Source organism: Streptomyces sp. NPDC005752 (assembly GCF_040630715.1).
GTDB lineage: Bacteria > Actinomycetota > Actinomycetes > Streptomycetales > Streptomycetaceae > Streptomyces.
Window position 1 is genome coordinate 1 of record NZ_JBEXYB010000034.1, and the last position, 88,524, is coordinate 88,524.

An 88,524-nucleotide genomic window follows, 5' to 3' on the forward strand; every position below is an offset into this window, starting at 1 on the left:
TGAACTCGATCAGCGAGGCGTTCAACCACCATCGCCTGCCCCTGGAACTCGTTGAACCACTGACCGCCGCCATGCCGACGATGGAGCGCGAACTCTTCGAACACTCCCTCTACATCCTTGGCGCCACCCACGCCACGCAGGCCCGGCCGCTGATCGAGCCCTTCCTCCACCACCCCGACCCAGCGGTGCGTGAAGAAGCCCGGCTCGCAGCAGCCGAGATCACCGCAGCCGAGTCGGACGGCCTCACCCACAACTCTTGACTATTGCTCCGGCCGGGGGCGTACGCACCCTCCAGCCCGTTGTATGAGACGGATAGCAGGCATCGCACCGCACCGGATCGCGGACCAGTCTCCGGGAGAGCCCCGGAGTGTGACCTTCAGAGCTTCATGTCGCCGCATCTTCAGCGATATCTGGCGCTGAATCGGCGGCTTTGTCCGGGAGTTGCGAAGGCGCGTCTGCTGGCGCGCGATAGGTTGCCCGCCATGACTGAACTGCAGTCCGTCACCTGGCCGCCCGCCCCGATCAGGACCGAGAGGCTCGTGCTCCGTGAGTCCGGGGCCCGGGACCGTGCGACGTTCATCGAGCTGCTGGCATCGCCAGAGGTGCACACCTACCTCGGTGGGCCCCGCCCGCGTGACGAACTTGAGCGCGAGGTGCCCGAGGTACCTGGACAATGGCCCGGGTGTTTCGTCGTTGATCTCGACGGGGCGATGATCGGTGAGATCCTGCTCAGGAGAGCACCGGAGCACGGTCGCCCGGCCGCCGAGGGGAAGGTGGATCTCGGCTACCTGTTCCTCCCGCGGGCGTGGGGATTCGGGTACGCCGCCGAGGCGTGCGCGGCGGCACTCGACTGGTTCGACGGTGTCCTTCCCGGTCAACCCGTGGTGCTCCACACCTAGACCGCCAACGTCGGCTCGATGCGTCTCGCGGCAAAACTGGGGTTCACCGAGGTAGAGCGGTTCCATGCCTGGGAGGCCGAGCAGTGGCTCGGCCTGCGGCCCCCGGCCGCACCGTACGCCTGATCCTGTGCTCGAAAGGGGGGTGTGCCGGTGGACACCGAAACCGGTGATCCGGGTGGTGCCGCAGCGGAGCTTCCGCAGGAGCCGCCCTACTCGTCCGAGCCGTCGTCGCCCCGAACTCTGCGTTCGGTCACGATGGAAAGGGCCCGTACGTGCCCGTAGATGACGGTGGGGGAGTGCTGATACTTGTGGAAGGTGTCAGTCCCATTGCCGGTCCGTTGCGGGTCGACCGGCGTAAACGTTCTCGGAAGGGATCACTCGACGACGCACCGAACTCCACGGCGCCTTCGCCTCCCTCGCCTGCAGGCTCACCTACTGCCGACGGCTCGAGACGGCACGCTCATGGTCGTGTTCCGAGATCTGAGCGATGTCCGCGCTCGGCATTCGGTGAGAACCGTCAGCTTGCGGAAGAACCGGCGTCAGTAAAGACCCTCCCTGGACTTCGTCGTGTCCCTCGCAGCGGGCCCGGAGGCGCCGGAACTGTCGAGCAATTCGACGCCCGCCGGGGCCGTCACCTTCGAGGTGACCCGTCAGGCGGCCGATGAAGCCCACCGCGCGCGTCGGCTACCGGTCCCTGCGAGTCACCGTGCTCGACGCCTCGACGGTGTCCACCACAAGCCAGTGCTCCGAGAGGTAGTGGACCTCGTCACCTGCATAGCCGAGCACGTACTGGACGTTCCCGACCCGGTCCGGCAGAACGTCCTCCAGGACGAACGTTCCGTCCTCGGCCACCGCGACTGGCGGCAGGTCAGCGACCTCCAGGCCATTCAGCCGCTGCGCCGTGATCCGCGGGGCCTCGGTAGATGCCAGTCCGTCCAGGTCCAGTCGTCCGGTCACCGTGAACTGCCTCCCGGCGACGGCCGGGCCGTGCGTCACGTCCACGAAGCGCGACGGTGCCAGGGCCTCCCGGGTCTGAATCGTGTGCAGCCAGAACCTCGTGCCCTCCTGGTCGGAGGTCACGACGAAGAGCTGTTGCCCGTCCCCGGAGAACTCCATGCCCCGCGGGACGACGCGCCGGCCCGCGGCCTCGTCCTCGAAGCTGATGCGCAGCGGCTGCCGATCGACTGACGGGTCGGCGAACGCCAAAGTCAGGTCGGCTGTATGGCCTGAAGCCGCGCCACCCTGGGCGAACCACTTGCCGTCGGGGCTGAAGGCGACGGCCGTGGGCGCCACGCCCTCCGGCAGCGGCGCGTAGTGGTTCTCGAGGAAGCGGGCGTCCTGGCCGCCGAGCAGCACGGTCCCCCGGATCCCGTCGGCCACCGCGAGAACAGTGCCGTCCGCGGAGAAGTCGGCGTCCCGGAAGTCCATGCCTTGGCCGGTGCCGTCCTCGGTAAACCTGCGTTCCCCCAGGAACTCCAGCAGGTTCCCGTCCGCCCCGTCCGTCACCCGGTAGATCCCCAGGTCAGGGTCAGCAGTCGGGGACCAGCGTTCTGGAGCGGTCACCAGCAGACCTCCGGGCCCTCCTTCGAGATGGACCGGGGCGCTCGAGTACATGACCTCCTCGGCCTCGCCGCCTTCGGCCGTCGCGGCCACGCCGACACTGCCTGGTGCATCGGCGCAGCCCCCGGTCGATGCGGCCAGCCGGCTGGTGAAGAACAGCCGCCCGCCGGTGTGCACCAACTCCCGCCCACAGCTGTCGGCCGGCGCCGGAGTCGGGTCGACGAGGTGCAAGGCCCCGCTGTAGTGGGAGTAGTTCGCGATGTGGTCCGATTGCCCGGCGTAGACTTTTGAGCCGTCCGGCTCCACCGCGACGCCGGACAGGGGGGCGGCCATGTGGGCGCTTGCGACGGCGGGCCCTGCGCCCCCGTAGAGCACGCCGATCAGCTCGCCGTCCCGCGACCCGTCCGGATAGACTCGGTCGCCAGCGATCCACACGCGCTGGCTGACGCCGTCCACCGTCATCTGGGTGAATGACGCGGCAGACAGTTCCACGCCCGGACCCGACGGCACCACGGCCGCTGCGGCGTTGTTCGGGGCGGCGGCCCCAGGGGCTGCAGACGCGGTGCCGGTGACCGTCGTCAGCGCCGATCCGGCCAGCGTGCCCGCCAGCAGCACCGTCGTCAGCCTGCTGCCTCTTCCTGACGCATTCTTCAACGCCGATCCCACCCCTGATGTCAGCGCACCACCGCCGAACGGGCGGCGCTCGTTTAGATACGAAAGCGTCATCAACGAGCTGAGACAAGCCGCTTTAACGCCGAAATTGGGCTTGTCGGTGTGCAGCGGGCTGGCTGGCCTCGTGTGTCGTGGGTGCGCTGGGAGGTTGGGTGCACGGTTCCGGGCACGCCAGCAACGCTGATTCCGCCATTTGGATCGGCTGGCTCTGCGAATGGAATGGGCTCATCCGGATCGCTGGTGCTCTGACGGGGAAGGTCCGCCGGGTCGTTGGACGGTGACAACGGCGCGGGAGCTCTTCAGGCCCCCTTCGGCGGGTGACGGCGGCGTGATGGTGGGCGCGGCCGATGGCGATCTGGACCATCCGGCCAATGTCGTCGGGCGCGTCGGCGCGGGCCTGGATCCGCTGGAGTGCCCGGGTGAACACGCCGTTCAGGCCCAGCGACGGCAGCACTTCTCAGGCGTCCGCTCGACCCGGCCGCCTGGTGAAGCGCCGTATCCCCTTTCGGGTGGGCTTGAGGGGCTTGTCCTCAGGCGGGACCACGACCTGAACCGCAGTCAACGCCGGCTCGAGAGCCGGGGGCGGTCCTTCTGCGTTCTGTCCGCCCCGTTCAATCCGTCTCCGGACAGCCTGCGCCATGGCGTGATGGGACGGTTCTCGCAGCAGGCCCTCCATGGACAACCGCTCCCACATGTGCAGCAGTTCTTTCCCTCGGGTTGCTATCTGCCCCTCGTCCTCAAGCCGTTGCCACGCAGCAGTGGCGCGGACCACCTCTGGGGCGGCCCGATGCAGATCGATGCCACAACGGATGCGCGCGACCGTCAGCGCGAGAGCGGTGGAGATCACATAGTCGCCGCGAAGATAGGCGATGTACGCCTCGATCGCTCTGGCCTCCAGTGACAGCTCGTCCTCCGCACCCCGGCGGAGCGTAAGGTGCTCCCGTAGTGCACCGGCGAGGACAAACGCTGCGTGCAGTTCCTCGCGTTGCGCGTGCTGGATGATCCGCTCGACGCGGGCGAGCGGAGGGAAGGCTTCTTCCTCCGCGATGGTTCGCTCGCGCCCTGGTGGCAGGTCCTCATCCTCGGCGATGGTTCGGCTCGAACCGTCTGGGTACACCCGGAGCCGCGCGATCTGCCGCGCACTGCGGTCGATGACGGTTGCCGCCACCGGAGCCCCCAGGGCGCGGGCGAACATGGCTACGGCGTCGAGAATTGCCTCGTGGGCTGGGCGCATGCCACCCATCACCAGCAGGTGCCCGTTGACCACTGTCGACCCGTCCTCGGCGACGTATGCGTCGAGGCGGATCAGCGGCGGTGCGCTTAGGGCTGGCAGATTCCCCTTGTTATGGGGTGTCAGCGAGTGAGACATCCGCTCAGACTCCGGGTCGTCAGGGACGGGCAGGGAACTAGCTGGCGTGGTCGCGTTGGTGCGACCGGCTATAGCAGGAGGGGCACTCCCAACCCCCTGTGGACATCTTTCCTTTGTGACGTGAGCCTAATAGATAATCAAGTCCGCGAAATCTCCACTGCTGGCCGACCGGTTGTGCCCTCCCTCAGCGTTACTCCCTGCCTGCACGTGATCCGCCCTACGGTGCGGTGACCATCTGGCGCGGGCATCATTGAGGATCGCCATGGGGTGCTCACGAGGCTGCGGATCTTCGTGTGGTCCCGGTTGTGAAGTCGGCGCCGGTCGTGCAGGCTCTCGCTCCACGTCACCTCCTCGACCGGCCGGCTGGGCGGTGGCGGCGTTTCTCTCGCTCGCCGGCCCTGGCCAGCAGCTCGCCCCACCCGGTGCGGGGCGCCTACCTGGTCATGGACGTGGTGGGCTGTAATGTGCTCGTCCCGTTCAGCGCCGCCTGCCTGCTGACCGGCGCGGTGCACCCACGAACGATTTGCTGCTGGTCCACATGCAGCCGGTCGCACCGCTCGCGGACGCGGCCTCCGTGCGGCGCCGTCGGCCGCGAGTTGAGGGCGATGCCCATCCAGCGGATCACGGATGCGGCCGCCGCCCTGCTGGTACTGCTCACGGCGGCCGCGCTGTCGGTGTTCCAGCCGCGAGGGATGACCCGATACGGGTTCCGCCTGCTCGGGCAGGTCCGCAGCCGCGCCTTCGATGCAGCGGGGCGAGCTCGGCTTGGTCGATGTCGCCGGGGTCGGCCGGGGCAGGTGGCGAGCATGCATGCCCTTTTCTGCATCCTGTACCGCAACTGATCACACGCGGACCCAGCGCCTGCCGTGACGCCGCTCAGCTACGGGGGAGCATCCGGCGCGCGCCGTAGACGGCGGCGCCCAGCGCGATCACCACGGTGCCCCACAGTACCGAGGTGGCCGGGAGGGCGAAGGCCAGGACGAGGCAGCCGGCCGTGCCGAGGACCGGCACGATGCGGGGCGGGCGGCCCTCCGCGGGGGTGAGATTCCAGGCGGCGGCGTTGGCGACGGCGTAGTAGGCGAGTACGCCGAAGGAGGAGAAGCCGATCGCCCCGCGCACGTCCGCGAAGGCCGCCAGGACGGCGACGACGGCGCCGACGGCGATTTCGGCGCGGTGCGGTACCTGGGAGCCCGGGTGGACGGCGGCCAGGACGTGCGGAAGATGGCGGTCGCGGGCCATCGCCAGGGTGGTGCGCGAGACGCCGAGGATCAGCGCGAGCAACGAACCGATCGCCGCGACGGACGCACCGACGCGCACCACCGGGACCAGGCCGGGCACACCCGCCGCGCGGACCGCGTCGGCCAGCGGCGTAGAGGTGCCGGCCAGGGCGTCAGGGCTGAGCATCGCGAGGACGGCGAGCGCGACGACGGTATAGACGACCAGGGTGATGCCGAGGGCCACCGAGATGGCGCGGGGGATGGTGCGGGCCGGGTCGCGGACCTCCTCGCCGAGGGTTGCGATGCGCGCGTAGCCGGCGAAGGCAAAGAACAGCAGCCCGCCCGCCTGGAGCACGCCGTGCCATCCTGCGTCAGTGCCGACGGCCCAGTGCCCGGTGTCGGCCGCCGAGCTGGTCAGGCAGGCGGTGACCACGGCGGCGAGCACCGCCAGGACGACCGCTACGACTGCCCGGGTCAGCCAGGCGGCCTTCTGCACGCCGACGTAGTTGACCGCGGTCAGCGCGACCACGGCGGCGACCGCCACGGCGTGGGCCTGCGCGGGCCATACGTAGGAGCCCACGGTCAGGGCCATTGCCGCGCACGAGGCGGTCTTGCCGACCACGAAGCCCCAGCCTGCCAGGTAGCCCCAGAACTCGCCCAGGCGCTCGCGGCCGTAGACATAGGTGCCGCCGGACTGCGGGTAGCGGGCCGCCAGCCGGGCGGAGGAAGTGGCGTTGCAGTACGCCACCACGGCCGCCAGCGCCAGCCCGACCAGCAGCCCGGAGCCGCCTGCGGAGGCGGCCGGGGCCAGCGCGGCGAAGATGCCCGCGCCAATCATTGACCCGAGCCCGATCACCACGGCGTCGAACACACCCAGGTGGCGCTTCAGTTCTCCCGGCCCGGACTGTCGAGCCGGCCTGTTCATGCCCTGCCCTCTCCATAACGAGTGTCGATATCGGCGCACGATATCCGAGCCCGGTACCTGCGGATCTCGGACCGGCCCGGCACACATCACGGGCGAAGCCGCTGTGACCGGGCAATATCAAAGCCTGTCAGCCACCTATGGCTTTCGCCCCGGTGCTCTCGACGACCGGTACGTCCAGGGGGCGGGCGAGCCCGACCACGCCCTCGTCGAGGCGCTGCAGATGACGCAGCACACGGAAGGTCACCGTCCCGGAGGGCGGCGCGCCGGATCCGTCGCCCCGCAACGTCGACGCGATGCTGGCACCTGCCCGGACCTTGCCGCCGGCCCCCTCGTCCCCGACGTGGGCGGCGAGCACCTCGATGTTGTGGGCGATCCGCTGCCCAGCCCGGTGCAGGCGTGGATCGGCCGCCACCGTCTTGCTGTGCGGGACGAGTTCGGCGGTCGCCGCGAGCGCTCGGGCATGGTAGGCGCATGTCTCCAGGAGCGCCACCAGATAGCGGACGGTCTGCCGTCGGCCCCGCAGCGGGGTGATCGGATAGGTCAGCGGGCCGGTGGAATCGCGCAGTTCGTCCAGAGCCGTGTCCAAGCCGCGGGCCTTGCCGAGCAGGTCGGACGCAGGGCCGCCGCTGAGCTGCTCCACCGATGCGGATGCGACATCGCCGAGCCGGTCGAGAACAGTTGACAGCAGTTCGTCGGTACGGCGGTCCGTGTGCACCGGCAACACCAGCACGGCGGCGATGATGCCGCACGCGGCGCCGATCGCGGTCTCCTCGATGCGCAGCACCAGCACGTCGAAGCTGTACGAGTTCAGCAGCGTGTACAGCAGGCCCAGCATGGCCGTGACGAAGAAGGACATGACCGCGTACGACAGCGGTGCGGTGAAGAACATCGCGAAGATGAAGACGAGCACGAGCGCGAACGCGAACCAGGTGTGGTCACCGACCAGTCCCGCCAGTGCGACACCGGCCACGGCGCCGAGCAGGGTGCCGAGGAGCCGACGGTATCCCTTGACCAGAATCTCGCCGGTCGAGGCGGTGTTCAGGAAGACCACCCAGCATGTGAGAACGGCCCAGTACCAGCGCTGGGTGGAGAGGAGCTCGCCGCCGATGATGGCCAGGACCGAGCCGACCGAAACCTGGAAGGCCGCTCTCGTGGTGGGACGCTGCAAGCCCGTGCGGTCGCTCTCCCCGGACTCTTCGGACGAGGCGAGTGCGATGTCTTCGGCATCGAACTCCTCACGGGAACGCGTGGTCGCCGGCGAGTCGTCGGACTCGTCCTGAGGCCCGTCCAGCGCGAGTCGCAGACCCAGGACGGATCGGGCGGCCTCGCCGATACCGCGGAAGGCGTCCTGGATGCCGGCGGGCGCGGACGGAAGCTTCTCCTCGTCGCGGTAGCCGAGCAACCTGTTGCGGATGTGGGCGACTGCGATGCCCCCGTCGTTCGATGCCGTTCTGCTGACCAGGAGGTGCAGAGCCTTGAGGTCGCGGCGCAGGGCCATGGTCGCGTCGTCCTCGGCCGGCCTCCAGTCCCCGGTGAGCGGCACGGGTGCGTGCGGCAGATGAAGGGTGAGGGTGTCCGCGCGCTCCGCGCTGCGGGCGTTCAGCAGCAGCATGCCGAGCCGTTCCGTGGCGATCTCGGCATCCGCGACCCGTCGTTGCAGCAAGGCCGCCTTGTCCGCGTCCTCCGTCCCTTCCTCCAGGCGCCCCTGGATCATCAAGGCGGCCTCGTGCAGCCGAGCGGTACGCCGCCGCATGTCGTCGAGGACCTTCTCCAACTCCTCCGGCCCTGCGTCGAGCAGTTCGATCTGCATGGAGACGAGTTGCGCGACTCGCGTCCGAAAGGCGTCGCGCAACCGGTTCAGAACGCGTCGGGGAGTTTCCGGAACGACGGCGAACCGCACCACCGCGCTGCAGCCGAACCCGACGGCCAAGGCCAGAAACAGGGCCGGCAGGGAACTCGTCGCGGCCCCGACGAACAGGGAGAGGAAGTAGATCTGGAAGCCGATGAGACCCAGCGCGGTCCCTCGGTCACCGAACCGCCGACAGTAGACGGCGGCGAAGATGAGGGCGACGAAGAACGCGTCTCCCACGATGACCTGGGAGGCCAGCAACGCAGCCAGGGACGTCGCGGCGAGCGCTACCGGCAGGCCCAGAGCGAGGGTGATCGCCTGGTCGCGTACGAGCGTGTCCTTGATCGCGAAGGTGGCGGTCATCGCTGTCATCGCACCGGCGACCATATAGGTCACGTCGGTGTCGAGCAGGACCAGGACCACCAAGGTGCCGGCGATCGCCGAGACGGTCCGCAGTCCGGCCGTGAGCCGCAGCAGCCCCGGATCGGACGCCGCGAACCGATCCCACAACATGGCCCCGCCCCGCCGCCGCACTGCCCTCACCCTGCGCTTTCTCTCGCCAACCGCCTTCATGCACGTGCCGTTCAGCATCGCACGGCAGGGAACACCTGGACCAACTCAGGTCCAGGCCGACGGGGTCCCGAGCCCGCTGGCCGAAGGCTGCCGACCGCCGTCGCAGGGAACGCACCGGAACATCCAGGGCCGAGGCAGCGTACGGCGGTTGTCCCCGCTGTGACACAGAGCGCTGTGACACAGAGCGCCAACCGGGACGCGTGAGCCGCCCGAACCCGGGCATGCGCGGTTCATGGCAATTCTGAGGACAGTCGCCCGCCCTTTGCTCGCCTCCGCCTTCATCTCTGGCGGGCTCCGCACACTCCGAGACCCTCACTCCGTGGCGGCCCTGGCGGATCCGATGGCCCAGCCCATCGCGGGGCGCATCCCGCAGTTGCCGAACGACACGACACGCCTGGTCCAGATCAACAGCGCAGTCCAGATCGGAGCCGGCGCACTCCTCGCGGTCGGCCGCTTCCCGCGAGCGTCCGCTCTCGCGCTGGCTGTCTCGCTCGTTCCTACGACACTGGCCGGGCACGCCTGGTGGAATGTCGAGGACACTGAGGAACGCGCTCGTCAGCGCGTCCTGTTCACCAAGAACCTCTCGCTGCTCGGCGGTCTCCTGATCGCGGCCGCGGACACCCACGGCAAGCCCTCGCTGGCCTACCGCTCGCGTGCTGCGGCCACGGCGGGCGCCCGCAGTGCCCGCAAGGCCGGACATGCGGTTGGCGCCACCGTCACGGACAAGGCGCATGGCGTCCGGTCAGCTGCCGATGCCGTACGAGATCACCTGCCTGTGTAGGTCTCGAGCGGTTCTGGCTCAGCTTCCGCGACGTGGCCGCTCTCTGTTGCAGGTTCCGCATCTCGCTGTCGAAACCCGCGTTGCCGTATCGACTGGATGCTGGATCTGAATCCGCGTTGCCGTATCGACTGGATGCTGGATCTGACGTTGATCGGCGGACTGGCATGTCAGGAACGTCACCCGTTCGGCCAGACCTCTTCTTCTCGGCCTTCGGGCGCGATCTGCCGCAGCTTCGTGCCGTGGAACATCCACACACGGAAGTAGACCTGCTCCTGGTCCATCACGAACAGCTGGACGAACTCGGGGTGCGTCCAGACCATGCGCTCAACATGCGCCACCAGGCCGGCCAGGTCGGCGTGGTTGAGCGCTCCGGCATAGACGTCGCATTCCGGGTACTTGCCGCCGCCCCAACGCGTGTCGTTGGCGGTGGTCTCGTTGAGCGAGCCGACCCAGCCCACAGCACCGGGACCGAAGCCTCGCCGCAGGGCAGACGTCTGCAACCACTGGCTCAGTTCTTCGGCAGCCGGTCGATCATCCGGCTCGACGGAGATCATGACGTTGGCGACGTGACTCATGCCAGGATCCAACACAATCGCTCGGCGTCCCGCCAGGCCGTGCAGCGAAAGTGGATCTTGGGCGGTGAAAGGTCACGGTTCATGGGTCGGCGAGATCGCACGGACGAGCAGGGGGCGGCGCTGGAGCCGCTGTTGCCGAAGGGCATCAGCGCGGGGCGGCCGCCCGTACGGCGCCTGGGAGGCCGGCACAGGCACAGGCGGCGGGGAGGCGGGACAAGTCGCTGGCGCTCTCGATGACGCTTTGCCGCCGAAGGCGCTGCGGAACAGGAGACAGAGGCGGCGGCGCATGCCTGTGCTGGAAGGCAGGAGGCAGCGCGGCTTCGAGCGGGTGGCTCCAGCTTCCGTATTCGTGAGAGAAAGCACGGACTGACGGTTCGGCTCTACGCGCCGTTGCGCCCGGAACGGTCGATGAGACTGCCGAGGCGCCGGGCCACTCCGAGCCACGAGACGCGCGACGGACAAGAACCGGACTCCGGAGCACGGGGGACCACGTACGGGATGTGGGTCCTTCCCTGTGTCCCGGCCCGCACCCGAAGGCTCGGAACAACAGGCGTGATTCGAGCCCGGACCGGGTAGTCCAGCGAGGCTCAGGGGCGGCCGAAGCGACCCCGTGTACTTCTCGTCGTGCATGGCCGGGCGCCGGAAGCGACCCTGCGTCGCAGAGCACCGCCGAACAGAGCGGCCGGGGACGGATCAGGCCAGCATGCCGGCGCGGAGCTTGCCGAGGGTACGCGTCAGGAGGCGGGAGACATGCATCTGGGAGACGTCGAGTGCGGCCCCGATCTGGGCCTGCGTCATCTCCTGGCCGAAACGCATCTCGATGATGCGGCGCTCGCGGTCGTCGAGCTCTTCGAGGAGCGGAGCAAGGGCGTGCAGGTTCTCCACCGTCTCCATGGCGGAGTCCGGCTCGCCCAGGACGTCGGCGAAGGTGCGGGACGCCGTGCCCGTCGTCTCACCGGTGTCGGTCGGCAGGTCGAGGGAGCCGGCAGTGTAGCCGTTGGAGGCGATGATGCCCTCGATGATCTCGTCCTCGGTGCGGTCCAAGTACGCGGCCAGTTCCTTCACCGTCGGATCACGGTCCAGCCGGGTGGCGAGCTCGTCCTTGGCCTTGGCCAGTTCCACGCGGAGTTCCTGCAGCCGCCGGGGTACGTGCACGGCCCAGGTGGTGTCACGGAAGAAGCGCTTGATCTCACCGACGATGTAAGGGACGGCGAAGGTGGCGAACTCGACCTCGCGCGAAAGCTCGAACCGGTCGATGGCCTTGATCAGGCCGATGGTTCCTACCTGGGTGATGTCCTCCATGTCCCCGCTGCCCCGGTTACGGAAGCGGCGCGCGGCGAACCGGACGAGGGAGATGTTCATCTCGATGAGGGTGTTGCGCGCGTACTGGTACTCGTGCGTGCCCTCCTCCAGGACCTGCAGCCGCTCGAAGAACAGCGTCGACAGGGCCCGGGCGTTCTGGGGGGCCACCTTGCCCGCGTCCTCGATCCAAGGCAGCTCACCTATGCGCTCCGGTGAAACCTCCGCAGCCTGCAGTCCGTCAATCACTGCCGCTTCGCCGGTCTGTTGAGTATTCATGTGTTGCCACCCTCCCTGGTCCTGAGCGCTCTTGCTGACGAGCCCCTGCCCCGCCCCCACGAGCCCATGCACGATGACGCACTTTTTCTTGCTGCGAGGAAACAGTTGTCTCTGGACATCGTAGAATGATCAGCGCCCGCCACCGGTGCGATCCTTCCGGGCGCGCCATGCTGGATCGGGTACAGGCCCCGTACGCTGGAGGCCGGCCCGGGCCCGAGGACGGTCCGGGTTCCGGCGCAGCATGATGAGAAGCAGGATCACGTGGACAGATACGCTGCGGTCGAGCGAGAGCTGCGTAAGGCCGCTCCCCATCTGCTCCTCGATGTCATCGCGGTGGCTCTGCGGGAGCATTTCGCCGTGCAGAGCGTGGAGCTGCGGCTTGCCGACTACGGCATGACCACACTCCAGGTGGTGTCCGAGGCGCCCCTTGCCGAGCCGGTGCACGTTCATGACAGCCCGCAGGGCCGGGCCTTCGGGGCCCAGGAGCCTTATGTGGAGCCCCGGACCCCCCGGACCGGACCGGGCCCGCAGAACACGCATCTGCCGGTGACCGTGCGGGGTGACCGGCTCGGGGTTCTCACCGTCACCGGGGCGGAGGGCGGCTTCTCCCAGGAGGATCTGGCGGAGATGCAGCAGATCTGCGAAGCGCTCGGTCACGAGATCCTCGTCGCCGAACGGGACACCGACCTCTACCTCCTCGCCCGCCGAGCCACGAGGCTGACCCTCGCCGCCGAGATGCAGTGGCAGTTGCTGCCGGGACGCTCGGTGTCCCGCCCCGAATTCAGGCTGGGCGCCCATCTGGAGCCCGCGTACGCGATCTTCGGCGACAACTTCGACTGGTCGGTCTCGGCCCATCACCTCACCCTCACCGTCACCAACGGCATGGGTACGGGGATGGAGGCGGCCCTCCTGACAAATCTCGTCGTCAGCGCCTTGCGCAACGCCCGGCGTGCCGGCCTCGATCTCGCAGGTCAGGCCAGCCTCGCCGACCAGGCCGTCTTCGCCCAGCACCGCGGCGCCCTGCACGCGGCGGTCCTGCTCCTCCGCTTCGATCTGGCGACGGGGGAGGTGGAGGCCGTGGACGCGGGATCCCCGCGGATGTGGCGGCTGAGGGGGCGCAATGTCGAGCCACTCGACTTCGACGCGCAGCTCCCGCTGGGCATGTTCGAAGAAACGGAATACGTCACTGAGCGTCTGCGCGTCGAGCCCGGCGACCGACTGCTGATCGGCAGCGACGGTGTCTACGACAGTGCGTCGGCGGCCGGGGAACGCTACGGGGACCGTGCCATCGCGCGATCACTGTCCGCGCACCGCTTCCTGCCGTCCGAGCAGGTCCCGCTGGCAGTACTCCGGGACCTGCGCGACCACCGAGGTGCAACCCCGTTGGACGACGATGCCCTGGTGATCTGCCTGGACTGGTTCGGCCGGCAGTCTTCCACGGGCGACCCGTCTGCCTGACCTCGCCTGCGGGCGGTCGACCGGCCGCTACCCGGTTGACCGCAAGGGTCTCGCTCCGCCGCTGTCCTTCCCGGAGGACGCGGACGCGTTTCGGAAGGCCCGGAGTCCGTCGAGGAGTGAGCGGCGTGCCTTGGCGGGCATGGCGTCGATCGTGGACATCAGCACCTCTTCGCGGCGCATACGCAGGTCGACGAGGTACGCCTTGCCGTGGCTGGTCAGCCGGAGCTCCAGCTCCCGTCGACTCACCGGACTGGGGGCGCGTTCCACGAATCCGGTGGCCTGAAGCCGGTCGCACAGCCTGCTGACCGAGGGAGAGGCCGATCCCAGGGCGTCGGCGAGCATGCGCAGGTTGATGCCTTCCTCCCGGTCCAGCGTGTACAGCACGCGGAGCTGGGAGGGGGATACGGGGCCTGTGGGCACGGCCTCACGTCCGTGTTCCCAGAGGACTTCCAGGAGTTCCACGAACTCGGAACCCTCACGCGCCGCATCCCGGCGCCGGTGGTCGGGTTCGGGGGGCAGGCCCATTTCGATGACACTCCGATCCGGCATTGGCTCACTCGTCCGTCTGGCCATCGGACCGAGCAAGCGAGCCGGGCACTGATGCGCTCGTATGGAAGGCCAGGCAATCTCCGGGACACGCGCGTGGCCCCGGACATCGTACCTCCGTCGGCCACGGTTCCTGTGAGCGGCGCCCCCCTGATATGTTTCCCTATAGAAATAGTTGTCGCGGGGTAAGGTTCCGCAGTCGATATCCGAAGCGTGATCACCCAGCGGTCACCGCGCCCCCGGCAGGGCGGCTGCCGCTCCCCGGCCTGGAGCACTGAACCCCATGACGCAAAGCCCGAGCCTCACCCTCACCGTCCGGCAGCCGATGGATGCGACCGCCGTCCTCACCGTCGCAGGCGAGATCGACGTCGACAGCGCGCCCGCCTTGCGGACCAGGGCACTGGAACTCATCAGGCAGGGCAGCCCACACCTGGTCCTCGACATGGCGCCCGTGGAGTTCTGTGACTCCTCCGGACTCAACACGATGATCAGCATCCTGCGGTATGCCAAGGACCGACACGGATCCCTGTCCTTGGCCGCCGCGCCACCCCACCTCACGAGGCTGCTCGACGTCACGGGGGTCGGTGCGCTGATACCGGCGCTTCCCAGCACCGCCGACGCCCTGAACCTCATAGCGAGGCCCGGCAACACACCGGAAGGTTGCGGAACCCGTTAGACGAGCCCAAGCTCACCGACCCTGTTCGCTCCGCCGCCGTTCGGTCCAGCCTTGCGCGGGACAGGGCGGGGCCGCGGAGGTGAACGACGACGCCGGTCGGTCACGAGGACGGAACGTGCGGCACGTGCCCCGCGCCTATGTGCTCGAAAGGCCGGGCCGTCGCACACGCGAGTCCGCTACGGGCCGCGCCAGAGGTTGGCGAACGCCGTGTTCTCGATGGCCCGCTTCTGACGTTCCGCCTCCAACTCCATCACCGCGTCGTTGACGGCCACGAGCACGGTGGTGACAGCTTCGTCATCAAGGTCCGGCTCGTCCTCGGACCGTTCGCTCCGGATCCCCACGGCAGAAGCGAGCGCGGCGAGAACGGGCTCGTTGTCCGCCCAGCGGCTCAACGCCTGGCGGCGAGCGGGCGAATCGACCGGTTCCACGCGTTCGGCTCCCAACGTCGATCGGCCGCGCCGCTGCTGATGGAGGAGACCCTCTTCTTCGAGAGCCGCCTGGTACGCCGCGGAGAGATCGTGCCCGCGCCGCCACAGCCAGTCCTCGACCCGCTCGTACGGAGCCTGACCGGCAAGAGCCGACCACGCCTCGGCCAACAGGCGATCATCCGGCGCCGACTGCCGGCCCGGGACGATCAGGTCGCCGTCCAGGGTGACGGCGTGTGCCGAGGAGATGAGATCGATCAGTTCGGCTCCCGCGAGTGCGAGCGACAGGTCACCCTGCCCCACGGAACGATCCGGGTCCACAGCGATGATGAACAGGTCTTTCGCCGCAGTCATGAACGGCTCCCCTCGGTCTTGTCGACACCGTGATGCCACTACCGGCGCGAGGCTGCCCCTCGTACGCGCAGTTCCAGTATCACTCCCCGCTGAGCCACCCATGCCCTGCCGTACGGGAGGAGCCTCGCCCGTCGAGAACCGCGGCCCACAGGCACACGCGGCGCGAGACCCGGGGCGGAGGCCGGGAGTGCGAGCGGACGCGGCGCCGTGGGGGAGGGGGACGAGCACGCATGCGCCGCGCCCCCGGCATCGGCCGGGGGCGCGGCGGGGGAGAGAGCGTACGCCGGGAGATCAGGCCTTGCTCTGCATCGACCGGCGCGCGGGATTGGCCTGCTGTGCAGCCTTGGGGTCCTTCTCGCCGGCCTTGGCGCGCACCCCCTTCTCGATGCGCTCGCCGATCGTCTTGTCGACGTTCGACCAGTACTCGAAAGCCCGCCGCAGTACCGGTTCGGTGACACCGTTGAGCAGGTGGCCGACGACGTTGTCCACCAGCCGGTCCCGCCCCGCGTCGTCGAGGACCTTGCGCACCATGGTGCCTGCCTGGCCCCAGTCGTCGTCCTCCGCGTGGGAGACGTAGGCCGCGCGGGTGATGTCGCCGTCGGTGTGCCAGCTCGGCGGGTTCCCGTAGCGGTCGGTGTCGGCGGCCGGGCCCCCCTTCGAGTTCGGGGCGTACACGGGATCGGTGGTCTTCCGGTACGCCATCGCCCCGTCCTTGGAATAGGTGCGCACCGGTGCGACGGGGGAGTTGACAGGCAACTGCTGGTAATTGGCCCCGATGCGGTAGCGGTGCGCGTCCGCGTACGAGAACAGCCGCGCCAGCAGCATCCGGTCCGGGCTCGGGCCGATGCCCGGTACCAGGTTGTTCGGCTGGAATGCCGCCTGTTCGATCTCGGCATGGTTGTCGGTGGGGTTGCGGTCCAGGGTCATCCGCCCCACCTCGACCAGCGGGTAATCGCCGTGCGGCCACACCTTGGTCAGGTCGAACGGGTTGAACCGGTAGTCGACCGCGTCCTCGTACGGCATGACCTGGACGTACAGGGTCCAGCTCGGGAACTCGCCGTCGCGAATGTGCTCGAACAGATCACGCATGTGGTAATCCGTGTCCGCGGAGGCCATCTGATCGGCCTCGTCCTGGGTGAACGTCTCGACGCCCTGGTCGGTCTTGAAGTGGTACTTCACCCAGAAGCGCTCGCCCTGCGCATTGATCCACATATACGTGTGGGAGGTATAGCCGTTCATGTGGCGCCACGTGCGCGGGATGCCGCGATCCCCCATCAGCCAGGTGACCTGGTGGGCGGACTCGGGTGAGAGCGTCCAGAAGTCCCACTGCATGTCGTGGTCGCGGAGGTTGTTGTCCGCACGACGCTTCTGGGACCGGATGAAGTGCTGGAACTTCATCGGGTCCTTCACGAAGAACACGGGGGTGTTGTTGCCCACCATGTCGTAGTTGCCTTCGCTGGTGTAGAACTTCACCGCGAAGCCGCGCGGGTCACGCCAGGTGTCCGGGCTGCCCCGCTCACCGGCGACTGTGGAGAAACGGATGACCAGGTCGGTCGTGGTGCCGGGCTGGAAGAGGGCGGCCTTGGTGTAGCCGCTGACATCTCCCGTCACCTCGAAATGCCCGAAGGCGCCGCTGCCCTTGGCATGGGGCTGACGCTCGGGGATGCGCTCCCGGTTGAACTGAGCCATCTGCTCGATCAGGTAGGAGTCCTGCAGCAGGATCGGACCGCCAGGACCGACGGTGAGCGAATGTTCGTCGCTCTCGACGGGGGCGCCGGAGTCACTGGTGGTCGGCTCGTGCGAGGTGTCGGTCACTTTCTTTCCCCTTCGTCGTGGGGTGTGAGTGCGAAGCGTCGGCGGGCTACGGACATGGGGCGGCACATCGGCGTCGGGACCGGACGTACCGATCCCTGAACGGGACGGCCACGCCACCCGGCATCTGCCCGCTCTTCTGACATCGCCGCACCAGTAACCGTAATCAACATAGTTAAACCTGGACAAGCGGGCCATCGGGCGGACGCACCCACGCACACCTTCCAGGCATCCGCGGCATAGGCCCGGACGATCGACGGTCGGTTGACCGCCGACGCCGGGGACCCCCGCTCGGGGGCGCACGTCCCAGGGTGTGGACGTCGCTCCAGCCCACTCGGGCGTCCGCAGGGCTCCTCCTCGGCCTGCCGGCCGAGCGGGACCGCGTGAGAGCCAGGACCGAAGGCGGGCCGCTCAGCAGAAGAACCCGGCCCGCCCCTTTTCGCCCATTGGGAGCTGGACGGTCTCTCCGCCGTCACGTCGCCATCGGTGAGGGAGGACATCCGCTGCGCCCGTGGCCCCCTCGGATCCGCATCCTGCGAGCGAAAGGGTGGGGAACCTCAGATCCTCGCGCCGCGGGCACTGCGGTACAGCACGCTCGGGCGCAGCGGCCCTTCCGGTGCGGTGGGGTCGTCGAAGTCGTCCGCCGGGTCCCGGGTCATGCCGATGCGGCGCATCACCGCCTGCGATCGATGGTTGGCGGCTGTGGTCACAGCGAGGATCTCGGGGAGCTCAAGGTTGTCGAAGCCGTGGGCCATGACCGTCAGCGCGGCCTCGGTGGCGTAGCCCCGGCCCCAGGCCGAGCGGGCGAGCCTCCAGCCGATCTCCACGCCTGTGAACGGCATGCCGTCATCCACCTGGTCCAACCCCGCGAAGCCGATGAACTCGCGTGTGGCCTGGACCTCGACCGCCCACCACCCGTAGCCTCGCCGGTCGAACTCGTCCTGGAACCCGGCCACGGAGGCATCGCTCTCCTCACGGGTAAGCACGTCACCCAAGTGCTCCCGGACCCTGGGATCGGCGTTCATCGCCGCCCACGGCCCGAGGTCGGAGTCGCGCCATCGACGAAGGGCGAGACGATCGGTACGCAGTTCAGTCATGCGGCCCAGCCAACGTGCTTTCCGGCTCCCGATCAATCCGTTTAGCGGTGGTGTCCCCGTCGAGAGCATCGCCGAACACGGCGCATCTGGCAGGACTGATGCGGCGAGGCCACCTACGGCAGTACCGGCGGCGGTCCGGGCCGGGGCTCGTCGCCCGCTCGGAACATATTCACCGCCGCCGGTGCCGGCTCGGGAGCGGCGTTCCGCGAAGGTCCACCGCGCCCCGGCCTCGCACACCACACGCCATCTGTGCCCGAATCAGTTCGGTTCGCAGGCACGGCCGTTCAGTTTGAACGACCGCGGATCAGGTGCCGGGCCCGCAGCCGACGTATTGAAGCCGAAGTCGACCGCTGCCCCCGGTGCCAGGGTCCTGTTCCACGACAGCGGCCTGGCGCTGACCGTGCGACCGTGCTGTTCGAACTCGGCGCTCCAGGTGTGGCTCAGTCGCTGGTCGCCGGACAGCATCCAGGTCAGTGCCCACGGCGAGACCGGCTCCGAGCCGGTGTTCTCGACGCGGACCGTTACTGTCGAGCCGCTGTTCCACGGGTGTGAGGAGTAGGCGACCTCGCACGTGCGGGCCGGGCCGGGCTGCCCGCCCTCGCCCGCGTCGTCCAGGTACGAGGCGATGAAGGCCAGCGGCGCGTTCCAGTTGATGGTGATCTCGTTGGTGGCCCAGGAGCCGATGTCGTCGATGTAGCACATGGCCGGAGCGCATCCGCTCAGTTTCTCCGCCGCGACCGGATCTCCGGAGGCGATCGCGGTGAGGTTGGGCCCGCCCGCCACCGCACCAGGTGCGGGGTTCGGCAGAGCGGCATCGTTCTGATGCGCCCAGAAGCGGTGGTGCTGGTTGTGGGAGTCGCGCTCGCCGTAGCCGGTGACGTACGACTGGTTGAGGGGGTTGCGTCCGAGGAGATAGTCGGCGCCGCTCAGCACTGCGTCCTGGTACGCGGCTTCGTCGGTCAGGTCGTGCGCCGTCGCCAGCACGATCATGTTGTTCAGGACCTGGCTGTTGGATCCCCAGACGTAGTCCTCGCCCGAGGGGGCGTACGGGAGCCCGTACGCCTGCGTGCGGGACTGTGCGGCGTAGCGGTCGGCGGCCGTGGTGAGGACGGAGCGCACCTCACCGAGCTGCGCCGCTGTCAGACCGTTCGGCACGGTGGCCAGCGTCAGCACACCCAGCCCGCCGGTGGACCCCCACGAGATGCCGCCGCCCGCCGGGAAGACCGCGTCCGTGTCACCGTGCAGGGCGGAGGACAGCACCGCCTGGCGGTAGGTGTCCTTGCCCGTCGTGGTGAACAGCTCGGCGGCCGCCCAGTAGAACTCGTCCGAGACGTCGTCGTCGCTGTACGCGCCGCCGCCGGTGCCGTCGCCCGGATCGGCGAGCACGTCCGGGTGCTGCTTCGCCGCGGCCCAGGCGGTCTCTGCGGCCCGCAGGCAGCGGTCGGAGAAGTCTTCGTCGAAGGGGGCGTACAGCCGGGCACACTGGGCGGCCGAGGCTGCGAGGTTCAGCGTGGCTGCCGTCGACGGGGGATGCAACTCGCGTTGCTGAGGGTCGAGATGGGGCTTCATCGGCAGCCCGGTCCATTCGGCGTCGTGCATCTTGTGATGCGCCATCCCCGCGAGCGTCTCGCCGGCCGGGACCTGCATCCTCATCAGGAAGTCCATCTCCCAGCGCGCCTCGTCCAGGATGTCCGGCACCCCGTTGCCGCGTTCGGGCACCCGCAGCTCACCGTCACCGAGCTCTGCCGCCTCGGCGTCCGCAGCGGTCAGGGTGCGCTCGTACGTGGACATCAGCTGGGCCACCGAGATTCCGCCGTTGACCACGTACTTGCCGTGGTCGCCTGCGTCGTACCAGCCGCCCGACACATCCAGCCGGTAGTCACAGACCCCAGGCTGGCAGGGGACGTCCCTGTCGCCCTTGTTGGGCGCGACACCGATGTGGCCGGCCGGGCGCGCGTACTCCTCACCGACGAGGTCCGCCTCGATCGGGGTGCCGCTGCGGTTGTGGTAGAAGTACGCCAGCGCGTCGGAGCGCAGCCCGTCGTACAGGTCTCCGCGGATCGAGAACGGTTCGCTCGCCTCGCCGTCGACCTCCACGGTGTACCCGTCGCCCACCGTGGTGAAGCCACCGAAATCGAAGGTGTGGACCCGCTGACGTGAGCTGGGGTCCTCGCCCTGCGGCACGGTCGCCCCGGTGGCGGCCGTCGAGCCGTCGGCGGCCTTCACCGTCCACGTCAGCGGCGCGTCGGCATCGGTCACCACGGTGCCGCCCTTGGGGCCGTGGGGCAGATAGCCGACCTGGTTGACGCGGACGGGCGAACCGGTGTCCGGTACGTACACGGGGGGTTCGGCCCCGCCCCGCAGCGACACGTCGTCAAGGCAGAAGACCGTCGCCCGCTCACCGCCGCCGATCTGCAACTGCACCGACGCGGCCGGCAGGTCCACCGAGGCCGTGAACGTACGTGTCACCTGCGTGACCTCCGTACCCACCGGGTCCGCGGTGGCGAGCACCGTCGTGTACGGGTCGACCGCCTCCTGGACCCGCGTCTGGACGGTCAGTGGTACGGCCGAACTGGCCGTGTAGGACAGCTCGTAGCTCTCGCCCGCGACGATCGGGACGTCGTTCTGGCCGATGATGACGTCCCAGGCGTTGGACGTACCGGCGGGCACCTCGGCGCACAGCCGGCCGTCCGACACCGCCGACGGCGCGTTGTCCGTCCACCACCAGGGTGCGGTGCCGGCGGCGAAGTCACCGTTGGAGATCTGCTCGGGGCCGGGTTCGGCTTCCAGCGCACCGGCCGTGCCGTGTGCCGCCAGCGCCGCCGCGAACAGCAATGCGGCGGCAGAGATCCGGGACACGCGTCGCCCGTGCCGGGGGCGAAGGCGCACGGGCCGAGCGGAGGGTGGTGAGGGATTCACCGGGAGGGCCTTTCGTCGACGGACGCGGGGCGTGGAGAGCGGGGCATCGTGGACCAGCGGGGCACTCCCGGGATGTGGGAGCGCTCCCACTCGATTGTGGAGGCGGATCGCGCATTCCGCCAGGGTCATGACAGATGCGGACCAGGGTCATCCATGGCAGATACGGCGGGTCCCGGGCGGAGAGGCCCGGGACCCGCCGTACACCGAGGCGTCTAGACGTACGGGATCTTCACGACCGCCGCGTCCGTGCCGGTCTGCACCTGGGAGGTTCCGCTGCCCAGCGCGTTCCAGACCTCCAGGCGGATCGTGCCGCCCTTGAGATTGCCCAGGCTTCCGGTCACCGCCGAGGCGCCCACGGCCTGGGTGTATTCCTCCCAGCCCGTGACCGGGTCGGTCGCGAAGTAGCGGAAGGTCTCGGAGCGGTCGACCGTCCCGTCGCCGGTGAGGTCGTAACTGATCCGTACCTGCGGGGCGAGCCCCACCTTGGTACCCGCGTCGACCCGCAGACGGAAGGCGGTCGACGCGCCCGCCGCGAGCGTCCCGTCGACCTTCTTGATCTCGTAGACCGTCGGCTTGTACGGCGTACCGTCCCGGTTGACGCCGTCGGCCGAGGCCAGCGTGTCGGCTCCGGCCGCGCCGTCCGTGGCGGTGGTGAGGGTGCCGCCGGACTTCAGCCGGAAGGTGTTGCCCGTGGACGGACCCGGCTCCTCCGGGTCCGGGTCACCGCCACCGGTACCCGTGCCGGTGGCCGTCGAGCGGGCGGGTACGGAGAGCGTCGCGCCGTCGGAGAAGGTGACGGTGCGGGCGGTGGAGCCGTGGTTGTGGGCGCTGTACGTCCGTACGCCGTTCTTGGTGAAGACGGCGGAGGTCGGGACGTTCCCGCTGACCGTCATGTCGGGGGCGCCCAGGCTGTTCAGCGTGGTGATCCAGTGATACGTGTGCGCCTTGGACTCACCCTGCTCCGGGGTGTAACCCGCGTTGCCCGCGTCCCACTTGGCCTTCGCTGCCGCAGGGTCGGCCAACGACTCGAACTGCCACAGAAGGTCCCGCCACTCGACGGCCGGACCGCCGTTCTCCCGCTCCATCTCGGCGATGTTGCGCTTGATGGCGGCCTTTTCGCGGGCCAGGTGCAACGAACCGCCCGTGACCGGGAGGACGTTGATGCCGTGGATCTCCTCGGGGTTCGCGGTCCACCAGGTGGAGTACGCGCCGCCGCTGCCCCACACCATGCCGACCGTGTCGTGGCCGAAGGAGCTCGGGAAGACCTGCTGATCGGCGTCGAACCAGTACTGCGTGATCGCCTCCGACTCGGTGGTCAGCAGGTAGCTGCCGAGGTCGCGCAGCCCGGTGTCACCCGTTGCCGCGCCCCACAGGACGAGGCCCGCACTGAGGTTGATGGACTCCGAGGAGGACTCCTGGTTGTTGCCCGCCGCGAAGCCCTGGTGGCCGGAGGCCCAGCTGTGGCCAGCGTACACGTCGAAGCCGCGCAGGAACGGGTACGCGGTGTCCGTGCGGCTCGGGTTGGCGGCGTCGCGGACCAGGGTCTTGACCATGGTGCCCCAGGCGGACTCGGCGGCCCACGCCTGGTCGTACTGGGCGACGATCGCCGCCGCGTACACGTAGTAACTGTAGTGGAAGTGGTGGTCGTTGAGCTCGGTGTCACTGCCGTACGAGGCCGGGTAGCCCGTCAGCGTCTTCCAGTCCTTGTCGTAGCTGAACTCGCTGGCCCCGCCCGCCGTGAACCACTCCTGGAGTCGGCCCTTCATCAGGCCGAGCAGCTTGTCCCGGATCCCCGTCTGGCCGATCTGGTCGGCGACGGGGACCAGTTGGGCGAGACGGCCGAGCGCCTTGCCGGTCCAGTACGTGTCACTCGCCCCGGAGAACGGGTCGGAGGCGTTCGCCACCTCGTTCAGGTAACCGGTCAGCCGCGCCTTGTCGACCCCGCTGGACGCGGGCAGCGCGGGCAGGACGCCCTGGTTCTTCTGGCTGGTGGTGAAGGAGGCGGACTCCCGGACCTTCATGGTCCCGCGCGGGGAGACGTACGTGTACGGCGTGAGCGCGTCGGAGGTGTGCAGCCACTGGTGGCGGTACAGCGCCTGGAGCGTGCCGCGTTCGGTGCCCTCCTTGGCCTCCGTGGTCAGGCTGTAGGTCGCCTTGACCGTGCCGCCGGTGGACTCCCAGGCCACCTTGGATCCGGTGACGAAGCTGAAGGCGTACTTCCGGTAGGTCGCGAGCGCGTCCGTGGACGGCAGCACGGCGAGCGAGAAGTAGTCCTTGCCGCCGAGCCCGGCGGTGATCGTCGTGCCGGAGACGTTCCAGTCGCTCCCGGTCGGGGCGAACAGTGCGTAGTGGTGGCCCGCGACCGTGATGCCGAGGACGTTGCCGTTGTCCGCGAAGATGGTGGGAGTGCCGGCCGTGGTGATCCGGGCATCACCGCCGGAGCCCTTCGCGTACACGAAAGGCATGCCGTGCCCGATGGTCGTGCGCAGGGTGCGCGTGCCGTCCGACCAGTAGGGGGTGACCGTCCAGTCGGACCAGTCGTCGGCCTTCGTGTCCGGCGAGTTCAGCCCGCTGAGGCCCACGGTGAGATCGGCCTTGTGGGCGTATTCGTACTGGCGGCCCCCTCCGACGACCGCGGGCGTGGTCGGGTAGCCGACCTCCAGTCCTCCGGAGGTCGCCTGGTAGGTCAGCGGGTGCCCGTACATGGGGGTGGAGTAGGGGTTGTCACCGTAGCGCTGGTAGGCGAGGGAGGACCACCAGTCGTTGGTGGGGACCGGCTTGTTCTTCGCCGACGCCGTGACCTTGGGCGTGACGGGGGCGCCGGTGTTGGTGGTGGGACCTGAGGTTCCGGCGGGGCGGCTGTCCGTGTAGCTGCCGGAGCCTGCTGGGATGGTGGCGGCTGCCGCCGGGGGTGCGGCAGGGCCCAGACCCACGGCGGCCAGGGCGATGGCCAGGATCGTCGCCGCTGCGGGTCTGGAGAGGGAGGCTTGCATGGGCAGCACCTCGTCACGTGGGGGCAGAGAGCACCTGAGAGCGCTCTCACGTGCCACGGAACGTAAAACCTGTGAAAGGTAAGTGTCAATAGAGTTGACACACCGGGGAGTTGGGTGTCACGCAACGTCGCCATGTGTTCGGGACTTGACCGGGGGAGGGCGCCCGGCAGGCGCTCCGGGCACAGGTTGTGAGGGCGCGGGACGGGCACGGACCGGATGGCCTCTCGCCTTTGCTTTCGCACGTCCCCGGCGGCGGTGACCCACCCCGTCCGACGGGCAGGTCCGCCACTCGATCGCTCGCAGGGAGTGTCCCGGGCGCCGTGGGGGAGTGGCGGGCTCCCGAGCGGCACCCGCCACAGATGTCGGATCGTCCTCGGCCTTTCGGCGTTCCGCGACGGTCCTGGGGTCGGGCCCTGTTCCTTCCGAGGCCGCTCCGGTGGCGCGAACCAGGGCGTGGAGAGCGCCGAGGGCGCGGAACACAACTCCGACGGCTGTGCGGCGCGCCGGGGCCGACCCGATCGGGTCATGAACGCCTGGGGTGCGACTCGGCACACCGTCCGGCCGACGTCTGTGCCGAACGGGGCTGTATCCGGCCGCTGCCCGCTGAGGGGCGCATTTGCGCGGCGGCGAGTGCAACCTCCTGCTTGGCCAGTTGACCACCCTGTGCCGGCACCGGGGTCTCCAGGCGGTGGTGTCGAGGGACCGTAGGGCCGCGCCACAGGGATGGCGGCCTCAAGGTCATCCCGAGGCCAGCTGCTCCGCTATCTCCTTGACCCATTCGGTGCTCCTCGCCGGGTCGTTGAGCGTCTCGGCCCACGCGCCCGGCTCCAGCTTGTGCTTGGCGGGGCCGGATTTGAGAGCGATGAGCAGGGCTCTGGCGGACTCCCTCATCTCGGCCGTCGTGCTGCCGCTCCCGGAGATGTCGGGACCCGCCGCCAAGGCGTAGATCTCGCGCGCCATGGCCTGACGTTCGCCCTTCGACACCTTCTTCCAGAACTTCAGGGCATGCTTCAGCGACTCCTTGCGGGACGCGGCCTCCGCCGGGGTCTCGCCCTCCGGCGCCCAGCGCTCGGGATGGTGGACCTCTTCGTAGCGCTTCGTGGCGGCCCTGAGCGCCTTGTACATGGTGACGCCGAGGACGAGGCCGGCCCCGGCCCCGGCGAGGCCCCATCCGACCGGGTTGCTCGCCAGCCCGACGGTTCCCGCCGCGACCGCCGTCACGACGCCGGCCGCGGCCTTGGTGGACTCGCCCCCGCCGCCGACCGTCTCCTTGCCCATCTTGGCGAGCTGCTTCTTCTTCGCGTAGCCCTGCACCGTGCTCAGCATTTCCACATCCCTTTCGGCCCGCCGCAGGCTCTCGGCGGCGTCACGGGCTTCACCCATCGCCTCCCAGGCGGCGTCGACGGCCTCGGAGATGAGCTCCAGCCGTCCCTGGCCCTCATGGTTCCAATAGGCGTCCAGCGCGACGTAGGCCTCCGCCGCGGCCCAGTCGGCGTGCTCCCGCGACTCGTTCAGCCGGGCCAGTGACCCCGCGTGGACGAGGTGAGGGTCTCCCAGATTCTTGACCTGCTTGTACTTGCGGGCCGCTCCCCCGACGCGGAAGACGGACCGTATGCCCTTCACCGCGCCGATGGAAGCGCTGGCGATACCGCTCGCCTCGGACGCCACCGCTGCGTCTGCCGCCTTCTGGATCTTGGTCACTTCCTTGGCGATGGCGGCGCTGTAACTCCCCGAACCGGCGCTGCCGACGACCGTGTCGGCCCCCTTGCTCCTGGCCTTCTTCTTCGCCGTGTGGTGGCCGGCCCCGGACTCGTACTTCTTGGCGTCCTTCATGTTCTTGTACGCGTCCATGCCACTGACCACGGTGCCGGCGGCCTCCGTCAGGAGGTTCCCCGACGCGGCGGAGGTCCCCGACGCGGCGGCGGATTGCTTGAGGCCCTCGTTGGCCGCGACCGCGGCCTGCTGGGTGAAGGCCGCGTTGGTGGGGGTCTGGAAACCCTTGACGAAGGTGTCGATGGGCTCGAGATTCTTCTTGAACCTGTCGAGGAGTCCGGCGATCCGGTCGCGATAGTTCTTCTTCTTCGCTCCGGCGGACGCGTCGTTGTTCTCCGCCGTCTTCCCTCTCGCGGGGTCCCGGGCCCGCCGCAGCCGCAGCCTGGTTGCCGACACGTGACTGCAACTCGAGGAAGGCGTGCTCCGTGGAGCGCACGGACGTGCTTCCGATCCGGCTCCCCTCCCGACGCTGCCTGGCCGACGTCAGGACGGCTGCGGACTGCTGTCCAGAGGTGTGGCGGATCGGGGTGCGCATGGATGTACCTCTCCAGTACCGGACCGGGCGAGGCGAAGGTAGCCAGGCTCGGCGAACGGAAGGGGTGTGGCGGGGAAACTCCCGACGGATGCTGTGGGACGCGTCGCGGTGGATGGAACGGGGCCTCGTAACACCTGATCGTGGTGGGTATCGCGTGGCAGGGCCTCCGGCGCAGTGCACCGCAGCCGCGGCCTTGGGCGTGGAGAGCCTGGCGGACCGATCTGCCCGGTATCGCGAACACGTTTCCACGACCGCTCGGAGATGCACGTGACGCCGCGCACGCCCCCGCGAGCCGCCCTCCTCACATATGGCGCGGCTTGCCGCGTGGTGGAAGCATGGAAGTGGTGCCGGGCGCCACTTCAAGCCTTTGCGAGGAGGGGTGGTCATGGCCAAGCGTCTGGTCGTCTGCTGTGACGGCACATGGAACTTCGCTGATCAGCCGAGCAAGACGAACGTGGCGAAAGTCGCTCTGTCCGTGCGTCAGGGGTCCACCACCGAGAAGGAACAGCGGGTCTACTACCACAGCGGCGTCGGCAGCCGGCGAGGGGAACGGCTGCGGGGCGGGGCCTTCGGCATGGGGCTGTCACGCAATGTCGCGGACGCCTACAGGTTCCTCGTGGAGACCTACGAGCCCGGCGACCAACTGTTCCTCTTCGGCTTCAGCCGGGGCGCGTTCACCGCGCGGAGCCTGGCGGGACTGGTGCGCAACAGCGGCATCCTGCGGCGGGAACACGCCGGCCTGATGCAGGAGGCGTGGTCCCTCTACCGGGATCGGATCGAGCAACCGAACGGCGCGGCATCCACCCTGTTCCGACGTTCCTACGCGCGCGAGACGGGGATCCGCTTCGTCGGGGTGTGGGACACCGTCGGTGCGCTGGGCATACCTCTACCGGATGCCGCTCCGCTCCATGCGGTGGTGAACCGGTTCAACCACCGATGGCAGTTCCACGACACCCAGCTGAGCGGCTGGATCAAGGGGGCCTTCCAGGCGTTGGCCATCGACGAGAAGCGCTCGGCGTTCCGACCGACGCTGTGGCACCAGCAACCCGACGCCGCCCGGCAGGGGCAGGAGCTGAAGCAGGTCTGGTTCGCCGGGGTGCACTGTGATGTCGGAGGCGGCTACAAGGAGGCGGGACTGTCCGACATCACGCTGTTGTGGATGGTGGACCAGGCCCGGCGCTACGGGCTGGAGATCGACGACGACGCGCTCAGCGCGGCCGGGCCGAAAGTGATGAGGCCGGAGAAGAGTATCGACTTCCGGGTCGTTCCGGATGGGTTGATCCAAATGCACGAGTCCCGGAAGGGCATGTACCGGTTGGCCAAGGTCCATCACCGGCCCCTGGGCGGCGCGGTGAACGACGGACACGAGCCCGACGGGAACGAGTACCTGGCGATCCCGGCCAAGGAGCGCTACGACCGCAAGACCGACTACCGTCCGCCGGAGCTCGAACGGTATCTCACCACCCGGGAGCGAATCCGGCTGGAGCCGGTCCTGCTGCCGGACCTCGTCGGACTGCCGCCGATGTCGACTGCCGCCTCCGCACCGGGGGCCAACCGCAACACCTGACGGGCTGACCGAAGCCTCTGATGACGGGTGGAGACACCCTAAAAAGCCGCTACCACCGGGACATGCCTGTCAGCGCTCCACCCCCGTCCTCCAGATCCCGCTGGAACGCACTCACCGCAGCCCGGGGTGTGCCGGCCGCAACGCCGACGATGGGGCCCGAGCCATCGCCGGGCGCGGACGGAGCGTCCCGGATGGTGCGGAGATCTGGGCCGTTTCGTCGCGGATCCGGACTTTGCCGCTCGCTGCCGTCGCCGGCTCTGACGGCGGTGGATCGTCCTGGATCACCGGAGGGGGTGGAGGTGCACCTCGTGCCCGGCGTACACCTTGGTTCCGAGGCAAGGCGTCCTGCCTGCGGCACACTTCAGTCGAGCTGCCGTACGGGCTCTGCGAGCCGGCCCAGGTGATCGCCGTACCCGCCCTGAGCACGGGCCGCAAGGCGCGCGGAGGTGAGGACCGGGAAGCGTCGTGTTCGCAGCACGCGATGACCGCACGCCTCCAACGCACCCACGAGCGCATGGTCCTCACCCGTGGCCACCGCGGGGTAGCCCCCGCAGCGCAGGTACGCATCGGCTCGCACACCCAGGTTCGCGCCGTGCACATGCGAGTGAAGATCAGGCCGGCCCGGGTGACGACCCGCCTCGTCGTACTCCCGAACATGGCGATGGATCACTTCGGTGAGCGCAGGGTGCCAGCCCTGAGGGCGGACGGTGCCCACCACCGCGTCCCAACCGTCCTCAGCGCACGCACGCTGGTGGGCGAGCCAGCGGGGCGGCACCTCACTGTCTGCGTCGGTCGAGGCGATCCATACGTTGCTCGGGTCCAGGTCGAGCGTATGCAAGGCGACCCTCGCGCCCTCGGCTCTGGCCCGCCCGGGGCTCCGGGCGTCGAGCGGGGCGATCAAAGCACCTGCCTCACGTGCGACCGATTCACTCGCGTCGGTACAGGCGTCCGCTGCGACCACCACCAGGAGTCGGGTGCGTGCGAGGGCGGGGTGACGGCCGGCGCGGGACACGGCGGCGAGGGCGGCGCCCAACAGTGCCTGCTCGTTGTGCGCCGGTATGACCACGGCCATGGCCACGATCCCTTTCACACGAGTCCCTCGAAGGCGGCGGGCGAGGCCGGTGCCGCCTCACCGGGTGGGACATTGCTGAAGGTCTGCAGGACGAAGTCATCCTCCTGATGATCGGTCCGAAGCGTCAGTCCGGGTTCACGGGCGAGCCGGTCGGCCACCTGGGCGCCGGTGTGCACGTGCTCAGGCACGGGGTGATTCCAGTGCACGGTGACCAGAGTCCCGCCCGGCTCGAGCGAGCCGACGGCCCGTGACAACAAGGTGTCCAGTTGTGTCGCATCGAAGTAATAGAGCAGTTCGGAGAGTACGACGAGGTCGAAACGCTCCTCAGGCCACTCCTCGGGAACGGTCAGCCGGGCCACCTCCACCTGCCCGAGGTCCGCCGTGCGCCGCCGAGTGGTCTCCACCGCCGAGGCCACCCTGTCGGCGGCGAGCAACCGCTCGCACCGCGGAGCCAGGAGCCGCGTCAACTGCCCTACCGAACATCCGGGTTCGAAGGCGGCGCGGAAGTACGGTCTGGGAAGCGAGGCCAGAGTGAGGGCGTACTTGCGCTGCTCGTACCAGCGCTCCTGGAGGTGCCAGGGGTCGTCCTGACCCCGGTACATGCCATCGAAGTATCCGGCGGGGGTGCTCACAGGAACACCACCTCGCGGGGACGCAGGTGATGGGCGAGCTCCTCGGGCGGCAGGACTGCGGCATCCTCGACTTCAGGCCCCAGGGGCCGGATCTGCGAGACGAAGGCATTGACCGCGTGCCGCTTCCGGGCCTGGACACCGGTGGGCAGAGAGAGCCGTGCCGCCCGGTCCCAGGGCACGCGGGGATCATCGGGACGCGCCCAGTGCCACATCCAGACGGGGTATTCGGCGAAAGGCGCGTCAGCCTCGTGAGCCGCCGCCCGCGCCGCGCGGCCGGCCGCCTCGTGGTCGCTGTGCACGTCGCCCGCCCACGGAGCCGCGACAAGGGCTGCCCCCGAGCACAGCGGAACCAGGGCCCGGCGCACATCCTCCTCGTGACGGTCGACGCCCGAGTCCGGGATCCGCAGCCGTACGACCTCGGCGTTCCGAGCGCCGAGCCGTTCGAGGGCGGTGCGGGTCTCCTCGGCGCGAACCCGCACCAGTTCGTCGGCGCGCACGGCCCTGCTGTGCGGATGCGACCCCTCCCCGTCGGTCACGGACACCACGGTGAGCCGGTGCCCGGCGTCGGCGAGCCGAGCCATCGTGCCGCCGAAACCCAGGACCTCGTCATCGGGATGGGCCGCCACCACGACCACCCGGCTGCCCCGGGGAGGCAACGAGAACTCCGGCAGGTCTTCCCAGCCCGTCCAAGCCTCCCAGACGCTCTCGTCGGTACCGGGGGCCTGAATGGGGTCGGAATACGACGGCGGGCCGCCGGTGTGCGTGGTCATTTCTCCTCCCGGCCGCTGACCAGAGCACCGAGTTCCGCGAGGTTGCGCTCGGCATGATGTTGACGGATGTAGACGGTCAGATCGGCGACGTCGCGCGCATGGCGCCGGTCGTGGCACAGCGGCCCCGCTCCAGTGGCACGGCCCACATGCCGGAGCGTGCGATCGCAGACCGCCTCGACGAACCCCCTTACTCGAAGGCTGCGCAGCCTTGCCTCACCCTTGGTGTCCATGGGGTCGGCGTCGATCTCGGCCGCCGCTGTCTCCAGGAGCAGGTCGGCTGCCCGCAGGTCGGTGTCCACTGCGCCGAGGTGGGCGTCCGTGTGAGGGCCGCTCCCGCGACGGGCCGCCGCGCCCAGTACGCGGGCGACGGCACGCGCCCCACCCAGCCAGCAGGCAGCCACTCCGATGCCACCGTGCTGGAATCCGGGCCGGTTCACATACTCCTCGACGCCCCCGACCGGTTCCGCTGCTGCGGAGTGGAAGCGGACGTCCGGTGTGTCGGAGCCCGCCATGCCCAGTGCCTGCCAGCTGCCTCCCACCGGCTCGAAGGCCCCCTCTGCGAGCGACACGGCGAAGAGCCGCCGGCCGTCCACGGCCCGCGCGGTGATCAGCGCGTGGGTGCAGCTGTGCGCTCCCGAGCAGTACTGTTTGAGCCCACTGACGTCCCACCGCCCGTCGTCGCGGCGGACGGCGGAGAGTTCTTCTCCCGGGGGCTCGGCCGCCCACACTCCCCAGCGCTGCCCGGGAGCGACGGTGGGGCCGGCCAGTTCGGCGAGGATGGCCGTCGCGTCGACGTGGCCCTCCACCAGCCGGGCGAGACACAGATCGTCCTCAGCGACGGCACGCAGAGCGGCGAAGCGGTCGGCGGTCGCGCCGCTGCCCGGCAGAGGAAAGCTCAGCTCGCCGGTCTCCATGGCGGCGATCACCGAGGTGAAGCGAGTCGCGGTCTCCTCGCGCAGGGCACGGGCGTCGAAATCAGCAGCTTCACCGGATCCGGGCTGGGGATCGGGCACGACGGGGCGTCGCACGGCGTCGAATGTCATTCGCGTGTCCTCCGTTCGTCCGGCCGGGCCTGTCTCCGCCCGGTCGCCTCGCCTGTGCCTGGCTCCTGTGCCCGGTGACGCGCGATTCACGCCAAACCCTCCGGGACGGTGCCTCCCGGGCCGGAGGCACCCCTCCGTACTCGTGCGACAGGGAGCACGCCCAGGGCGCCGGATACCGCGTCGATCATGACTCCACGATCGCCCCTCCGTGCAGCGACGGCATGCGGAGACGTCCAGGAAGGAGCCCGCCACGACCGACGACGCGCTGCGGGCCGCGCACCGGGCCCGATGGCTGGGGGGACACGCGCAAGGCGAACAAGGCGAACCGTGGGCGCCTGGCGGCGACTGAGCGTGCCCCGCGACGCCGCCGCCGGCCTGGCTCACGGGGCGGCCCAGCACATGAGCTGGGGACGGACGGTGCGGCGGGAACTCAGTTCCTTCTGTGCCGTGCCGCGCGAGCGACCGAGGGGCATCCAGTCCGCATCGTACGAGCCGGCGCTCCCACGTCCAGCCATCGGCTCTGGCTCAGACACCGTCCTGCCCGGTGAGCTGACCAGGCGCTTTTCTTCTCTCTGCGCTCTCCCGGGGCGTCGCGGTTCGGCGTCAGCGTGTCCCTCCGCCTCACCCTTCTTGCCGTCGCAGTCCTGACAACGGGCGCCGACGCGTCTTTGACCCTCGGCCTCGCGGAGAGTCTCAGCACCGACAGTTCCGGGTCCGGGTCGGTCAGTGCCCGAGTGCCTTGGCCAGTTCCCGCTTGTTCATCGTGGAGCGGCCGTCGATACCGCGCTTGCGGGCCTCGGCGTACAGCTGGTCCTTCGTCGCCTCTGGGCACCCTTGTGCGACCGCTCGCCGCCTCGCTGGGGCGCGGACTTCTTGTCGCGTGTCGACGTCTTGCTCGCCGTGGCGGACTCACCCGAACGGGCACGCTCCTTGTTCACCGTGCGGGCCGCGATCTCCTTGGCCCGGCCCTCGGAGGTGCCGCGCTTCTCGGCACTGTCCTTGATGTGTTCGTACTGACGCTCACGCTTGGCGTCGGAACCCCGCGGCATCGCGGTCTCCTTCCGTACGTGCGCTGCCGGTGTACGGCCTCGCCTCTTCCTCGATCACCCTTCGGGTACCCGAGGCTGCGGTTTCTCACCCGGAACAAGGGCGCGTTCGACCCCAAGACGTTGAACCGCCTCGGGGAAGACGTCATGAGAGTTCTCTTCCACCGAGCGGTGATCCGGGTCAGGGGACGAGCAGGGTCTTGATCATGCCGTCGGCCTTCTTCTGGAACGTCTCGTACGCCTGAGGGCCCTCTTCGAGCGGCAGGTGGTGTGTGGCGAAGGTGTCGACGCCCAGCGGGTCGTCGTCGACGAGCAGGGGCAGCAGGTCGTCGACCCAGTGCCTGACGTTGGCCTGGCCCATGCGCAACTGGATCTGCTTGTCGAACAGCGTGAGCATCGGCATCGGGTCGGCGGACCCGCCGTACACGCCGGAAATGGAGATGGTGCCGCCCCTGCGCACCGCGTCGATCGCCGTGTGCAGGGCGGACAGGCGGTCGATGCCGGCGTTCTCCATCAGGCGCTGCCCGATGGCATCGGGCAGGAAGCCGACGGCCGTGTGGGCCGCCTTCGCGATCGGCGAGCCATGGGCCTCCATGCCGACAGCGTCGATCACAGCATCCGTACCGCGCCCCTGAGTGAGGTCCCTGACGGCGTCGCCGATGTTCTTTCCGTACCGTCGTACGTCCAGACACGTCGCTCCGTACGAGCTCACCCGGTCGAGGCGTTCAGGAACAAGGTCCACGCCTACGACCAGGCCGGCGCCACGGTGGAGCGCGATCCTTGCCGCCATCGCCCCGATCGGCCCGAGGCCGAGCACGGTGACGCTGCCACCCGGCGGAATGGCCGCGTACTCCACCGCCTGCCATGCCGTCGGCAGCACGTCGGACAGGTAGACGAACCGGTCGTCCGACGGGCCGTGCGGGACCTTGATCGGCAGATCGTTGCCGAAGGGCACGCGCATGTACTCGGCCTGGCCGCCGGGCACCTGCCCGTACAGCTTGGTGTACCCGAACAGAGACGCGCCCGTGCCGTGCTCCCGCACCTGGGTGGTTTCGCACTGGGAGTACAGCCCGCTCTCGCACATGTAGCAGTGGCTGCAGGACACGTTGAAGGGGATGACGACCCGGTCCCCGGGGGCGAGAGAGGTGACGTCCGGACCGACCTCCTCCACGACGCCCATCGGTTCGTGTCCGAGGATGTCACCGGGGTCGAGGTAAGGGCCGAGCACTTCGTACAGGTGCAGATCCGAGCCGCAGATCCCGGTGGAGGTGATCTTCACGATGATGTCCGTGGGGTCTTGAATTTTCGGGTCCGGGACAGTCTCGACCCGCACATCCCGCTTTCCCTGGTAGGTCAACGCACGCATGATGCCGATCCTCTCGACGACGAGATTTCTCTGTTTCAACGGACGCCTGAACGCCTGCGGCTCCGGGATCGAACACCGAAGCGTTCTCTCAGGTGGGGCGCTCTTGTCGTACGCGTCGCCCCTCGCGGTCGCGGTGGGTGAGCCGGTTCTGGATATGGGACAGCGCACCGATGCGCTGCCCGCGCAGGGCTGCCCTCGCGGCATTGGCTCCGGGCGCGCCGTGGACTCCTCCTCCAGGGTGCGCCGAGGCGGACGCCAGATAGAGGCCCGGGACAGCGGTCTCCGGGCGGCCCGTGCCGGGGGAGGGGCGGAAGACCAGTTGCTGGTGCATGGCCGTGGTGCCGCCGTTGATCGCGCCGCCGTAGAGGTTGGCGTCCATGCCTTCCAGTGTGGGCGGTGCGAGAATTCGCCGCGCCCTGATGAGGTCGCGGAATCCGCGCGCATAACGCTCGACCTGGACCTCGAGGCGGTCGGCCATGAGCTCCTGCTCCCGGGTGTCCCATGCACCGGACAGACCATCGTCCCCGGCATCCCCCCGGACACGGTGCGGTACATGCGTGTAGGCCCACGCGGACTCGGTGCCCCGGGGCGAGCGGCTGGGGTCGGCGGTGGTCATCTGACCGAAGAGAGCGAAGGGCTGGTCGGGGACACGGCCCATGGCGATCTGCGCGGCGAATCGAGTGAGGCCGTCCACTCCTTCTGCCAGATGAACGGTTCCGGCCTGCGCGGCCTCGCCGCAGGTCCAGGGCACCGGGCCGCTCAACGCCCAGTCGACCTTGAACGTGGCGAAGTCCCACTGGAAGCGCTGCAGGTCGCCGAGCAGCCGCCCAGGCAGGTGATTTTCGGCCACCAGGGAGCCGAAGAGATCCGGCGCGGACACGTCAGCCAGGACGGCCCTGCGGGCAGGCACCTCGTCGCCGCTCTCCGTGCGGACACCGACGGCGCGCCCGCCGCGGACCACGACTTCGGTGACCTTCTCCCCACAGCGTAGGGTGCCCCCGCGGCGCGCCAGGCGGCGGATGAGAGCGCGGGTCAGCGCCCCGGACCCTCCGGTGGGTACGGGGAAGCCGTAGGTCTGGCCGAGCATGGACATGAGCCATCCGAAGCCACCGCTGCCCGCCGACTCCGGGGAGAGGTCCGCGTGCAGGGCATTGCCCGCCAGCAGGAGTCTGCCGCCCTCGCCTCGAAACTCCTCCTCGCCCAGCCGCCGCACCGGCAGCACCATCGTCCTCGCCAGCCGAAGCCCACCGGCCGCGCGTAGCCGCAGCGCCAGCCGGGCCCCGGCGCGGAGCGGAGGAAAGGGAGTGAACAAAGCGTCGATGATGTCGGGCCGCAACGCCTCCCACACCTCCCGCAACTCCATCCACGCGGCCCCGTCGCCGGGCGCGAACGCCTCCAGGCTCGCGGCCGTCTCGTCCGGTTCACGGCTGAGAACCGCGCAGCGGCCGTCCAGCAAGGGATGGGCCAGCACCTTCGGCGCGTGGCTCCAGGCCAGGCCCTCCCGCTCGAGATTCAGGCCGGCCAGGACCGGGGACGCGGCGGCCAGGGGATAGAAGGAGCTGAAGAGGTCACTGACGAAATCCGGGTCGACACAACGGTCGTGGCGGACCGCTCCTCCGGGATCCTGCTGAGCCTCCAGGACCTCCACGCTCCAGCCCGCGTCGGCCAGGAGGTTCGCGGCGACCAGCCCATTGGGGCCCGCCCCGATCACTACAGCGTCCGGCATGACTCGCTCCTGGCTCGGTGGGCGGATCCACACGCGGTGAGCGACTGCTTCCGGTCTCGGTGCCGGTTCAGCCCTCGCGCGGTCGCAGACGCCCCGGGCCGGCGCCGGCCGAGCCCTCGACGTCCTCACACAGTCGGGCGAGGCGTCCGAGCATCGCGCGGTGCCGTACCTGTTGCGCCACCTCCAGGAGGCCGTTGTGCAAGGCGCCTCCCGGACCGCGCAGCGGGTGTTCGTCGAAGATGAGCAACGTGTGCTGCCCCCAGGGCCGCAGTTCCATCGCGATCCTCGCGGTTCCCAGTGGTCCGCTGTCCGCTTCCAGTTCGAGGACGGCCGTCGGTTCGCTGCGGCGCACGACGGTCCGGTTGTGCAGGGTCAGCGGCCCGAGCCTGATCTCGTAGCGGAGGGCCGCCCCTACCTCGGGCCACTGTCCCTCGGCGAGCTCGGCCCGTGCAGTACCGACGACCCAGTCGCCATAGCGTTCGGCGTCGGACAGGACCCCCCAGACGTCCTCGGGCGATTCTCTGATGAGGCGGTGCCGTACGGCCATACCTTCCTCCGCCGTTCGAAGTGTCGCGTTCCTTGCTGCGCCTTCCCACGCTAGGCCCCCGTAGACGCTCTCGCGCGGGGACGGACACCCGGTGCCGGTGCCCGCAAGCGACTGCCGGGAGGCACCGGGCTGTGGACACTGGCACAGCGCCGCCTGCCTCGGCGGACGATGTCATGGGCGCGCTGGTGCCTTCCGAGTGGTGGTCCGGGTCGGGGCAAGGACAGGATTCTGATCACGCCGTCGAAGGGACTCCAGGAAGCCGGCAGCAGGCGATCATCGTTTCTGACTTGTGGCGCAGCGCCATTCATCGGCACCATCTCCGCATGTTCGAGTTCCTTCCCGAAGTCGGTCTCCGGCTCCCGGGCTGTGCCGGCACGCTCCGCTTCGGCATGGACGAGCGAACCGCCCAGTGGGCCGTCGCCACAGTCGCGGATGTTCGCGACGGTTGGGTCTGTGGCGCCCGCTGGGCCTTCAGTGCGCACTACCGGGGCCTGACGCTCGACGTATACGGCGACACCACGGACCGCCGCGGCGGGCACCAGAACACCCCTGGTCTGGCTGGCATGGGCCTCACACGCGACCCCTTCACACTGACTGGGCCGTCTGCCTGCCCTGTTGTCCTCCGCGGCATCGACCTCTTCGGCTACCCGACCGCAGAGGTCTCGGATGCTCTCAATGCCGGCCGGCCCCCGACGATCCGGCTCGGCGGCGGCGGTCTCTACCTCACCGCCGTGTCGGTCCACGCGGAACCCGTACCTGTCGAGAGCTGATCATGATGGCGAGCCGGATCGGCGGGACCGAGCACACCGCCGGCGTCCTCGCCCGAATTGTGACCACGTTGACAGTGCTCCGCCGAACACAACGGGCCAGCCGGATCAGGGCAGGGGAATTGGGTCCCGACAACTGAGGGAAAGCCACACGGATCAGTCGTCACGGAATAGAAGTTGTTCTCCAACCTTGCTCGCCGGCATCGGCCTCCGCTGACTCGCCGACGCTACTCAACCGGATTGCGAGGCTACGGGTTGCCGCAGAATTGTCCTGAGCTTGGCGGGCTCAGTCCTGCGTGGGTCGCTGAGGTAGATCTCGTGGTGCAGCCCCGCCTCCCGCAGGTTCTTGGCGGGTAGGTACTCATGGTGCAGCGTGGTCAGGATCGGTGTCTCGTCGTCGTAAGGGCCGATGTGGAGGACCTGGGCGCTGGTGCCCTCCTGCAAGGCGTCTGACCGAACGTCCGGAACAGCCGGAAGGTTCTTCTTGGTCAGGGCGGTGTGCTTGGCGCCTTCGATCATGTCGCCGGTGATCCAGTCGGGGACGTTGATGAGTAGTCTCCATCGCCAATTGTCCTTGCGCCTGGCCACGAAGTCGTCCATGTCGTCCGCCCACCACAGTCCCTCAAGTGGTCCCACGACGAAGTCCTTGCCGAGGTCGCCCTTGCTCGCGAACTTCACGGTATAGGCGACCGCGTAGAGCGCCTCGACCGCGCGGCGGTACGTGGCGCTGGTGTTCGGATCGCCGTGCCCGTCGAGGGCGAGGAAGTGGAGCTCGGGGATGTCGACGAGCTCCCAGTCAGTGTTCTTCGGTGAGTAGCATTTCTTCAGCTCGCGCTTGACGTCGTATTTGGCGGTCATGCCGGGGTGCCATCCTGGTGAGTAATTGTCATGACGGATCAGCGGGTTGTTCAGGCTGTGGTGACCTCGGGGCGTGCGACGAGGTCACCGTTCTTCAAGCGGGCGCCGTTGCGGATGAGGGCGACGAGGTGGGGTGAGGTGATCGCGCGCCGGCGGGCCTGGGCGGACTCGGCGAGCTTCAACACCCATGCCGTGGGCGGCAGTCGCGCTGCCGGTCCCGCGGGTGACCTTTGGCCTGGAGCTTCACGGTGCTGACAGTGCTCTCGATCGGATTCGTCGTACGCAGGTGCACCCAGAGTTCGGCGGGGAAGTCGTAGAACGCGAGGAGTTCGTCGACCTCGCCGATGACCTTCTTCACCGCCTTCGTCCACTTCGCGCCGTAGGCCAGCTCGCAGTCTCTGATCGGGCGTGCTCGAGTCCAGCGCGGACAACGCACTCGCCGAGTCCTTCAACGCGACCTTCAAACGCGAGACCCTGCAAGGACGAAAGAGCTGGCCCAACGAGCGCGAGGCCTGGCGCACCCGGTCACCGCCGAAGGCGGGTACGCGCCGACGCTCGGCACCGGCGCCTACGCCCTCGACCTTCTCTGCACCAACTCGGAAGGCGCTGAACGCTCGCGTGAAAGGTTAGTTCTGCGCCAGCCGGAGCCGTCCGATGGAGCGCTCGTCTGCAAGCCACTCATCGGCTTCATGGTGGGCGATGAGTGCCGCCAGGTCGGCTCGGATCTCGGGCTGCAGCTGACCGAAGGCGGCACCGAATGCCTGAAGGTCCTCCTCGCTGGCGAGCACGGTCAGGAGCTGAAGGACGTGGCCGCTGTTGTCTCGGGGGATGTCCAAGAGGTTGATAACTGCTATGGCGGCGCCTCTGACAAGGTCTCGACGGGGGAAGCGTTGCAGAGCGCCGTAGACAGCCTCGTGGGCACCGTGGTCGTCCTCGGCGTGGAGCGAGGTGATCAGGGCTTTAACCGCTGCGGGTCCTTCGGTGCCGTCGACCATGTCCGCCAGCTCGATGTAGCGGTCGAAACGGGCCTGGGCCTCGGGCCCGTATTCGGAGGCGTCACCATCCTGGACGAAGCCGCCGGTGAGCAGCAGTTCTCGCTGCCATGCGTCGAAGTCACCGAACGGCATGAGTGCTCTCCTTTGTGGCTGGCCGCTGGACTGGCGGCGGTGGGTTCGACGCAGGACACTACCGAGCGCTCGCCTCGCGGCCTTCTGGCGGGTGCCCGATGACGAGCATCGAGCAGGTCGCGACTTTGGCGACGTTCGGCGCGGTGTGGGCGGTCCTCGCGGTCGGTCACAACCTCGCGGACCACGTGATCGGGCAGACCGACCACCAGGCCGATAACAAGGGGGCGCCGGCAGCGGCCGAGGTCGCTGACGGCGTGAGCCCGCGGCGGGGCTGGGGCGCGTGTCTCGGACACGTCGCCCGGTACCACCTGGTGATGGCCGTGATGCTGGGCCTGGTCTGGGCTGTCCTTCCGCTTCAGATGTCCTTCACCGGGCTGGCGACAGGGCTGGCCGTCTCGATCGTCACGCATGCGTTTTTCGATCGCCGGTGGCCGGTGCGCTGGATTCTGGAGCACGTCGGTTCCAAGGGCTTCGCGGAGCTCAAGACGGTCGGGACGAACGGCATGTACTTGACCGACCAGGCCCTGCATCAGACCGCCCTGCTGATCACTCTGGTGTGAGGCGGCCGTGAGGGACAGAGGGGATGCCCAGGTTCACCGGGGGCAGCTGCTGCGAGCGGTGGACCTGGGCCCGCTTGGAGAGGAGGAAGGTCAGGGTCAGCTCGATGCCTTCGACCTCGCCCTTCCAGCCCTGGGTGATCGCGTGCTGGCGGCGGGCGACCAGGTCGTCCTCCAGCTCGTCCAGCCGGGGCAGCATCGTCGGGTTGACCGAGAGCATCGGACATCGGATGCAGGCGTGCTCATGCGCGCAAGGTGTGCCGTAGGTGCGTCCGCAGGAGCCTAGCTCGACCTTCCTCTTGTCGAAGTGCTCCTGGAACCCCGACCACTCCGCCGATGTGGGGTCCCGGTACTCCTCCTCCGGCCGCAGCTGGCGGCGCTGGTCGAGGAACTGCTGGTAGTGCCGCAGGATGTCGTCGTCGAAGACCGCGACGTAGCCACGAGTGGTCTGGATGTTCGGGTGGCCGAGCAGGGCGGAACCGATGTGGATGGGCAGCCCGGAGTTGACCAGGTCGGTGGCGAAGATCCTTCGTAAGTCTCGGGCGGGGAACGTCGTGCCGACGAATTCGGGGCGGGTCTTGGCCAGCTCGGTGCAGCACTTGCGCAGGCGGCGCCAGATCGTGCTGGTGCTCATCGCCTGTCGTTTCACGCACCGGGTAACCACAAGGCCGCCGTACCTTATCTGTGATGAACTGTGTTTTGGTTTCGAGACATTGATTCCGTCTCGAACAAGAGAGTGGGAGTGGTCGTGGACCTTGGTGGGGGGCCGTGGCAGCGACTGACCGCCGTGGTGTTCGTCATGGCGGTGGCGGCCGGGTGCACGGGGCAGGGCGAAGGCGCGGGCGGCGGAAACGACGAAGACCTACTGCGGAACCACGACTGGACGCAGATGCCGGGCACCACCGCGCGGAACGACATCCTGCGGGTCAGCGCATTGGATCGGCACATCGTGGAGCAAGACTCCTCCGGCGGCCAGCCCAACCCCCCGCTGAACCTGGCCGGCCCGCATCTTTGGTCCGATGGCGACTTCACCGTCACCGCACGCATGTCCGGTGTGGGTGACGATGACGGCGACTCATGGCTGCGGCTATACGGACGGGTACCGGTCATCTACGACGAGTGGCGGCAGGAACGGCCCTCACTCCGCGTCGGCGTGTCCGCCGACGGACAAGTGAAGGTACAGATATGGGACGGCGAGGGCGATGAGCCGGCCACCTCCAAGGATTTCGACTGCGGCTGCTCCGGGACCGTGACGCTCGCCGTGTCGAGCATCGGTGACACCCTCCGCGTGAAAGCCGACGGGCGGCGGCTGGGAACCGTGGAGGACCCGGGTGTGTTCGCCGAGGGCACTGTCTGGTTCGGTCTGGAGGCAGACGCGGGCGAAGACGAGCGCCGCGAGGGATGGCGTCTGACGCAGCTGATCGCGCGGGCCGAGAGCGGTGACTCGCTCCGCGTGATCAAGGCGCCGCAGCTGAGCCAGGAGCAGTTCGACGACTCGCTGCGTGCGCGGACCGCAGACGTGGGGCGGCCGTTCGACGTCGGCGCCGCCCTGGCCGAGAACCCGCTGCTCACCGACTCACGCTACCGGGCGCTCGCGGGGAGCCAGTTCTCCATGCTCACTCCGGAGAACGCGTTCAAGCCACAGTTCCTCCACCCACGCCGGGGCGTCTACGACTTCCGCGACGCGGACCTACTCGTACGCTTCGCCCGCGCAAACGACATGAAGGTGCACGCGCACACCCTCGTCTGGCACGAGGCTCTGCCCAACTGGATGCGGGAGAACGACGACCCGGAGGAGGTGTGCCGGACCATGCTCCGGCACATCGCCATGGTCGCCGGGCACTTCAAGGGGAAGGTCGCGGAATGGGATGTGGTCAACGAGCCCATGTCCGACGACGAGAAGAGCTACACCAACGGGGATCTCGGTCTGCGCTCCGAGCAGAGCCCGTGGTTCGAGGCCATGGGCGAGGAGTACATCGACGAAGCGTTCAGGGCCGCCCACCGGGCCGATCCGAAGGCACGGCTGTTCCTCAACGAATACGGGGTCGAGGAGGAAGGCGAGCGGTGGGATGCCCTTTACGATCTGGTCAAGCGGCTCAGGGAACGCGGCGTACCGATCGACGGCGTGGGTTTCCAGAACCATGAGTACGCACCCGGCGACCGCATCAACCCGGAGACCTTCCGCAGCCATGTGCGGGATCTGGCGGAGCTCGGGGTTCAGGCGCGGGTCTCGGAGATGGACGTCCCTATAGGCGAGGACGAGGAGGACGGGCGGCAGACCCAGGCTGATGAGATGGCGGGCAAGCTGCGGGTCTGCCTGGAGGAGCCGAACTGCACATCGTTCTCCACATGGGGATTCACCGACCGGTACGGTTCCACCGCCGACACCAAGATCTATCCTCCGCGCACGGCCGATTCCCTGCCGTGGGACGCGGCCCTGCGGCCGAAGCTGGCGTACGAGCGCCTGCTCGAGGCCTTTGACAAGGCGTGAGGAATCAAACACTCGGGTCCTCAACCTGCCCACTCTCAGCCCACGGCACGAAAACGGTCCACCGACACCGTCGGCGGACCGTCACGAAACTTCGAGGTTAGAAGTTCCCCGTCAAGATCGGCGGCCTCTGATTTAGCGGAGAGCGGCGGCACCCTGGCGGGTGCTGCCGCTCGGCGTGGCCGGCGGGCTCCTGCGCGGCCAGGAGGAGGACAACGCCGAACACCGACGCGTCCGCTACGCCACTGGCATCGGCGACGGTGTACGGAGTCATGCGGGGACCGCCGCGACCGGGAACCCTACTTCGTCTTGGGTCAGCGAGAGGCAGCCCAGTGCGGGCTAAACCCGGGCCCTGGCATCGGGGCAGCGGGGGGCTTACCCCGGCGACGGGCCCTCCGAGTGACGCGAATGCCGCGGACGGCCCGGGAGCTACCAGGAGCTCAGCGGGTTGGTGGGGCCACGGAATCTCAGAGCGCTCTGATTTCGCGTCACTACCGTCCGGCCCATGGTGCGCGACTATCTCATCATCGGGGCCGGACCGGCCGGACTTCAACTTGCCTCTCTGCTGGAACGCGACGGACGCGACTACGTCGTCCTGGAGCGGGGGAGTGGACCGGGGACGTTCTTCACCCGGTACCCCCGCCATCGGCAGCTGATATCGACGAACAAGGTGCACACGGGTTTCACGGACCCGGAACTCAACCTGCGCATGGACTGGAACTCGCTGCTCAGCGACGACCCGGAGCTGCTCTTCACCGGGTACAGCGAGCGTTACTTCCCACCGGCGGACGACCTGGTGCGCTACCTGGCCGACTTCGCGGCGCGTACCGGCGTGCGCGTCGAGTACGGGACAGAGGTCGTGCGGGTCTCCCGGGCGGACGGCGTGTTCACGGTACTCGACGGCGAAGGGTGCTCCTGGCAGGCCAGGCGGCTCGTCATGGCGACCGGTGTCTCCCGGCTTTACGAGCCGCCCGTCCCGGGCGTCGAACTCGCCGAGCGGTACGACGCCTTCGATCCCGACCCGGTGTCCTTCACCAATCAGCGGGTGCTGGTCATCGGCAAGGGGAACTCCGCCTTCGAAACCGCCGACAGCCTCGTCGAGAAGGCCGCGGTGATCCACGTCGTCGGACCGCACTCGATCAAACTCGCCTGGAAAACCCACTATCTCGGGCATCTGCGCGCGGTGAACAACAACTTCCTGGACACCTATCAGCTTAAGTCGCAGAACGCGGTGCTCGACGGGACCGTCGAGAGCATCGAGAAGTCCGGGAGCGGTGGCTTCCGGGTGAAGCTCCGCTACGCGCGGACCACGGAACCGCTGCGCGAACTGCACTACGACCGGATCATCGTCTGCACCGGCTTCCGCTTCGACGCGTCCGTCTTCGACGAGGACTGCCGCCCCGCGCTCGTCATCAAGGACCGGTTTCCCGAGCAGACCTCGGCCTTCGAGTCGGTCAACGTACCGGACCTCTACTTCGCCGGCACCCTGATGCAGCAGCGGGACTTCAAGCAGTCCACCAACGGTTTCATCCACGGTTTCCGCTACGCCACTCGTGCCCTGCAACGCATCCTGAGCGCTCGTCACCTCGATACCCCCTGGCCTGCCCGGACGCTCACCGCGACGCCCGAGGCGATCGCCGACGCCGTCATCGGCCGGGTCAACCGCTCGTCGGGCCTGTGGCAGCAGTTCGGGTTCCTCGGCGACGTGGTCGGCGTGGACGGTGACCTGGCTGTGTACCAGGAGGAGGTGCCGCTGGACTACGTGACCGACGGCAGCCTCGGCCCCGCCCCGCACCGGTTCGTCGTCGACCTGGAGTACGGACTTGAGCACGACCAGGTCGACCCGTTCGACGTCGGCGTCCCGCGGGTCGTTGAGAACGATGTGGCCCACGCCATGGACTCCACGTACCTCCATCCCGTCGTCCGGCACTACCGGGACGGAGTGCTCGCCGGGACCCATCACCTGGCGGAAAACCTGGAGAACGAATGGAATTTGGCGGAGGTCCACCGGCAGCCGCTCACCGCCTTCGTGAAGGAGTGTCTTGACTGAGCAGTTCCCCGGCGCCGTACTGGACATCCTCGATGCGGCAGGCGATCGTACGGTGTTCGAGCACGTCGGCCGGGAGGTCTCGGGAGCCGAACTCCTTGGTTGCGTGAGACGGGCGGTGAACGGCCTGCGGCAGCACGGAGTCGGGCCCGGCGACGGCGTCGCCATGCTGCTGGGGGCCGGCCCCGGGGCGTTCGCCGCGATCATCGCCGCTCACGTCGTCGGTGCTCGTGTCGTCGGCGTGCGGCCCGGCCTGACCGGAGAACAGCAGGAGCATCTCCTGCGGGGCGCCGGGGTGACTGTCGCCGACCGGTCCGACGGCGTCGGCGACAGGAGGGACGGGCTCGTCCTCGCGCTCGGCGATCTGCTGGCGTCGGCGGACGACGGTGTCCGGCCACGGGTTCTGGCGCGGCCCGATGGCGTCGCCCGCCTCCTGCACACCAGCGGCAGCACCGGCTTCCCCAAGGCGTGCGCCCAGACCTACGCGGCGATGACCGCGTCCTGGGTGCACCGTCCTGGCGCCTGGCCACCCGCCGTCCGCGAACTGGCCGGGCGCTTGGACCGGTTCCTGGTGTTCGGCACCCTGGCCAGCCAGGTGATGATGGAGTACGGCCTGCTGACACTTGCCGCCGGCGGCACGCTCGTCACCGCCGACCCGTCGGACTTCCCTGCCGCTCTCGTCCGGCACCGGGCGACCGCGAGCGTCGTCACGGCCGCCCGGCTGACGAAGCTCGTGGCCGCCCAGCGCGGGTCGCCGGTCGACCTCGACGGTCTGCGCGCCCTCATGGTGTCGGGATCACCGCTGGAGCCGGGACGGCTGCGGGAGGCCGCCGAGGTGCTCGGCCCGGTCGTCTTCCACGGCTACGGACAGACCGAGACCGGCATGATCTCCATGGCCACCCCGGAGGAGCCCGCCGGCTCCCTCGGAGTGCCACCCGTCGAACTGCAGGTCCGCGACCCCTCGGGCCGCCCGGTGGCGCACGGCACCGACGGCGAACTCTTCGTCCGTACCCCGTCCCAGAGCTCCGGCTACTGGCAGGAACCCGCCCTCACGGCCGAGGTGTTCCGCGACGGGTGGGTAGCTACTCGCGACCTCGGCCGCCTCGACGCTGCGGGGCGGCTGTGGCTCACAGGCCGGATCCGTGACGTGATCATTGTCAATGCCAACGTCCACTACGCCGGGCCCGTCGAACGGCTGCTCGTCGTCCATTGCTCCGTTGCCGAGGCGTACGTCGTCGCCGTGCCGGACGACAGAACGGGCGAAGCCGTCCATGCCTTCGTCGTGCCCGAGGCCGGCCACACCCCTCACCTGGGAGAACTGCGCGCATTGGTGACGACGAGCCTGGGCGAGGCCTGCGCACCCACCCGCCTCACCCTCATCGACGAGGTACCGCTCACAGCTGCCGGGAAACCCGACAAACGACTTCTCGTGGGCCGGAGTTAGCGGACTCCCTTCTCGATCCGTGTGCGAGTGTCCCTGCACCACAGTCCTACTCCCCTCGCACCTCCCCGCAACCCCTGTCAACGCACCTGCCCGGGACGGGGTTCCCGTGCCGAGCGACGATCATGCCGTGTCCCACGCCCGGATTCTCCGGCACGGTCGGCGGCTGGACCAGAAGTCGCGCGCACCGCAACCGGCACATCCGTCGTCCGGAGCCGGAATCGGCCGAACCTCATTCGAGATCGGTCGATGCCGGGGCCCGCTGCCGTCCGCCTGCTCACACACCGGCATTGTCCAGGGCGATCCCGGCGCCGGCCATCGTGCGAATCCACAGCGAGCGGATCATGTCCCCGTACCCGTACCCGTACCCGTACCCGTAGCGGCGGCGGTCGTCGCCGCCCTGCTCAGGCTCGGGGAGCAGGCGGATCTCGTGACGACGGCGAATCGAGTCCGCACGTCCGCACCCGTTCGAAAGTTTCGAACGGGGCGCCCATGCTTGCGGCGTGTCACTCGCGCATCGCCTTCCTGCCTTCACGTCGGATCGCGTGAAAGGTGGCTTGAACAGTGAAGTTGCTCTTACCGAGGCCTGTTCCGGTGGAAGGAATGTTTCCGAAAGAACGTCGAAAGTATTGACAGGGGCACGCCGTGCTACGAAAACTGTGGCCCATCGGACGACATGAGCCGTCGATCGGCTCGCGCCGTGTGGCCGGTACGGCGGTCGTCGGTCGTTGCGGTGTGACGACCGGGTGGCCCCGCCGTGGTTCGTGCAAGGTCGCGGGCAGCAGAAGCCGCCCGCCCCCACCAGCCTTCATCGGGAGAACCTATGCAGCAGGACGGAACGCAGCAGGACCAGATCAGGCAGAACCCCGCTCCCTTCGGCGGTATGAGCCGACGAAACTTCATCGGCGGCGTCGGCACGGCCGCGCTCGCTACGGCGTCCGGGCTGCTGCTGCCCGGCACCGCCCACGCCGCCACCACCATCACCACGAGCCGCACCGGCACCGACGGCATGTACTACTCGTTCTGGACCGACGGCGGAGGCTCCGTCTCCATGACGCTGAACGGTGGCGGCAGCTACGGCACCCGGTGGACCAACTGCGGCAACTTCGTCGCAGGCAAGGGCTGGAACACCGGTGGGCGCAGGTCCGTCCGCTACAACGGCTACTTCAACCCGTCGGGTAATGGATACGGCTGCCTCTACGGCTGGACGTCGAACCCGCTGGTCGAGTACTACATCGTCGACAACTGGGGCAGCTTCCGGCCCACCGGCGAGTACAGGGGCACCGTCTCCAGTGACGGTGGCACGTACGACATCTACAAGACGACGCGGTACAACGCCCCGTCCGTCGAGGGCACCCGCACCTTCGACCAGTACTGGAGCGTCCGGCAGTCGAAGGTGACCAGTGGCTCCGGCACCATCACCACCGGCAATCACTTCGACGCCTGGGCGCGCGCGGGTATGAACATGGGCCAGTTCAAGTACTACATGATCATGGCCACCGAGGGTTACCAGAGCAGCGGGAGCTCGAACATCACGGTCAGCGGCTGACCTCCGTCCGGCGAACGACCGGTTGCGGGGCCCGTCCTCGTGGCGGATCCCGCAACCGAGGCGATCTCGCCATCGCGGCACGGGTCGACCGGTTCGACGACCCCGGTGCGAAGCGGTGCGCCCTCCTCCAGGCAGACGGGATGAACACGTACCTGTTCTTCGCCGGTGACAACGCGCAGCCCCGACTCCGGCGGCGACTACGGCCTCCTGCCCTGCCGTCCGGGTCTGCGGACGTTGCAGCGGTGATGGCATGGCACGAGTCCGGCCCCAGACCGGGGTTGGCGTGGTGGGCTCGGCGGAAGGCCGAGCCCACCCGCGTCAAGCAACGACGTCAGCGCTCGCACGGCGACGGAGTGCGGAGGCGGTCGACGCCCCCAGGCCCGACCGGTTCGCCGACGCTGTCCGATGCTCCCTCGCCGCGACTACCCAGGTACCGAAGTCCCTTTGCCGGGCGGCGCCGTCGAGGCGCGCACCACGAGCTCGGTGGCGAGCTCGATGTGGTGGGACTCGATCTTTTCGCCGTTGGCCAGGCGCAGGGCGGTGCGCAGCGCGGTACCGCCCATCTCCCTCAGCGGTTGGCGCACGGTGGTCAGTGGCGGTGTGGTCATCCGGGCAAGGCTCGTGTCGTCGAAGCCGACCACGCTCAGATCTTCGGGGATGCGCAGGCCGCGGGCGCGGGCGGTCTCGATGACACCGGCGGCGATCTCGTCGTTGCCGGCGAAGACCGCCGTCGGTGGTTCCTGAAGGCTCAGCAGAGCTGTAGCACCGAGCAACCCCGTCTCGTACGTGAAGTCTCCGGACCGGACGTAGCCGTCGGGCACCCGCACACCTTCCGCCTCCATGGCTGCGCGATAGCCGTGCGTACGGGCCTGATTGCATACGGCTACGACTGGTCCGCCGAGATAGGCGATGCGGTGGTGGCCCAACGCGAGCAGGTGCTGGGTCGCTGTCAGGCCACCGGTGAAGTTGGTCGCCCCGATGCTGTTGACCCGGCTGTCCGGCAGGTGCAGTGGGTCCAGCACGACCAGGGGCAGTCCGGACCGGGCCAGTTCGTCCAGGTGCGCTGCGGTGTACACGCTGGTGACCGCGATGACGGCGCGGCGCCCGGCTGAGACCAGGTCCCGGGCCCAGTGCGGGGCACGGGACGCCTTGCTGACAACCACCGAGGCCCCCAACTCGGCCGCGGAGTCGATGATGCCTTCCAGCGTCTCGGCCACGTACGACTTGAGGCCCCCCTTGAACTGCACCTCTATCGTCGGGATCTCGGTGGCCTTGGTGTGGCGGAACACGGGCGCGAGGTAGTGGTGCTGGTGCAGCAGTTCCTGCACCCGGGTGCGGGTGTGCGGCGCCACGTCACCGCGACCGTTGACCACTTTGGACACGGTCGCGACGGAGACCCCAGCCGCTTGGGCGATGTCCGCCAAAGTGGTACGCCTGGCCTTCGGTCGCATCGGTTCCTCTCAGTTGTACGTCCACCGGTGCGGTGAGCCGCCGGTGGCACCGGCAACACGTGTGGAACCGGTCAACCGTACGGCAACCCGGCGCCGAGCTCCTCCGGGCAGGTGCCGCCGGGCCTCCGGCCTCGAAGTCGTCCGACGGTGTGTGCGCTGGGTGGGCGAGGGCATCGAACCCGTCCAGCGTGTCCCGCGCCGGGGCCCCCGACGGTGGGGGCCTGCACCGACAGTGCGAGAACCGCGATCATCGCGTCACCTCTCTGTTCCTGACGGTTTCCTTCGAAACAGTTTCGGTCCCCTTCGAGGGTGATCGAGAGTTGTTCGCACCCGATGCCACGCCGCTTGAGCGGGCCCGCCGGTACGCAGCTGCGCATGTCTTGACAGGGCGTCAGGCCGAAACCTAATTTGCATGAACAGAGCTCGGAGAAGGCTAGTTTCGAAAACCTTTCACCATGACTCACGAGAAGCCGGTGGCTCTCGAGTGCGGAGAAAAGACATGGCGCTCTCCCGACGTACCCTCCTCGGCCTGGCAGCTGGCGTGCCGGTCTCCGCGGCGCTGGCGGCCTGCGGCTCGTCCGGTCCCGGCGGTGGCGGTGGGGCCACGTACTGGTACCTGAACGGCCAGCCACAGGAAGGTGCCAGAGCCGGCGCGGTGGACGCCTTCAACAAGGACCACCCCAAGGGGCAGATCAAGGACACCACCTTCCAGAACGACGCGTACAAGACGAAGATCAAGACCGCCATCGGTGCCGGGCAGGCACCCACCATCATCTGGGGATGGGGTGGCGGGACGCTGCGCACCTACGTGGAAGCGGGCCAGGTCGAGGACCTCACCTCGTGGTTCGGCGAGCACTCCGAGGTCAGGAAAGGGCTTTTCCCGACCTCGTTCGGAGCGGCGACCGTCGACGGCAGGATCTACGCGATGCCGTGCGAGGTCGTGCAGCCGATCATCCTCTACTACAACAAGAGGGTCTTCGACCAGGTCGGCGTGAAGCCCCCTCAGTCCTGGGACGATGTCATGGCGTTGGTGCCCAGGTTCAACGCGAAGGGCATAGCACCGTTCTCACTCGGCGGTCAGTCCCGGTGGACGAACATGATGTGGCTGGAGTTTCTGTTCGACCGCATCGGTGGTCCCGAGGTGTTCCAGGCCATCATGGAAGGCGAGAAGAACGCCTGGTCCCACCCGGACGCCATCGCCGCGCTGACAAAAGTGCAGGAGCTGGTCAAGGCCGACGGATTCGTCAGGGGCTTCTCCTCGATCACCGCGGACTCCAACGCCGACCAGGCACTGCTGTACCGCGGCAAGGCCGCGATGATGCTGCACGGCGCCTGGTCATACGGCATCCAGCAGGCCGACGGCGGGGACTTCGTCTCCGGCGGCGCGTTGGGCTACATGAACTTCCCGCCCGTGGACGGCGGCAAGGGTGATCCGGGCAACACCGTCGGCAACCCGGCGCAGTACCTGTCCATCTCCTCGAAAGCCGGCGCCGAGGAGAAGAAGATCGCCAAGGAATTCTTCGCCTCAGGCGTCCTCCAGGATGACGAGACGAAGAGGTGGATCGACAACGGGTCGGTCCCGATCCGGCTCGGTACGGAGAAGCTGCTGGCCGCTTCCAAGAACGCCGATTTCCTGCAGTTCACCTACGACCTCGCCAGCAAGGCAAAGTTGTTCGGCCAGTCCTGGGACCAGGCGCTCAGTCCGGCGGCCGCCGAGACCCTGCTGGGCAACATCGCCAAGCTGTTCCAACTGAACATCTCTCCGCAGCAGTTCGCCCGCGCTCTCAACGCCGCCACCGCCAAATGACCTCCCTCACCAGCCATCCGCCGCGCCGTGAATCGCGCAGCTTCCTGCCGTGGCTGGCGATGCCGGCGCTGGTGGTCTTCGTCGGCTTCGCGGTGATTCCACTCGTCGGTGTCTTCGTACTGAGCTTCACCACGTGGGACGGGATCGGCGCCATCCACCCGTCGGGGTTCACCAGCTGGCGTGCGGTGCTCACCGACCCGGGGTTGCCGCACGCCCTCGGGGTGACGTTTCTGGTGATGGCCGTGTCCTGGGCCGTCCAGACGCCGCTCAGTATCCTGCTCGGCACGTTCTTGGCGGGCCGCCAGCACTACCGCGCGGTGCTGGGCGTCGTGTACTTCGTCCCCCTGATGCTCAGCTCCGCGGCGATCGCGATCGCGTACAAGGCCCTGCTGGACCCCAACTTCGGGCTCGGTGCCGGGCTGAAGATCCCGTTGCTCAGCCAGGACTGGCTGGGGCGGCCCGGGCTGGCGTTCGGGGTCGTCGTCTTCATCGTCTCCTGGCAGTTCATCCCGTTCCACTCCCTGATCTATCAGGGCGGTGTCCAGCAGATACCGAAGTCCCTCTACGAGGCGGCACAAATGGACGGGGCCGGCCGGATCCGGCAGTTCTTCAGCATCACCCTGCCCCAGCTGAGATACACCATCATCACCTCGTCCACGCTGATGGTGGTCGGGTCACTGACCTTCTTCGACCTCATCTTCGTCCTGACCGAGGGCGGCCCCGGCGACGCCACCCGGGTCCTGGCGCTGGACATGTACAAGCGGGGATTCCAGGCCAGCCTGATGGGACCGGCCAGCGCCGTCGCAGTCATTCTGGTCCTGGTGGGCCTGGCCCTCGCCCTGCTGCTGCGCCGGCTCGGTGGCCGGGACGCCGGTGCGAGCCAACTCGAGGGAGCCTGACGTGACCACCACGCCGACCGGGGCGCGACAACCGCAGAAGACCGCCCCTCGCACGGGACGAGGCCACTCCCGCCGGCGCAACTGGGCCGGCGGAGTGGCCGGATATATCTGGCTCGTCATCGTCGCCGTGCCCCTGTACTGGACGCTCATCACCAGCCTCAAGGCCCAGAGCCGCTACTATGCGAGCAACCCGCTGGTACCTTCGGCCGACCCGACACTCGACAACTACCGGCTGGTCATCGAGTCCGACTTCCTCCGCTACTTCGTCAACAGCGTCGTCGTCACCGCCGGCGCCGTCGCGCCGGCAGTCGTGTTCTCCTTCATGGCCGCTTACGCGATCGTCCGCGGCTGGCACATGCGGAGCCTTCGCGCGATCAACAGGCTGTTCCTCATGGGCCTTGCCATCCCGTTGCAGGCGACGGTGATCCCGGTCTACCTGATCATCATCAAACTGCATCTGTACGACAGTCTGCTGGCGCTGATCGTTCCGTCGATCGCTTTCGCCGTCCCGCTGTCCGTTCTGGTGCTCGCCAACTTCATCCGCGACGTGCCCAAGGAGCTGTTCGATTCGATGCGGGTCGACGGCGCCACCGAATGGACGACGCTGTGGCGACTCGCGGCGCCGCTCACCCGACCGGCCATCCTCACCGTGACCATCTTCAACGCGCTGACCATCTGGAACGGATTCCTGCTGCCCCTGATCCTCACCCAGAGCCCCGGCCACCGGACCCTGCCGCTCGCACTGTGGACCTTCCAGGGCCAGTACGGGGTGAACGTCCCCGCCGTTCTCGCCGCCGTCGTCCTCACCACACTGCCCCTTCTGGTGCTGTACGCGTTCGGCCGCCGTCAGCTGCTGAGCGGTCTGACCGCTGGATTCAGCCGCTGACTCCGTGTCCGGTGGCAGACCTGCTGCCCGAGTCGTCCGAAGCCGGTGCCGGAGCCTGTGCGCAACCGCCCCGCCTCGAGCCCTAATCGTTCACCTGTTCGTCCGTCGCGCCCCGGCCAAGAGGTTGAGGGGCGTGGAAGGAAAAGGAACGCCGACGTGACTGTAGAGAACATTCCCGGATTCTCTCTCTGGAACGACCTCAGCCTTTCGGTCACCGCGAGGGTCGACGCCCTGATCGACGCGATGAGCATCGAGGAGAAGATCGCCCAACTGTACGGAGTGTGGGTGGGCGCCTCCGATCAGGGCGGTGAAGTGGCCCCTCACCAGCACGACATGGAGGATCCCGTCGACCTGGACGCACTCCTGCCCTCCGGACTGGGGCAGCTGACCCGTCCGTTCGGCACGGTCCCGGTCGACCCCGCTCTGGGCGCACTCTCGCTGGCCCGCACACAGATCCGTATCGCCGCCACGAACCGGTTCGGCATACCAGCTCTCGCGCATGACGAGTGTCTGGCCGGCTTCGCCGCCTGGGGGGCGACTGCCTACCCCGTTCCGCTTTCCTGGGGCGCCACCTTCGATCCCGATACGGTGCGGCGCATGGCCGCCGCCATCGGCCGCGACATGCGTTCCGTCGGCGTCCACCAGGGGCTCGCGCCCGTCCTGGATGTCGTGCGCGACGCCCGCTGGGGCCGGGTCGAGGAGACCATCGGCGAAGACCCCTACCTCGTCGGCACCATCGGGACGGCCTATGTGCAGGGCCTCGAGTCGGCCGGGATCGCCTCCACCCTCAAGCACTTCGTCGGTTACTCGGCCTCCCGTGCCGGCCGTAACCTCGCTCCCGCCTCCATGGGCCCGCGTGAGCGCGCCGACGTTCTGCTGCCTCCCTTCGAGATGGCTGTCCGTGAAGGCCGGGCCCGGTCGGTGATGAACGCCTACACCGACACGGACGGCATGCCCTCCGCGGCCGATGAGAATCTGCTCACCGGGTTGCTGCGCGACACATGGGGCTTCGACGGCACCGTCGTCGCCGACTACTTCGCCATCGCCTTCCTGAAGACCCTGCACGGCATCGCAGCCGACTGGGCAGATGCCGCAGGCACGGCGCTGCGTGCGGGTATCGACGTCGAACTACCCAATGTCAAGACCTACGGAGCGCCCCTGACCGAGGCCGTCGCGGACGGCCGCATTCCGGAAGCGCTGGTCGATCGCGCCCTGCGCCGGACACTCACCCAGAAGGCGGGACTCGGTCTGCTCGACCCGGACTGGAATCCGCTGCCGGCCGCGCTCCATGGGGCAGATCTGAACGAACCGGCCGCCGTGCGCGGCCGGATCGACCTGGACGGTCCGGAGAACCGCGCACTGGCCCGCACGGTCGCCGAGAAGGCAGTGGTGCTGCTGAGCAACGACGGCACCCTGCCGCTCGAAAGGCCGCGCCGCATCGCCCTGCTCGGTCCCAACGCCGACGAGCCCGTCGCCGTCCTGGGGTGCTACTCCTTCCCCCAGCACATCGGGGTCCGCCACCCCGGGACTCCACCCGGCATCGAACTGCCCACGCTGCGCGACTCTCTCTCCAGCGAGTTCCCCGACGCCGAGATCACGGTCGCCCTCGGGACCGGAATCGACGACGGTGACCTCTCCGGCATCCGCGAGGCCGCCCGGTTGGCACGCGAGTCCGACATCGCCCTGGTGGTTCTCGGCGACCGCGCCGGGCTCTTCGGACGGGGCACCAGCGGTGAGGGATGCGACGTCGCGACGCTGGTGCTGCCCGGCGCACAGCAGCAACTGCTCGACGCCCTGCTCGACCTGGAGACACCCGTGGTCACCGTACTGCTCGCGGGGCGACCGTACGCCCTCGGGCGCGCCGTGGAGGAGTCCGCCGCGATCGTGCAGTCCTTCTTCCCGGGTGAGGAGGGCGCCCGTGCGATCGCCGGGGTGCTCAGCGGCCGTACCAACCCCTCCGGCCGCCTGCCGGTCAGCGTGCCGCGTGTGCCGGGCTCCCAGCCGGCCACGTATCTAGGGGCGCGGCTGGCTCACGCCAGCGAGGTGTCAAGCAGCGACCCGACCCCCGCGTTCGCCTTCGGCCACGGTCTGTCCTATACGCGGTTCGACTGGACGGATCTGACCCTGGTCGTCGAGGAGGTTCCGACTGACGGCGAGTTCACCCTCACCTTCACCGTCCGCAACACAGGCGGGCGATCCGGAACCGAGATCGTCCAGGTCTATCTGCACGACCCGGTCGCCTCCGTCGTCCAGCCGGTGCAGCGCCTCGTCGGCTACACCCGGGTCGAGCTGCAACGGGGCGAGGCCCGGTGCCTGCGTGTCACTGTCCCGGCCGACGTCGCCTCCTTCACCGGACGCGACCATCGGCGCGTCGTCGAGCCGGGCGAGCTGGAAGTGAGGTTGGCCGCGTCCAGCGCGGATCCGCGACTGACGGCCAGGGTCACATTGACCGGAGCCGCACGCCACGTGGACCACACTCGACGCCTGCACGCCACGATCGAGCAGGAGCCGGTCGATCAGGCGTGAACCGGCGGCGCAGCGTACGTCGCAGGTGTGGCGCCGCTGCGCACACCGGGCCGCGGGGCCGGACATGTGCAGGCCCGAAGCCTGCACTCACGGGATACAGGTCAGTACTCCGTGAGTGCCGCCCCTCCGCCGTCAGACGTGCCACCCGGGGCTCGGCGGTGGCCGTTCGGGCTCCCGGTCACCCTCGCAGCACGCCGCGCTGCGCGAGGTTGCGCATCAGCGCTCGCACACCGAAGGTCCAGGGCGCGGCCTGCTCGCTGGGAACGACGGTGTTGACCAGAGTGCCGAGCCGCGGGCTGGAGATCCGCACGACATCGCCGTACTCGTGGGTGAAGCCCGCGCCCGGTGCCTGTCGGTCCTCGGTGGGGGCGAACAGCGTCCCGGTGAACAGGACGTGCCCGTCCGGGTATTGATGGTGCGGCCCGTGGGTGGCGGCCACCAGTTCCAGTACGTCGCGGCTGATCTCACGCATGGAACTGCTGCCGTGCAGTACGTAGCCGTCCGGGCCGTCGATCCGCAGGCCGATGTCGAGTCCGCGCACGGTGTCGAGGTTGAAGCCCTCGTCGAGCAGACGGATGAACGGGCCGATCGCGCACGAGGCGTTGTTGTCCTTCGCCCGGGACAGCAACAGGGCGCTGCGACCCTCGATGTCGCGGAGGTTGACGTCGTTACCGAGCGTCGCGCCGCGCACCCGGCCGCGCGAGTCCACGACGAGGACGACCTCGGGCTCAGGGTTGTTCCACACCGAGGCACCGAGGACGCCGATGTCGGCGCCGGTGCCGACCGAGGACAGTACCGGGGCCTTGGTGAACACTTCCGGGTCCGGCCCGATTCCGACCTCCAGGTACTGCGACCACAGTCCTTCGGCGACGAGCAGCTCCTTGACCCTGCCGGCTTCCGGCGACCCGGGGCGGATGCCGTCGAGGGCGCCGCCCACCGCCTGCCCGATGCGGGCCCGTACCCGCGCCGCCTGCGCCGGATCGCCGCCCGTCCGCTCCTCGATGACGCGTTCCAGCAGACTCCGGGCGAAGGTGACGCCCGCGGCCTTGATCACCTGCAGGTCGATGGGGGAGAGGAGACACGGGACCTCACGGCGGTCGGTCGGTGCCTGGATCAGTTCGTCCAGGCTCCAGACGTGTCCGCCGTCGGCCTCGCGGACGACCGCCGCCGCGTCGTCGAGTTCCATGAGGTCGGCGACCGTGGGTGCGATGGCCGTCAGGTCGACGACGTGCTTCCCGCGGACCGCGGCCACGCACGGTCCGCCCCGTTCCGGGCTGTGCACGCGCGCGACGAGGGCCGCTCGGTCGGCGTCCTCGGGCAGGACGGAGCCGGTTGTCAGCGTCGGACGGGGGCGCGTCGTTGCCGGTTCCACGATCGATGCTCTCCTGGGTTCGAGGAAGGTGGATCGCCCTGGGCGGGATCAGTGGGAGTCGCGGGGGACCTCGTGACCACGGCTTCCGCGCAGGAATCCGAAGTCGGCCCCTTGGTCCGCCTGTTCGACGTTCTGGGTGTAGAGCCAGGTATAGCCGCTGGTATATCGCTCAGCGGGTGCCCTCCATGTCTGCCGGCGGCGCGTGAGCTCGGCCTCGTCCACGTCCAGACTCAGGGTGCGGTTCGGGACGTCGAGGATCACGGGGTCCCCGTCGCGCACCAGGGCGAGAGGCCCGCCGACGGCGGCTTCGGGCGCTACGTGCAGGATCACCGTCCCGTACCCGGTGCCACTCATCCGGCCGTCGCAGACGCGCACCATGTCCTTGACGCCGGCTTTCAGCAGCTTGGCGGGCAGCGGGACGTTGGAGACCTCGGGCATGCCGGGATAGCCCTTGGGGCCGGCGTTGCGGATGACGATGACGGTGTTCTCGTCGACGTCGAGGTCCGGGTCGTCGGCCACCTCGTGATAGGCCTCGGGGGAGTCAAAGACGCGCGCAGGACCGCGGTGGGTGAGCAGGTGCGGTGACGCGGCGGACTGCTTGATCACGGCACCGTCGGGGCAGAGGTTGCCGCGCAGGACGGCGATACCGGTGCCCGCGGGCTGGAAGGGGGCATCGAGGCCGGTGATGACGTCGGCGATGATGCGTTCGGCATTCTCGGTGTTCTCGGCGATGGTGCGTCCGGTCACCGTGATTTGTTCGCCGTGCAGCAGCTTGCCACTGAGCAGCTCGGCCACGACGGCCGGCAGGCCGCCCGCGTAGCAGAAGTCCTCCATGAGGTAGGTGCCACTGGGCATCAGGTTGACCAGGGTCGGAACCGCGCGGACCAGGTCGTCGAAGTCCTGCAGGCTCAGTTCGACGCCGAGCCGTCCGGCGATGGCGGTGAGATGGATGATGGCGTTCGTGGAGCCGCCGATGGCCGCGTTGACCCGGATGGCGTTCTCGAACGCCGCCCGGGTCAGGATCTGCGACGGGCGCAGATCCTCGTCCACCATCCGTACGATGCGCTGTCCCGCCGCCTGCGCGGTTTCCATCCGCCGGGAGTCGACCGCGGGCCAAGCCGCCGAGCCCGGCAGCTGCATACCGAGCGCCTCGGCCATGCAGGCCATGGTCGAGGCGGTACCCATCGTCATGCAGTGCCCGTGGGAACGGGCCATGCACCCCTCCGCGAAGAAGCACTCCTCCTCGGTCATCCGGCCGGTCTTCAGATCCTCCTCGAACTTCCAGACGTGGGTGCCGGATCCTACGTCCTGGCCCCGGTACTTGCCGTTGAGCATCGGCCCGCCGGTGACCATGACGGCGGGCAGGTCGACACTGGCAGCGCCCATGAGCATGGCGGGCGTCGTCTTGTCGCAGCCGGACAGCAGCACGACACCATCGAGCGGATTGGCCCGGATCAGCTCCTCGACCTCCATGGCCATGAGGTTGCGGTACAGCATGGCGGTGGGGCGCATGAGGGTCTCGCCGGTGGCCATGGTGGGAAACTGAAGCGGTAGGCCGCCTGCTTGCCACACGCCGCGTTTGACGGCGTCGGCGACGTCTGTCAGATGGGCGTTGCACGGGGCGAGTTCGGAGGCGCTGGTCGCGACGCCGATGACGGGACGCCCGTCGAACACCTCGTGCCCGAGCCCCTGGTTGCGCATCCAGGAGCGGTACAGCATCCCACTGCGGCCCTGCGCGCCGAACCATGCCTGGCTGCGACTCGTCTTCCGACCGTCGGTCATGTAGGCACTCCCGTGGCTCTGGCGTCGTCGCTTCGCGATGGGGCGATTTCGGGTGAGGGCCCGTGGCCCTTACCCTGTGAAGCAATCATTAAATGATTCGATGAATGGTGTCCAGGGGGCGAGCAGAGATCGTGGTGCACTTCCTGACCATGCATCAGCGAGTGGTCGACGAACTCGGGCGGCGCATCGTGGGTGGCGCGTGGGAGCCGGGCGATTCGTTGCCGGTCGAGGAGGCGCTCGCCGCCGAGACCGGTGTCAGCCGAGGGGTGTTGCGCGAAGCGGTCAAGGCGCTGGTGGCCAAGGGGATGCTCCACGTACGTCCGCGCACCGGCACGCGCGTCCTGCCCCCGGAGCACTGGAACCACCTGGACCGTGACGTACTGCGCTGGAAACAGGCCGGAGACGCTGCGGCTCTGCTGCGCGACACGGGTGAACTGCGCCGGATCGTCGAGCCCGAGGCGGCCCGGCTCGCTGCTGAGCGGGCGGACCCCGACGATGTACGAGTCCTGTACGACTGTTTCGCGGCCATGGAGGCCGCAGCGGCGGAACCCGACCGCAGCGGCTACGTAGAGGCCGACATCACCTTTCATCGGGCCCTGCTCGATGCCAGCGGCAACCGTCTCCTCGGCTCACTGGGCCGCGCTGTCGACATCGCGCTGGAACACAGCTTCCTCGTCAGTACCCGGACCCCGGGCGCTGTGGAAGCCTCACTGCCGGGACACCGCGCCATCGTGCGTGCCGTCGAGGCCCGCGATCCCTCGGCCGCGGCGGCCGCTGTACTGGCCATCATCGAAGCCGCCGAGGAAGAGATCGCCCAGTCACCCGGAATGCCCGGCGATGCGACACGGAAAGCATCGCAACCCCCTGCTCGGCCCAGATGATGCCCTTCGATCCTCTGTCCCCGGTGCACTCGGGTGCTTGTCCCCGCTTCGGTACTTCGCGCTACCTGCTCGGGCCGGTATCTGTCCGCTGCCATACGCGCGCTCGCGCAGTACGCGTCTCACCCGGCCGGTCGCCTGACGACGCTCTGCGGGTGCTTTGACCCGTGAGTTCAGAAGAGGTCGAGCTCCGCAGACTCGACTGCACCCAGTAGCCGGCAGTCTCCGGTCTTTCCGTCAACGCGCAGGTAGCCCGTACCTACAGCTATGTCCCGGGGGTCTCCATCACGGAGATAGGCAGCTGACTGGCAGTCGAAATAGAAGTCGTCTCCCACGTGGGCGCATTCCCCATCGACGAGCGCGAAGGCCATACCTTTGTGGCTGACCTGCTGGTCCAGGAAGTTCTGGGCCAGCACGGCAGCGGTTCAGCATCAGTCTGTCCTCAGAAGAGAGAAGTTCCGCCATGGCGAGAGGCTGGCATGTCCTTTCTGACCGTAGGAACCCGACCATCATGCACTGGGGCGGTCTCGCGGTGAGCTGACAACAAAAGTTCACCTCGCCGCCGACATTCGCTGCCGACCACTCGCCTTCGTCCTCACGGCGGGCCAGGCAGGTGACGCACCCGCCTTTGATTCGCTCATGGCACGGATCCGGGTGCCCAGGCCGGTCGGCAGACCTCGAACAACGCCGGATGTGGTCCTGGCCGACAAGGCCTACTCATCGCGCGCGATCCGCGATCACCTGCGGCGTCGCGGGATCCGCCCGCAACCGGCCGACCAAGCCGCCAACCGCAAGCGCAGAGGCAGCTTCGGCGGCCGGCCCCAGCCTTCGACCGCGAGTCTTACAAGCAGCGAAACGCCGTCGAGCGGTGCATCAACAAGCTCAAGCAATGGCGTGGTCTGGCCACCCGATACGACAAGACCGCCACCGTCTACCTTGCCGGACCGCACGTTGCCGCCATCTTCATCTGGTCAGCAATGTGATCCACAAGAAACGGCCTAGCCGCTAGTGCCGTATCAGGCAACGTTCGCCCCTCCATGACGTCATGGGTAGGGCCTCTCGCCGATCAGGTGAGGTGCTCCTGCGCCCAGCGGGCAATGCCGCCGAGCTTGACTGCCGCTACGTCGCTGTCGCCGGTCCGGACGGGCTGATCGGCCTCGTAGTCGTAGCCTTCGAGGCCGCTCTCCTCCTCGATCATCCGCGCGATCTGATATGCCTCCGCCATGATCGGCAGTGCTTGCTGCCCCGGGTAGCGATAGGGGATCTCGATGTTGGCCGAATCCCCCGCGTAGTCCAGCTGCAGATGACCGGCCGGCCCGTCACGCCACAGGGTCAGGCTGTAGGGGTACTTCTCGGTGGTGACCGGCCCCACCTCCCGCGACATCCGCTGTATCAGCCTGTCCCAGGCGGCCCGCTGGTCACGGGTCAGGCTCATGGGCTTGAGGTCGGCATCCGGGTCGTAGGCGGAGTTGATCTCTTCCAGGGTCTCGTCGAAGGTACGGCCCGGGGGAACCCGCAGGAACATGATGTCGTAGGTCACCGTCCGCAGCCTACGGGCCCACGCCCCGCTATGTTCGAGGTCGTGGCGGGACAGGTGCGGGTGCGGCAGATCGATGACGACGAGGGCCGCAAACTGCTGCGGATCATCCGCCGGGGCACCGGTTCGGTGGTGACCTGGCGGCGGGCCCAGATGGTCTTGCTGTCCGCCCAAGGCATGCCGGTAGCGAAGATCGCCGAGGTCACCTTCACCAGCGCGGACCGGGTCCGGGATGTGATCCACAACTTCAACACCGACGGCTTCGACTCCCTGTATCCGAAGTACAAGGGCGGCCGGCCCAGGGACCTTCACCCTGCCCGAGCGACGCGAGATCAAGAAGATCGCGAAGTCCAAGCCGACCGAGCACGACCTGCCCTTTTCAACCTGGAGTCTGACCAAGCTGGCGGACTTCCTGGTCGCCGAGGAGGTGGTCGACGACATCAGCCACGAGGGGCCTGCGCATCCTGCTCCGCGAGGAAGGCGTCTCCTTTCAACGCCTGAAGACCTGGAAGACCTCCCGAGACCCGGACTAGGCGGCCAAGAGGGCGAGGGTCGAGCACCTCTACGCTATCGCCGACGGCGAGGTCATACCGGAGGACGGCGAGCCCGAAGTCGTCTTCTGCCTGGACGAGTTCGGACCACTCAACCTGATGCCCCACCCCGGGAAGCAGTGGGCCGAACGCGGCGGCAAGCACAAGGACCCGGACCGTGAGCCACGCCGTCGTCGACGGGCGACCTACAACCGCTACGGCGGAGTGCGTCACCTGTTCGCCGCCTACGACCTGGCCAGGGACAAGCTCTGCGGCCATATCAAGCCGATCAAGAGGCGAACGCAGTTTCTGGAATTCTGCCGCTACCTGCGCACGCTTTACTCGGCCCACGTCCGCATCGCGATCGTCTGCGACAACTTCTCCCCGCACCTGACCACGAAGAAGTGCCAGCGAGTCGGTGACTGGGCCGCCGCGAACAACGTTGAGATCGCCTACACCCCGACGAACTCCTCCTGGCTGAACCGCATCGAGCCGGGCACCCCTAGTCCGTTGCAGCATCGACACGCTCAGCATGACGAGGGCTTCTACGTGCTGGCGGGAACTTTCCGGTTCACCGTCGGCGAGGACCAATACGACGCCGGGCCGGGCACCTGGGTCATCGTGCCGACCGGGGCGCCGCACACGTTCGCCAACGTCGGCGACGAGAACGCGGTCATGCTGAACACCTTCACGCCGGACCTGTATGTGCAGTACTTCCGCGACTTCAAGGCCATGATCGATTCCGGGCAACCGGTCAACGCCGAGACCATGCAGCCGCTCTGGAAGAACTACGCCACCGAGATCTCGAACGCATACGCCTCGTGAAGCGCCTTCAATACGACCGCTACGGCGGCCCGGAGGTGATGCGGCTCCAGGGGCCTGACTGGACCGTCCGCGCACAACACCGCGTCCACGAGTGCGAACAATCCATCCGCATGCCTGGTCAGACAGGAGTAGAACTCACCCCGAAGGCGTGACGGTCTCGCAAACGGATCCTGCCGGACAGGATGATGCGACAGACTCATCCCCACTGCCTTCGTAGTGAGGGTTGTGTGTTCCTGGTCGGATCACATGATCAGCCGAAGACCGCCTGCATGCGACGCAGTTACCAGTCCGAGTCATCAAGTACGAGGACTCGTTCGGGCACCGAGGTTGGAGATCAAGTTAGGTCCCTGCTTGGGCTGGTGCGCCACGTGGCCGAGGATGAACGTCAATTCCGACGGATGGCTGGCGAGGACTCGCCCAGGATCTACCGCACCCCTGAAGACCGTGACGGCGACTGGAACGGAGCGGTGGCCGACTCGGCGGTCGTGGAAGATGCCTGGCGGCAGTGGTGAGTCGAGAGCGAGCTGACCGACCGTTTCATCGCCGGCTTCACTGACCTCGGCACGCGGACTGGGGAGGCGCCGCTACGCGAGATCCTGGTGGCACAGATCGCCGAGTACGCGAGGCACTGCGGTCACGCCGACCTCCTTCGCGAGCGGATCGATGGCCGAGTTGGCCAGTGACCACAGCCCGCCCTATGGGCCCCGGGAGAAGCCAAACAGTCTTGGCGGGTGGCCCGGGCCGGACTTCTGTATCGGCGAGACGGTAGGAACCGGGCCTGCTCTCCATGACTGTGCCGCGTGACAGGAAGCTGACCGCCCGCATCCTGCTCGCTGTAGGCGGTCAGCTTCTACGGTCGGGCGGATACTGGACACCGAGTTGCACGTACGGGTTCCCGTGCGCCGTGCGAAACCGGACAAAATCGAAGAGAAACCTTCGCCATGCGGTTGGCTGATGAGAGGAACTGGCCGGTGGCGAACGAGTCCTTGAGCGGGTGAGTGCGCAGGTCGCCGCCGGCTGCCCCTCGGTGGCGCCGGCGCCCGGGCGCGTGTTCAGGCAGCTGGAATGATCGTGAATCGGGCTGTGCCTGTCACGTCTGCCACCGTCGGACGGATATTTGCCGTTCTGCAGAGGAGTTCCAGAATGTCCTCGAACGCGGCTTCCAGCGGATCCTCCGTTCCCATCGCCGCCATGGCCGCCTCGAGCTCCGGTGGGACCGGGTCCTCGCTAATGTTGCCGTGCCGGTCGACAACCGTCTCGCCGTTGCGATGGACCACGAAGTCGGTGTCCCCGTTGACGCTGCTGTAAGCGGAGACTGCGAGGGTTCCTTTGGACAGCGCTGGACTGCCTATGCCCAGCAGGCCGTTGTCCTCGACGAGCAGGGTGTGCGAGCCGAGAGCGAACGCGGCCACGCGCACGTCCTCCATCCCGGTGTCCTCGATCTCGCTCTGGGACAGCAGGTCGCTCCAGTCACCGGTGCGAACGCTCACCGGGTCCGCGCCCAGCCGGGCCAGAGCCTCGTCGGGCGTCGTGTCGTGCACGACAGTCGCGCAGTAGCTGACCTGGTCCGTCAGTTCCGTCATCCACGCTCCGAAGTCCTCGGCCGGCTCCCCAGGGGCTGCGCCGGGCTCGACCACCTCACCGTTGCGCCAGACGACACTACCGTCGGCGCGGCACAGGACCACTTCGCCTTCCTGAACGCGGAGTTCTTCGGCCGGCCCGCCCAGCGCTGGGCGTTCGTCGTCGAGGACGCGCAGCATGCCGTCCTCGTCGAGGCGCAGTCCCGGCTCGGCTGTCTCGCCGAGGTGCGTGCTCCAGAGCCAGGTGTGATCCGCTGCGAACAGCACGAGATACCGTTCGTCCCAGTGACCGAACACGGTCCTCCCACCGGCGGAGGTGAGGGAGTGCGGTCCCAGTGTCTGCCCACGGCGCAGCACCGCCCCCCGCGGGGCGTCGGCGGCGGGTCCCTTACAGGCAGCGTGAGGGCCGGTCGACCACACCGACCCGCCGTCCGCGTCGAGGAGTTCTGCACGGCCGTCGTCCCGCACCACGAGCTGGCGGGCGCCCGAACCGGCTGTGGCGGAGCTCCATATCCGGGCGCCGTGAACGTTGCGGACCGACAGGTCACCGCTCTCGGAGAGCTCTGCCCATCCACCGCCGATCCCGTCCGTTGCGGTCCTCCACACAACGCGGTGCTCGGTATGGCAGTGCAATGTCAGATCGCCGTTGTCCTGGTGGGCCAGAGTGTGAGTCCCGTCGGGGGATGTCAGGGACTGGTTGCGCAGGCGCCCGCCTGCCTCCAGGACCGGTCCGCCGTACGCGTAGGGCGCTCCCATGGGAATCGGCCCGTGCGGGAGCTGGGTCCCCTCGTGCCACAGGACGGCGCCTTCGGAGTCGACCAAGCACAGCATCCAGGCCTTGGACGTCGATCCGCCCGGCCTGTGCAGGCGCCAGGTGAGCTGGGTACCCTCCTGTTCCAGCCAGTCGACCAACCGGCCGGTGAGCGCGTAGCTTCCGCCCCCGCCCTTCCAGCTCTGGTGGACCCGCAGCCATCCGTTCTGCTCGCGGGCCACGGTCCGGCGGACCTTCCCCTCACGGACGAGATACGCGTCCCCGGTGATGGCGGCCGCGGGTGCCGCGTCCCCGAGGGCCACGGCGTGGACGGGGCCGGTGCGTATATTGCCCACGCGGACGTGCGAGCGGTCCAGAAGTTCCAACTCACCCGCGTCCGTGAGGATCACGTATTGCGCACCGGGCGCTGAGAAGCCCGAGTGCCAGACCGGCCCCTGGCCGTCCTCGGTCTCCACCACCACCTCGTACCCGCCCCCCAGCAACAGCGTCCCCGCCGCGCCCGCTCGCCACACGACCTGGTCGCTCTCGGTGTCAGTGACCACGGCGACACCAACCGCATCGCAGCTCAGCAGGAACCGCCCAGAGGGGGACGTCAGCTGGCCGTCCGGGTAGAGACGTTCGAATTGCGGCAATTCATGCATAAAGGTGCTCTTCTCGTCGTGCCGTAGTCAGGCGGCGTCACTGGTGGCCATTCTGCTGGCCGACACTGACAACAGGAGAAGACAGCGGTGATCCACTGGTCGAGCCCGCGGCGGAGTACTGGCTGCGGGACCCGGTGAACCACCGCAGGTCGAGTTCCGCAGGGCTGGATCGGACGATAGACGACCCGCGGTGAAATGCTATTTCGTCGAAGGCGTGGGATTGACGTGTGTGCTTGTTGATGGGTTGTGTGGCCCTCAAGTCGTCATCCAGGGGTCCGTCTGATAGGCCGTGTGCCGTCCGAGCTGGACGCGGAGATGGAGGCTCGTGCGCTTGAGCGGGGCTGGGCATTGGGTACTGCCTCGGGGGAGACCTCGGCTGGCCTGGCCCTGCCCGACCGATCCGGCTCACCCGCACCGGCTCAGCTTCCGATAATCAGGGAGCCTTCGTTCTCCTCGGCCTCGGCCGCCGACCCAGGGGTGCTGGAGAAATCCTTCCGGTGCGGCCGATGCCGGCATCCCGGACGAGGCGGCGGTTGTCAGGCTGCTGTCTGTTTCAGGTCGTGGTGGATGGCGTGCGCGCTGCCGGTCAGGGGCAGGCCTGTCCCGCCGCGTCTCGCCGCGATGATCTCCGCTGCGATGGACAGGGCCGTCTCCTCGGGGGTGCGGGCTCCGAGGTCCAGCCCGATGGGTGATCGCAGCCGCGCCAGCTCGCGTTCGTTCAGCCCTGCTTCACGCAGCCGCCGCAGCCGGTCCTCGTGGGTCCCGCGCGAGCCCATCGCCCCGACGAACGCGACCGGTCTCCGTAGCGCTTCGGTGAGTAGCGGTACGTCGAACCGGGCTTCATGGGTGAGGACGCACAGCACCGTGCGTCCGTCGGTCCTGGTGCTCCGCAGGTAGCGGTGCGGCCAGTCGACGACGACCTCGTCCGCCTCGGGGAAGCGGGCCCGGGTGGTGAAGACGGGCCTGGCGTCGCACACCGTGACGTGGTGGCCCAGGAATTTGCCGACCCGTACCAGGGCCGCGGCGAAGTCGATGGCACCGAACACGATCATGCGGGGTGGTTCCACGCTGCACTCGACGAGCAGGGTGAGCCCGCCGGGACACTGCGAGCCGTTCTCGGAGAGGGTGACGGTGCCGGTCCGGCCGGTGTCCAGCAGGGCCCGTGCCTCGGCTGCCGCCGTGCGGTCAAGCTTCATGTGGCCGCCGAGCCCGCCCTCCTGACTGCCGTCGGGGCGGACCAGCAGGGCCCGCCCGAGCAGCTCTGCCGGGCCACGTACGACCCGGGCAAGCGCCGCCTGCCCGCCGGAGGCTGCGGCAGAGGTTGCGGCTCGCAGCACTTCACGCTGGGGTGAGCCCTCATGGACCGGTGTGACCATGATGTCGAGGACCCCGCCGCAGGTCAGACCGACCGCGAAGGCGTCCTCGTCGCTGTAGCCGAAGCGTTCGCGTACGGTTCGGCCGTCCTGGAGGGCCTGGGCGCACAGTTCGTAGACGGCGCTCTCCACGCAGCCGCCGGAGACCGAGCCGATGGCTGTGCCCCGGGTGTCGACGGCGAGGGCGGCTCCGGGGCCGCGTGGGGCGCTGCCGTCCACGGCGACGACGGTGGCGACCGCGAACTCCCGGCCATCGTCCATCCAGGTGTTCAGCGTGTCGGCGATGTCAAGCATCCGCCGCTCCGCTGTCCGAGGGCGGAAGTGCGGGTGCCGCGAGGACGCGGTCGGGGCGGATGGGCAGATTCCGGTGGCGTACGCCGGTGGCGTGCCAGACCGCGTTGGCGACGGCCGCGGCCGCGCCCACGATGCCGACCTCGCCCACTCCCTTGATCCCGATGGGGTCGTCCGGGTCGTGGTCGTCCACCCAGTCCGCCTCGATGTCGGGGACGTCGGCGTGTGTGGCCACGTGGTAGCCGGCGAGGTCGGGGGAGTAGTGGCGGCCGGTGTTCGGGTCGCGGACGGCCTCCTCGTGCAGGGCCATGGAGATGCCCCAGGTCATTCCGCCGACCAGTTGGTTGCGGGCGGTGAGCGGGTTCACGATCCGGCCGGCCGCGAAGATCCCCAGCATGCGGCGCACCCGGACCTCGCCGGAGGCGATGTCCACGGCGACCTCTGCGAACTGGGCTCCGAAGGAATGCCGTTCCTTCTGTGCGAGGGCACCAAGGGCCTCGGTCGTGTCGGAGCGCACGGTGATCCCCTCCGGCGGGATGTCCGGGGTCGCCGCGAGCCGTTCCCGCAGTTCGGTGGCGGCCGCGGTGACCGCCCAGGCCCAGGAGCGGGTGCCCATGGATCCACCGGCGATCATCGCGGGACCGAAGTCACTGTCACCGATCCGGACGTGGATCCCTTCCGGGGTGGTTTCCAGGGCGTCGGCGGCGATCAGGGTGAGCGCGGTGCGGGCGCCGGTGCCGATGTCCGCGGCGGCGATCCGTACGGTGTAGGAGCCGCTCGCCTCCGCCGTGACCAGGGCCGTGGACGGCATGGCCCCGGCGCCGAAAGAGGCTGCCGCCATTCCTGTGCCGAGCAGCCAGCGGCCGTCGCGGCGGATACCCGGGCGGGGGTCGCGGCCTGCCCAGCCGAACCTGCGGGCGCCCTCGCGGAGGCAGGCGGCCAGGTTGTTGCTGCTGAAGGGGAGACCGGAGACGGGCCCGGCCTTGGGCTCGTTGCGCAGGCGGAGTTCGACCGGGTCGATACCGGCGCGGTCGGCCAGTTCGTCGAGAGCCGACTCGATCGCGAACGACCCCGGTGCTTCTCCCGGCGCCCGCATCCAGGTGGGGGAGGGTACGTCCAGGCGTACCACGTGGTTGGCCGTGCGGTGGGCGTCGGCGTCGTAGAGGATCCGGGCGACGCCCGAGCTTGGCTCGACGAACTCGTAGACGGTCGAGGTCTGGTTGAGCGAGCGGTGTTCCAGGGCGCGGAGCCTGCCGTCGGGGTCCGCGCCGAGCCTGACCCGCTGGGCGGTGGGGCTGCGGTATCCGGCCAGTGAGAACGTCTGACGTCGCGTCAGGACGACGCGTACCGGTCGCTGGAGTGCGGTGGCGGCCATGACCGCGGACACCTGGTGGGCGCGCAGGCCCTTGCTGCCGAACCCGCCGCCGATGTGCTCGGAGCGCACCCGTACCGAGGACGCGTCGAGGGAGAACAGCATGGCCAGCTCGGACTGGACCCAGCCGGCGCCCTGGTTGGAGTCGACGACCTCCAGTCGTCCGTCCTCCCACCGGGCGGTGGCCGCGTGCGGCTCCATCATGCTGTGCTGTTCCTCGGGGGTCGTGTATTCCTCGTCCAGCACGACGCCGGAGGCGGCCAGCCGGCCCTGCAGATCGCCCTTCTCGGTCTCCGCGGGCATGTGGCAGGCTGCTGGGTAGGCATCGGGGTCGTCCGCGGTCAGCACGGTGGTGTGCGGCTCCTGGTCGTACGTCACCACCAGCGTCTCGGCGGCCTCCCTTGCCTCCTCGGGGGTCTCGGCCACGACCAGGGCGACCGGCCAGCCGGCGAACGGCACCCTGTCGTGCTGGAAGACGACGGCGGCCGGGTCCGGCGGTGTGCCGAGCATGCCGACGTAATCGGTGTGCAGGCGCGGTGTGTTGCCGTGGTGGAGCACGGTGAGGACGCCCGGCATGGCGAGTACCGGGCCGGTGTAGATGTCACGAATGCGCCCCCGGGCGATGGTGGAGAGGACCAGCCAGCCGTGGGCCAGGCCGGCGAAGGGGATCTCGCCGGCGTAACGCGCGGCGCCGGTGACCTTCTCGCGGCCCTCGACCCGGGTGCGGGCGGTGCCGACGGCCGTGCGCAGTGCCGGGGGGCCCGGAGCGGTGGTGGTCATCGGGCGTTGCCTTCCGCCAGTTCGGTCAGGACGGAGACCACGAGGTTGCGCATGAGGGTCACCTTGTATCCGTTGTCGGGCAGTGGTGCGGCGGCGGCGAGTTCGGCGTCCGCGGCGGCGGCGAAGGTCTCGCCGGTGGCCGGTGCACCGGTCAGGACGGCCTCGGCGGCACGGGCGCGCCAGGGCCGGGAGGCGACGGCTCCCAGGGCGAGCCGGGCCTCGCGTACCTGCCCGTCCTCCAGATCCAGCGCGGCGGCGACGGACCCGACGGCGAAGGCGTAGGAGGCGCGCTCGCGCACCTTGCGGTAGCGGGAGTGGGCGGCGAGCGGCGCCGGGGGCAGGATGATGTGGGTGAGCAGTGCGCCGGGCGGCAGGTTCGTCTCGCGGTGCGGGGTGTCGCCGACCGGGAGGTAGAAGTCGGTGAGCGGCACCTCGCCCGGCCCGTCGAGGGTCTCGTAACGGACTTGGGCGTCAAACGCTGTCAGGGCCACGCCCATGTCGGAGGGGTGCACGGCGACGCAGTGGCCGGAGGCACCGAGGACCGCGTGGTTGTGGTGTTCACCGGCTACGGCCGGGCAGCCGCTGCCGGGGACACGCTTGTTGCACGGTCCGCTGACATCGGTGAAGTAGCCGCAGCGGGTGCGCTGGAGCAGATTGCCGCCGACTGTGGCCATGTTGCGCAGCTGCCCGGAGGCTCCGGCCAGCACGGCCTGGGTCAGTGCCGGGTAGCGACGGCGGACGTCGGAGTGGGCCGCCAGGTCGCTGTTGGTGACGGTCGCCCCGATACGGAGGCCGCCGTCGGCCGTGGACTCGACGCGGTCCAGCGGCAGTTCGCGCACGTCGACGAGGAGGGCGGGGCGCTCGACGCCGCTCTTCATCAGATCGACCAGGTTGGTGCCACCGCCGAGGAACCGCGCGTCCGCTCCGGCCGCGAGCAGGGTGAGTGCACCGGTGACGTCCTGGGCGCGTCGGTAGTCGAACTCCTTCACGCGGCGTCCTCCTCGGCTGTTGCCGTACGGGCCTCTTCACTGGCCCGGGCGCCACGGGCGACGGCCTGGACGATGGAGACGTAGGCACCGCAGCGGCACAGGTTGCCGCTCATCCGTTCGCGGATCTCGTCGGCCGTCAGGGGTGGCGGCACCGACTCGGGGCGTACGTCTTCGGTGGCGGCGCTCGGCCAGCCGGCCGCGTGCTCCTCGATGACGGCGATGGCCGAGCAGATCTGGCCGGGCGTGCAGTAGCCGCACTGGTAGCCGTCCAGGTCGAGGAACGCCTGCTGGACGGGGTGCAGGTCGTCGCCGTCGGCGATGCCTTCGATGGTGATGATCTCGTGTCCCTCTGCCGCCACCGCGAGTTGGAGACAGGAGACGACGCGGCGCCGGTCGACCAGGACGGTGCAGGCCCCGCACTGCCCCTGGTCGCAGCCCTTCTTGGTGCCGGTGAGGCCGAGGCGCTCGCGCAGGGCGTCGAGCAGAGTGGTGCGGTGGTCGACGGACAGGTGGTACTTCTCGCCGTTGATGTCCAGAGTGACCGTACGGGCGGTCGACGAGGGTGCTAAGGCCATGATCAGCTTTCTTCGGTGTCCGGGGACGGGGGGATCGACACGGGGCAGCCTTTCGGACGCAAGGTCCGATGCGTACCGGCACCGGGCCGCGCTAAGGTAGCCCTAACCGGACTGCTGCCCGCTTGGACCGCCAACGTAACGGACAGCTGTCCGCTTAACAAGGGCGGAACTCCGCCACACACTCGTCGGGAGGACGCGTGTCCCAGCCGAAGAAGGAAACACCCTCGCGTTCGGACGCCGTGCGCAACCGCGAGCGCATCCTGCACGTCGCCATGACCGAGCTGACGGTGTGCCCGGACGTCCCTCTGAGTGCGATCGCAAAGAAGGCAGGCGTCGGACAGGGCACGTTCTACCGCAACTTCCCCCACCGCGAAGCACTCGTCCTGGAGATCTACCGCTACGAGATGCAACAGGTGGCCACCGCGGCGGCCGAGCTGTTGTGCGGCCGCGCACCCGACGCGGCCCTGCGCGAGTGGATGGACCGACTCGCCCGGTTCGCCATGACCAAAGCCGGACTCGCCGACGCGATCCGGCTGGTCACAAGCACACCGGGCGGCCCGGCCAAACCCGGACCCGCCCCGGTGATGGAAGCCGCCGGATCGCTGCTCCGCGCCAATGAAGAGGCCGGCACCATCCGGCCGGGCGTGACGCCGGACGACTTCTTCCTGGCCATCGCCGGCCTCTGGCAGCTGGATCCGCAGGAAGACTGGCAGCCCAGGGCCGCCCGGCTGCTGGACCTCGTGATGAACGGACTGCGCGCGGGCGCCCCCGGCCACTGAGGGCCACGGACCGCTGGACCCACCCGCGACGACCTACCGAATCCGACGGCTCCAGCTCCTGGTCACTGGGCTCGGGGTCCAGCCCCTCGGTCACCCCGGCCGGCGGGGGCCGAAATCCGCTCAGCGGCAGAGCGAACAAGCCGGTCCGGTCGCGGTGGTCGCTCACCGGCGCCACCGAGACGGATGCCGATCGCTGCCGACAGCCGCTCTCGCGGCGCTTCGAAGTCAAACGCACGTTGTGCCTGTTCAGAAAGACACTCAGGTAACCAGTCCGCGGGCCGCGTTCGGCCACCGTGCCACCCACGCCACCGCGCGGACCACCTTCGCCGGCGGAGCCCCCCGACTTCGCCCGCGTCCACCCGCCCATCCTTCGCCCACTCACGCCCTCTCACCGACACCTGCCGGGGCCTCCTTGTTCCTCCTGCCGCCGGGGCCGGCGAGATTCTCCGGGCCAACGACCCGCGAGCAGGAACTCACCCCCGCACGGGGCGCTTGCAGCGGCGGTACTCCCGTACGACGGTGAATCCGGCTGATCGGTAGAGCGCCACGGCGGCCTCGTTCCTCGCCGGTGTCAGGACGGCCACCGTACTCGCGCCCCGGTCGGCAAGAACCGCGCATACGCCCCGCACGGCCTCGAGGCCGTAGCCGTGGCCGCGATGCTCCGGGTGAGTTCCGACGGGTTCGAGCAGGCCGCATCGGCCCACGCCCCCGAACCAGCCGGTCGCGGCGGCCGCGGGGTCCCCATCCGGGGTGCGCACAAGGGCCTCCACGAGCAGATGGCCCGCCGGAGACGCCCGCATCGTCTCCCAGTGCTTCAGGGCGAACTTCGAGCCGGGGAAGGCCGACCTGTGGATCAGTACCCGGTCGGCCGCGTCGGAGTCGCGGACCGGCTCCGCGCGGCTCGTCACCGGCTCCGGGGTCCAGGACAGGACGAGCCGGTGCTCCTCGAGATCGGGCCGCCAACCCGGGACGGGCAGACCGTCGGTCCAGTCGTTACCCGGCACGAGCAGCTCCTCGGCGTCCGCCGCGAGCGCCCCGAGATCGGCATCGGGTGCGGCGGTCACCCGCAGCACCCGCCCGTCGAGAAAGCCCACCGCGACGGGCGCGGCGGCGTCGTGGCGCAGGTCGATCCGAGGGTCGGGCCGCCCGTCGCCGCGCGCGTCGACCCAGAGATGGACCGTCGCGTCCGCCTGGCGCAGCAGCCACCCCACGTTCCCAGGATGCAGACTCCCAGCCGGGGCGTCGGCCGGTGTCCACACACTCAGCACGCGCAGCGCCCGGGACGCCTCGACGGAGGACAGAGTGCGCCGCAAGACAGGAGGCATGAGCGCGAGAATAGCGCCACTACCGAACCCGTGGGCAGCCGGATGTCCGCCGTCTCGGGTGGGGGCTGGTGCCCTTCCGCCACTTCCCCGATCAACTCTGCCGCAGCGCGAACCACAGCTTCATCCACACGTCCACATCGCCCAGATCCGCGCCAGGCGACTCCCCACACGCCCGACTCGCCATACGGCGTTGCGCACACTGAACAAGTGCGAGCGGCGCTCGACGCCGGAGTCAATGACAAGCTCACCCCTCAGAACTCCTGACGAAACAGTCTTCGAGGCGGTTGGATCACTCCCGGCCGTTCTCGCCAGGGAAGGCGTCGGCTTGTCGCTGCACGAGACCACCGTGCACGCCGGCACCGAAACATCCGACTAGTTCGGACGGGCGGTCAGACAGGGCGCGGGCCGGCCGCCGTCGCGAGCTTCTGTCGAGGAGTACTTGGCGCAACACCGTCGAGCGGGCATCAACGAGCCATTCTCAAGAGTGGTGGATTCGGCGGTGACGTCTATCGAGCCTGTTCCCACTCGGTCCGGGTGAGTTCGTACTCGACTTCACCGTGCTCGGAGCTCTCGATCGCCTCCGGCCAGTCCCCGGTGAAGTTCCGCACGAAGAACAGGCCCGACTTTTCCATGACGCGACGGGAACGGGTGTTGACGGCCATCGTGTTCGCCGTGACCCGCTCGACCTCCAGGTCCGTGAACCCCTTATGGATCAAGGCCCTGGATCCCTCGGTGGCGTAACCGCGTCCCCACGCCGCCTGGTTCAACCGATAACCGAGTTCGACCACGGCGGTGCTGTGCTCCTCCAACGGCCGGAACTCGAACCAGCCCAGGAAGGTGCCGGTGGTCTTCTCCTGCGCGGCCCAGTAACCGTGGGTCTCCCAGCACGGGTAATCGCGCAGGAGCCGGGGCAGGGCCCGCGTCTCGATCGCCTGGCGGCTGGTGGGACGTCCACCGTTGATGAAGCGCATGACCTCGGGGTCGTTGTCCAGGGCAAGCAGGTGGTCGGTGTCGGCCGCCGTGAACGCGCGCAGGACGAGCCGGTCGGTCTCCAGGAAGTTGGCCATGCCGCGATCTTCACCATGAGCCAGCCGGGCCTGCCACCGATTTTCCGACCAGCGGCAGCTGGTGGTGTTCATGCCGCTCGAACCGCGGGTCGTTCGGCCAGGGCGCCCCGTTCGAAGCGGGCGCCGGCTCGGACGAGGGCGACGAGGTGGGGTGCGGTGATCGCCCGCCAGCGGGCCTGAGCGGACTCGGCGAGCTTGAAGACCATCGCAAGCGCGGCGGCCGGGCTGCCCGCACCGCGGGTGACCTTGGTCCGAAGTTTCACGGTCGAGAAGGTCGATTCGATTGGATTTGTGGTGCGCAGGTGGATCCAGTGCTCGGCGGAGAAGTCGTAGAACGCCGGCAGCTCGTCGGTGTCGTCGGTGATCTTCTTGACGGCCTTGGGCCACTTCGCCCCGTACGCCTTCGCGAAGTCCTTCACCGCCTTCTCGGCGTGGGCGCGGTCCTCAGCGTTGCAGATCTCCTGCAGGGCCTTCTTCGCGCCGGGCTGTGCGGACTTCGGCAACGCGTTCATGACATTACGGACCTTGTGAACCCAGCACCTCTGATGCCGGGCCTCGGGGAACACCTCCGCGAGGGCGTTCCACAGGCCCATCGCGCCATAGGTAGAGCAGGGGCAGGACCTCGGTGACCTTCGGGGACTTGCGGCACCACGGGGCCAGGATCTTGGAGGAGAACCGCTTGAGTTCCCCGGTGCCCTCGTCGACGCGCTTGCCGTTCGCGCGCGGCGCGCTGACCTCGACCGCTCCGGCGGCCGTGGTGACCTGCCGGGCACGGTGGTGGGCGTTGCGGACCACCAGCCGGCGCCCCTGCTCGTCCCGCTCGCCGACGAGCTGGGCTATGTACTGGTCGACTTCCGCTTCCAGAGCGGCTGCAAGCATCCGGCGAACGCCCTCGCGGACGATGCCGTCCAGCAGGGATCCGGTTTCGGTGGTGCCGTCTTCGGTGACTACGCTGAGCACGGGCGTGCTTTCCCGACCCGCGCAGCAACGCGGGCCTACTCAGTGACCATCAATCGATCACTCGAGAAGGTACGCCCTCCGCGATTCGCGAGGCACCCCTCCCGAGGCCGATCCACAGGTCCTGAGCATTGCTCGCGATCAACCTCCTGAAGCAGTCCCGAGCGGTCGCCGCTTGCCACGACAAGCGCGGCTATGCCTTCCTCGGCACTGCGCACCCCGGCCCTCACCGCAGGTGCTGTCTGCGCTCGCGACAGCTCTCCAACTCACTGAAGCAGAGCGTGACCATCTGGCCCGCCTGGCCGGGCAAGTGCTGCCGACGGAGAACGACGGCGCGCCCTCGCGGCCCAGGCGGCGCCCGGCGGCACTAAGAGCCTCTGACCGCCGCCACTGGCGCGGCCCGGGCCTGGCCACGTCCGGCCTTCGGAGTGGGCCAGGCCCAGGCTCTGCTTCATCACGCGGTAGTCGTGCTCGACGCGCACTTCTCGGCATGTCCCACCTCGGCGCAGATGACGCACGTAGCATGCTCCCCAGCATGGAGCCGGTCATCAAGCCCACCGCGCTGATCATCGATGACACCGGGTTCCTCAAGGACGGAGACGCGTCCGCGCGACGTGCTGCGCCCTCCTCTACGGGCCTCAGCAGGTCACGCACCTGATCTGCCGGGCGTTGGTGCATCCGTCACGGCGCAGCAGGGCGTCCAGTTGCGGCAGTGCCAAGGTCCGCCGCGAGCGGGCACGCGCAGGCATGGCTGGCGGCAACGAGGTGTCCGAATCCACTGTCCGCCGCTGGCGCGATGAGCTGATCGGAATGCTTGCCGCCAGGCACCGCGCCTTGAAGAAGATTGCCAAGCAGGGCGGGTAGGTGGCCCTGATCGACGGCACCCTCATCCGCACCCAGCGCCGCACCGGGAGAGCCGGCCGGCGGAACTACTCCGGCAAGCACTGCAGCCATGGCCTGCACTTCGTCGCCCTGACCGACGAGAAGGGCCGTCTGATCTGGTCCTCCGCCGCCCGGCCCGGCCGTACCCACGACAACACCGCCGCCCGCCACGACCACATGCTGGCCCATCTGCGCGCTGCTGGCCTCGGAGCTTTGGCTGACCTGGGCTTTCGCGGCCTGGACAACCACATTCTCAATCCCGTCATCGTCACCGGCTGCACCGCCAGCCGCACCCACAAGCTCACCCCGGGCGAGAAGTAAGCCAACCGAGTTCTCGCCGTCGGACGGGCACCGGTCGAACACGGCTTCGCCCACCTCAAGAACTGGCGGATCCTCACCAAGCTCCGCACCGATCCCGCCGCGCCCCCCGACTTCTGCGCGCTCTGCTCGTCCTGCCGAACCTCGAAGTCAACCGCTGACGGATGATCCTCTTCGCGGACTCCCACCCACGACCAGCATGAGCATCCAGAGAGCGCGTCACACCAGCCCTTTGACGTGCGACTTGAAGTTGGCGGAGGCTCACTCGTCGCCATCGCCAGGCGCTTCAACGCGGCGGTGACCATGCTGCGATTCGACCCGGACGTCCCCGGCTTCCTCCAGCAGTACACCGAGCGAGGTCGCACGGACCCCACCGCCGCGGACGTCCGTTCCTACGCCGCCATCATGACCCGGGACGCCGGCGCCGACCAGCTCCGCTCCGAGGGCGCAATTACCGTCCACGATGTGCCCGGACGTCGCCAAGCGACCACGCCCGCTGAAGCCTCCGCGTTCTTCTGCTCGGCCTGACACATCCGACGCGGCCAGATCAGCCTTCCGATACCCCTCCACTAACTTCCGCGGAGCGGCACCAGCCAGCCCCGACGACACCCCGACCTCCCACGCCATCAGCGAGCGGCATAAGTAACCGGGTCCTCCCTCCTGGAATGGTGGCGGTGGCAGGCAGGGCAGACCGAGCGCCGCTTCTGGGAACGGGGCATGGATCCGCTCGACCGTGCCGCCGTCGTGCCACAAGGTGAAATACCAGAACACCGTTGGCCAAGGTGGGAAGTCCATGGGTGGTTGCGTAGGTCTCAAGCGAGAGCACTTGTCGATGGGTCCCAGCATCACTCGTCGTCGAGGGAGCGCATGAATGTTGTTGAGAAGTAAGAGCACCTGATGTCGGGCTCTCGGTGATCGCGTGCCAAGGCAGTCCGGTCCGTGGCAGGATGACGCCATGTTGATCCGAAAGGCCGATGCCGCGTAGGCGTCCGAAGGGGCTGCGCGCGGAGCGTTGGCGGCCCAGAAGAGGTATTCCGGTTCGCCGGATCCGTGGTGTGTCTGCGGCGACTCGCGTAGCGATCCGGAAGTTGGAAGAGGACCGACTGTGGCCGGGGGCCGTATCTGTTGCCCTGGCCGAGTGCCGGTTGTATCTGAATCAGCCAGGGCGTGTGCTGCCGGATCCGGTGCTGGCCTGTGAGTGCTGTGATCCTCTGGTGGCGCGAGACCGCTTGCAGGACGTGCTGCTGTGGCTTCCCCACGGGGCTCGGGAGGACCTGGGCAAGCTCATCGGCAGGCTCGATGCCGAGTTTGACCGCCGGACTGTCACCCTCAGCCCTCACCTCATGCTGGCAAGCCCGTGGGGCGCGTGTGGGTGGTGGCGTCAGCGCTTTCAGGAGAACTGAGGGGTGGGGGAATCCCTCGCTGTTCAGCCGGCTGCCTGCTGCTGTTCGGCTCGGGCGCGGGTGGTGGCGAGGCGGTAGGAGTCGGTGCCGGTCTCGATGATGTTGCCGCCGAAGGTGAGGCGGTCGACGATGGCGGCGCAGAGCCGGGGGTCGGTGAACGTCTTCGTCCAGCCTGAGAAGGATTCGTTCGAGGCGATGGCGACGCTGTTCTTTTCCTCCCTCTCGGTCAGAACCTGGAAGAGGAGTTCGGCGCCGCGGCGGTCGAGTTCCATGTATCCGAGCTCGTCGATGCACAAAAGATCGACGCGGCCGTAGCGGGCGATGGTCTTGGTCAGCTGTTTCTCATCGGCTGCCTCGACGAGCTCGTTGACCAGCTTGGTCGCCAGGACGCACTTGACCCGGTAGCCGGCCATCGCGGCTTCGGTGCCGAGGGCGATCAGCAGGTGGGACTTGCCGGTGCCGGAATCGCCGATGAGGCAGAGCGGCAGGCTCTTCTTGATCCATTCGCACTTGGCGAGGGTGTGGATCATGGCCGCATCGATGTTGGGGTTGGCGTCGAAGTCGAACTTGCGCAGGGCCTTGTCGCGGGGGAATCCGGCGGCCTTGATGCGCCGTTCGGAGCGGCGGCGGCCCCGGTCGTCGCACTCTGCCAGCAGGAGCTCGGAGAGGAAGCCGAGGTAGGACATCTGCTCGCGTTCGGCCGTCGCGGCGACCTCGGGGAACTGGGACCGGATGGTGGGCAGCCGCAGCATCCTGCATGCCTGGCAGTGGCGGCCTGCTCGGTGATTCCTCGCTGGCGGGGGAAAGTCACAGTCGTTCTCCTTCAGGTGGTGGGGCGGTCCGGCCGGCGCAGTCGCAGCAGTTGGTCGTAGTGGGCGACCGAGGGAAGCGGCCGCTTGTCGCGTGGCAGGTGAGCCAGGCGGCGTGAGGCCAGGGAGGTGACATTGGACCGGCCGGCCGCGGGCGCCACGGGTCCCTCTCGGGCCTGACCGTCCTCCTCCGATGCTTTACGGGCTTCGAGTGCGACGGCGTCCGCGGTCAGAGCTCCCGTCCTCAGGGCAGCCGCGAGGCCGGTGACCAGGTGTTCGTGGGGCAGGTGGCGGCCGAGAAGAAGGACCTCGATCAGTGCGCGGGTGCCGTCACGTTCTCCGTGGGCCTTGACGACCGCCTCCCACCAGGCGTCATGGACCGGGGTGAATCTGCCCGCGGAGCGGGCCTGATCGAGAGCGGTCGCTCCCGGCAGGGCACCGGGCTTGCGCACGAGTGCCTCCAGGTAGTGGTCCAGGTCGAGGCGGCATCCGCCCTTGGCGATCAGCCGTTAGTGCCGGGCGACTTCCTCGCGGCCGTCATGGACGACCAGCTCGGAAGCGTGCAGCATCGCGCGGACGGTCCTGCCGATCAGCCGCACCGGCACCGAGTAGCGGTTGGTGCGGACGCTGATCTGGCTGTAGCGATCGACCCGCAGGGTGAAGAGCCGGCCCGTCTCAAACGGCTCGTCCGGCAACGGGCCCAGCAGTGGCCGCTCGGCCGTGAAGTACTCGCCGATCGTGCGGGGCCGCGACCGGATCCGCCGGGCATCGTCCGCTTCGTCCCACCGCTCGATCATCTCGTTGAGCTCAGCGAGCGTGTCGACTTCCGGAACGGGGACGAGGTGGTTTCGGCGGAACCAGCCGATCTGGCCCTCGACGCCACCTTTCTCGTGGGCGCCGCGGATTCCTGGCTGGCAGTAAAGAGCCTCCAGGCCGTAGTGCGAACGGAACGCTGTCCACCGCTCGGCCTCCACCCGCTGCCGGGAGAAGCCCAGCACCTGGGCGACCGCGGCCCTGAGGTTGTCGTATCGGACCTTCGAGGCCGGCACTCCGCCCAGCACGTTGAGAGCGTGGACGTGGCCCTCGAAGAACGCCTCCGGCCCGGCCGACGCGAAGACGCGGTGCACTGCCTTGCCCGAGTAGGACAGGCGGAACGCGAACAGGTAGCAGGTCACCAGCTCGCCGGCCAACCGCACTGTCACGTCCCCGAAGTCGACTTCCGCCTCGGCTCCGGGTTTGTGGGTCTGCGGGATGAACGCCTCCACCAGCCCCCGGCCGGCCTGGACCCGGATCTCCTCACGGCGCGTGGCGACGTAGCCACGGACCATCTGGTACGAGATTTCGTCCGCGCCGTGTTCGTCCAGCAGCCGCTCGAAGATCCGCTTCACCGTGTGCCGCTGCTTGCGGGGCGCGTCCAAGTCCGCCCGCAGCATCTGGTCGATCAACGGCTTGAACGGATCCAGCCGGGTCGCCCTCGGCGGAAGCTGGGGCCTTGACCCCGGATGTTGGACACACGAGACACTGGATCCTGAGGATCTGAGAACGGACATCTCGTGGTCATGAAGAACTATCCGCCGGAGTTCAAGGCGGACGCGGTCGCGCTGTACGAGTCGCGGCCCGAAGCGACGATCAGGTCGGTCGCCGCCGATCTGGGGATCAACCCCGAGACGCTGCGGAACTGGGTGAGGGCAGCCGGCGTGAGTCGTCCCCGGGGACGCCGGACGCAGGAACCGGCCCAGCCGCCGACCCCGCTTGAAGCGGAAAACGCGGCCCTGCGCAGGAAGGTCCGCGAGCTCGAGGAGGAACGCGAGATCCTGCGCAAAGCGGCGAAGTATTTCGCCGGGGAGACCCGCTGGTGAACCGCTTCCAGTGTGTCGCCGACCTCCAGCGCCGCTACGGCGTGAAGCGGCTCTGCAGCATCCTCGGCGTCGCCCGCTCGAGCTTCTACTACTGGCGCCGGACGGCTGCGGACCGGGCCGCCCGGCAGGCGGCCGACGCTAAGCTGGCTGTCCGGATACGGGCGGTTCATCAGGAATCGGACGGCACCTACGGAGCCCCGAGGATCACTGCCGAGCTCCGCGAGACGAGCGGAGAGGCGCTCAACCACAAACGCATCGCCCGGATCATGCGGATGTTCAGGATCGAAGGGGTCCGGTTGCGCCGCCGGCACCGCACCACCGTCCCCGACCCGGCCGCGGCCAAGGCGCCCGACCTCATCGGGCGTGACTTCACCGCCCAGGCCCCGAACACGAAGTACGTCGGCGACATCACCTACCTGCCCATCGACGGCGGGAAGTTCTGCTACCTGGCGACCGTCATCGACCTCGCCTCGCGCCGCCTGACCGGCTGGGCGATCGCCGACCACATGCGCGCGGACCTGGTGACCGACGCCCTGGCCGCGGCGATCCGCACCCGAGGCAGCCTCGCCGGATCGATCATGCACACCGATCACGGAGCCCAGTACACGAGCAGGATATTCGCCGAAGCCTGCAGGTCAGCAGGGGTCCGGCGAAGCATGAGCGCGGTCGGTTCCAGCGCGGACAACGCACTCGCCGAGTCCTTCAACGCGACCTTCAAACGCGAGACCCTGCAAGGGCGAAAGAGGTGGCCCAACGAGCGCGAGGCCCGACTCGACGCCTTCCGATGGCTCCACCGCTACAACACCCGACGCCGACACTCACGCCTCGGACAACAATCACCGATCGCCTTCGAAAACGCCCTCCAACACACACCAACTACGCTGGCACCAGCCGCATAACCCGTGTCCAGGATTCGGGGTCAAGGCCCCTGCTTTCGCGGCTCCGGCCAGGCCGACGACAATGCCTTCTGCACGGTCAAGAACCCGACGCCGTACTTCCGCTGAAGAGCGCGGTTCGACAGCCCGTGGCGCGAATCCCGGCGGATCGCCGCGTACAGATCGATCTTGGACTTCGGCAGCACCCGGGTCCCCTCATAGTGCAGAGCACAACCATGGTCCCGAAGCAAGCACTCAGGTGCGCTCGAATCTCAGCGACATCACCCTTCCGGGGAAGAGAGTGCTCTCGCGGTTGAGCTACAGGCGCTCTCGCAACTGGCTGACAAAGCCACCATGGGCAGCTGCCGCCGGGCACACCCGGTCCGGATCACATAGAAGATCGCGTCCACAATCCGCCGCCGCGGGTGCTTTCCCGCCGACCGCCCTTCGGCCACCCGCGCAGGCGGCAGCAACGGCTCCACCAGCGCCCACTGCCCACCCGTCAGATCCGACGGATACCCACCCCCAACACCAGTCACCATGAGCTGAGTGAACGCCTCAGCAACGGGAGACGGCAGATCTCCGTGGGTCGTGCAGACCGAACCACCTGGCGGTGTCTCAACGAGCCTCGCGATCGCCGACTGGGAGGCTTGCGCGGCGGATTGACCATCAGGCTGCACCTGGTCGTCGAGCAAGGTGAGGAGCCCAAGCCAGCTCACTGCCTGCTGGATGCCATCCCGTCTACCCGTAGCAGCGAGCGCCGTCACCCGGTGGGCCATGGACCACCCCGTCCACGAACTCTTTCCCGGCCTGCCGCGGCAGAAGTGGAAACGCCGTTCCTGCGGCAACGGCGCCCACGGCCCACGCATCTACGACTGGGCCAGGGTCGAGGTCCGGCCCTGGCACCGCGAAGACCGCCGGCACTGGGTCATCGCCCGTCGCAGCGTCAGCCGGCCGAAGGAGATCTCCTACTACATCGCCTACTGCACCGCCGAGACCACACTCGATGAGCTGATCCGCGTCGCCGGCAGCCGGTGGGCCGTTGAGGAATGCTTCCAGACCGCGAAGCAGGAGTGCGGCCTGGACGACTACCAGGTCCGCCGCTACCCCGGCTGGCACCGCCACATCACCCTCGCCATGGCCGCCCACGCCTGCCTGACCGTCCTGCGGGCCCGCGCGCTCGACACGGAGAAAGCAGAAACGGATCCTCCCAGCTCATCGCCCTGACCCTCCCCGAAATCCGGCGACTGACCACCCGCCTGACCCCCGCGCCAACCTCATCGAGCATGTCCTGCACTGGTCACACTGGCGCCGCCGACGACAGTTCCAAGCCCGGATCAGCCACTACAAACGACGCGGCCACACACCACCAGAAACTGCCCACGCATCAGAACAAAGACCGTTGCAGTACTAGGCGACGGGGCGCGTCGGGCTCTTGCCGCCGCCACATCGCGGTGAGGCGGACAAGCCGATCCGGGGCGCCGAAGCCGTGCAGGGCCGCGACCTTGCCGTCGCTGATCTCGAACGCGGCGGCGCCCACGATCCGGTCCTCCAGCACGACGAGCATGGCTGGCCAGCCGTTGACCTGCCCGATGTGGAACGTGGGCGAGCCGCCGGCCAGGCGCTGCTTCGCGGAAGTGGGTTTGAAGACGGTCCGCATCACGGTGGCAACCCGCTCGGGGGTTTCGTAACGGCGCAGCCTCCGGGCGAGTCCCGCACCGTCGGAGACCGCGGTCGCGCCTTCGGTGAGCAGCGCCACCAGGCGGTCCGTACGCCCCGAGGACGCGGCGGCGAGAAATGCCTGAAGGGCCCTGCGTGCGGATGCCGGGTCGACCTCGCCGCCGTCTCGGCGCGCGGCTGCGACCCGGCCCCTGGCCCGGTGGAGGTGCTGCTGGCTTGCGGAGTCCGAGATGTCGAGGATCGCTGCGATCTCGGCGTGGGTGTAGGAGAACGCCTCGCGCAGGACGTAGACGGCTCGTTCGGCCGGTGAGAGTTGCTCCATGAGAGTCAGGACGGCCAGCGACACCGATTCGCGCTGTTCGAAGGTGTCGGCCGGACCGAGCATCGGGTCACCGGCGAGCAGCGGTTCGGGATCCAGGTACCGGCCGCCCGTTCGCGGCGTACCGGTGCGGAGCGGAGCCTGTCCAGGCACAGGTTGGTGACCACCTTGGCCAGCCATGCCTCCGGCACTTCGATCCGCTCCCGGTCGGCGGCGTGCCAGCGCAGGTACGCGTCCTGCACGATGTCCTCGGCGTCGGCCGCCGAGCCGAGCAGGCGGTACGAGAGGGAGGCCAGCCGTGCCCGACCGGCCTCGAAGCGCTCAGCGGCGGTGCTCTCCATGCGCACGACTTTATGCGGCTGTATTCGTGGGCGCGGTGGCTGCCGTGGTGGGGTCGGCCGTTGTCGTGGTGTCCGTCAGGCGGTGTTTGCGCTTCGGGCTCCGAAGGTCGGGTGCGAGGTGGCCCAGAGACTGGTCCTGAGGATGCCGGCCTTGAGCCGCGCGGCCTTCCGGCCGCCGAACCAGGACTTCGCCCGTTCGTCGCGATCGACCTTCTGGAAGATCGCGTCGTTCCGCCCGAGGCTGATGTGGTTGTAGGCGTAGGGCTTCTTGACGCGCGGAACCCGGCGTCCGGTCAGCCGTCCCACGATCGCGTCTGTCGCCTGCATGTTCGTGATTCCCGCCGAGGCGCAGGACATCGGCAACGGCCGGCCGTTGCCGCCGATCGCGCAAGCGCTGTCGCCCGCGGCATAGATGTCCGGGTGCGAGGCCGAGCGCATGGTGTCGTCGACGACGATCCGGCCGTCCTCGGTGACCTTGATGCCGGCGGCGGCGGCCATCGGGTCGACAGCGAACCCGGCCGCCCAGACGGTCGCGTCGGCCGGGTAGGAGGTGCCGTTCGCGTACGTCGCCCCTACGGCCTCGATGCTGGTGCGCTCGTGAACGGTGATGCCCAGCCGGTCGAAACTCCTGCGCAGGTGGAGGCGGGCCTCCGGGCAGAGCCGGTCTCCCAGCTCGCCAAGTGCCGCGAGTGCCACGGGAAGACCGGGGCGCGACTCCGCGATCTCGGCAGCGGTCTCAATGCCGGTCAGGCCCTCGCCCACGACCAGCACGGTGCCGGACCCGCCCAGACCGTCCAGGCGTGCGCGCAGCCTCAGGGCCGATGACCGTCCCGCGACGCTGAAGGCGTGCTCGGCCACACCGGGTACACCGTGGTCGGCACCCCGGCTGCCGAGCGTGTACAGCAGCGTGTCGTACCCCAGCTCGGCGTCACCGTCCTCACCGGTCAGGGCGACGGTCCTGCGCTGGGGGTCGACCGAGGTGACTCGGGCTACGCGCAGCCGTACGCCGGTGCCCGCGAACACGTCGGTGAGCCGTCGGGTCGCCGGTTTCCGGCCCGCCGCGAGTTGGTGCAGGCGCATGCGTTCGACGAACAGCGGCTCCGCGTTGACGACGGTGATCTCGGTGTGGGCGGGTGAGAGGCGACGAGCCAAACTCCCGGCGGCGAAGGCCCCGGCGTAGCCCGCGCCGAGGATGAGTATGCGGTGCGCATGACCCGAGAACACTTCGAGCAGCTCGTGCTCCAGCTCGAACCGTGCCAACTGCTCCTGACCGAAGCCGAACGCCAGAGCGCAGACAGAGACGGTCGCGGCCGCAACCCCGGTTTCGGCACTCTCGATCACCGCCACCGTGTCCTGGTCGCCGTGCTCCGCAGCCGCAACACCGTCACCTTGACTCTCGCGGCCGAACTGATGGGCCGCAAGCGCAACGTGCTGAGCTACCACGCCGGGAGGTCCAAGCCGATGCTGGCCTTCGCCGGACCCGAGCTCGCCAGAGTCCTCGTCTTCCACAGGCCCCACCCCCCCCGCACGCTCGAAGCCTTGAAGCGCCTGATCGAGCACCACGACGAGATCAACTCAAGCAGTAGTTAAATTACGGGTCCTCACCAGCGCGTCTCCCCGGCGAAATACTTGGCGTCCTTCCGCAGGATCTCGCGTTCCTCCTCGAGCTCGCGGACCTTCTTCCGCAGAGCCGCGTTCTCCGCCTCCAGCGGTGCCGGCGGCTGGGCCGGTTCCTGCGTCCGGCGTCCCCGTGGACGGCTTGCTCCGGCAGCCCGGACCCAGTTCCGCAGCGTCTCCGGATTGATCCCCAGATCGGCGGCGACCGACCTGATCGTCGCATCGGGCCGCGACTCGTACAGGGCGACCGCGTCCGCCTTGAACTCCGGCGGGTAGTTCTTCATGACCACGAGATGACCGTTCTCAGATCCTCAGGATCCAGTGTCTCGTGTGTCCAACATCAGGGGCCAAGGCCCACGGTCCAGAAGGTCCCTCAAGGTCTCCTCAACAGCCTCTGAAGGTCGCACCAGTTTTTACCGCGTAAAAGTCCGCCCCTGGCGAGCAGCTTCCAGCCAGCAAACCCACTCAGACTTTTACCCGGTAAAAACCACCGTCCTGCCAAGCAACGGGACCTCCGACGATCGCTGGCTCCGCGCTGTATCTGTCAGGTTCCTGGATTCTTCGCCCTCGTCGCAGTGGGGTCGGGTCCTTCGATGACGGCCGTACATAGCGCCTGGACGCCATCGAGCCTTGCCGCCCATGGGCGGAGCCAGCTTCACGCTCAGACCCCCTGGGCTGTCCTGCCAGCGCGCTTTCGGTGATCGTAAGTCCAGCGACCTGAGGCACAACTGGAGCGGCCCCGACGGACGTATCGGAAAGAACTCGGCAACCGAGGGGACCCCGTGATCGTCCTCCGGGTATGACACAACCACTCCCACCTCAACCTGCCCCGGACCACTGCGGGGCTTATGTCTCTGCGGATAACCCAGCGGGCTGTTCGGGCACTTTCGTCGGTGACCACACCGCCTGCTTGGCCCACCTGGACGAACCCGACCGTGCCGCCTATCTCACGACCCTTGCGCCTGGCACCGACTTGGACCACCGCGGTACCCCCTTCACACCTGCGCTGCTGGAGCGACTGCTCGCCGCCCTGCACGACCCCGCCACGGACAGACCTCGCATTGGTGATGCCCGGTTTGACAGGGCGACTTTCACGGGCGACGCCCAGTTCACCGGGGCGACCTTCACCGGCGACGCCGTGTTCAGCGGGGCGGCCTTCACCCGTGACGCCCAATTCGGCGGGGCAACTTTTACAGGCGACGCCGTGTTCGACGGGGCGGCCTTCAGTGGCTACGCGGTGTTCGGCGGGGCAACCTTTACAGGCGACGCTGTGTTCCGCAGGGCGGCTTTCACCCGCGATGCCCTGTTCAACGGGACGACCTTCACCGGCCGCACCCGGTTCGGCATGGCGACCTTCGCCGCCCGCGCCCTGTTCGACCGAGCGACCTTCGCCGCCCGCGCCCTGTTCGACACGGCGACCTTCACCAGCGAAGCGGTGTTCGGCAGGGCAACATTCACCAGCGACGCCCTGTTCGGTAGGGCAACCTTCACCGGAAACGCCCAGTTTGAAGGGGCGACCTTCACTGGCGACGCCTGGTTCGACAGTACGACCTTCACCGGCCGCGCCCGGTTCGGCAGGGCAACATTCACCGGCAATGCCCAGTTCGGCGGGGCGACCTTCATCGCCGATGCCCAGTTTGACCTGGCGACCTTCGGCAGCGGCAGCTGGTTCGCCTCTGCGGCCTTCCGAAGCGGCGCCTGGTTCAGAGGGGCAGAGTTTGATAGGTCGACGCACCTTGGGCCACTGGTATGCGGTGCGCGAGTGGCATTGGACGGTGCGGTGTTTCAGCAGCCGATGACGCTAGAGATCGCCGCCGCTGAAGTGAGTTGCGTACGCACCAGGTGGGCATCGACCTCCGTACTGCACCTGCGCTATGCCGAACTCGACCTCAGGGACGCCGTAGTGGAGTACCCGGTGACGATTGCGGCTCGTAAGGCCGCCTTTACGGATCCGGCGGCGGAAGGAGGGGTGGCCGAGGGGGCGCTGTCAGGCCGGGACCCCGGTGTGCGCTTGGTGTCGGTAGGTGGGGTCGACGCCGCGCATTTGGCCTTGCAGGACATCGACCTTCGCAGCTGCCGCTTTGCCGGCGCCGTTCACCTGGACCAGCTGAAGGTAGACGGCTGGTGCACCTTCGCAACTACTCCCACAGGATGGAGTTGGCGCTACCCCTGGCGATGGAGTCGGCGGCAGATCCTGGCGGAGGAGTCTCACTGGCGCGTGCGAACTGCGCGCCGTTCCGGACGCACCCGAGGCTGGACGGTGCCTATCGAGGAGGCACCGAAACTGCCGCCGGCTGCGGTGGCGGTGCTGTACCGGCAGCTGCGCAAGTCGCTCGAGGACGGGAAGAACGAGCCGGACGCGGCCGACTTCTACTACGGCGAATGCGAGATGCGTCGCCACGACAGGCGCCGCCCGCGGGCTGAGCGGTGGCTGCTGCGCACGTACTGGGCCATCTCGGGGTACGGCCTGCGCGCCCTCCGCGCACTCGTCTGGCTGGGCGCGGCCATGGGCGTCACGGTCGCGGCGCTCATGTTGTGGGGGCTACCGAACGAGGAACCAAAGCAGGAGGCCACAGGGACGGTGCCTGCCGGGGGAGGGAAGGTCACCTTTGAGATCGACAAGACCGATCCCCAGAACTCCACTGGGGATTGGCGCACGGGGGAGCGGTTCGAGAAGGCGCTCAATGTCACGCTCAACTCGGTGGTCTTCCGTTCCTCCGGACAGGACCTGACCACCTCTGGCACGTACATCGAGATGGGGTCCCGCCTTGCAGAGCCCATTCTTCTCGGCCTCGCTGTGCTTGCGGTCCGCAACCGCGTCAAGCGCTGAGAAAGGCGAGTAGCCAGCCACGGGTTCAGCGGCCGGTGAGTGCCCGGATGATGGGGGAGGGGTCTTCGAGGTCGGGTGCGACCAGGTCGGCTCCGGCCTGCCGCAGTTCGGTGACGGTGGAGCGTCCAGTGGCGACGGCAAGCACTGGAACTTGGTTGTCCTTGGCAGCCGAGACGTCGGCGGGGGTGTCGCCGACCAACAGGACATCCTGGGGCGCGAGCGGGGTGTTCAGGCTGTGGCTGGCCCTGCGGATCGCGAGACGGACGAGTTCGGAGCGCTCGTCGTCGTCTTCGCCATACCCGCCGATCGGGAACCTGATGTGTGAATCGAGCCCGAACACCGACAGCTTGGTCTCTGCCGCGCCCCGGATGTTGCCGGTGACCACCGTCTGTTCCACCTGGCCCAGCGCGGCGACTGCTGCGAGGACGCGTGCTGCCCCGGGGAGGGCGTGGCCGCGCTCGCGAAGTTCTCCGGCGCAGAGCTGGTGCTGCTGGGCGGAGAGGCGGGCGAAGGCCTCGAACATGGGTCGGTCGCTCGTGACATCGTGGAGTTTTGCCGTCTCGCGGAAGATGACGGGCTCCGTCATACCGTCGACCCGCTGCCTGTTCACGCATGGGGCACCCGGTGGCCCGCTCGAAGCAGTAGCCGAAGATCTCACGCCCGACACCTCGGGTCGCGATGAGGGTGTGGTCGATGTCCCACAGCACCAGCTTCACGTCAGCCTCCCCAGTCTCAGGCACGCCCCTGCAGGAGTTCACGGTGTCACACGTTGGTGCAACTCCAACTACCGTGCCCCATCTCGGTTCTACGGTGGGAACAGCACCCGCGGAACAAGGGGATACGAGCATGGTTCTGCCCAGCCTGCCGACCGGCGAACGTGTGAGAGAGCTGCGCCGACGCCGCGGGCGTACTCAGGCCGCGGTGGCCGGGTTGTGCGGGATCACCACCGACTATCTTTCCCAGATCGAGCGTGGGCTCAAGACTCCCTCCAGCGACGTGGTCGTCAGGCTCGCCGCCGAGCTCCAGGTCTCCACCGGCTATCTCCTGGGCGACGTCCAGCCCGCCCCGCCCTGCACCGGGTCAGCGGCTGGTATCGCCGGGACGGACGTGGTCCGCGCCCTACTCGGCCGCCATCCCACCGCACCAGACGCGGATCTGGGCTCAACTTCGCTGCGCAGCCGGGTCGAGGATGCTTGGCGGATCTGGCAGACGGCGCCCACCCGCTTCACCGATGCCGAAGCGGTCCTGCCAGATCTCATCGGTGATGTCGAAGCCGCCCTCTGCACCCACCGCGCCGACCCGTCCGAGCTGCGCTAGGTGTTCTGCCCTGTGAGGTTGGGGACGCGGCTGGCGGGTGGTTGGCCCTTGAGTGCGGTGTGTCCGCGGTGGTGATTGTAGGTGTGGAGCC

65 protein-coding genes and 17 pseudogenes are annotated in these 88,524 nt (G+C 68.6%); 33 read left to right on the forward strand and 49 right to left on the reverse strand.

Annotated features, from left to right (window positions below):
* Both ABZ441_RS25655 and ABZ441_RS25660 read left to right on the forward strand, forming a co-directional pair.
* Positions 1 to 260, forward strand: a pseudogene (locus tag ABZ441_RS25655) (hypothetical protein); the annotation flags it as partial.
* Between the two features lie 222 nt (positions 261 to 482).
* Positions 483 to 1,022: pseudogene (locus tag ABZ441_RS25660) on the forward strand (GNAT family N-acetyltransferase).
* Between the two features lie 561 nt (positions 1,023 to 1,583).
* Here ABZ441_RS25660 and ABZ441_RS25665 read toward each other — a convergent pair.
* The gene (locus tag ABZ441_RS25665; protein ID WP_358978310.1) at positions 1,584 to 3,113 is read right to left on the reverse strand and encodes a hypothetical protein; all 1,530 of its coding nucleotides are present in this window, start codon (positions 3,111 to 3,113) and stop codon (positions 1,584 to 1,586) included.
* A 475-nt stretch (positions 3,114 to 3,588) separates the two neighbouring features.
* A complete protein-coding gene (locus ABZ441_RS25670; protein WP_358978312.1) occupies positions 3,589 to 4,500 on the reverse strand; it encodes a hypothetical protein in 912 nt (303 codons plus the stop codon).
* A gap of 605 nt (positions 4,501 to 5,105) precedes the next feature.
* On the opposite strand from ABZ441_RS25670, the gene ABZ441_RS25675 reads away from it, so the two are divergent.
* Positions 5,106 to 5,342 carry a hypothetical protein gene (locus ABZ441_RS25675; protein WP_358978314.1) on the forward strand — a complete coding sequence of 79 codons (237 nt, stop codon included), beginning with the start codon at positions 5,106 to 5,108 and terminating at the stop codon, positions 5,340 to 5,342.
* Positions 5,343 to 5,376: 34 nt separating this feature from the next.
* Here ABZ441_RS25675 and ABZ441_RS25680 read toward each other — a convergent pair whose 3' ends face one another.
* Both ABZ441_RS25680 and ABZ441_RS25685 read right to left on the reverse strand, forming a co-directional pair.
* Positions 5,377 to 6,642 (reverse strand): APC family permease, encoded by a 1,266-nt coding sequence (locus ABZ441_RS25680; RefSeq protein WP_358978316.1) that lies wholly within the window; start codon positions 6,640 to 6,642, stop codon positions 5,377 to 5,379.
* Between the two features lie 127 nt (positions 6,643 to 6,769).
* Positions 6,770 to 9,004 (reverse strand): FUSC family protein, encoded by a 2,235-nt coding sequence (locus ABZ441_RS25685; protein ID WP_358978318.1) that lies wholly within the window; start codon positions 9,002 to 9,004, stop codon positions 6,770 to 6,772.
* A 292-nt stretch (positions 9,005 to 9,296) separates the two neighbouring features.
* Here ABZ441_RS25685 and ABZ441_RS25690 point away from each other — a divergent pair, with 292 nt between their 5' ends.
* The gene (locus tag ABZ441_RS25690) at positions 9,297 to 9,845 is read left to right on the forward strand and encodes a DoxX family protein (protein ID WP_358978320.1); all 549 of its coding nucleotides are present in this window, start codon (positions 9,297 to 9,299) and stop codon (positions 9,843 to 9,845) included.
* 176 nt (positions 9,846 to 10,021) lie between these two features.
* Here the strand turns inward: ABZ441_RS25690 and ABZ441_RS25695 are convergent, their stop codons facing one another.
* Both ABZ441_RS25695 and ABZ441_RS25700 read right to left on the reverse strand, forming a co-directional pair.
* Positions 10,022 to 10,420 carry a squamosa promoter-binding protein 15 gene (locus tag ABZ441_RS25695; protein ID WP_358978323.1) on the reverse strand — a complete coding sequence of 133 codons (399 nt, stop codon included), beginning with the start codon at positions 10,418 to 10,420 and terminating at the stop codon, positions 10,022 to 10,024.
* 693 nt (positions 10,421 to 11,113) lie between these two features.
* On the reverse strand, positions 11,114 to 11,998 hold the full coding sequence (locus tag ABZ441_RS25700) for a SigB/SigF/SigG family RNA polymerase sigma factor (RefSeq protein ID WP_358978325.1): 885 nt from the start codon (positions 11,996 to 11,998) through the stop codon (positions 11,114 to 11,116).
* A 261-nt stretch (positions 11,999 to 12,259) separates the two neighbouring features.
* On the opposite strand from ABZ441_RS25700, the gene ABZ441_RS25705 reads away from it, so the two are divergent.
* Positions 12,260 to 13,456: a PP2C family protein-serine/threonine phosphatase gene (locus ABZ441_RS25705; RefSeq protein WP_358978327.1), complete on the forward strand. Its 1,197-nt coding sequence runs from the start codon at positions 12,260 to 12,262 to the stop codon at positions 13,454 to 13,456.
* A gap of 27 nt (positions 13,457 to 13,483) precedes the next feature.
* Here ABZ441_RS25705 and ABZ441_RS25710 read toward each other — a convergent pair whose 3' ends face one another.
* Positions 13,484 to 13,981 carry a MarR family transcriptional regulator gene (locus ABZ441_RS25710; RefSeq protein ID WP_358978329.1) on the reverse strand — a complete coding sequence of 166 codons (498 nt, stop codon included), beginning with the start codon at positions 13,979 to 13,981 and terminating at the stop codon, positions 13,484 to 13,486.
* A 304-nt stretch (positions 13,982 to 14,285) separates the two neighbouring features.
* Between ABZ441_RS25710 and ABZ441_RS25715 the strand changes: the two genes are divergently transcribed.
* Positions 14,286 to 14,678 (forward strand): STAS domain-containing protein, encoded by a 393-nt coding sequence (locus ABZ441_RS25715; RefSeq protein WP_358978331.1) that lies wholly within the window; start codon positions 14,286 to 14,288, stop codon positions 14,676 to 14,678.
* A gap of 176 nt (positions 14,679 to 14,854) precedes the next feature.
* On the opposite strand, the gene ABZ441_RS25720 is transcribed toward ABZ441_RS25715, so the two are convergent.
* The 6 genes from ABZ441_RS25720 to ABZ441_RS25745 all read right to left on the reverse strand — a co-directional run bounded on the left by ABZ441_RS25720 (position 14,855) and on the right by ABZ441_RS25745 (position 26,447).
* Positions 14,855 to 15,457 carry a GPP34 family phosphoprotein gene (locus ABZ441_RS25720; protein WP_358978333.1) on the reverse strand — a complete coding sequence of 201 codons (603 nt, stop codon included), beginning with the start codon at positions 15,455 to 15,457 and terminating at the stop codon, positions 14,855 to 14,857.
* Between the two features lie 291 nt (positions 15,458 to 15,748).
* Positions 15,749 to 17,272 (reverse strand): catalase, encoded by a 1,524-nt coding sequence (locus ABZ441_RS25725; RefSeq protein WP_358978335.1) that lies wholly within the window; start codon positions 17,270 to 17,272, stop codon positions 15,749 to 15,751.
* Between the two features lie 554 nt (positions 17,273 to 17,826).
* Positions 17,827 to 18,366: a GNAT family N-acetyltransferase gene (locus ABZ441_RS25730; protein ID WP_358978337.1), complete on the reverse strand. Its 540-nt coding sequence runs from the start codon at positions 18,364 to 18,366 to the stop codon at positions 17,827 to 17,829.
* A 258-nt stretch (positions 18,367 to 18,624) separates the two neighbouring features.
* Entirely contained in the window at positions 18,625 to 21,225 is a 2,601-nt protein-coding gene (locus ABZ441_RS25735; protein ID WP_358978339.1) for a glycoside hydrolase family 9 protein, read from the reverse strand.
* Positions 21,226 to 21,497: 272 nt separating this feature from the next.
* The gene (locus ABZ441_RS25740) at positions 21,498 to 24,278 is read right to left on the reverse strand and encodes a glycosyl hydrolase (RefSeq protein ID WP_358978341.1); all 2,781 of its coding nucleotides are present in this window, start codon (positions 24,276 to 24,278) and stop codon (positions 21,498 to 21,500) included.
* Between the two features lie 738 nt (positions 24,279 to 25,016).
* On the reverse strand, positions 25,017 to 26,447 hold the full coding sequence (locus ABZ441_RS25745) for a hypothetical protein (protein ID WP_358978343.1): 1,431 nt from the start codon (positions 26,445 to 26,447) through the stop codon (positions 25,017 to 25,019).
* Positions 26,448 to 26,971: 524 nt separating this feature from the next.
* Between ABZ441_RS25745 and ABZ441_RS25750 the strand changes: the two genes are divergently transcribed.
* Positions 26,972 to 28,153 (forward strand): DUF2235 domain-containing protein, encoded by a 1,182-nt coding sequence (locus tag ABZ441_RS25750; protein WP_358978345.1) that lies wholly within the window; start codon positions 26,972 to 26,974, stop codon positions 28,151 to 28,153.
* Positions 28,154 to 28,514: 361 nt separating this feature from the next.
* Here the strand turns inward: ABZ441_RS25750 and ABZ441_RS25755 are convergent, their stop codons facing one another.
* From ABZ441_RS25755 to ABZ441_RS25790, 8 genes and pseudogenes are all read right to left on the reverse strand, one after another.
* Positions 28,515 to 29,225: a glycosyltransferase gene (locus tag ABZ441_RS25755; protein WP_358978347.1), complete on the reverse strand. Its 711-nt coding sequence runs from the start codon at positions 29,223 to 29,225 to the stop codon at positions 28,515 to 28,517.
* Between the two features lie 14 nt (positions 29,226 to 29,239).
* The gene (locus ABZ441_RS25760) at positions 29,240 to 29,857 is read right to left on the reverse strand and encodes an SAM-dependent methyltransferase (protein WP_358978349.1); all 618 of its coding nucleotides are present in this window, start codon (positions 29,855 to 29,857) and stop codon (positions 29,240 to 29,242) included.
* Positions 29,854 to 30,627, reverse strand: a complete 774-nt coding sequence (locus ABZ441_RS25765; RefSeq protein WP_358978351.1) for a PIG-L family deacetylase — start codon at positions 30,625 to 30,627, stop codon at positions 29,854 to 29,856. The genes ABZ441_RS25760 and ABZ441_RS25765 overlap by 4 nt, the downstream gene beginning before the upstream one ends.
* Positions 30,624 to 31,670, reverse strand: coding sequence for an acyl-CoA dehydrogenase (locus ABZ441_RS25770; RefSeq protein WP_358978353.1), 1,047 nt, complete (start codon positions 31,668 to 31,670; stop codon positions 30,624 to 30,626). The genes ABZ441_RS25765 and ABZ441_RS25770 overlap by 4 nt, the downstream gene beginning before the upstream one ends.
* A gap of 723 nt (positions 31,671 to 32,393) precedes the next feature.
* Positions 32,394 to 32,719 (reverse strand): annotated as a pseudogene (locus tag ABZ441_RS25775) (plasmid stabilization protein).
* Positions 32,720 to 32,897: 178 nt separating this feature from the next.
* Positions 32,898 to 34,082, reverse strand: a complete 1,185-nt coding sequence (locus ABZ441_RS25780) for an alcohol dehydrogenase catalytic domain-containing protein (RefSeq protein ID WP_358978355.1) — start codon at positions 34,080 to 34,082, stop codon at positions 32,898 to 32,900.
* Between the two features lie 88 nt (positions 34,083 to 34,170).
* Complete coding sequence (locus tag ABZ441_RS25785) at positions 34,171 to 35,808, reverse strand: NAD(P)/FAD-dependent oxidoreductase (protein ID WP_358978357.1); 1,638 nt, start codon at positions 35,806 to 35,808, stop codon at positions 34,171 to 34,173.
* A gap of 67 nt (positions 35,809 to 35,875) precedes the next feature.
* The gene (locus ABZ441_RS25790; RefSeq protein ID WP_358978359.1) at positions 35,876 to 36,355 is read right to left on the reverse strand and encodes an SRPBCC family protein; all 480 of its coding nucleotides are present in this window, start codon (positions 36,353 to 36,355) and stop codon (positions 35,876 to 35,878) included.
* 323 nt (positions 36,356 to 36,678) lie between these two features.
* On the opposite strand from ABZ441_RS25790, the gene ABZ441_RS25795 reads away from it, so the two are divergent.
* Positions 36,679 to 37,125 carry a hypothetical protein gene (locus tag ABZ441_RS25795; protein WP_358978361.1) on the forward strand — a complete coding sequence of 149 codons (447 nt, stop codon included), beginning with the start codon at positions 36,679 to 36,681 and terminating at the stop codon, positions 37,123 to 37,125.
* Between the two features lie 228 nt (positions 37,126 to 37,353).
* Here the strand turns inward: ABZ441_RS25795 and ABZ441_RS25800 are convergent, their stop codons facing one another.
* The 4 genes and pseudogenes from ABZ441_RS25800 to ABZ441_RS25815 form a co-directional block, all read right to left on the reverse strand.
* Positions 37,354 to 37,980, reverse strand: coding sequence for a GyrI-like domain-containing protein (locus ABZ441_RS25800; protein WP_358978363.1), 627 nt, complete (start codon positions 37,978 to 37,980; stop codon positions 37,354 to 37,356).
* Positions 37,981 to 38,030: 50 nt separating this feature from the next.
* Complete coding sequence (locus tag ABZ441_RS25805; protein ID WP_358978438.1) at positions 38,031 to 38,162, reverse strand: hypothetical protein; 132 nt, start codon at positions 38,160 to 38,162, stop codon at positions 38,031 to 38,033.
* A gap of 59 nt (positions 38,163 to 38,221) precedes the next feature.
* Positions 38,222 to 38,362 (reverse strand): annotated as a pseudogene (locus ABZ441_RS25810) (transposase); the annotation flags it as partial.
* Positions 38,363 to 38,606: 244 nt separating this feature from the next.
* The gene (locus ABZ441_RS25815; protein ID WP_358978365.1) at positions 38,607 to 39,107 is read right to left on the reverse strand and encodes a hypothetical protein; all 501 of its coding nucleotides are present in this window, start codon (positions 39,105 to 39,107) and stop codon (positions 38,607 to 38,609) included.
* A 98-nt stretch (positions 39,108 to 39,205) separates the two neighbouring features.
* Between ABZ441_RS25815 and ABZ441_RS25820 the strand changes: the two genes are divergently transcribed.
* On the forward strand, positions 39,206 to 39,667 hold the full coding sequence (locus tag ABZ441_RS25820; RefSeq protein ID WP_358978367.1) for a DUF3307 domain-containing protein: 462 nt from the start codon (positions 39,206 to 39,208) through the stop codon (positions 39,665 to 39,667).
* Here the strand turns inward: ABZ441_RS25820 and ABZ441_RS25825 are convergent.
* Complete coding sequence (locus ABZ441_RS25825) at positions 39,654 to 40,328, reverse strand: tyrosine-type recombinase/integrase (protein ID WP_358978369.1); 675 nt, start codon at positions 40,326 to 40,328, stop codon at positions 39,654 to 39,656. The two genes, ABZ441_RS25820 and ABZ441_RS25825, sit on opposite strands and share 14 nt — an antisense overlap.
* An 84-nt stretch (positions 40,329 to 40,412) precedes the next feature.
* Here ABZ441_RS25825 and ABZ441_RS25830 point away from each other — a divergent pair, with 84 nt between their 5' ends.
* From ABZ441_RS25830 to ABZ441_RS25845, 4 genes are all read left to right on the forward strand, one after another.
* Positions 40,413 to 42,155 carry an endo-1,4-beta-xylanase gene (locus ABZ441_RS25830; protein ID WP_358978371.1) on the forward strand — a complete coding sequence of 581 codons (1,743 nt, stop codon included), beginning with the start codon at positions 40,413 to 40,415 and terminating at the stop codon, positions 42,153 to 42,155.
* Between the two features lie 502 nt (positions 42,156 to 42,657).
* Positions 42,658 to 44,202, forward strand: a complete 1,545-nt coding sequence (locus tag ABZ441_RS25835; protein ID WP_358978373.1) for an NAD(P)-binding domain-containing protein — start codon at positions 42,658 to 42,660, stop codon at positions 44,200 to 44,202.
* Positions 44,195 to 45,643 (forward strand): long-chain fatty acid--CoA ligase, encoded by a 1,449-nt coding sequence (locus ABZ441_RS25840; RefSeq protein ID WP_358978375.1) that lies wholly within the window; start codon positions 44,195 to 44,197, stop codon positions 45,641 to 45,643. Before ABZ441_RS25835 ends, ABZ441_RS25840 begins: the two co-directional genes overlap by 8 nt.
* 820 nt (positions 45,644 to 46,463) lie before the next feature.
* The gene (locus ABZ441_RS25845) at positions 46,464 to 47,189 is read left to right on the forward strand and encodes a glycoside hydrolase family 11 protein (RefSeq protein ID WP_358978377.1); all 726 of its coding nucleotides are present in this window, start codon (positions 46,464 to 46,466) and stop codon (positions 47,187 to 47,189) included.
* A 422-nt stretch (positions 47,190 to 47,611) separates the two neighbouring features.
* Here the strand turns inward: ABZ441_RS25845 and ABZ441_RS25850 are convergent, their stop codons facing one another.
* The gene (locus tag ABZ441_RS25850) at positions 47,612 to 48,640 is read right to left on the reverse strand and encodes a LacI family DNA-binding transcriptional regulator (RefSeq protein ID WP_358978379.1); all 1,029 of its coding nucleotides are present in this window, start codon (positions 48,638 to 48,640) and stop codon (positions 47,612 to 47,614) included.
* Between the two features lie 499 nt (positions 48,641 to 49,139).
* Between ABZ441_RS25850 and ABZ441_RS25855 the strand changes: the two genes are divergently transcribed.
* The 4 genes from ABZ441_RS25855 to ABZ441_RS25870 all read left to right on the forward strand — a co-directional run bounded on the left by ABZ441_RS25855 (position 49,140) and on the right by ABZ441_RS25870 (position 54,758).
* Complete coding sequence (locus ABZ441_RS25855; protein WP_358978381.1) at positions 49,140 to 50,447, forward strand: extracellular solute-binding protein; 1,308 nt, start codon at positions 49,140 to 49,142, stop codon at positions 50,445 to 50,447.
* Positions 50,444 to 51,346 (forward strand): sugar ABC transporter permease, encoded by a 903-nt coding sequence (locus ABZ441_RS25860; RefSeq protein WP_358978383.1) that lies wholly within the window; start codon positions 50,444 to 50,446, stop codon positions 51,344 to 51,346. Before ABZ441_RS25855 ends, ABZ441_RS25860 begins: the two co-directional genes overlap by 4 nt.
* 1 nt (position 51,347) lies before the next feature.
* Positions 51,348 to 52,232, forward strand: a complete 885-nt coding sequence (locus ABZ441_RS25865) for a carbohydrate ABC transporter permease (protein ID WP_358978385.1) — start codon at positions 51,348 to 51,350, stop codon at positions 52,230 to 52,232.
* A gap of 156 nt (positions 52,233 to 52,388) precedes the next feature.
* On the forward strand, positions 52,389 to 54,758 hold the full coding sequence (locus ABZ441_RS25870; protein WP_358978387.1) for a glycoside hydrolase family 3 N-terminal domain-containing protein: 2,370 nt from the start codon (positions 52,389 to 52,391) through the stop codon (positions 54,756 to 54,758).
* 178 nt (positions 54,759 to 54,936) lie between these two features.
* Here ABZ441_RS25870 and ABZ441_RS25875 read toward each other — a convergent pair whose 3' ends face one another.
* On the reverse strand, positions 54,937 to 56,130 hold the full coding sequence (locus tag ABZ441_RS25875; RefSeq protein ID WP_358978389.1) for a fumarylacetoacetate hydrolase family protein: 1,194 nt from the start codon (positions 56,128 to 56,130) through the stop codon (positions 54,937 to 54,939).
* A gap of 48 nt (positions 56,131 to 56,178) precedes the next feature.
* A complete protein-coding gene (locus ABZ441_RS25880) occupies positions 56,179 to 57,912 on the reverse strand; it encodes an IlvD/Edd family dehydratase (RefSeq protein ID WP_358978391.1) in 1,734 nt (577 codons plus the stop codon).
* A 104-nt stretch (positions 57,913 to 58,016) separates the two neighbouring features.
* Between ABZ441_RS25880 and ABZ441_RS25885 the strand changes: the two genes are divergently transcribed.
* Positions 58,017 to 58,793, forward strand: a complete 777-nt coding sequence (locus ABZ441_RS25885; protein WP_358978393.1) for a FadR/GntR family transcriptional regulator — start codon at positions 58,017 to 58,019, stop codon at positions 58,791 to 58,793.
* Positions 58,794 to 58,963: 170 nt separating this feature from the next.
* Here ABZ441_RS25885 and ABZ441_RS25890 read toward each other — a convergent pair whose 3' ends face one another.
* A complete protein-coding gene (locus ABZ441_RS25890; protein WP_358978395.1) occupies positions 58,964 to 59,206 on the reverse strand; it encodes a hypothetical protein in 243 nt (80 codons plus the stop codon).
* A 100-nt stretch (positions 59,207 to 59,306) separates the two neighbouring features.
* On the opposite strand from ABZ441_RS25890, the pseudogene ABZ441_RS25895 reads away from it, so the two are divergent.
* Positions 59,307 to 59,773: pseudogene (locus ABZ441_RS25895) on the forward strand (IS5 family transposase); the annotation flags it as partial.
* Between the two features lie 83 nt (positions 59,774 to 59,856).
* On the opposite strand, the gene ABZ441_RS25900 reads toward ABZ441_RS25895, so the two are convergent.
* On the reverse strand, positions 59,857 to 60,330 hold the full coding sequence (locus ABZ441_RS25900; RefSeq protein ID WP_358978397.1) for a hypothetical protein: 474 nt from the start codon (positions 60,328 to 60,330) through the stop codon (positions 59,857 to 59,859).
* 42 nt (positions 60,331 to 60,372) lie between these two features.
* Here ABZ441_RS25900 and ABZ441_RS25905 point away from each other — a divergent pair.
* Positions 60,373 to 61,349, forward strand: a pseudogene (locus ABZ441_RS25905) (IS630 family transposase); the annotation flags it as partial.
* Positions 61,350 to 61,682 (forward strand): annotated as a pseudogene (locus ABZ441_RS25910) (cupin domain-containing protein); the annotation flags it as partial.
* Between the two features lie 47 nt (positions 61,683 to 61,729).
* On the opposite strand, the pseudogene ABZ441_RS25915 reads toward ABZ441_RS25910, so the two are convergent.
* Positions 61,730 to 61,882 (reverse strand): annotated as a pseudogene (locus ABZ441_RS25915) (transposase); the annotation flags it as partial.
* 144 nt (positions 61,883 to 62,026) lie between these two features.
* Between ABZ441_RS25915 and ABZ441_RS25920 the strand changes: the two are divergent.
* Positions 62,027 to 62,365: pseudogene (locus ABZ441_RS25920) on the forward strand (DUF664 domain-containing protein); the annotation flags it as partial.
* A 369-nt stretch (positions 62,366 to 62,734) separates the two neighbouring features.
* Here the strand turns inward: ABZ441_RS25920 and ABZ441_RS25925 are convergent.
* The 5 genes from ABZ441_RS25925 to ABZ441_RS25945 all read right to left on the reverse strand — a co-directional run bounded on the left by ABZ441_RS25925 (position 62,735) and on the right by ABZ441_RS25945 (position 70,055).
* The gene (locus ABZ441_RS25925) at positions 62,735 to 64,576 is read right to left on the reverse strand and encodes a DUF6461 domain-containing protein (RefSeq protein WP_358978399.1); all 1,842 of its coding nucleotides are present in this window, start codon (positions 64,574 to 64,576) and stop codon (positions 62,735 to 62,737) included.
* A 635-nt stretch (positions 64,577 to 65,211) separates the two neighbouring features.
* Entirely contained in the window at positions 65,212 to 66,342 is a 1,131-nt protein-coding gene (locus tag ABZ441_RS25930; RefSeq protein ID WP_358978401.1) for an XdhC/CoxI family protein, read from the reverse strand.
* A complete protein-coding gene (locus tag ABZ441_RS25935) occupies positions 66,335 to 68,491 on the reverse strand; it encodes a xanthine dehydrogenase family protein molybdopterin-binding subunit (protein ID WP_358978403.1) in 2,157 nt (718 codons plus the stop codon). Before ABZ441_RS25935 ends, ABZ441_RS25930 begins: the two co-directional genes overlap by 8 nt.
* Positions 68,488 to 69,480, reverse strand: coding sequence for a xanthine dehydrogenase family protein subunit M (locus tag ABZ441_RS25940; RefSeq protein ID WP_358978405.1), 993 nt, complete (start codon positions 69,478 to 69,480; stop codon positions 68,488 to 68,490). Before ABZ441_RS25940 ends, ABZ441_RS25935 begins: the two co-directional genes overlap by 4 nt.
* A complete protein-coding gene (locus tag ABZ441_RS25945) occupies positions 69,477 to 70,055 on the reverse strand; it encodes a 2Fe-2S iron-sulfur cluster-binding protein (RefSeq protein WP_358978407.1) in 579 nt (192 codons plus the stop codon). Before ABZ441_RS25945 ends, ABZ441_RS25940 begins: the two co-directional genes overlap by 4 nt.
* A 197-nt stretch (positions 70,056 to 70,252) precedes the next feature.
* On the opposite strand from ABZ441_RS25945, the gene ABZ441_RS25950 reads away from it, so the two are divergent.
* Positions 70,253 to 70,834 carry a TetR/AcrR family transcriptional regulator gene (locus ABZ441_RS25950; RefSeq protein ID WP_358978409.1) on the forward strand — a complete coding sequence of 194 codons (582 nt, stop codon included), beginning with the start codon at positions 70,253 to 70,255 and terminating at the stop codon, positions 70,832 to 70,834.
* Positions 70,835 to 71,307: 473 nt separating this feature from the next.
* Here ABZ441_RS25950 and ABZ441_RS25955 read toward each other — a convergent pair whose 3' ends face one another.
* From ABZ441_RS25955 to ABZ441_RS25965, 3 genes and pseudogenes are all read right to left on the reverse strand, one after another.
* Positions 71,308 to 72,159 carry a GNAT family N-acetyltransferase gene (locus tag ABZ441_RS25955; protein ID WP_358978411.1) on the reverse strand — a complete coding sequence of 284 codons (852 nt, stop codon included), beginning with the start codon at positions 72,157 to 72,159 and terminating at the stop codon, positions 71,308 to 71,310.
* Positions 72,160 to 72,665: 506 nt separating this feature from the next.
* Positions 72,666 to 73,226 (reverse strand): GNAT family N-acetyltransferase, encoded by a 561-nt coding sequence (locus ABZ441_RS25960; RefSeq protein WP_358978413.1) that lies wholly within the window; start codon positions 73,224 to 73,226, stop codon positions 72,666 to 72,668.
* A gap of 68 nt (positions 73,227 to 73,294) precedes the next feature.
* Positions 73,295 to 74,186, reverse strand: a pseudogene (locus ABZ441_RS25965) (transposase).
* A 121-nt stretch (positions 74,187 to 74,307) separates the two neighbouring features.
* Here ABZ441_RS25965 and ABZ441_RS25970 point away from each other — a divergent pair.
* The 4 genes and pseudogenes from ABZ441_RS25970 to ABZ441_RS25985 form a co-directional block, all read left to right on the forward strand.
* Positions 74,308 to 74,514: pseudogene (locus ABZ441_RS25970) on the forward strand (hypothetical protein); the annotation flags it as partial.
* A gap of 192 nt (positions 74,515 to 74,706) precedes the next feature.
* A complete protein-coding gene (locus ABZ441_RS25975; protein ID WP_358978414.1) occupies positions 74,707 to 74,841 on the forward strand; it encodes a hypothetical protein in 135 nt (44 codons plus the stop codon).
* A gap of 206 nt (positions 74,842 to 75,047) precedes the next feature.
* Positions 75,048 to 75,386 carry a transposase family protein gene (locus tag ABZ441_RS25980; RefSeq protein WP_358978416.1) on the forward strand — a complete coding sequence of 113 codons (339 nt, stop codon included), beginning with the start codon at positions 75,048 to 75,050 and terminating at the stop codon, positions 75,384 to 75,386.
* Positions 75,387 to 75,620: 234 nt separating this feature from the next.
* Positions 75,621 to 75,911, forward strand: coding sequence for a hypothetical protein (locus ABZ441_RS25985; protein ID WP_358978418.1), 291 nt, complete (start codon positions 75,621 to 75,623; stop codon positions 75,909 to 75,911).
* Positions 75,912 to 76,809: 898 nt separating this feature from the next.
* On the opposite strand, the pseudogene istB reads toward ABZ441_RS25985, so the two are convergent.
* The 3 genes and pseudogenes from istB to istA form a co-directional block, all read right to left on the reverse strand.
* Positions 76,810 to 77,597 (reverse strand): annotated as a pseudogene (gene istB / locus ABZ441_RS25990) (IS21-like element helper ATPase IstB).
* A gap of 12 nt (positions 77,598 to 77,609) precedes the next feature.
* Complete coding sequence (locus ABZ441_RS25995; RefSeq protein WP_358978420.1) at positions 77,610 to 78,047, reverse strand: hypothetical protein; 438 nt, start codon at positions 78,045 to 78,047, stop codon at positions 77,610 to 77,612.
* A 57-nt stretch (positions 78,048 to 78,104) separates the two neighbouring features.
* Positions 78,105 to 79,040 (reverse strand): IS21 family transposase, encoded by a 936-nt coding sequence (gene istA, locus ABZ441_RS26000; protein ID WP_358978422.1) that lies wholly within the window; start codon positions 79,038 to 79,040, stop codon positions 78,105 to 78,107.
* 108 nt (positions 79,041 to 79,148) lie between these two features.
* Here istA and ABZ441_RS26005 point away from each other — a divergent pair.
* Positions 79,149 to 80,353 (forward strand): IS3 family transposase gene (locus ABZ441_RS26005; RefSeq protein WP_358978424.1). Its coding sequence is split into 2 segments (ribosomal slippage): positions 79,149 to 79,440 and positions 79,440 to 80,353, totalling 1,206 coding nucleotides; the frame shifts between segments, so codons are not numbered across the junction.
* A 20-nt stretch (positions 80,354 to 80,373) separates the two neighbouring features.
* Here the strand turns inward: ABZ441_RS26005 and ABZ441_RS26010 are convergent.
* Positions 80,374 to 80,535 carry a hypothetical protein gene (locus ABZ441_RS26010; protein ID WP_358978426.1) on the reverse strand — a complete coding sequence of 54 codons (162 nt, stop codon included), beginning with the start codon at positions 80,533 to 80,535 and terminating at the stop codon, positions 80,374 to 80,376.
* Positions 80,536 to 80,685: 150 nt separating this feature from the next.
* Positions 80,686 to 80,871: pseudogene (locus tag ABZ441_RS26015) on the reverse strand (transposase); the annotation flags it as partial.
* Between the two features lie 220 nt (positions 80,872 to 81,091).
* Here ABZ441_RS26015 and ABZ441_RS26020 point away from each other — a divergent pair.
* Positions 81,092 to 81,556 (forward strand): annotated as a pseudogene (locus ABZ441_RS26020) (IS701 family transposase); the annotation flags it as partial.
* A gap of 160 nt (positions 81,557 to 81,716) precedes the next feature.
* Here ABZ441_RS26020 and ABZ441_RS26025 read toward each other — a convergent pair.
* A pseudogene (locus ABZ441_RS26025) lies at positions 81,717 to 82,669 on the reverse strand (sigma-70 family RNA polymerase sigma factor).
* A gap of 10 nt (positions 82,670 to 82,679) precedes the next feature.
* Positions 82,680 to 83,893: pseudogene (locus tag ABZ441_RS26030) on the reverse strand (FAD-dependent oxidoreductase).
* Here ABZ441_RS26030 and ABZ441_RS26035 point away from each other — a divergent pair.
* Positions 83,879 to 84,259: a hypothetical protein gene (locus ABZ441_RS26035; protein WP_358978428.1), complete on the forward strand. Its 381-nt coding sequence runs from the start codon at positions 83,879 to 83,881 to the stop codon at positions 84,257 to 84,259. The pseudogene ABZ441_RS26030 and the gene ABZ441_RS26035 sit on opposite strands and share 15 nt — an antisense overlap.
* Positions 84,260 to 84,270: 11 nt before the next feature.
* Here ABZ441_RS26035 and ABZ441_RS26040 read toward each other — a convergent pair whose 3' ends face one another.
* Positions 84,271 to 84,570, reverse strand: a complete 300-nt coding sequence (locus tag ABZ441_RS26040) for a transposase (RefSeq protein WP_358978430.1) — start codon at positions 84,568 to 84,570, stop codon at positions 84,271 to 84,273.
* A 224-nt stretch (positions 84,571 to 84,794) separates the two neighbouring features.
* Here ABZ441_RS26040 and ABZ441_RS26045 point away from each other — a divergent pair.
* Positions 84,795 to 84,896: pseudogene (locus ABZ441_RS26045) on the forward strand (hypothetical protein); the annotation flags it as partial.
* A gap of 300 nt (positions 84,897 to 85,196) precedes the next feature.
* Positions 85,197 to 87,116 carry a pentapeptide repeat-containing protein gene (locus tag ABZ441_RS26050; RefSeq protein ID WP_358978432.1) on the forward strand — a complete coding sequence of 640 codons (1,920 nt, stop codon included), beginning with the start codon at positions 85,197 to 85,199 and terminating at the stop codon, positions 87,114 to 87,116.
* A 25-nt stretch (positions 87,117 to 87,141) separates the two neighbouring features.
* Here ABZ441_RS26050 and ABZ441_RS26055 read toward each other — a convergent pair whose 3' ends face one another.
* Complete coding sequence (locus ABZ441_RS26055) at positions 87,142 to 87,726, reverse strand: HAD hydrolase-like protein (protein ID WP_358978434.1); 585 nt, start codon at positions 87,724 to 87,726, stop codon at positions 87,142 to 87,144.
* Positions 87,727 to 87,962: 236 nt separating this feature from the next.
* Here ABZ441_RS26055 and ABZ441_RS26060 point away from each other — a divergent pair, with 236 nt between their 5' ends.
* Positions 87,963 to 88,433, forward strand: coding sequence for a helix-turn-helix domain-containing protein (locus ABZ441_RS26060; protein ID WP_358978436.1), 471 nt, complete (start codon positions 87,963 to 87,965; stop codon positions 88,431 to 88,433).
* Positions 88,434 to 88,524: the final 91 nt, after the last annotated feature.

What these genes read in the sequence shown, in the direction of transcription:
- ABZ441_RS26035 (WP_358978428.1), top strand. Translation starts at nt 83,879, where the DNA reads ATGACCCGAGAACACTTCGAGCAGCTCGTGCTCCAGCTCGAACCGTGC.
- ABZ441_RS25780 (WP_358978355.1), bottom strand. Translation starts at nt 34,082, where the DNA reads ATGCGTGCGTTGACCTACCAGGGAAAGCGGGATGTGCGGGTCGAGACT.
- ABZ441_RS25845 (WP_358978377.1), top strand. Translation starts at nt 46,464, where the DNA reads ATGCAGCAGGACGGAACGCAGCAGGACCAGATCAGGCAGAACCCCGCT.
- ABZ441_RS25835 (WP_358978373.1), top strand. Translation starts at nt 42,658, where the DNA reads ATGGTGCGCGACTATCTCATCATCGGGGCCGGACCGGCCGGACTTCAA.
- ABZ441_RS25695 (WP_358978323.1), bottom strand. Translation starts at nt 10,420, where the DNA reads ATGAGTCACGTCGCCAACGTCATGATCTCCGTCGAGCCGGATGATCGA.
- ABZ441_RS25690 (WP_358978320.1), top strand. Translation starts at nt 9,297, where the DNA reads ATGGCAATTCTGAGGACAGTCGCCCGCCCTTTGCTCGCCTCCGCCTTC.
- ABZ441_RS25670 (WP_358978312.1), bottom strand. Translation starts at nt 4,500, where the DNA reads ATGTCTCACTCGCTGACACCCCATAACAAGGGGAATCTGCCAGCCCTA.
- ABZ441_RS25800 (WP_358978363.1), bottom strand. Translation starts at nt 37,980, where the DNA reads ATGACCGCCAAATACGACGTCAAGCGCGAGCTGAAGAAATGCTACTCA.
- ABZ441_RS25850 (WP_358978379.1), bottom strand. Translation starts at nt 48,640, where the DNA reads ATGCGACCGAAGGCCAGGCGTACCACTTTGGCGGACATCGCCCAAGCG.
- ABZ441_RS25945 (WP_358978407.1), bottom strand. Translation starts at nt 70,055, where the DNA reads ATGGCCTTAGCACCCTCGTCGACCGCCCGTACGGTCACTCTGGACATC.
- ABZ441_RS25955 (WP_358978411.1), bottom strand. Translation starts at nt 72,159, where the DNA reads ATGCCTCCTGTCTTGCGGCGCACTCTGTCCTCCGTCGAGGCGTCCCGG.
- ABZ441_RS25675 (WP_358978314.1), top strand. Translation starts at nt 5,106, where the DNA reads ATGCCCATCCAGCGGATCACGGATGCGGCCGCCGCCCTGCTGGTACTG.
- ABZ441_RS25975 (WP_358978414.1), top strand. Translation starts at nt 74,707, where the DNA reads ATGCTCCCCAGCATGGAGCCGGTCATCAAGCCCACCGCGCTGATCATC.
- ABZ441_RS25730 (WP_358978337.1), bottom strand. Translation starts at nt 18,366, where the DNA reads ATGACTGAACTGCGTACCGATCGTCTCGCCCTTCGTCGATGGCGCGAC.
- ABZ441_RS25960 (WP_358978413.1), bottom strand. Translation starts at nt 73,226, where the DNA reads ATGGCCAACTTCCTGGAGACCGACCGGCTCGTCCTGCGCGCGTTCACG.
- ABZ441_RS25770 (WP_358978353.1), bottom strand. Translation starts at nt 31,670, where the DNA reads ATGACATTCGACGCCGTGCGACGCCCCGTCGTGCCCGATCCCCAGCCC.
- ABZ441_RS25935 (WP_358978403.1), bottom strand. Translation starts at nt 68,491, where the DNA reads ATGACCACCACCGCTCCGGGCCCCCCGGCACTGCGCACGGCCGTCGGC.
- ABZ441_RS25785 (WP_358978357.1), bottom strand. Translation starts at nt 35,808, where the DNA reads ATGCCGGACGCTGTAGTGATCGGGGCGGGCCCCAATGGGCTGGTCGCC.
- ABZ441_RS25755 (WP_358978347.1), bottom strand. Translation starts at nt 29,225, where the DNA reads ATGGCCGTGGTCATACCGGCGCACAACGAGCAGGCACTGTTGGGCGCC.
- ABZ441_RS25715 (WP_358978331.1), top strand. Translation starts at nt 14,286, where the DNA reads ATGACGCAAAGCCCGAGCCTCACCCTCACCGTCCGGCAGCCGATGGAT.
- ABZ441_RS25720 (WP_358978333.1), bottom strand. Translation starts at nt 15,457, where the DNA reads ATGACTGCGGCGAAAGACCTGTTCATCATCGCTGTGGACCCGGATCGT.
- ABZ441_RS26060 (WP_358978436.1), top strand. Translation starts at nt 87,963, where the DNA reads ATGGTTCTGCCCAGCCTGCCGACCGGCGAACGTGTGAGAGAGCTGCGC.
- ABZ441_RS25790 (WP_358978359.1), bottom strand. Translation starts at nt 36,355, where the DNA reads ATGGCCGTACGGCACCGCCTCATCAGAGAATCGCCCGAGGACGTCTGG.
- ABZ441_RS25750 (WP_358978345.1), top strand. Translation starts at nt 26,972, where the DNA reads ATGGCCAAGCGTCTGGTCGTCTGCTGTGACGGCACATGGAACTTCGCT.
- ABZ441_RS25860 (WP_358978383.1), top strand. Translation starts at nt 50,444, where the DNA reads ATGACCTCCCTCACCAGCCATCCGCCGCGCCGTGAATCGCGCAGCTTC.
- ABZ441_RS25885 (WP_358978393.1), top strand. Translation starts at nt 58,017, where the DNA reads ATGGTGTCCAGGGGGCGAGCAGAGATCGTGGTGCACTTCCTGACCATG.
- ABZ441_RS25795 (WP_358978361.1), top strand. Translation starts at nt 36,679, where the DNA reads ATGTTCGAGTTCCTTCCCGAAGTCGGTCTCCGGCTCCCGGGCTGTGCC.
- ABZ441_RS25700 (WP_358978325.1), bottom strand. Translation starts at nt 11,998, where the DNA reads ATGAATACTCAACAGACCGGCGAAGCGGCAGTGATTGACGGACTGCAG.
- ABZ441_RS26040 (WP_358978430.1), bottom strand. Translation starts at nt 84,570, where the DNA reads ATGAAGAACTACCCGCCGGAGTTCAAGGCGGACGCGGTCGCCCTGTAC.
- ABZ441_RS25930 (WP_358978401.1), bottom strand. Translation starts at nt 66,342, where the DNA reads ATGCTTGACATCGCCGACACGCTGAACACCTGGATGGACGATGGCCGG.
- ABZ441_RS25710 (WP_358978329.1), bottom strand. Translation starts at nt 13,981, where the DNA reads ATGGGCCTGCCCCCCGAACCCGACCACCGGCGCCGGGATGCGGCGCGT.
- ABZ441_RS25880 (WP_358978391.1), bottom strand. Translation starts at nt 57,912, where the DNA reads ATGACCGACGGTCGGAAGACGAGTCGCAGCCAGGCATGGTTCGGCGCG.
- ABZ441_RS25685 (WP_358978318.1), bottom strand. Translation starts at nt 9,004, where the DNA reads ATGTTGTGGGATCGGTTCGCGGCGTCCGATCCGGGGCTGCTGCGGCTC.
- ABZ441_RS25765 (WP_358978351.1), bottom strand. Translation starts at nt 30,627, where the DNA reads ATGACCACGCACACCGGCGGCCCGCCGTCGTATTCCGACCCCATTCAG.
- ABZ441_RS25815 (WP_358978365.1), bottom strand. Translation starts at nt 39,107, where the DNA reads ATGCCGTTCGGTGACTTCGACGCATGGCAGCGAGAACTGCTGCTCACC.
- ABZ441_RS25740 (WP_358978341.1), bottom strand. Translation starts at nt 24,278, where the DNA reads ATGCAAGCCTCCCTCTCCAGACCCGCAGCGGCGACGATCCTGGCCATC.
- ABZ441_RS25680 (WP_358978316.1), bottom strand. Translation starts at nt 6,642, where the DNA reads ATGAACAGGCCGGCTCGACAGTCCGGGCCGGGAGAACTGAAGCGCCAC.
- ABZ441_RS25855 (WP_358978381.1), top strand. Translation starts at nt 49,140, where the DNA reads ATGGCGCTCTCCCGACGTACCCTCCTCGGCCTGGCAGCTGGCGTGCCG.
- ABZ441_RS25820 (WP_358978367.1), top strand. Translation starts at nt 39,206, where the DNA reads ATGACGAGCATCGAGCAGGTCGCGACTTTGGCGACGTTCGGCGCGGTG.